Origin of the sequence: Paenibacillus sp. J22TS3 (assembly GCF_018403205.1) — a bacterium.
GTDB classification, from domain to species: domain Bacteria; phylum Bacillota; class Bacilli; order Paenibacillales; family Paenibacillaceae; genus Fontibacillus; species Fontibacillus tuaregi.
Genome location: NZ_BOSF01000003.1, coordinates 287,566 through 402,908, shown reverse-complemented (window position 1 = coordinate 402,908; position 115,343 = coordinate 287,566). Strand labels below are relative to the sequence as shown.

The 115,343-nt window shown below is 51.5% G+C and carries 88 protein-coding genes and 2 riboswitches (2 of these 90 only partly in view); of the genes, 57 read left to right on the top strand and 31 right to left on the bottom strand.

The genetic code is table 11. The features are described from left to right. Positions 1-905, bottom strand: the 5' portion of a protein-coding gene (locus KJS63_RS11495; RefSeq protein WP_213619264.1) for a hypothetical protein. Its footprint begins 43 nt before the window's first position; only the first 905 of its 948 coding nucleotides appear in the window; the start codon lies at positions 903-905; the stop codon falls past the left edge of the window. 248 nt (positions 906-1,153) lie between these two features. Between KJS63_RS11495 and KJS63_RS11490 the strand changes: the two genes are divergently transcribed. The 19 genes from KJS63_RS11490 to KJS63_RS11400 all read left to right on the top strand — a co-directional run bounded on the left by KJS63_RS11490 (position 1,154) and on the right by KJS63_RS11400 (position 24,534). Next, positions 1,154-2,530 (top strand): glycosyl hydrolase family 28-related protein, encoded by a 1,377-nt coding sequence (locus KJS63_RS11490; protein WP_213619263.1) that lies wholly within the window; start codon positions 1,154-1,156, stop codon positions 2,528-2,530. Positions 2,531-2,718: 188 nt separating this feature from the next. Then, positions 2,719-3,720: a polysaccharide deacetylase family protein gene (locus tag KJS63_RS11485; protein ID WP_213619262.1), complete on the top strand. Its 1,002-nt coding sequence runs from the start codon at positions 2,719-2,721 to the stop codon at positions 3,718-3,720. Positions 3,721-3,761: 41 nt separating this feature from the next. After that, positions 3,762-4,394: a YveK family protein gene (locus tag KJS63_RS11480; protein WP_213619261.1), complete on the top strand. Its 633-nt coding sequence runs from the start codon at positions 3,762-3,764 to the stop codon at positions 4,392-4,394. A 221-nt stretch (positions 4,395-4,615) separates the two neighbouring features. After that, positions 4,616-5,629: a Gfo/Idh/MocA family protein gene (locus tag KJS63_RS11475; RefSeq protein ID WP_213619260.1), complete on the top strand. Its 1,014-nt coding sequence runs from the start codon at positions 4,616-4,618 to the stop codon at positions 5,627-5,629. 43 nt (positions 5,630-5,672) lie between these two features. After that, entirely contained in the window at positions 5,673-7,010 is a 1,338-nt protein-coding gene (locus KJS63_RS11470) for a nucleotide sugar dehydrogenase (protein ID WP_213619259.1), read from the top strand. A 368-nt stretch (positions 7,011-7,378) separates the two neighbouring features. Then, positions 7,379-7,957, top strand: coding sequence for an acyltransferase (locus tag KJS63_RS11465; protein ID WP_213619258.1), 579 nt, complete (start codon positions 7,379-7,381; stop codon positions 7,955-7,957). Positions 7,958-7,960: 3 nt separating this feature from the next. Beyond that, positions 7,961-9,085, top strand: coding sequence for a DegT/DnrJ/EryC1/StrS family aminotransferase (locus KJS63_RS11460; protein ID WP_244862574.1), 1,125 nt, complete (start codon positions 7,961-7,963; stop codon positions 9,083-9,085). Positions 9,086-9,092: 7 nt separating this feature from the next. Next, complete coding sequence (locus KJS63_RS11455) at positions 9,093-10,937, top strand: lipopolysaccharide biosynthesis protein (RefSeq protein ID WP_213619257.1); 1,845 nt, start codon at positions 9,093-9,095, stop codon at positions 10,935-10,937. A gap of 5 nt (positions 10,938-10,942) precedes the next feature. After that, entirely contained in the window at positions 10,943-12,358 is a 1,416-nt protein-coding gene (locus KJS63_RS11450; protein WP_213619256.1) for a polysaccharide deacetylase family protein, read from the top strand. Then, positions 12,355-13,740: a glycosyltransferase gene (locus KJS63_RS11445; protein WP_213619255.1), complete on the top strand. Its 1,386-nt coding sequence runs from the start codon at positions 12,355-12,357 to the stop codon at positions 13,738-13,740. The genes KJS63_RS11450 and KJS63_RS11445 overlap by 4 nt, the downstream gene beginning before the upstream one ends. Before the next feature lie 2 nt (positions 13,741-13,742). Beyond that, a complete protein-coding gene (locus tag KJS63_RS11440) occupies positions 13,743-15,014 on the top strand; it encodes an O-antigen ligase family protein (RefSeq protein WP_244862598.1) in 1,272 nt (423 codons plus the stop codon). After that, positions 14,980-16,101: a glycosyltransferase gene (locus tag KJS63_RS11435; RefSeq protein ID WP_213619253.1), complete on the top strand. Its 1,122-nt coding sequence runs from the start codon at positions 14,980-14,982 to the stop codon at positions 16,099-16,101. Before KJS63_RS11440 ends, KJS63_RS11435 begins: the two co-directional genes overlap by 35 nt. Further along, positions 16,067-17,257, top strand: coding sequence for a glycosyltransferase family 4 protein (locus KJS63_RS11430; RefSeq protein WP_213619252.1), 1,191 nt, complete (start codon positions 16,067-16,069; stop codon positions 17,255-17,257). The genes KJS63_RS11435 and KJS63_RS11430 overlap by 35 nt, the downstream gene beginning before the upstream one ends. Beyond that, positions 17,250-18,680: a sugar transferase gene (locus KJS63_RS11425; protein WP_213619251.1), complete on the top strand. Its 1,431-nt coding sequence runs from the start codon at positions 17,250-17,252 to the stop codon at positions 18,678-18,680. The genes KJS63_RS11430 and KJS63_RS11425 overlap by 8 nt, the downstream gene beginning before the upstream one ends. A gap of 50 nt (positions 18,681-18,730) precedes the next feature. Continuing rightward, positions 18,731-19,774 carry an LCP family protein gene (locus KJS63_RS11420; protein WP_213619250.1) on the top strand — a complete coding sequence of 348 codons (1,044 nt, stop codon included), beginning with the start codon at positions 18,731-18,733 and terminating at the stop codon, positions 19,772-19,774. Between the two features lie 353 nt (positions 19,775-20,127). Then, the gene (locus tag KJS63_RS11415) at positions 20,128-21,057 is read left to right on the top strand and encodes an NAD-dependent epimerase/dehydratase family protein (RefSeq protein WP_213619249.1); all 930 of its coding nucleotides are present in this window, start codon (positions 20,128-20,130) and stop codon (positions 21,055-21,057) included. 355 nt (positions 21,058-21,412) lie between these two features. Continuing rightward, complete coding sequence (locus tag KJS63_RS11410) at positions 21,413-22,120, top strand: Na-translocating system protein MpsC family protein (RefSeq protein ID WP_213619248.1); 708 nt, start codon at positions 21,413-21,415, stop codon at positions 22,118-22,120. A gap of 210 nt (positions 22,121-22,330) precedes the next feature. Continuing rightward, on the top strand, positions 22,331-22,855 hold the full coding sequence (locus KJS63_RS11405) for a hypothetical protein (protein WP_213619247.1): 525 nt from the start codon (positions 22,331-22,333) through the stop codon (positions 22,853-22,855). A 173-nt stretch (positions 22,856-23,028) separates the two neighbouring features. Further along, positions 23,029-24,534 (top strand): MDR family MFS transporter, encoded by a 1,506-nt coding sequence (locus tag KJS63_RS11400; protein WP_213619246.1) that lies wholly within the window; start codon positions 23,029-23,031, stop codon positions 24,532-24,534. A 688-nt stretch (positions 24,535-25,222) separates the two neighbouring features. Here the strand turns inward: KJS63_RS11400 and KJS63_RS11395 are convergent. Continuing rightward, positions 25,223-25,729, bottom strand: a complete 507-nt coding sequence (locus KJS63_RS11395) for a cupin domain-containing protein (RefSeq protein WP_213619245.1) — start codon at positions 25,727-25,729, stop codon at positions 25,223-25,225. Positions 25,730-25,848: 119 nt separating this feature from the next. On the opposite strand from KJS63_RS11395, the gene KJS63_RS11390 reads away from it, so the two are divergent. Together KJS63_RS11390 and KJS63_RS11385 are read left to right on the top strand one after the other, a co-directional pair. Beyond that, positions 25,849-26,058 (top strand): DUF378 domain-containing protein, encoded by a 210-nt coding sequence (locus KJS63_RS11390; RefSeq protein ID WP_068621009.1) that lies wholly within the window; start codon positions 25,849-25,851, stop codon positions 26,056-26,058. A 341-nt stretch (positions 26,059-26,399) separates the two neighbouring features. After that, positions 26,400-28,769 carry a PEP/pyruvate-binding domain-containing protein gene (locus KJS63_RS11385; RefSeq protein WP_213619244.1) on the top strand — a complete coding sequence of 790 codons (2,370 nt, stop codon included), beginning with the start codon at positions 26,400-26,402 and terminating at the stop codon, positions 28,767-28,769. 114 nt (positions 28,770-28,883) lie between these two features. On the opposite strand, the gene KJS63_RS11380 is transcribed toward KJS63_RS11385, so the two are convergent. Further along, positions 28,884-29,603 carry a 3-ketoacyl-ACP reductase gene (locus KJS63_RS11380; RefSeq protein ID WP_213619243.1) on the bottom strand — a complete coding sequence of 240 codons (720 nt, stop codon included), beginning with the start codon at positions 29,601-29,603 and terminating at the stop codon, positions 28,884-28,886. Positions 29,604-29,803: 200 nt separating this feature from the next. Next, positions 29,804-29,886, top strand: a riboswitch (cyclic di-GMP riboswitch). Positions 29,887-29,998: 112 nt separating this feature from the next. On the opposite strand from KJS63_RS11380, the gene KJS63_RS11375 reads away from it, so the two are divergent. Together KJS63_RS11375 and KJS63_RS11370 are read left to right on the top strand one after the other, a co-directional pair. Next, on the top strand, positions 29,999-30,988 hold the full coding sequence (locus tag KJS63_RS11375) for a ketoacyl-ACP synthase III (protein ID WP_213619242.1): 990 nt from the start codon (positions 29,999-30,001) through the stop codon (positions 30,986-30,988). A gap of 47 nt (positions 30,989-31,035) precedes the next feature. Beyond that, on the top strand, positions 31,036-31,392 hold the full coding sequence (locus tag KJS63_RS11370) for a hypothetical protein (RefSeq protein WP_213619241.1): 357 nt from the start codon (positions 31,036-31,038) through the stop codon (positions 31,390-31,392). 161 nt (positions 31,393-31,553) lie between these two features. On the opposite strand, the gene KJS63_RS11365 is transcribed toward KJS63_RS11370, so the two are convergent. Continuing rightward, positions 31,554-31,718: a hypothetical protein gene (locus KJS63_RS11365; RefSeq protein WP_157692505.1), complete on the bottom strand. Its 165-nt coding sequence runs from the start codon at positions 31,716-31,718 to the stop codon at positions 31,554-31,556. A 391-nt stretch (positions 31,719-32,109) separates the two neighbouring features. Between KJS63_RS11365 and KJS63_RS11360 the strand changes: the two genes are divergently transcribed. From KJS63_RS11360 to KJS63_RS11345, 4 genes are all read left to right on the top strand, one after another. Further along, on the top strand, positions 32,110-32,568 hold the full coding sequence (locus tag KJS63_RS11360) for a DUF1641 domain-containing protein (RefSeq protein ID WP_213619240.1): 459 nt from the start codon (positions 32,110-32,112) through the stop codon (positions 32,566-32,568). 36 nt (positions 32,569-32,604) lie between these two features. Then, positions 32,605-33,786: an NAD(P)/FAD-dependent oxidoreductase gene (locus tag KJS63_RS11355; RefSeq protein ID WP_213619239.1), complete on the top strand. Its 1,182-nt coding sequence runs from the start codon at positions 32,605-32,607 to the stop codon at positions 33,784-33,786. A 150-nt stretch (positions 33,787-33,936) separates the two neighbouring features. Further along, positions 33,937-34,413: a hypothetical protein gene (locus KJS63_RS11350; protein ID WP_068620996.1), complete on the top strand. Its 477-nt coding sequence runs from the start codon at positions 33,937-33,939 to the stop codon at positions 34,411-34,413. 19 nt (positions 34,414-34,432) lie between these two features. Then, positions 34,433-36,397: a GTP-binding protein gene (locus tag KJS63_RS11345; RefSeq protein ID WP_213619577.1), complete on the top strand. Its 1,965-nt coding sequence runs from the start codon at positions 34,433-34,435 to the stop codon at positions 36,395-36,397. A gap of 1 nt (position 36,398) precedes the next feature. On the opposite strand, the gene KJS63_RS11340 is transcribed toward KJS63_RS11345, so the two are convergent. After that, on the bottom strand, positions 36,399-36,710 hold the full coding sequence (locus tag KJS63_RS11340) for a hypothetical protein (RefSeq protein ID WP_213619238.1): 312 nt from the start codon (positions 36,708-36,710) through the stop codon (positions 36,399-36,401). Positions 36,711-36,789: 79 nt separating this feature from the next. Between KJS63_RS11340 and infC the strand changes: the two genes are divergently transcribed. Both infC and KJS63_RS11330 read left to right on the top strand, forming a co-directional pair. Then, positions 36,790-37,263: a translation initiation factor IF-3 gene (gene infC, locus KJS63_RS11335; RefSeq protein WP_213619237.1), complete on the top strand. Its 474-nt coding sequence runs from the start codon at positions 36,790-36,792 to the stop codon at positions 37,261-37,263. Positions 37,264-37,458: 195 nt separating this feature from the next. After that, the gene (locus KJS63_RS11330; protein WP_068620988.1) at positions 37,459-37,662 is read left to right on the top strand and encodes a cold-shock protein; all 204 of its coding nucleotides are present in this window, start codon (positions 37,459-37,461) and stop codon (positions 37,660-37,662) included. A 114-nt stretch (positions 37,663-37,776) separates the two neighbouring features. Here KJS63_RS11330 and KJS63_RS11325 read toward each other — a convergent pair whose 3' ends face one another. After that, entirely contained in the window at positions 37,777-39,090 is a 1,314-nt protein-coding gene (locus tag KJS63_RS11325) for a glycosyltransferase family protein (protein WP_213619236.1), read from the bottom strand. 490 nt (positions 39,091-39,580) lie between these two features. Between KJS63_RS11325 and KJS63_RS11320 the strand changes: the two genes are divergently transcribed. After that, positions 39,581-40,588 carry a LacI family DNA-binding transcriptional regulator gene (locus KJS63_RS11320; protein ID WP_213619235.1) on the top strand — a complete coding sequence of 336 codons (1,008 nt, stop codon included), beginning with the start codon at positions 39,581-39,583 and terminating at the stop codon, positions 40,586-40,588. 96 nt (positions 40,589-40,684) lie between these two features. Here the strand turns inward: KJS63_RS11320 and KJS63_RS11315 are convergent, their stop codons facing one another. Continuing rightward, on the bottom strand, positions 40,685-40,921 hold the full coding sequence (locus tag KJS63_RS11315; protein ID WP_213619234.1) for a hypothetical protein: 237 nt from the start codon (positions 40,919-40,921) through the stop codon (positions 40,685-40,687). Between the two features lie 493 nt (positions 40,922-41,414). On the opposite strand from KJS63_RS11315, the gene KJS63_RS11310 reads away from it, so the two are divergent. The 3 genes from KJS63_RS11310 to KJS63_RS11300 all read left to right on the top strand — a co-directional run bounded on the left by KJS63_RS11310 (position 41,415) and on the right by KJS63_RS11300 (position 48,529). After that, positions 41,415-43,592 (top strand): glycoside hydrolase family 3 N-terminal domain-containing protein, encoded by a 2,178-nt coding sequence (locus KJS63_RS11310; RefSeq protein ID WP_213619233.1) that lies wholly within the window; start codon positions 41,415-41,417, stop codon positions 43,590-43,592. A gap of 242 nt (positions 43,593-43,834) precedes the next feature. Beyond that, complete coding sequence (locus KJS63_RS11305) at positions 43,835-47,200, top strand: GH36-type glycosyl hydrolase domain-containing protein (RefSeq protein WP_213619576.1); 3,366 nt, start codon at positions 43,835-43,837, stop codon at positions 47,198-47,200. Between the two features lie 423 nt (positions 47,201-47,623). Then, positions 47,624-48,529: a GNAT family N-acetyltransferase gene (locus KJS63_RS11300; protein ID WP_213619232.1), complete on the top strand. Its 906-nt coding sequence runs from the start codon at positions 47,624-47,626 to the stop codon at positions 48,527-48,529. A 56-nt stretch (positions 48,530-48,585) separates the two neighbouring features. On the opposite strand, the gene KJS63_RS11295 is transcribed toward KJS63_RS11300, so the two are convergent. From KJS63_RS11295 to KJS63_RS11285, 4 genes are all read right to left on the bottom strand, one after another. Then, entirely contained in the window at positions 48,586-50,958 is a 2,373-nt protein-coding gene (locus KJS63_RS11295) for a putative bifunctional diguanylate cyclase/phosphodiesterase (protein ID WP_213619231.1), read from the bottom strand. 456 nt (positions 50,959-51,414) lie between these two features. Further along, positions 51,415-51,909: an MFS transporter gene (locus tag KJS63_RS26190; protein ID WP_244862573.1), complete on the bottom strand. Its 495-nt coding sequence runs from the start codon at positions 51,907-51,909 to the stop codon at positions 51,415-51,417. Next, a complete protein-coding gene (locus KJS63_RS11290; RefSeq protein ID WP_244862572.1) occupies positions 51,888-52,943 on the bottom strand; it encodes an MFS transporter in 1,056 nt (351 codons plus the stop codon). The genes KJS63_RS26190 and KJS63_RS11290 overlap by 22 nt, the downstream gene beginning before the upstream one ends. 16 nt (positions 52,944-52,959) lie before the next feature. Further along, positions 52,960-53,565, bottom strand: coding sequence for a TetR/AcrR family transcriptional regulator (locus tag KJS63_RS11285; RefSeq protein ID WP_213619230.1), 606 nt, complete (start codon positions 53,563-53,565; stop codon positions 52,960-52,962). 186 nt (positions 53,566-53,751) lie between these two features. Between KJS63_RS11285 and KJS63_RS11280 the strand changes: the two genes are divergently transcribed. Both KJS63_RS11280 and KJS63_RS11275 read left to right on the top strand, forming a co-directional pair. Beyond that, on the top strand, positions 53,752-53,928 hold the full coding sequence (locus KJS63_RS11280) for a hypothetical protein (RefSeq protein ID WP_213619607.1): 177 nt from the start codon (positions 53,752-53,754) through the stop codon (positions 53,926-53,928). A 376-nt stretch (positions 53,929-54,304) separates the two neighbouring features. Beyond that, the gene (locus KJS63_RS11275) at positions 54,305-55,297 is read left to right on the top strand and encodes a Gfo/Idh/MocA family protein (protein ID WP_213619229.1); all 993 of its coding nucleotides are present in this window, start codon (positions 54,305-54,307) and stop codon (positions 55,295-55,297) included. 736 nt (positions 55,298-56,033) lie between these two features. Here the strand turns inward: KJS63_RS11275 and KJS63_RS11270 are convergent. The 6 genes from KJS63_RS11270 to KJS63_RS11245 form a co-directional block, all read right to left on the bottom strand. Beyond that, the gene (locus tag KJS63_RS11270; protein WP_068620971.1) at positions 56,034-57,545 is read right to left on the bottom strand and encodes a sodium:solute symporter family protein; all 1,512 of its coding nucleotides are present in this window, start codon (positions 57,543-57,545) and stop codon (positions 56,034-56,036) included. 34 nt (positions 57,546-57,579) lie between these two features. Next, entirely contained in the window at positions 57,580-58,332 is a 753-nt protein-coding gene (locus tag KJS63_RS11265; RefSeq protein WP_213619228.1) for an SDR family NAD(P)-dependent oxidoreductase, read from the bottom strand. A gap of 20 nt (positions 58,333-58,352) precedes the next feature. Next, a complete protein-coding gene (locus KJS63_RS11260) occupies positions 58,353-60,080 on the bottom strand; it encodes a methyl-accepting chemotaxis protein (RefSeq protein WP_213619227.1) in 1,728 nt (575 codons plus the stop codon). Between the two features lie 156 nt (positions 60,081-60,236). Beyond that, a riboswitch (cyclic di-GMP riboswitch) is annotated at positions 60,237-60,325 on the bottom strand. 180 nt (positions 60,326-60,505) lie between these two features. Beyond that, complete coding sequence (locus KJS63_RS11255) at positions 60,506-61,801, bottom strand: ABC transporter substrate-binding protein (protein WP_213619226.1); 1,296 nt, start codon at positions 61,799-61,801, stop codon at positions 60,506-60,508. 102 nt (positions 61,802-61,903) lie between these two features. Continuing rightward, the gene (locus tag KJS63_RS11250; protein WP_213619225.1) at positions 61,904-62,746 is read right to left on the bottom strand and encodes a carbohydrate ABC transporter permease; all 843 of its coding nucleotides are present in this window, start codon (positions 62,744-62,746) and stop codon (positions 61,904-61,906) included. After that, positions 62,746-63,636 carry a carbohydrate ABC transporter permease gene (locus KJS63_RS11245; protein ID WP_213619224.1) on the bottom strand — a complete coding sequence of 297 codons (891 nt, stop codon included), beginning with the start codon at positions 63,634-63,636 and terminating at the stop codon, positions 62,746-62,748. Before KJS63_RS11245 ends, KJS63_RS11250 begins: the two co-directional genes overlap by 1 nt. A 147-nt stretch (positions 63,637-63,783) precedes the next feature. On the opposite strand from KJS63_RS11245, the gene KJS63_RS11240 reads away from it, so the two are divergent. Together KJS63_RS11240 and KJS63_RS11235 are read left to right on the top strand one after the other, a co-directional pair. Then, positions 63,784-65,646, top strand: coding sequence for a sensor histidine kinase (locus KJS63_RS11240; RefSeq protein WP_213619223.1), 1,863 nt, complete (start codon positions 63,784-63,786; stop codon positions 65,644-65,646). Further along, positions 65,627-67,228, top strand: coding sequence for a response regulator (locus KJS63_RS11235; protein ID WP_213619222.1), 1,602 nt, complete (start codon positions 65,627-65,629; stop codon positions 67,226-67,228). The genes KJS63_RS11240 and KJS63_RS11235 overlap by 20 nt, the downstream gene beginning before the upstream one ends. A 20-nt stretch (positions 67,229-67,248) precedes the next feature. Here the strand turns inward: KJS63_RS11235 and KJS63_RS11230 are convergent, their stop codons facing one another. Further along, the gene (locus KJS63_RS11230) at positions 67,249-68,328 is read right to left on the bottom strand and encodes a YeiH family protein (RefSeq protein ID WP_244862571.1); all 1,080 of its coding nucleotides are present in this window, start codon (positions 68,326-68,328) and stop codon (positions 67,249-67,251) included. Positions 68,329-68,492: 164 nt separating this feature from the next. On the opposite strand from KJS63_RS11230, the gene KJS63_RS11225 reads away from it, so the two are divergent. Further along, a complete protein-coding gene (locus KJS63_RS11225) occupies positions 68,493-69,374 on the top strand; it encodes a LysR family transcriptional regulator (RefSeq protein WP_213619221.1) in 882 nt (293 codons plus the stop codon). Positions 69,375-69,869: 495 nt separating this feature from the next. Here the strand turns inward: KJS63_RS11225 and KJS63_RS11220 are convergent, their stop codons facing one another. From KJS63_RS11220 to KJS63_RS11210, 3 genes are all read right to left on the bottom strand, one after another. After that, entirely contained in the window at positions 69,870-70,031 is a 162-nt protein-coding gene (locus tag KJS63_RS11220) for a hypothetical protein (protein WP_213619220.1), read from the bottom strand. Positions 70,032-70,261: 230 nt separating this feature from the next. After that, the gene (locus tag KJS63_RS11215; protein WP_213619219.1) at positions 70,262-72,661 is read right to left on the bottom strand and encodes a stalk domain-containing protein; all 2,400 of its coding nucleotides are present in this window, start codon (positions 72,659-72,661) and stop codon (positions 70,262-70,264) included. A 111-nt stretch (positions 72,662-72,772) separates the two neighbouring features. Next, positions 72,773-74,023 (bottom strand): ArnT family glycosyltransferase, encoded by a 1,251-nt coding sequence (locus tag KJS63_RS11210; protein ID WP_213619218.1) that lies wholly within the window; start codon positions 74,021-74,023, stop codon positions 72,773-72,775. Between the two features lie 375 nt (positions 74,024-74,398). On the opposite strand from KJS63_RS11210, the gene KJS63_RS11205 reads away from it, so the two are divergent. From KJS63_RS11205 to cydC, 8 genes are all read left to right on the top strand, one after another. Further along, complete coding sequence (locus KJS63_RS11205) at positions 74,399-75,223, top strand: ABC transporter ATP-binding protein (protein ID WP_213619217.1); 825 nt, start codon at positions 74,399-74,401, stop codon at positions 75,221-75,223. Positions 75,224-75,226: 3 nt separating this feature from the next. Next, on the top strand, positions 75,227-76,870 hold the full coding sequence (locus tag KJS63_RS11200; RefSeq protein WP_213619216.1) for an ABC-2 family transporter permease: 1,644 nt from the start codon (positions 75,227-75,229) through the stop codon (positions 76,868-76,870). A 211-nt stretch (positions 76,871-77,081) separates the two neighbouring features. Further along, positions 77,082-78,065, top strand: a complete 984-nt coding sequence (locus KJS63_RS11195) for a hypothetical protein (RefSeq protein ID WP_213619215.1) — start codon at positions 77,082-77,084, stop codon at positions 78,063-78,065. 91 nt (positions 78,066-78,156) lie between these two features. Further along, a complete protein-coding gene (locus KJS63_RS11190) occupies positions 78,157-78,606 on the top strand; it encodes a nitrous oxide-stimulated promoter family protein (protein ID WP_244862570.1) in 450 nt (149 codons plus the stop codon). A gap of 323 nt (positions 78,607-78,929) precedes the next feature. Further along, entirely contained in the window at positions 78,930-80,333 is a 1,404-nt protein-coding gene (locus tag KJS63_RS11185; protein WP_213619214.1) for a cytochrome ubiquinol oxidase subunit I, read from the top strand. Next, complete coding sequence (cydB, locus tag KJS63_RS11180) at positions 80,320-81,336, top strand: cytochrome d ubiquinol oxidase subunit II (RefSeq protein ID WP_213619213.1); 1,017 nt, start codon at positions 80,320-80,322, stop codon at positions 81,334-81,336. Before KJS63_RS11185 ends, cydB begins: the two co-directional genes overlap by 14 nt. Continuing rightward, a complete protein-coding gene (gene cydD, locus KJS63_RS11175; protein WP_213619212.1) occupies positions 81,336-83,069 on the top strand; it encodes a thiol reductant ABC exporter subunit CydD in 1,734 nt (577 codons plus the stop codon). Before cydB ends, cydD begins: the two co-directional genes overlap by 1 nt. Continuing rightward, positions 83,066-84,898 (top strand): thiol reductant ABC exporter subunit CydC, encoded by a 1,833-nt coding sequence (gene cydC / locus KJS63_RS11170; RefSeq protein ID WP_213619211.1) that lies wholly within the window; start codon positions 83,066-83,068, stop codon positions 84,896-84,898. Before cydD ends, cydC begins: the two co-directional genes overlap by 4 nt. A gap of 298 nt (positions 84,899-85,196) precedes the next feature. On the opposite strand, the gene KJS63_RS11165 is transcribed toward cydC, so the two are convergent. From KJS63_RS11165 to KJS63_RS11150, 4 genes are all read right to left on the bottom strand, one after another. Beyond that, complete coding sequence (locus KJS63_RS11165; RefSeq protein WP_213619210.1) at positions 85,197-86,342, bottom strand: mannitol-1-phosphate 5-dehydrogenase; 1,146 nt, start codon at positions 86,340-86,342, stop codon at positions 85,197-85,199. Beyond that, positions 86,339-86,776, bottom strand: coding sequence for a PTS mannitol transporter subunit IIA (locus KJS63_RS11160; RefSeq protein ID WP_213619209.1), 438 nt, complete (start codon positions 86,774-86,776; stop codon positions 86,339-86,341). Before KJS63_RS11160 ends, KJS63_RS11165 begins: the two co-directional genes overlap by 4 nt. 20 nt (positions 86,777-86,796) lie before the next feature. Continuing rightward, positions 86,797-88,908 (bottom strand): BglG family transcription antiterminator, encoded by a 2,112-nt coding sequence (locus KJS63_RS11155; protein WP_213619208.1) that lies wholly within the window; start codon positions 88,906-88,908, stop codon positions 86,797-86,799. A gap of 72 nt (positions 88,909-88,980) precedes the next feature. Continuing rightward, positions 88,981-90,456 (bottom strand): PTS mannitol transporter subunit IIBC, encoded by a 1,476-nt coding sequence (locus tag KJS63_RS11150; protein WP_213619207.1) that lies wholly within the window; start codon positions 90,454-90,456, stop codon positions 88,981-88,983. A gap of 371 nt (positions 90,457-90,827) precedes the next feature. Here KJS63_RS11150 and KJS63_RS11145 point away from each other — a divergent pair, with 371 nt between their 5' ends. From KJS63_RS11145 to KJS63_RS11100, 10 genes are all read left to right on the top strand, one after another. Next, entirely contained in the window at positions 90,828-91,424 is a 597-nt protein-coding gene (locus KJS63_RS11145; protein ID WP_213619206.1) for a biliverdin-producing heme oxygenase, read from the top strand. A 62-nt stretch (positions 91,425-91,486) separates the two neighbouring features. Continuing rightward, the gene (locus KJS63_RS11140) at positions 91,487-94,054 is read left to right on the top strand and encodes a diguanylate cyclase domain-containing protein (protein ID WP_213619205.1); all 2,568 of its coding nucleotides are present in this window, start codon (positions 91,487-91,489) and stop codon (positions 94,052-94,054) included. 135 nt (positions 94,055-94,189) lie between these two features. Next, complete coding sequence (locus KJS63_RS11135) at positions 94,190-95,200, top strand: LacI family DNA-binding transcriptional regulator (protein WP_213619204.1); 1,011 nt, start codon at positions 94,190-94,192, stop codon at positions 95,198-95,200. A gap of 146 nt (positions 95,201-95,346) precedes the next feature. Further along, positions 95,347-97,704 carry a glycoside hydrolase family 65 protein gene (locus tag KJS63_RS11130; RefSeq protein ID WP_213619203.1) on the top strand — a complete coding sequence of 786 codons (2,358 nt, stop codon included), beginning with the start codon at positions 95,347-95,349 and terminating at the stop codon, positions 97,702-97,704. 125 nt (positions 97,705-97,829) lie between these two features. Beyond that, positions 97,830-99,119 carry an ABC transporter substrate-binding protein gene (locus KJS63_RS11125; protein WP_213619202.1) on the top strand — a complete coding sequence of 430 codons (1,290 nt, stop codon included), beginning with the start codon at positions 97,830-97,832 and terminating at the stop codon, positions 99,117-99,119. A 65-nt stretch (positions 99,120-99,184) separates the two neighbouring features. Beyond that, positions 99,185-100,081, top strand: coding sequence for a carbohydrate ABC transporter permease (locus KJS63_RS11120; protein WP_068620914.1), 897 nt, complete (start codon positions 99,185-99,187; stop codon positions 100,079-100,081). Between the two features lie 15 nt (positions 100,082-100,096). Then, positions 100,097-100,936 (top strand): carbohydrate ABC transporter permease, encoded by an 840-nt coding sequence (locus KJS63_RS11115; protein ID WP_213619201.1) that lies wholly within the window; start codon positions 100,097-100,099, stop codon positions 100,934-100,936. A gap of 195 nt (positions 100,937-101,131) precedes the next feature. Continuing rightward, positions 101,132-103,324, top strand: a complete 2,193-nt coding sequence (locus KJS63_RS11110) for an alpha-L-rhamnosidase-related protein (RefSeq protein WP_213619200.1) — start codon at positions 101,132-101,134, stop codon at positions 103,322-103,324. Positions 103,325-103,512: 188 nt separating this feature from the next. Beyond that, on the top strand, positions 103,513-104,178 hold the full coding sequence (pgmB, locus tag KJS63_RS11105) for a beta-phosphoglucomutase (RefSeq protein ID WP_213619199.1): 666 nt from the start codon (positions 103,513-103,515) through the stop codon (positions 104,176-104,178). 381 nt (positions 104,179-104,559) lie between these two features. Further along, the gene (locus tag KJS63_RS11100) at positions 104,560-106,269 is read left to right on the top strand and encodes a methyl-accepting chemotaxis protein (protein WP_213619198.1); all 1,710 of its coding nucleotides are present in this window, start codon (positions 104,560-104,562) and stop codon (positions 106,267-106,269) included. A gap of 232 nt (positions 106,270-106,501) precedes the next feature. On the opposite strand, the gene KJS63_RS11095 is transcribed toward KJS63_RS11100, so the two are convergent. From KJS63_RS11095 to KJS63_RS11080, 4 genes are all read right to left on the bottom strand, one after another. After that, positions 106,502-107,698, bottom strand: a complete 1,197-nt coding sequence (locus KJS63_RS11095) for an MFS transporter (protein WP_213619197.1) — start codon at positions 107,696-107,698, stop codon at positions 106,502-106,504. A 121-nt stretch (positions 107,699-107,819) separates the two neighbouring features. Next, positions 107,820-108,239 carry a MerR family transcriptional regulator gene (locus KJS63_RS11090; protein WP_213619196.1) on the bottom strand — a complete coding sequence of 140 codons (420 nt, stop codon included), beginning with the start codon at positions 108,237-108,239 and terminating at the stop codon, positions 107,820-107,822. A 253-nt stretch (positions 108,240-108,492) separates the two neighbouring features. Then, on the bottom strand, positions 108,493-109,152 hold the full coding sequence (locus KJS63_RS11085) for a DUF4386 domain-containing protein (RefSeq protein WP_213619195.1): 660 nt from the start codon (positions 109,150-109,152) through the stop codon (positions 108,493-108,495). A gap of 66 nt (positions 109,153-109,218) precedes the next feature. After that, on the bottom strand, positions 109,219-111,267 hold the full coding sequence (locus KJS63_RS11080) for a winged helix-turn-helix domain-containing protein (RefSeq protein WP_213619194.1): 2,049 nt from the start codon (positions 111,265-111,267) through the stop codon (positions 109,219-109,221). A gap of 408 nt (positions 111,268-111,675) precedes the next feature. Here KJS63_RS11080 and gltC point away from each other — a divergent pair, with 408 nt between their 5' ends. Next, positions 111,676-112,602, top strand: coding sequence for a glutamate biosynthesis transcriptional regulator GltC (gene gltC, locus KJS63_RS11075; protein WP_213619193.1), 927 nt, complete (start codon positions 111,676-111,678; stop codon positions 112,600-112,602). A gap of 117 nt (positions 112,603-112,719) precedes the next feature. Here the strand turns inward: gltC and gdhA are convergent, their stop codons facing one another. Beyond that, positions 112,720-114,102, bottom strand: coding sequence for an NADP-specific glutamate dehydrogenase (gene gdhA / locus KJS63_RS11070; RefSeq protein ID WP_213619192.1), 1,383 nt, complete (start codon positions 114,100-114,102; stop codon positions 112,720-112,722). A gap of 453 nt (positions 114,103-114,555) precedes the next feature. Next, positions 114,556-115,343 carry the 3' portion of a GNAT family N-acetyltransferase gene (locus KJS63_RS11065; protein ID WP_213619191.1) on the bottom strand. The gene runs 136 nt beyond the window's last position, so the window shows 788 of its 924 coding nt (coding positions 137-924); its start codon lies off the right edge, out of view; its stop codon occupies positions 114,556-114,558.

Genomic DNA, 115,343 nt, shown 5'->3' with positions numbered 1-115,343 from the left:
TGGCCGAACTGCCACCAGCTCCAGGCAATTCGCAGCACGTCTTTGAAGCCGCGCTTCTTGATCACATAATAAGGGACCAGATAGGCCCCCCAGGGCGCCTTCGATTTAGCTACCGAGGGGATGTTCGCTCCGGCGAAATCAAAGCCGGCCATCCCGCCATCCGACAGGTCCTGCAGCAGGAAACTTTGCAGATGCTGCACCACGCCTTTGCTCATATGCTCGACCTTGCTGCCGGAGATCCAGCCCTGACCACGCTCTTGATTCAGCACCAGCACCACGCTTGCGCTGACAGGCTCGCCATCTTTCGAATAACACACATAACAGCGGAAGGCCTCTTCGCCGAGCAGTTCCTGGGCAGATTCCAGGTCTTCCAGAGTAAGGTTGTGGGAGAAGCCCTGCCGGGATTCGGTACCGTGCAGGCACTCATGCACATCCTTCATATTTCGGGATCGCTGAGAATAATAACCTTCTGAGGCGGCCCTTTTGATCCGGCCGCGGATATCCCCGCTTGCCTTTTCCAGCATAAAAGGAAAGTCCAGGTAATAGGTGTATTTCACACTGACCTCGAAGCCGTGCCAGATAAACGGGCGGACATCGGTGAACTCCGGCGGCAGGCAGAAGCCTGCTGTTCCGGCTACCCCGCTCATCTCCTGAATCATCAGCTCGGCGGCCTCGTGCCACTGGGTGCTGATCCGGTGGGGCTTGGTTGTTGACGTAGGGTGGAACAGGGTCGGGTGATACGAATTCAGGGGCGGAAGATACAGCTTCCCGCGCCGATTGAAGAAGAACAGGCTCTCGCAGCTGTTGTCCGATTGGGGCGCTTGGAACCTGCGCATCACCGCATGGCAGCCCCATTTTTGCCGGTTGAACTCCGCCCAACGCTCCAGCAGATTAGCATCATACATGTTGGTCCATACACTCCCATCTTCCAAGATTAGGCATGCTTGTCTCCCATACAGCATGTATATTTCCGCATCCGCAGGTTTATGACGATGAAGCGGAAGGGCTGCTTAAGGAGCGTAAAATAGGCCAATACTGATTTTTATACGTTTCGACGGATGTTAGAATTTGGATATAGACAATCTGACAGGAGAAGCAGGTTATTTGAGCCAGATGCTTATGTGCCTATATAACGGTCATGGAGGGATGAAAGGTGAAGAAGTTCTTCAAGCAGATGGTCGTGGCCATTCTGGCTATGGCGAACTCGGGAAGCAATGTTCAGCAGGCCATGATCAGCCAGTTTGGTACAGACAGTGTCATCAATGTAAGGCAGGTTGGGGCCAAGGGGAATGGACGGAATGATGATACGCCTTATATCCAGAAGGCTTTGAACCAGGCAGCGGGCAAGGGGGTCAGCGTGTTTTTCCCCAAAGGAACATACCTGATTGATCCGGCCAAAACGCTGATCGTCGGCGGTAGAACCAAGCTTGTCGGTCAGGGTGCGGATTCGGTGCTTAAGGCTTCGGGCAAGAAATTTGCCTGGGAGCTCCTCCGCGTAACGGGCAGCGAAGTGGAGATCAGCAACCTAAGTATGGACGGCAACAATAAGGTGAACCGTGTCCTTGTGATCGGCGGCGGGACCCAGAACGTGAACGTGAATGGAGTGATGGTCTCGAATGCGACCCAGAGTACCAATCCATCGGATGACGGCTATTCAGAAATCGCGGCAGGTATAGTCATCTACGGCAATACGAGCGGGATTACAGTGAACGATTGCGAAGTGAAAAATATATATGCCATCAATAACATTGGCGGAAGCATGATTGCCAGAGGGATCTACATCACCACCACCTGGGGATCGGATGAAATAGTGGCGAAGCAGGTGAAGATCACCAACTCGCACATTCACCATGTGGGCCCGGCGGATGACGGGGATGGGATTTATTATGAGGACCCAGCTATGGATCAGAATAACGGGCAGAACACCGGCAGTCTGATTGCGGGAAATCTGCTGGAGTATTGTGCAAAGCGCGGAATGAAAATCTACGCCCAGGGCGTTAAGGTGAGCGGGAATCACATTGTGAATTCCTATCTTAACAACAACTATTACCAGGGTACGAACAAGGGCAAGCTGGCCCCGGATATGTTCTCCGCCATCAGCGTGTACGGCAGCCACAATATTATTTATGACAACCTTATTGATGGAGTGGGCAGCTTCTATGCGGCCATTGAGGTGAGCGCTTTCGAGACGGTGGAGAACACGGTGATTTCAAATAACAGGATCATTATGGGCAGCAAAAGCACAATTAAGGGGACAACCGCCATCCGGCTCGGAAATATCTATAATTTCACAATCAAGAACAACAGGATCGAGAACGGGGAGAGAGCCATCTGGACCTGGCAGAACGCCGACTTTGGAGTGATCAAGGACAATGTCATCATTATGAAAAACGGTGGGGGAATTGATCTGTCCACCTATCTTAATGGTTACACCCAGGAGAATCTGGCACTTGGAGGGAACTCCATAACCGCCTCTTCGTTTAAAATCCAGCTTGCCCCAACGAACCACAACGTAACGATCCGGACTTGATCATATATGCGCGTCTAACCGCGGTCTTTATGCCGATTGCATTTTGTTGGCATAAAGGCCGCCTTTTTTGTATATCTATGAACTACACGGCAGCCATGATGAGGACCTGACAATACTTAAGGGGCCTGTTCTGATCTGCCTATGTTAGCTGTAGTGAAAAAGGACAAGGGAGCGGGTTGGTTCATGCATTGATACATACGCTTAATCACGGCCTATTCGTTATGTCGTTGGACTTCGAGTTGTATTGGGGTCTGCGGGATGTCAGTCCGGTTAGCCATTACCGGAAGCATTTTGCCCGGGAGCGGGAAATTATCCCGGTAGTGCTCGAAATGTTCGAGCAGGAGGGCATTCATGCCACTTGGGCGACCGTAGGGCTCCTATTCTCCGAGAATAAGGAGCAGATGAAGCAGCAGCTGCCATCTCCGCTTCCTGCCTACATTGACAAGCAGCTGTCCCCCTATCCCCATATCGCTGGGGCAGGGCTGGGCGAAGATGAGCAGGAGGACCCTGACCACTATGGCCTATCATTGATCCGCAGAATTCATAATACCCGCTATCAGCGAATCTCCACACATACTTTCTCCCATTACTACTGCCGGGAAGAGGGACAAGACCTAGAGGCATTTCGGGCTGATCTGAAAGCCGCGGTCCGGGTGGCAGAACTTCAGGACATCCGGGTGGGAAGCATCGTGTTTCCACGCAATCAGGTTAACCCAGAGTATCTGCCGCTGCTGCCCGGGGAAGGGATTTATGCCTACCGGGGAAACCCGCCGCATGCCCTGTACAAGGAAGGCTATAGTACGCATGATCCTTTTCTCAAACGGGTGCTCCGCTTGATGGACACTTATTTCAATTTATCAGGATTTCATACTTACGCTCCGGAAGAGCTGGGCCGCGAGGTGCCTCTTAATGTGCCTGCAAGCCATTTCCTGCGTTCGTATTCGAGGAAGCTGGCTCTGCTTGAGCCGCTGCGGCTGAGACGGATTCTTACGGGGATGACCTATGCGGCTAAACACCGGCAGATCTACCATCTATGGTGCCATCCTTATAATCTCGTTGATCCCTACAATCGTAATCTCAGGCTGCTTGCCCGGATCATCGACCACTATAAGATGCTGAACTCCCGATATGGGATGGAGAGCAGAAATATGGAGGAGCTGAGCGAGCATCTTCTGAGCGGGGAATCTTAAGGAGTTATGAACCACGAAGATTAGGTAAGGTGGGAAGAACCATGAATATCGCATTTCTAGTCAAATCTGTTCGGAGACATTACATTGCTGGCCTACTCACCATTGTGGTATGTGTGGGCGGCGCCTACCTCATCAATATGCTCGTTCAGCCGCAGTATAAGGCTGCAGCCAGCCTAATGGCCAATATCGCATCCAGTAACGAGTCGGGAACCTACAATGAGTTCCTGGCCAGCCAAATGCTCACCAAGACCTACGAGGATGCGATCCAGAGCAGGGTTGTGGCGGGTGAAGTCAAGAAGAAGCTGGGCCTGAAGGAAACGACGGTTGAGCTTTTGAACAGAATCAAGGTAAGGACCGATCCTGGCACCTTGGTCATCAACCTGTATGCGACGGATCGTGATCCGAAGAACGCGGTGGCAATAGTGAATGCTTTTGCCGATGCCTTTATCACCAAATCAAAGGGAATCGTCTCAAGTGCCAAGGTATCGGTTCTGGATTATGGAGACATGGAGCAGGCATCTGTTCCTGTTAGTCCCAGGAAAATGTTCAATCTGGCGCTGGGCGGTCTGATCGGCCTGTTCGCGGCCATGAGCATCTCCCTGCTGCTAGAGAAGCGGCGCCTGCTGCGGAAGAGGAGCCGGATTACTCCGGGAGGCATGGAGAAGACAGCTTGATCTATATAAGTTGAACTTAAGAATTGCTAATAGGCAATAGTGTGAAATGATTCTGGAGAAGCGAAGCGTTCGCCTTTGTGACCGAGAGTTCTACCTTAATAAATTTAATCAAGAAATCTGGGCACAACAGCGATCGGAAGAACATTTCACACGGCTGCCCTACCTGTAAATTCATAGTTCAACTTATATACCTGGATATATGGAAATATGGAGGAGAGAGCATGATACGTTGTGCCATAGTGGGGTGCGGGCATATCGCCCGTAAGCATATCGAAGCAATCCGGAATACGGAAGGCGCAGAGCTTGTGGCTTTATGTGACACGGATATGTCCAGGCTGAACGAATTCAAGCTTAGTGTCGGTGTGCCTGTGTTCACAGAAATGGCAGAGATGCTTCAGATGCTGCCGGAGATTGATCTGATCTGCATCTGCACGCCAAGCGGTATCCATGCCAGGCTGGCAGAGCAGGCAGCTAGGGCGGGCAAGCACCTGATTATCGAGAAGCCGGTTTCCCTTACGGCCGAGGACGGAGAGACGATTCGGCAGGCCGTCAGATACAGCGGGGTCAAAGCCGCGGTTGTTCATCCGAACCGCTACCGGCCGGCTATCCGGTATCTGAAATGGGCGCTGGACGGAGGCCTTCTCGGCAAAATCAGCCACGTGAACGCGACCGTCCGGTGGAACCGGTCGCAGGCTTATTATGACCAGGCGCCTTGGCGGGGAACGCGGGCTATGGATGGCGGGGTTCTGATGAACCAGGCGATTCACAGCCTGGATTTGCTGCTCTGGATGTTCGGCCCGGCAGCCCGGGTTCAAGCACTGGCGGACACCCGGCTGAGACGGATCGAGACCGAGGATGTGGCGGTTGCCGCGCTGAGGTTCGAGAGCGGTGTGCTGGGTGTTGTGGAGGCAGCGACCACGGTGTATGAGCACAATCTTGAGGAATCGATCAGTGTATTCGGAGAGAACGGTTATGTTGTCATCGGCGGAGCGACCGCCAACTGGATCAAGCACTGGAAGTGCTCCTCGATGACACCTGGTGAAATTGACCGCGTTATCCAGCGTGTGGAGCAGGACCCGTATGGAATACCGGGGCATCAGCGGATCATCGAGGATATGGTGAACGCGATCAAGGACGACCGTGACCCCGCGGTGACCGTGGATGATGGAATCCGGGCCGTACAGCTTGTGCACGATATTATCGCTTCCGCCGAAAGAGAAGAAATTCACACGTAAGCTCACTCAGGGAGTATCTATTTATAAGGACGGAGGCTTAATCATGCAGGGGGAATCCACCAGGCTTCAGAATTACAGCGCGGCATTGACAGAGAAGCTGCTGAACAGATCAGCGGTCATCGGAGTGATAGGCCTGGGTTATGTGGGGCTGCCGCTGGCGGTGGAGAAGGCCAAGGCCGGTTACCGGGTTATTGGATTCGATGTTCAGGCCGGCAAGATCGACATGGTCAACAGCGGTGTGAACTATATTGGCGATGTGATCGATGAGGACCTTAGAGGTCTTGTCCAGAGCGGCCGGCTTCAGGCCACCTCGGATTATTCTTTTCTAAGGGAAGCGGACGCGGTGGCTATCTGTGTACCCACCCCGCTGGACACGTACCAGCAGCCGGATACCAGTTATGTGGAGAACTCGGCCCGGGAAATTGCCCGATATCTTCACCCGGGCATGCTGGTGGTGCTGGAGAGCACGACTTATCCGGGCACAACGGAGGAATTGGTCAGGCCGATCCTTGAGGGGGCTGGACTCCGGTGCGGGGAGGATTTCTTCCTGGCTTATTCACCAGAGCGGGTGGACCCGGGCAATAAGCTGTTCAACACGAAGAATACACCCAAAGTAGTGGGCGGGATTACCGCAGATTGTTCCAAAGTGGCTCAGACCCTGTACGCCGAGGTCCTCGACGGACACGTACATGTCGTCTCCAGCCCGTCTGTTGCGGAAATGGAGAAGATCTATGAGAACACGTTCCGCCATATCAACATTGCCTTGGCTAATGAGATGGCGGTGCTGTGCAGCCGGATGGGCATCAATGTCTGGGAGGTGATTGATGCCGCCAAGAGCAAGCCTTACGGCTTCATGGCCTTCTACCCGGGGCCGGGACTGGGTGGACACTGTATTCCGATCGACCCGTTCTATCTGACCTGGAAGGCAAGGGAGTACAACTACCACACCCGTCTGATTGAGCTGGCCGGGGAGATCAACAATGCCATGCCTGAGTTTGTTGTTCAGAAGATCGGGGAGATTCTCAACCGGGAGAAGAAGCCGATCAGCGGTTCCACCATCTATCTGCTGGGTGTGGCCTATAAGAAGGATATTGATGACTACCGGGAATCTCCGGTTCTCCACATCATTGAACTGCTTGAAGATCGGGGGGCTGAGGTATGGGTCAGTGATACCCATATCCGCGCTTTCCGTCATCGGGGACGGGATTATGAATGTATGGAACTGACTCCGGCACGGTTGTCGGCGGCGGATATCACAGTTATTACTACGGATCATTCCGGCTTTGATTATGAGATGGTGGGTGCGGCAAGCCGCTGCTTGTTCGATACCCGCAATGCGATGCAGGGATGGAGCAAGCCACTCCGCTACGAGCTTCTCTAAAATAGCATCCTTCGGAAGATCAGGCAGTGAACGCGGCCTATAGAAGTTGAACTATATAAAATGAACTTTCAAAGTTAACCTCTCTCAGTTTCGATCCCGAGTGATTCTGAAGAAGTTGAGCGTCCGCCTTTGTCTCCGAAATGCCCCTACTTGGATATCTATTTCAAGGATTTCGGAGACAACAGCGGGCGTAAGAACACTCGGCATCGCAGCGCCTCATAAGGGTAACCTTCATAAGTTCATTTTATATAGATTTAGAAATTTGTGGACAGCGACCCCAAAGAGCAATTCATCCAGGTGCCTCCATCCGTACAACTTTTTGTTCAACTTATAATGCAGAGAAATAGTTCAAAGGAGTCTGGTGATAGATGACTTATTACGCCCATCCCACCGCCGTTATTGACCCAGGAGCAGAGATTGGTACGGATTCGAAAATTTGGCACTTCTCACATGTCTCACCCACCGCGGTCATTGGTGAACGGTGCAGTCTAGGGCAGAACGTATATATCGGCAACCATGTGAACATAGGGCACGGGGTAAAAATTCAGAACAATGTCTCTGTCTACGAGGGAGTTTATCTTGAGGACAACGTCTTCTGCGGGCCCAGCATGGTGTTCACGAATGTGCTGACGCCAAGATCGGCTTTTCCCCGCAACACCTCCGAGGATTACAGAAGAACCGTGGTCAAGAAGGGTGCATCCATCGGTGCCAACGCTACGATTGTCTGCGGAGTTACTATTGGCGAATCGGCGCTGGTGGCTGCGGGGGCGGTCGTTCACCGGGATGTGCCGCCCTATGCGCTCTATGCGGGTGTGCCGGCCAAGCGGATCGGCTGGGTGTGTGAGTGTGGTTTAACGCTTGAATTTGGTGGTACATTGGCGGTCTGCTCATGCAGCCGTGAATATAAGCTGGACCAGGATAGGGTTCACAAAATGAAAGAGGTGTAGTGAATGGAACAGCCGCCTGTAACAATGAACCGTATACCGATACTTGATCTCGGTCCTGAAATGAAGCAATTGAAGCCGCAGCTGATGCGTGCGGTGGAGGATGTGCTAGACAAGGGCACGTTCATCATGGGTGAGCAGGTGAAGCAGTTTGAGCGGGAAGCCGCTGAATATCTAGGGGTTGAACACGCGGTGGCTCTGAATTCGGGCACGGATGCGCTGGTGCTGGCGCTGCTCAGCAGTGGGATTGGACCCGGGGATGAGGTGATTACAACCCCATTCACCTTCTTTGCCACGGCTGAAGCGATCAGCCAGGTTGGAGCGGTGCCTGTGTTCGCCGATGTGGAAGCCACGACATTCAATCTGGATTTGGATCAGGCTGCGGAATTGGTCACAGCAAAGACCAAGGCGATTATCCCTGTTCACTTGTTCGGTCATCCGGTGGATATGGATGGTGTGCTTGAGCTGGCGGACCGGCATGGCTTATATGTGGCTGAGGACACTGCGCAGGCCTTTGGAGCGGAGTATAAAGGCCGGAGAGCGGGGACGATCGGCGATTTTGGCTGTTTCTCGTTCTTCCCTTCTAAGAATCTGGGGGCTTTTGGCGATGGCGGAATGATTACCACGAATAATGCAGTGTTCGCAGAGCGGGCAGCCATGCTGAGAACCCACGGCTCGAAGAAGAAATATATGAATGAGCTGGTCGGCTTTAATTCCCGCTTGGATGAGCTTCAGGCTGCCATGCTGCGGGTGAAGCTTCCTTATATCGACCAGTGGAATGAAGGCCGCAGGGTGGCGGCAGACAGGTACAGAGCACTCCTGGACGGAGCACAGGGAATTGTGCTGCCGGCCGAAGCAGATTATGCGGGTCATGTCTATCACCAGTTCACGATCCGTGTACTGGATGGCCGACGGGATGAGCTGAAGGCGAAGCTTGAGGAGAAAGGCATCAGCAGCATGGTCTACTATCCGGTGCCGGTTCACCGGCTGCCTGTCTACAGGTATCTGGGCCTCAGTCTTCCGGTCTCCGAACGGCTGGCTTCGGAGGTCCTATCGATTCCGATTGGACCGATGATCGATCCTGCTGTTCAGAAGCTGGTTGCCGATTCCATAATCGAGGCTCTGCGCTAAAGGCCGCATGCTGAATTACTTCAGGAAATTAGCCCTGGATCAATTTCTGCGCAGTGTTCTGGTGCTGGCTGGAGGGACCTTGTTCAGCCAGTTGATCATCCTGGCGACACTGCCGCTTGTAACCAGGTTATACACCCCTGCAGAATATGGCACTTATTCAATTTATCTGTCTGTCATCGGCATCCTGCTGATGCTGGTCTCCTTCTCCTATGAAAGCGCCGTGACCCTGCCCGAAGACGACAGGACGTCCTCCAGCGTGCTGGGTCTGTGTCTCTTAATATGCAGCGGTGTCAGCGTGGTGAGCGGCCTGGCGATCTTCCTGCTTCAGAAGCCGCTGGCGGTCTGGCTGCAGGATAGGGATCTTCCACACTACTCCCTGTTATTTGCAGTGAGCCTGTTCTTCGCCGGAAGTTATCAAATTTTGAATTATTGGCTGGTCCGCAAAAAACACTTTCGCATGCTGGCCCGGACGAAATACACCCAAAGCATCGGTCAGGTGTCTTCCCAAATTGGCCTCAGCCTCTTCGGCCTTGGTCCGCTTGGTCTGATTGTGGGGGATATCCTCGGGCGCCTGGGTGGACTGCTCCCTCAGTGGAGGCGGTGGCGAGGGGATATGAGGAAGGACTCCATCGTGCTTGGCTGGCATGATCTTAAGGATAGCGCCTACCGTTACAGGCGGTTTCCACAGCTGTCCCTCGCCTCGAACGTGCTGAACAGTGTGGGCATTTACCTTCCCGCCATATGGCTTGCGGCCTTCTATGGGGCCCATGTGGCCGGCTGGTTCGCACTGGGCCAGCGGATTCTCGGCTCCCCTATGACCTTGATTATGAGCTCTGTCCGCAATGTGTATTTAGCGGAGTCGTCGGAATACATGCTGAAGGACCCGTCCAGGCTGTCCCCCTTGTTCCATAAAACGGTAAGGCATGTATTTGTGCTGGGACTGGTCATTATAGCTGTTTTTTTCGCAGTAGGTCCTTCAGCCTTCTCCTTCCTGTTCGGGGACGCTTGGAGACAGTCCGGGGAGATCATCCGGCTTCTGTCGGTCATGTATTTGAGCCAGTTCGTTGCGAACTCCGTGGGCAGCACCATTGATGTCATGGAGAGGCAGGATTTGCACTTGTACCGCGAGATCTTCAGGACCGTTCTGATTGCAGGAGCGCTGGGTCTTGCCCTGTATACCCACCAGTCGGCGGATATGGCAATCCTGTTCTTCAGTGCGGCCTCAACGCTTGGTTATGTGCTCCATCTGGGCATGTCCTGGCTATCGATCAAGAAATACGAAGTCACAGCTCGGGCTGAAGCAGTTGCTGCTGTATCTGGGGGACTTGAGGAATCCGGATTAGATGCAAGAGAGCAGCTTAGGCTGGCGGAGGGTGTGATGTTGGCAGACCCGAAGCGCGGACAAGAGCAAGATCAGGAACAGGAGCAAGCAGATCGGGAGCAAGAGCAGGAGCAAGATCGGGAGCACGAGAATGGCCAAGAGCAGGAGAGCGTCGATGTGCAGTTGGCACAGTGGAGATGGTTCAGACAACAGCGGAAAATGGGGCTGGCGCGGTCAGGTCAGCGGATTACTTACGCGGATGCGGCACGCCAGATTCTTCAGGCCGCACGCCAGAGAAATGGGCTGCTGGGGCCTGAACTCAATACACCTGCCGAATCGTCGGGAGTGTTGGCGCGAGTGCCAGTCAGTGGCCTAGCGGAGGCTGGCACAGTCCCGGAACCATTTTCAGAGGTGCTCACGGAGTCCCGGGAATTCTCAGAAATTCTACCGGGAAGGCCGAATGACACTGAAGCACTTCTGGATACACCAACACCACTTAACCCAGATCAAATTAAGAAGGAACGAGGGTAACCAGATTGCTGATACTACGTTCTCCGATGCAGTACAGACCAGAAAGGGAGTACATTTACCGGGTCGTATTTGAAGAGTTTCTTGGCATGAATTACAGCGTGATTTACGAAGAACGGGACCATATCGAGATTGTAAAAGAAGGCGCAGAGGGCGAGGCATATCGCCTAGTCCTTGCCGATGTGCTTCTTCGTACGGCAGAAGAAGACTGGCTTCAGGCGCCTTCGATGCCGCAGCTTCCGCTTAACGAGGCGGTGATTCCGGGCATGGGCACTGTTCCGGTGCTGTACGGAAGGCCCAATCCGAAGGGAACCTATCTCTTCACTTCCGGCGGAGGTGTCGAGTGCGGCATCGATATTTTCGGCGGCTGTCTGTTCATGCTGACCAGATACGAGGAGTTGGTTGTTCCGGACAGGGACCGCCATAACCGGTTCAGTGCCTACAGCTCAGTGGCTTACCAAGCCGGATTCCTGGATCGGCCCATAGTCAACGAGTATGTGGAGATCCTTTACCTCTGTATCCAAATGCTGTGGCCGGAGCTGCAGCGAAGGGAGCGTACCCTAAGGACAATGATCAGCCACGATGTGGATGCCGCTTATTTCGTCTACGGCCGCAGCAGGCTGAGCATCGCCAAGGAGAGCGCGATGGATATTCTCCGCCGCCATGATCCAGAATCGGGTCTAAGAAAGGCCGTCATGCTTGGACGGAAGCAGACGAACCTGGACCCCGATCCTTTTAACACATTTGACTGGCTCATGAGCTTAAGTGAGCGCCATGGAATCCGCAGCAGCTTTTACTTTATCGCGGAAGAGACCGAACCAGGGATGGACGGAAATTACACGCTAGAGGACGCAAATATCCGGAATCTCTTTAGGGAAATCCATGCAAGGGGACACGAGATCGGGCTGCACCCTGCTTATCAGACCTATCTGCATCCCGAACGCATCAAGCGGCAGTTCCAGATGCTCCGCAGCGCTGCGGAGGAGTGCGGCATCACGCAGGACCGCTGGGGCGGACGGCAGCATTATCTCCGGTGGCGGGCCCCGGATACCTGGCAGCACTGGGAGGATGCCGGACTCCATTACGACAGCACACTCAGTTATGCCGACTCTGCCGGTTTCAGGTGTGGAGTCTGTTATGAGTTCCCGGTGTTCAATCTGATTGCCCGAAGTCCGCTCCAGCTTCGGGAGCGGCCCTTGATCGTGATGGATCAATCCATTGTGCATCCAGACTACATGGGCCTTGCCGGAGACCAGGCGCTCCGGGCAATCCTTCATTATTACGGACAGTGCGCGAAATATAACGGGGATTTCACGCTGCTCTGGCACAACAGTCAGCTGGTGAGGTCGGCTGACAGGCAGCTGTACCAATCCTGCCTTGAGAAGCTGGGCAGCCATAATCCCGCAAAGGTGAGTGTATCGTGAAGATCGCATATGTAATCCACTGGAATGAAGGGCCACGGAGCGGCGTGTTCAAAAAGGTTGTGCACCAGGTTTCGGAATGGACCCGGCTTGGCCACCGGGTTGCTCTATTTCTGTTTACCCGTGCAGCGGGGGAGCACTGGGAGCGGGCGCTCGAGGGTGTGGAAGTAAGGGTGCAGTGTTATGACGGTGCCCTCACACGGCTGCGTGATTTCAAGAGGCTTGCAGACCAGGTGCTCGGCTGGGGCCCCGATGTGATCTACCACCGGTATGATCAGTATTACTTCGGGCTTCCCCGAATTCTCAGACGCGTGCCATCGGTGCTGGAAGTTAACAGCAACGATCTGACCGAGTTGCGGATGGAGAGTGGTTCGTTGTCGTTGAAGTACCTTTATCATAAATACACCCGGAAACGCATACTCCAGGCAGCGGACGGAGCTGTATTTGTGAGCCAGGAGCTGTCCGGTGAGCCCGGGTTCAGCCGCTACGTGAAGAAGCAGGTGGTGATCGGCAACGGCATTAACCTGGAGGAATTCCTCGTAAGCCGGAGCATGACGGCGGTGAGTGAGAGCTGCATAGAGGAGCCGAACGAATCCAAGGAACAGCTGAAGGAGTCAATCCAATCCCAGGCAGGGAGCGGCTTAGGGGCTGGTTTGGGAGCCGACCGGCGGGCTGCCGTGAGCTCTAGGAGTCAGGCTGACGAACCTCTTGGCCCCACGTCCGCCGGGGTCTTGGTTCTGGAACAAACAGTGGATTCGGAATCGGAACAAGAGTCCCTACCTAATTCCCTACCAAATCCGGTGGAGCCCGCTTCGAATCCAGCGGAACCTCTCCGCTCCATATCCGCTGAACCGGTGCGCTTCGTGTTTATCGGGTCCTCCGGCCAAGCTTGGCATGGGGTAGATCTAATCGCAGACTTGGCTGCCCGGCGTCCCGCATGGAAGTTCGATGTCATCGGACTCACCATCGATGAGCTGGAAGGGCCTGTTCCGGCCAACATGAGCTTTCATGGCCCGCTCACGAGAGCGGAGTATCAGCCTCATCTGGACCAGACCGATATTGCGCTTGGCACGATGGCCCTGTTCCGCAAGCGCATGGCCGAGGCTTCCCCGCTTAAGGTGCGCGAATATTTGGCGAACGGGCTGCCGGTGATCATTGCGTACGAGGAGACGGATTTCCCCGAGCCTGTACCGTTCCTTCTGAAGCTGCCGAATCAGCCGGACAGCCTGATCCTGCATCTCGGCAGGATTGAGGAGTTTGCCTCCCGCTGGAGAGGCAGCAGGGTTCCGCGCAAGGAGATCACCCGGTTGGATGTGAAGACCAAGGAATCAGAGCGGCTTAAGTTTATGAAATCCGTAATCAGGGAGAAGGGTGATGGAAGGTGAATATGGAGCTCGGCCTGATTCTCCTGCTGGTCATTGCCATTCTATTTTTCGGAGCTCAGTGTATTCTGCAGCTTGGTCTTAAGATTGACGCCGGTTATGTGCTCGGATTCAGCATTTTCTTCGATGCGATCGGATATTTTTACAGGCAGTATGTCCCTGGCAACACGCTGATTGTGCTGGTTGGGGCTCCTCTGCTTGTGGTGCTGATCGCGTGGTTTCAGAAGCCGGCGATTGCCAGGGGCCTTCTGGAGAACAGGGGCATCTGGCTGTGGGCTTTATTCTTCGGATACTGTGTGGTCTCTTATGCCTGGGCATCCCTGGACTCGAATGGTCTTTCCAAGGAGCTGCTGCTGATCACCAGGGGTGTGATTCCCGGACTTTATACATACATTGTTTACAAAAAATACGGCAAGCTGTCCTGGACGGTGGTTGCCCTGTTCGGGCTCGCTTATTCCGCTGTACACCTGATATTCGGTGAGTACACGAGTGAGTATCCCGGCAGGCTGACACTGCCTGGGGATAATCCGATCTTTAATGCGCGGATCTCCCTGATTGCTGCCACGGCTGCGCTGTGGGGCAGGAACATTCCCTGGCCGGTGCGTCTGCTTACGCTTGGAACCGCGCTTGCTTCTGCTTTTGCCACCCAATCCAGGGGGCCTGTTGCGGCATTTGTCGCAGCGAATGTGCTGATCTTTGGTTACTTCATGTACAAAAAATACAAAAGCGGCGGGCTCCGCAGACTGAAGCGTTATGCCGGCGCAGCCGCTGGACTGATTCTTCTGGGAGGAATTGCCGCAGGGATCTACGCGGACGATCTGGAGCAGCTGGTGGGCGGCAGCCGGTTTACCGTCCTGTTCAGCGGCAGCCAGCTTCAAGGCGATGACAATTTCCTGGGCAGGGTGGATTTGCAGCTCAGGGCGTTTGAGGACTTCCAGGAACGGCCGTTTTTTGGCTCGGGGCTCGGTGGAAGTACTCCGCCTGTGGAGAAGGAGTTTCCGCATAATGTCATTTTGGAGATCGCCAGTGAACTGGGGATTGCAGGCCTGCTCCTATGGGCGGTGGCGTATCTTTATTCCCTGGGGGCGGTTAGAGCCTATCCGGTGCTGATGGTGCTGTTGATCCAGTCCCTGGGCTGCGCTTTGCTTAGCGGTGACTTCGGGTTCAATTATGAGTACATGTTATTCGCATTTGTATCGCTGGCGTTCGTGAAGAAACGGGAACGGGAAGGAGCGGGCTGGATTGAAGAGGGTTCTTTTTCTTATCACAGGACTTGATTATGCAGGGGCGGAGAATCAGGTTGTCCAGCTGTGCAGGGCACTTCGCGCCAAAGATTACAGTGTGCTGCTGATCAGTATGGTGAAGCCCGTGGCCTACCTGGATGAGCTGCAGGAGATGGGGGTGGAAGTCCGCTCTCTCCATATGCGCAGAGGGGTGGCTGATCCCAGGGCGATCTTTCGTCTCAAAAGAATCATACGAGCGTTCCGGCCCGATATTGTCCACAGTCACATGGTGCATGCCAACCTGCTGGCCAGGCTGACGCGGGTGTTCGTGCACATGCCGCTCTTGATCTGCACGGCGCACAGTATCAATGAAGGAGGTTGGCTCCGCAACCTGCTCTACCGGGTTACCGATCCGTTCTGTGATCTGATGACGAATGTGAGTCAGGAGGCGGTGAACCGTTATGTGGAGATCAAGGCCGCACCGAAGCACAAAATCATCTTCATGCCCAACGGCATCAACATGGACCGGTTCACCAGATCGGATCTGGCCGGACGGACGCTCAGGCAGGAGTTGGAGCTCGGGAACTGCTTTATCTGGCTAGCCGCTGGGCGTCTTGCCCCGGAGAAGGACTATGCCTCTATGCTGAGCGCTTTTGGCAAGGTACACCGGCTCTATCCTGGCAGCAGGCTGCTGATTGCGGGCATCGGTCCAGAGCGCCAGGCCCTTGAGGAGCTCAGCCGGACGCTTGAGCTTGATGAATCCGTTCTGTTTCTGGGGATACGCTCCGACATGTCCAGGCTGATGAGTGCGGCGGATGCTTATGTAATGTCCTCCAAGTGGGAGGGGCTTCCGATGGTGCTTCTCGAGGCTTCGGCCAGCGGACTGCCCATTGTGGCGACTGACGTTGGGGGCAACCGGGAAGTGGTGCATGACCGGGTGAACGGTTATCTGGCTGAAGCGTCCGATCCGGACCAGCTGGCGGACTGTATGCTTCGGCTGATGGAGAAGCCAGAGGCTGTGCGTGCCGAAATGGGACGCGCGGGCAGGGAATATGTGAACAGCAAATTTAATATAAATACGATTGTTGAACGATGGGAGAGCTTATATGGGCAAGACGTGCACCGATCACTCAGTTCCTAGAAAGGCGGCTTATGTGGCAACGGTATATGCCCATCTGGCCGCATTCCATCTCCCGTTTATGGAGGACCTTCGCCAGGATGGCTGGAAGGTTCACGCGTACGCAGGCCCGGATCATAGGCGACAGAAGGTGGAAAGTGCGGGATTTGCATGCAGGGATATTCCCTTCAGCCGAAGCCCCCTGGCCTGGGGGAATGTGCGGGCTCTCTTTCAAATGATCCGGCGGCTTAGGAAGGAGAATTATGAGCTTATTCATGTTCATACCCCTAACGCCAGCCTGATCACTAGGCTGGCGGCCTGGCTTGCAGGCGCAAGAGGCGTGGTCTACACCGCTCATGGATTTCATTTTCACCAGGGAGGTTCCAGGCTCGGCTGGCTGCTGTATTACCCGCTGGAGCGCATGATGTCCAGACTCACGGACCTGCTGATAACGATTAACAGCGAGGATTTCAAGCGGGCGGAGAATTTCCCGGTGCGGGGGCGGCTGGTGTATATCCCCGGTGTGGGGGTGGACCTTGAGGGGCTGAACCGACCCGGGAGAGAAGTTGGGAGGCTTAAGCGGGAGCTTGGGATTAACGGGGACACCCTGACGGTGCTGTGTGTGGCTGAGCTCAACCGGAACAAGAATCAGGCCCAGCTTATTCATGCTGTCCACAGCCTGGTCCGGCGGGAGACTCCCGTGACATTGCTGCTTGCAGGGGTCGGCAGCAGCGAGGAGATATGCCGGGACTTGTCCCGGGAGCTCGGGCTTGCGGAGCAGGTGAAGTTTCTGGGCTTCCGCCAGGATATTCCCGAGCTGATGGCTGCCGCGGATGTCATTGCCCTCACATCCAGGCGGGAGGGGCTGCCGAAGGTGCTGCTGGAGGGGCTTGCGGCGGGGAAGCCCCTGCTGGTTACAGATGTCAGGGGAAGCCGTGACCTAGTTGTGCAGGCCGATAACGGATACGTCGTTCCGCTGGACGATGCCGAAGCGGCAGCTTCTGCGCTGCTTCAGCTCTATGAGGATCCCAGCCTTAGAGAACGCATGGGCAGGCGAAGCCGCCAGATGTCGCTTCGTTATGACCTGAAGCGGATTCGCTCCTTGATGAGGGAGCTTTACAATGAGGTATTGCATGGAGGTTATGGGAGGAGAGAGGAGCGGCGCTTCACAAATGATTAAGCTTTTTCGTCTCAAAGGCATGAAGGTGTTCGTGCTGCTGCTGGACATCTTGTTTGTCTATGCCAGTTATCTGTTAGCTTACAAGCTGATCTTCAGAGGGCATATCCCCCCGGCGGAATGGGAGTCATTTCTGGATTACGCCCCGTGGCTCGGGCTGTTTACGATAGTGCCTTATTACATGTTTTATTTGTATGATTTCGCTGGGCGGCAGAAGCCGTCTACCTATTTGTATAACCTAGTTCTTGCGCATGTAGTGTTCGTGGCGGAGCTGATCGTACTGAATTATTGGCTGAAGACCTTCAGCCTGCCAAGAAGTGTGGTTGTGATCGCCTTCGGTGTGCAGTTGGTCTTAACCTTTGGGCTTAGGCTGCTCATCTTCTTGATCCAGTCCAAAGGAATTGGGCGCAAGCGGGCGATGGTAATAGGGGGCCATGGTCATTTGGCCATGGACAGCTTAGAGACGGTCCTTGCCAAAGGCAGAACCTGGCTGGATATCCGGCAAATTGTGGTCATCCCTGAAGGGGAAGAGACGCCGCCCGAGTGCTCATGGAGTCATATCGATGTTGTTCTGCTGGCTCATGATCTGCCTGCAAACCTTAAATCAGCTGTAATCCGGGCCGCAGGACTGAGGCGGATTGAGGTGCTGCTGATTCCGGATTTCTATGAGCTGTCGCTCGTCAACGCGGAGTCCCAGCAGCTGGATGATCTGATGGTGTACTCCATTATGCCGCCGCAGCTCAGCCTGTTGGAGAGGATGATGAAGCGGTCGGTGGACCTGCTGATCTCATCCCTGCTCCTGTTGGCCGCTCTTCCGGTGATGCTGTGTATGTTCCTGCTTATCCCGCTGACATCCAAGGGCAGAGCTCTATTTGTCCAAGAGAGGCTCGGCAGACATGAGAAGCCGTTTCACCTCCTCAAATTCCGCAGCATGGTCGACAACGCTGAGCTGAGCACCGGGCCGGTGCTGGCCGAGGCCGGTGACGCGAGAATTACGAGGCTCGGCCAGTTCATCCGGTCAACCCGGATTGATGAGCTGCCGCAGCTGATCAATGTCCTGAAGGGGGATATGAGTCTGGTGGGGCCTCGCCCGGAGCGTGCCTACTTTATCGACCAATTCAAGGCCGAGCTGCCGCATTATACGTACCGGCTGATGGTGAAGCCGGGTCTGACCGGGCTGGCCCAGGTTAAGGCGGGTTATGCAACGTCTCCAGAGGATAAGCTGCGGTATGACCTCCTGTACATCAAGAACTATTCCCCGCTGCTTGATCTGCGGATTCTGTTCCAGACGATTATGGTGGTCCTCAAGCGGGAGCAGTCTAGAGGCGTGGCCCGCAGCCCGCAGCCGTCCGCCGGATCAGGACTTGAGAAGCTGACTGCTGGGTCCGCCGAATACTCCGCGCCGCCAAAACGGATACACGGATGAGCGGGGAAGGCCGCTCTCCTAACCGGACAGAACCTAAAGGAGGCCCGCCAATGAGAATACGCAGGGTGTTTATTGTGCTTGCCATATTGGTCCTGCTTGCAGCGGCGGCCGGGCTTTTCCTGTACTGGTGGCTCCAGCCGGCCCGCCACTTCCGGAGTGCGGACATTCCAGTACTGGCCGCGCCGGATCAGCAATCTGCCGCAGACCGGCCATCCACGGCCGCAGGCAGGAGCAGGGAGGCTCTGCACTCCGGCGTGCAGGGCAATCGGTCTCCAGAGCGGCAGAATCCGGATAACCCAGGCAGCGATCAGGTGAGTAACGGTCAGGTGAGTTTGAATATTTTGGTTCTTGGCATTGATGCCCGGGGGAAGGAAGACTCGCGTACAGATGTGATGATGCTTGCCAAGGTGAACGTGGATAGGAATACCGTTGACCTGGTTTCCATACCAAGAGATACCCGGGTTCAGCTGCCGGGGGTAGGCTTTACCAAGATCAACCACGCCCACCTGCTGGGCGAGCTCCGAGGGGGCAATCATAGCGGGACCAAGGCTTCACTCCAGGCAGTCAGCGATTTGTGCGGCTGCTCCATTAACTACTATATCAAGACTAATTTTGCGGGTTTTGAGCATTTCATCAACACGCTTGGCGGGCTTGAAGTCAGCCTTCCTGCACCGGTTAAGCTGACCTATGCCCACCGCACCCTGCCAGCCGGCAAGCAGGTGCTGAACGGAGACACAGCCCTAAAGCTGGTGCAGGAACGGAAATCATTAAGTGAAGGAGATCGTGGGCGCCAGTCGAACCAGGCCCTCGTGCTGAAGAGTGTCCTCAGGACTCTGCTGAAGCCCGCGAATCTCGCCCGGTTACCCGAGCTGATCCAGCAGGTGAGACAAGATATCCTGGATACGAATCTTGAAGATGGGGACATTCTCAGCCTGTCCTTGCTTGCCAAGGAGATGGGGGCGGAAGATATCAAGTATCATCAGATACCTGGACATAGCGACAAGCTCTACGATCCTCTGGTCAAGAAGGAGCTATACTATTGGATTCCCGATCTGGCACAGCTGAGGGGGATTTATAAGAACAATGTAAAATGAACTTTAGAATTAACCGACCTCAGCTTCGATCCCGAGTGATTCTGAAGAAGCGGAGCGTCCGCCTTTGTCTCCGAAATGCCTCTACTTGGATATCTAATTCAAGGATTTCGGGGACAACAGCGGCCTTAAAGAACACTCGGCATCGCAGCGCCCCAAAAGGGTAACCTTTATATATCATTTTATATAGCCGAAAGAACGTTAAACCTGCCGCGAAGCTTTGAATCATTATTTCAGTCATATTTTCATTGCGGCATTCATAAATTGAATCGAATTGCACGGGTGAAGGCCTGGGAAGCCTTCTTTAATCCGGGTTTCATCCGTCAGGGACCTATATGAATAGGAGAGTAGATTCAATGAAAATCGTGGTAACAGGTGGAGCAGGTTTTATTGGAAGGCATACTGTAGAGAAACTATTGGAGGATCGGCATCAGGTTGTGGTGATTGACCACCTGGACGGAGGGATAAGGTCGTACTACCACAGCGGGGTAACCTTCTACCAGATGGATATTGGCTCGGAAAAGCTTGCGCAGGTTATGGATGCTGAGCGTCCTGAGGGTGTCATCCATTTGGCGGGGCAGGTCAGCGTGCAGCGCTCGATTCAGGATCCTTCTCTGGATGCACAGCATAATATTATGGGTACTGTTAACCTCCTCCGGCAGTGTGTTAACTTTCAAGTCCGCAAGTTTGTATTCTCCTCTTCCGCAGCCGTATACGGAAATCCAGCCGCTCTCCCTATCCATGAAGAGCATGAGGTGGCTCCTCTCTCTTTTTACGGCGTCTCCAAGCTTGTATCGGAGATGTATATCCGTTCGTTCTCCAAACAGTTCGGACTGGACTACTCCATTCTGCGCTATGCCAACGTGTATGGCCCGGGGCAGACTATTAAGGGGGAGGGGGCTGTGGTGGCTTCCTTCATCACCCGGATGCTTGACGGCCTAAGGCCTTCTATCTATGGGGATGGAGGCCATTCCAGAGACTTCATCTATGTCAAGGACGTAGCCGCAGCCAACGTTGCGGCGCTCCGGAATGCTTCCGGTGAGACGATGAATATCAGCAGCGGGGAGCCGCTGACGATTCAGGAACTGTTCACCCTTCTGTGTGATCTGAACGGACTACATATGAGCCCTGACTATCAGGAGGCCAAGGAAGGGGATATCGTGCACAGCCTGCTGAGCAATGATAAAGCCAGGGCGGTACTTCGCTGGGAGCCTGTCTACTCGGTGGCAGACGGCCTGCGGGAGACACTGCATGATTATTCCCTCCAAAAGTCAGCGGTATTATAGCAGCAGCCTCGCGATATGAAATAGTTCGAATAGACGTTTTTCTTTCGGCAGGGATGTGCTATGATAAAAAAGACTGTGGGTATGAGTTAGTAGTGATATATGATTAGCATCAATGCTCGCTGTTTCCTGGGTTTCACTGAGGGTTCTATGTTCAAGGATTAATTTTATAATGTCAGGTAAATGAATGAATCTATCTTAGGATAAAAGTCAATTTCATGGCCTAACCTCTCTTTCAATAGGGATGTTAGGCCTTTTTATGTTGGTAAGGGAGGGATAGAAAGACTCGCTTCGGGGCCCTCAAAGGCCGCTGCACTAGGCAGGGCGGAAGAAGGCTGGACGCGCGGGTCGGGCATCGATGGATCAATTACATGGTCAGCAGCTGCATCAGCTAATAGCAAGTTTTACGGGGAAGATGTTCCGGGATCATTTCGGGAAAGGCCCGGAGTCTGTTATTGTCTCGATTAACCATAAGTTCATTACGATTTACCTGAAAAATTTCCTGATTCCAACAGAGCGGGTACTGCTGCAGCAGAATCAGGAACTCATGATTCGTCAGATACGAAGCCGAATGATGCGGCAGATCATTCCGGAGCTGAGGAGTTATCTGGGGGATGTCCTGCAGGAATATCCGGAAGAGATTCTGTATGATTGGGATTATGAGAGTCGGAACGGCATGCTGGTTGCTCTTTTTCCTAATATTCTGGAGTGCGGCGACACAGCAGTGAAGGCATACCGGGGACGGCTTGAGATTGAACGAGAACTCATGCGGATCAGCGGCCGGATTCAGCAGGAACCAGCGGAGATCAGCTCTTATGAGATCAATCCTAGAACATGGCTTGTAGTCCGAAGTGGCATCCTGGGAGATCTGGAGAAGGAACTGATACGGATGGAGCTTGGAGATCTGCTGGGAGATGTGAAGAGAAGACTGGAGAAGAGTTACATAAAAGACAGCCCCGTGATCAGCAGTGTTCTCAGCCGCAGTATTGCTGATTGTTTCATAGATTGGGATTACGCGCGGGATCGCAGCATCACTGTCATTACGACCCACCCACCCCGCTCATAAAAGATTACAAATTGGTGATTCTCTGTAACGATATTGTGATTCATTTGCGGCATGCTCTGTATATAATTAAGAAAAAGAGTCCCATGGGGCGTTTGAAACGTGCTAATTTGGTTATTGAAGAGTATATATAATTCGAACCATCACAGCGCCGCTCTCATTCCAGCTCATTTTTAACTTCTTAACTACTTATGAAACAGGCAGGGATGCATCGTGAAGAGAACAGCAGCAATAATCATGGCAGTATTCAGCTTCGTCGTAGTTTCCGTATTCAGTACGTCCGGTACAGCAACCGCAGCAGGAGCAGCACAGAATGCAGTTAAGACACAGACGAGGACCGTATATATCAAGCAAATGAAAACATCAGACGGCCACGTTCGGATTACGGTTGATCCAATTGGATGGTACGTTGGGAAGGAGGCTGACCGCAAGTTCAAAGAGCGGGAGCCTGAAGCCTTCAAAGAAATTGGCGGAGCGCCTGACGGGTATTATATTACCAATGACAGCAAACGTACTGCCAGCTACCAGGTCGCTTCAGATGCGAAGGTCATGATGCAAATCTACGACCGCACAGGCAAAATGGAGGATATCGACCTGAAATGGAACGAGAAGGTCTCCTTGAATAAGTTCAAATCCATCTATCGGAATACGAAGCTGATGGACGTCCGGGAGTTTCCGTACCATATCACTATTAAGAATGGTCAAGTTGTGAAGATCGTTCAGCAGTTCATTCCATAAGAAGATTATAGTTGAACGCAGAAGGCCGCTCCGTATCGGGGCGGTTTTTTTTGTATGGAATCAGCAGTTCATACTCAGTTTAAATTTGTGCTCTATGATGAGGTTCGTCAATCCAGAGAGCCTCAGTTCAGTAGAGGCTGCTTAGTTTCTTTTTAAAGGGAGAGAGGTGTGTTATGACGACAACAACAAATAATAAAGCGCTGGTACTAACCGGTCTATTGCTGGGCTTGATCTTCTCAGAGCTTGATGAGACTGTGGTTTCAACCGCGATGCCTACAATTATCCGTGATCTGGATGGGCTGTCGCTGTATGGATGGGTAGCCGGGGTATATATGCTGGCAATCACCATGTTCATGCCGATTATCGGCAAGCTGGCCGATATCCATGGCCGCAAGAAAGTGTACCTCAGCTGCATGGCTTTATTCATGACAGGTTCCGTCGTTAGCGGGATGGCCCATTCCATGGAGGTGCTTCTGATCGGGAGAGGAATTCAAGGTATTGGAGCTGGTGGATTGATGCCGCTTGCCTTGGTGATTCTCGGTGACACCTATCCGCTTGAACAGAGAGCCAAGATTCAAAGCTTAGTTGGGCCTTTGATGATACTGCCACAGCTGGTTGGGCCGCTTATGGGCGGTTACTTCGTGAGCCATATCAGCTGGCATTGGATCTTCCTGATTAACATCCCGGTCGGCCTTGCCGCTGCAATGATTGTCTATCTCGGTATGCGGGAATCACGCGGAAGCGAAGAGAAGAAGCCGATCGACCTGGCCGGTGCGGTCACGCTTCTGCTCGCGATATTGTCTGTCCTGCTGGCGCCTGTGCTGGTGGATACCCAAGGATATTCGTGGGGCTCCCCGGTAGTTATCGGCCTATTGGCCGTTTCCGTACTGATGATTCTGCTGTTCATCCGGATTGAACGGCGGGCGGAAGACCCTATTATCCCACTCAGTCTGTTCAAGAACCGGCCGGTGGTTGTGCTCTCCCTGCTGGTATTTACAACGATGCTGGGAGTTATGGGTGGAATGGGCGCATTTCCCTTCTTCGCTCAAAATGTGATGGGCCTTACCCCTACTGAATCCGGTTATATGATGCTGGCGTTCATGGCCGGGGCAGTGCCAACCAGTATCGGGGTGGGTTTCATCATTACGAAGATTCCTTATCGCACGATCTTCATCGTCTCCTTTATCTTCCCGATCCTTGGTTTCTTCCTGCTAACTCGTATAGGTGTAAGCTCCACAGTTCTTTATGTTGTGTCCAGCTTCTTCATTCTGGGGGTTGGACTAGGGGCACTGTTCGGGGGAGATAATCTGATTGTTCAGGAATCGGTGGAAAAAGAACACAGTGGGGTGGCGCTGTCCACCGTCCAGCTGATACAGTCCCTGGGCATGACGCTTGGCTTTAGTATTTTTGGAAGCCTGCTGGCCAGAAATATTCATCAAGGGATCGCTGGAATTGGAGGAATTCCTGCCGGGGCGGCTGCCGAGATCGAGACCGGCAAAATCCCGCCAGGGCTGGCAGAGGGTATAGTAAGGCAAACCCAGGAGGTGTTCTCCCAATCCTTTCAGGGCATATTTACGATCGGACTGTGTTTTGCGGTTGCGGCTTTCGTGATTTGCTGGTTCATGAGAAGAGAAGTGCTGACAACTAAGGAAGAGCACTCTGTAAACGTTCATGCATAACTAAGCTGTAAGGCAGCCTTCAGTGATACTGAAGAAGGTCAAATCGTACTGGTGCTCTTTTACTTTGATTAAACTACTACAGGGCTGCTGCTGTTCTATGTGTAGAGGTTCAGATGGATTCTAGGCCTGTATCAAAGTACAAAGGAGGCTGCCGGTATCACTTCATTACTAGGTTTTTTTCTTGTTTCCTTTATTCTTGCATTCCTCGTGGCGTATATGCTGTATATTTTATTTCCTAGAAGCTCAATTAAAATTTTCTTGTTTAGCTTCCAGTGCACCTTGTTTGGAATCGCCCTGTTTGCTTTTTTTAAAGAATCTTGATTCACAATACGTAACTAAGGGCTACCCTGTAATTCATCGGAAATGATGACGGGGGAGCCCTTAGTTTTTAGCACTATATTACGACTATATAAAATGAACTTTAGAATTAACCGATCTCAGCTTCGATCCCGAGTGATTCTGAAGAAGCGGAGCGTCCTCCTTTGCCTCCGAAATGCCCCACAGATATCTAGTTCAAGCATTTCGGAGACAACCGGGGCCTTAAAGAACACTCGGCATCGCAGCGCCCGAATAGGGTAACTTTCATAAGTTCATTTTATATAGCATTACAAAAACTTAAGTGTCCTTCCAGCCGCTGAGGGTGTCCTAGGATGAATAAGGGCCCTGCCAACGGTTCCCCCATTTAATTTCACTTGCTCTTCCATAGTTCATGCAGAGGACCGTCTAGTCCGTAGACAGGGTCGGTATCCGGCACTGGAACCCGGCAAATCTCCTTAAGAGCTGCTTCACGCTCTTCGAGTGTGGCCCTGCGGGTATTGTAATCCATGCCGTCCGGGTAGGCACCCACAATCCGGAAGTCGGGGCTTGCGTCCAGTTTCTTATGCCCGGTTCCTGCGGGAAGAAGGACGACGTCCCCGGCCTCCAGCTGGAAGGCTTGGCCCTGTTCCCCGCCCAGCTGCAGCTGTGCTGAGCCGGAAATGACACCAAGAACCTCGTGGGAATTGCTGTGGTAATGATGATAGCTGAATACCCCATTCGTCCAGCTGTTCAGCCAGCCGTTCTGGTTGAACAGCGATTCTGCCTCTTCCGGTTTATCCAGTAATGCACCCCGGTACAGAATTACGGGGAGATTCTGGTTATTCGGAATCAGGCCATCATCGGTAAAGATCAGGGAAATCACTTTAGAATTTGTCATTGGATGGATCTCCTTTCTGCCTTTTTTGGCACTTACAGCGGTTAGGATGCAAGGGTTACGGATAAGATACAGGATGAGGAGATTTGTTTCGCAAATATTATAGGAATGGAGGCTCAAACATGAAAACCTTGGATGTGGTCGCTCTTGTTCTGCTGATTATCGGCGGGCTCAACTGGCTGCTTGTGGGATTGTTTCAGTATGACCTGGTTGCCGGGCTGTTCGGCGGGCAGAACTCTGCGATCTCACGCGTCGTTTATGTGATCGTAGGTCTATGTGCCCTTTACTCCATCAAGTTCATTGCGGGTGTTAGCGACCGTGAAAGAGCTTAATCCAGCTATGTCCACTTCCGGCCAGCTGCCGGAAGTGCCATAAAAACAGTTCCAGTCTTTTTCGCGAATTGCATATCGATATTTGAGACAAGAGCCGCTCTCACAGCGGCTCTTGTTTAGTTATGTGCGCCCAGCCTGACTAACATCATTTTACACGAAGTTTCCCGGGAATGGTCTTTATCTGCCTCAATTCATATTGCAAACCGTCAAGCAACAAAAAAGTTGATGCAAAATATAAAATGATATATAGTATCAAAAGAAAGTTAATGTCATAATTAACGTAATAATTTTACATCTATTGATCAGGGCAGAGACTTTTAAATCCGATAGAGGTGATTTAGATGTTAGATACAGTGCTCGGCTTTAATGAATTGACTCCTTCCATGTTTGCTTTTGCAGGGGGCAAAGGGACCATGCTTGCGAGGATGTACCAGGGCGGATATCCTGTTCCGGAAGGATTTGTCGTGCTGCCATCCGCTTTCGAAGAGGGACAGTTGAACGAGGGGGCTTGGAAGGAAATCGTAACTCGTGTTAATAAGATTCGGCATATGTTCAATGGGGCCCAATTTGCGGTACGATCATCGGGATTAAGTGAAGATTCGGAGGCTGCTTCTTTTGCCGGGGAATTTGATACCGTTTTAAACATGAAGACGGATGAAGAAATCAGAGATGCCCTTTACATGGTATACAGATCGAAGTATGCAGAAAGAGTCAGGGTATATAGTTCCATACAAGGAATGGAACAATCCCACGAAATTGCGATCGTCGTTCAGTTGATGGTTGTCCCCGAGATCTCGGGGGTACTTTTTACCGCTGATCCTATAACAGGCAGCCGCGAAGTAATGACCGGCAATTATATATTTGGATTGGGAGAGCAGCTTGTGTCAGGGGAAGCCAATGCTCATTCTTTTACATTAACAAGGTCTAAAGGAAAATACAGCGGTGCAAGGGTTTTTAGAAAGCAGGCAATGAAGCTGTATCGTTATGCGCTTAGACTTGAGAAAGAGCTGGGAGGTCCGCAGGATCTGGAATGGGCAATCTCAAAAGGGAGGGTGTACCTGCTCCAGGCACGTCCAGTTACGACTCTTAGTCCAGGAAACCGGGATAAGTTTGAGTGGAACGATTCGCTTACAGGGGATTTTCTGTGGACCAATACAAATGTGGGAGAATCCATACCCGATGTATTCACTCCTTTTAGCTGGTCTGTCATCAGGGCGCTCGATGAGGAGCAGCAGGTTGTTCCGGGTCACTACTTAATGTCGGGGAATATATGCGGGCGAGTGTACTCTAACATCAGCCTTCCTGTATCCGCATTCCAAGCACTGGGTTTCAATTCCCGTTCCATTTTAGCGAAAATGAGCAATGTATTTGGGAAGCTGCCTGAAGGGATCGGCATTCCTGTGTATCCTTTCTCCAAATGGAGTATTATCAAAGCCTTGGTGCCAAGAATACTTTATAGTTCGAAGCGAACCCGTGAGGCGGTTAAAGGCATGAGCCAGTATTTGAAGGACAGTCCAGAGGAATGTGCGAAAATCATTGACCGCATCCACAAAGTGAAAACCAAGGAGGAGCTGCTCCGCATTTGGAGACAGGATCTCTGGCCTAGAAATGTGAAGGGGGTCTGGGCCGCCTTTGAGGGGACAAGTCAAAAAATGCAGAAATACGTCAAGTTAAAGGAAAAGCTGAGCAGGCTGGTTGGCTCAGAAGAAGCAAATCTTCTTCTGTCTAATGTAGGTGGGAATGCTCAATTAGAAAGCCTGGGTCCGGTGATTGGAATCTCCAGAGTAATCCGGGGGGACATGACCCGCCAAGAGTATTTAGTCAAATACGGGCACCGCGGTCCTCATGAGCATGAGCTGTCCATTCCTTCTCCGGGAGAGAGCCGGGATTTGCTGGAGAAACAGATTAAGGACATAGAGGATTCACCGATTAACGTGGAGGGGCTACTGGATAAGCAGCGTGAACAGTATGAAGAAGCGTGGAATAGATTCGAGCAACTGTTTCCTGGTGGAAATAAACGGTTTAAGCGGCAAGTAGAAAGAGTACTAGAGGGTCCGCAGGTCCGGGAAGCCGCACGTTCAGAATGGACCCGGGGGTTCAGGGTCAATCGGGCTTTTGCCCTCAAAGCGGGTGAGTTAGCCGGGATAGCTGATGATGTATTCTTCCTCTACCTGGATGAGGTGCTGAGTTGGCTTGAGGGTGGCGAATTGGAAGCCAGGCAGCATATCAATGCCAGAAAAGCAACCTATGCGAAGTATCAGGCCTTGCCGCCCCTGCCATCCATCATCCGCGGCAGATTCGATCCGTTCAAATGGGCGGAAGAACCGAACCGCAGAATGGACTACTTCAATCCAATGGAGCCTATGCGCATTTCGCCGGAATCGGAGACACTTAAGGGCTTTGCTGGTGCCGCAGGCAGGATTGAAGGAAAGGTGCGCGTTCTGACACAACCAGAAGACGGGGATCAGCTTAAGCCAGGTGAAATTCTGGTAACCTCCACAACTAACGTAGGATGGACAACGCTTTTCCCTAAAGCTTCGGCAATCATTACCGATATTGGCGCGCCGCTGTCCCATGCTGCCATTGTAGCCAGGGAGTTGGGCATCCCCGCTGTTGTTGGATGTGGCAATGCAACCGCCAGACTGAAGACAGGAGACCGGGTTATTGTGGATGGCGGGCAGGGCATGATACAAGTCTGCCCTCCTTCTTAAAGTGAGGGCGCTTCAACGATGAGTCAGGTACAGCCGCTATTCGGGAAGCGCCGTAATGCGGACTGCACGATGGTGTGAGAAGAGGGGGCTAGGAGCCCCCTCTGACCAGGTTGCTTACTGCGGATTCGTTGTCCAGATTCCGGCTGTCTTCAGGAAGACGCGCGGAGGAAGCTTCAGCGCGGCTAAGGTGAGATCAGCCACATCCTCAGGCTGCATCATCCGGTCCTCGTCGCCGATCTTGAGGCCGGCGTTCACGGCTAAATCCGTATTGACCGTGCTCGGCGTAAGTGCGGTGACACGGATGTTATGCTTGCGCACTTCCTGAGCAAGAGCTTCCGTTAATCCCATGACCGCAAACTTGGATGCGCAGTAGGCCGATCCGGTTGCGAACCCGCGTTCCCCGGCAGTTGAGGCCACATTAATAATATCTCCGCTGTTCTGGGCGATCAGATCCGGCAGGATAGCGCGGGTGACATTGTAGGTCCCCATCAGGTTCACGTCAAGGATTCGCTTCCATTCCTCAGGGTCCATCTCCACAAAGGTCCCGAACTTGGCGATTCCCGCATTGTTGATCAGGATATTTACGTCTCCCAGCTCCTGCTTGATCTTGGCTGCCGCACGCTGTGCCTCTTCCGCGTTCGAGATGTCAGCAGGTGCAATGCTGACCTTGACTCCGTATTTCCCCCGCAGTTCCTCCGCGAGGCTGCTGAGATCGGCCTCAGTGCGGGAGATCAATCCAAGATGGACACCTTCCTTGGCTAGAGCTTCAGCCACTGCCCGGCCGATTCCCTTGCCAGCACCCGTGATTAACGCATTTTTATTTTTCAATTCCACATTCATCGCTCCTATCTGTTCTCTATATGTAATGTATACCCCATAATAATACCCCTATTGACGTAATTTTTACACTTTAGCACTAAGAAATAAAGTAATAGAATACTTTGAAAATTTCATGAATATAGTCTAGCTTTTATTTACACATCAGGAAAATAGAACTATAATAAAGACTGAAAAGCAGGTCTTAAAGCTCTCTTAAATGAAAAAGGCAAACTTGCTGAAAGGCAAGGACGCAAAGCCAAGGGTCTAAAGCAGTATGCTATGACAGCCGGTTACCAGAGAAGAGGATGAAAACTAGGTCTATCAAGCCTCGGGTCTACTCTTTAGAGTAGGCCTTTTTGTCTGGATATAAGTGGAGGGTTCTTGAAAAATCATTAAGGAGGAACAATGTCGTGCAGGTTCATATCAAAGGGATAGCCACCTATCATCCGGCCCAGGCATATGATAATGCCTATTTCGTTGAGCATTTTGACAAGCTGGGTCTTGAAGCGGAAGGGTTGATGAATCATCTTGGGAGAAAGACCCGTTATCTGGTAAGCACCGAGGAAGAGAACTCCCTTTCCATGGGAGTGACTGTTGCGAAGAAGCTGCTGGCTGAATCCAAGGTCTCCGCGGAGGAGCTGGACATGGTGGTGTTTGTTTCGGATACCCCGGAGTACACCTATCCCAGCAATGCACTGCTGATTCATCGTGAGATCGGCGCGGTGAACGCACATATCGTATACGATTTGAATACGAACTGTATCGGGATGCTGACCGCGATGGATCAAGTCCGGCATCATTTGATCGGGAACCGGTATATTAAGCGCGCGCTAATTATTGGTAGTGTTCATGTCAGCAACATCGCCCGGAAGGATGATACGATCGTCTACCCTAACTTTTCGGATGGGGCAGCGGCCGTGATTTTGGAGAAGACGGAGCTTCCAGGCGGATTTATTGATGCCAATTACAAGACGGATTCCAAGCTTGGGAATACCGTAATGTTCCCGGCGGCTGGTATGTCGGCGATGTTTCGTGACGGGGTGGCGGAAGCAGACAAGCGGCTGCGGTTCGATCCACATGATGTGAGTTACTTTTCGGACGAGTGGAAGAATCTGATCACTCTGCTCCTGGGGCGTAACGGAATGCTGGCCACGGATGTCGATCACTGGATCTTCTCCCAATTCTCACGGCCGGAGATTGAGGAGACGCTGGAGAAGATGCATATCGAGTTGGACAAGTACACCTTTGTGGGTGACCGTTACGGATACACGGGAGTTACCAGCCCTGTCTTTGCCCTTGAAGATGCGCTCAGAACAGGCCGGGTCTCCGCAGGAGATAAGGTAGTTCTGTGTTCTGTAGGAATTGGCTATACGATGTCTTCACTTTTATATCAATTATAACGATATAGGTATTGAGAGAAATATTAACCATTTGGAGGGACCATAGGATGTTTGTATTTGAGAAGAAGCAGGCGGAAAAGGCGTTGGCAATTACTGTAAGTGGATTTATGAAACCGGATGAGGCTGAGGCTTTTCTAAAAGAATACAATGAGCACATTAACTCGATTAATCCGGCAGAATACACACTGATTATTGACTCAACGAACCTGGCCGTATCCAAACAGGACATGCTACCTGTCCTGGAGGGCTGCTTCAAGCTGTATATGTCCAACGGATTTAAGAAAATCATGATGGTCAACCCATCTTCCGTGGTTGCGAAGAACCAAATGCAGAAGCTGGCAGAGACCATTGCTTACACAGGAATCTTCGTGGATACGCTGGAAGAAGCATACAGTCACAATTAATTCCGAGCCTAGGGCGGCTACCGTCCATGGTTGTTGCGGCCTGCTCTGCCCGAGCAGGTCGTTTATTGTTGTTCCACTTCGAATAAAGGTTGCCAAAGACGCATAGGTTTTGAGGAACAGGGGAACCTAGAGCTTAAAGAACTTTAGGGTCAGGATTCCGGTTATTTCTTAGGACGTTTTTGAATTAGCCTGGAGGCGCCTGTAGCCACCAAGTAGATGCCCGCGACAGTGAACAGGGTTCCAATCCACCGGTACTCCTGGAGAAAAGGAACCAGGGTGAACAGGACAAGTGCCAAAAGAAAACGGAGAATAATCTCTTGTTTCATCGTATTTGTGTCTCCTTTCCCTAAAATGTCGCTCAAAGGCGATTGCTGTGAATCAAGCCCGATTTATCACATAAATCTTTGATTATTATGAACAAATTGTAGCATGATGTGCAAATTTTCACCTATTTTTAAAATTTCTTTTTCAGTTCTTGGATAAAAGGTGTAATATAAGAGTATAGAGTTCCGTTTCGGCCTGTTTGAAGCTTCTACAAGAACGTTAAGACAGGATTGCTTATCTATTGCCCAGCCTAATGAAGCGGTCTGGTGTTATAGGAAAGTTATTTCAGGTATTTATTAAATAACGGACTGCTATACAGTTGAACCTAGTGTGTGGATCTGATCCAGACCCTAGTTTGCGCTGTATAATTCAACGTAAAGGAGGAAGTTCCAAATGTCACAAACTTCTAATCAACAAGAGACATCAGCTGCTGAAGAGGCAGTTGCTTCTCAAGCGGTACCTTCTGAAGCTGGTAAAGAGCTGCTCGATCAGCTTATGAAGCCGGAGGTTCAGCAATCCCTTCTGGTGCTGGTAGACCAGCTGCCAAAGCTCACTGAGATGATGGGCGCCCTGACAACAGCTTATGATTTCGCTCAAAGCATCGCTAAGGATCCAGTATTCGTGAACGATCTTAAACATGGATTCTCCGAGTTTGCCACTCCGGTAGTAAGCAAGGTTAAAGGTGTCGCTGCTGCAGCGATTGAAGCAAATGACCGTGCACAAGCCGATAATTCGACTATCGGTGTATTTGGCCTGCTCAAAATCCTGAAAGATCCGAACGTACAGAAATCGCTGCGTTTCACTCAAGCTTTCTTGGATACGCTGAGTGAGCGTCAAAAAGGACAACGTTAATTTCAGAATAAACACAATTCAGAACGGAGGATGGATATGTCGAAGCAAATTTTGATTCTGGGCGGCGGCTACGGCGGATTGCTGAGCGCATTGACTGCACGTAAGTACCTGAATGCGAATGAGGCCAATATTACCGTTGTTAACCGTTACCCTACCCACCAGATTATTACCGAACTTCACCGCCTTGCTGCCGGGAACCTTCACGAGAAGGCCGTTGCGCTTCCACTTGATAAACTGCTGAAAGGCAAGAACGTGAACTTGGTGATTGATACAGTTCAGACTATTAAGCCGGACGATAAGCAGGTTGTGCTCGGCAATGGAAACACGTTAAGATATGATGCCCTGGTTATTGCCCTGGGAAGTGAAACAGCTTTCTTCGGTATCCCGGGTCTTCAGGAATACAGCTTCACGCTGAAATCCGTAGACGATGCCAACCGCATCCGTGCTCATGTTGAAGAGAGATTGAACGCCTACAAGCAGTCCAAGAACAAGGCGGATGCTACGTTTGTTATCGGCGGCGGCGGACTTACCGGCGTTGAGCTTGTTGGTGAATTTGCGGATGAGCTTCCGGAAATGTGCCGTCAAAAAGGCATCGACTTCAACGAGATCTCCCTCTACTGTGTGGAAGCAGGTCCATCGATTCTGGCTGGATTCCCGCCAGAGCTGGTTGAGCGTGCTACAACCAGTCTGGAGAAGCGTGGCGTTGAATTTGTGACCGGAGTGCCGATCACTGAAATGAAGCCAACTTCCGTTATCCTGAAGGATGGACGTTCCATCGATACTTCCACTTTGATATGGACTGGCGGCGTTCAAGGAAATTCCGTGGTTGCGAACTGCGGTATTGAAGTTAACCGCGGCCGAGCTTCTGTAACAGAATCTCTGCAATCCACTTCCCACAAAGATGTATTCATCGCGGGAGACAGTGCGGTTGTAATTCCTAGCGAAGGCGCACGCCCTTATCCGCCAACTGCCCAACTGGCATGGCAGATGGGGGAGACGATCGGTTACAATCTGTCTGCTATGATCAAGGGCGCTCCGTTTGAGCCGTTTAATCCGGTATTCTCCGGTACGCTGGGAAGCCTTGGCCGTAAAGACGGTATCGCCATGCTTGGAGCAAACCAAACCCGCTTGAAGGGAACTCCTGCATCCTTGATGAAGGAAGCAAGTAACATTCGTTACCTGGGCCACATCCACGGATTGTTTGCCCTGGCATACTAATTTGAAATAAGCTCAGAGGAAGAACACGGTCCTGCGTGTTCTTCTTTTTTGTATAAGGGATGCCTACAGTATGATTTTTCCAACATAAACGGACTTTGTTTAGACCTTACTTAATGGTACATTAGTGTGTAATAGTAAGGAGGTTAACTCATGTATTCCAATAAACAAGATGAGACTTTACATATGATGACATATACACTAAACAGCGGAATTAAGGGGACGGTACCGCTCTCTGCTTCTCAGATTGGCGAGTGGTTGGAAAGCTACCGGAGCAATACCCGGTTTGTTACGGAGATTGGCAAGGAATTCTTCGGACTGAACCCGGAGCTTGTCGCTGATTTCAAAGTACAAAATGTATTCTCAAGCTACCGGGAGGTTGTTCTTCCGAAGCAGCAGGAAGTGGTGTATAACCGGCTGTCTGAAGAGTTTAAGAAGAATTCAGTTTATATTCATATTGATTGCAAATGTGGTACAACGTATACAACAGAGTCCCCTTACTTCCGGACGAAATGGTATTGTACCAAGTGTAAAGAAATTGTGTTTCTGGATAAGAAGAAGCCTCCAGTCAAGACCAACAAGGGCGATGCCCATTATATGACCAATAAATATTTAGTGGAAAGAGATTGAGGACGGGGCTAAAGTGAGTATGCCATCCTTGGAACGGCGGAATGTGGGGATTTTTGCCCATGTTGATGCTGGTAAAACAACAACAACGGAGCATATCCTCTTTGCGAGCGGCCGCATCCGCAGTTTGGGAAGCGTGGATTCAGGAACAACTGTGACCGATTGGCTGGATATGGAGCGGGAGAGGGGCATCTCTGTCCGTGCCGCAACCACGTCTTACGTATGGAACAATGTGCGGGTGAATCTCGTGGACACGCCAGGGCATGTAGATTTCTTGTCCGAAGTCGAACGTTCTCTTCGGGTAATGGACGGAGCGGTACTTATTATTTCGGCGGTCGAGGGCGTTCAGGCCCAGACGGAGCTGATTTGGAACGCACTGCGCAGGCTGGAGATCCCCACGCTGCTGTATGTGAACAAGATGGACCGGGTCGGCGCGGATGCGGGGCGGGTGCTTGCGGAGGTTCGCACACAGCTGTCTACCAGGCTTGTGGTTATGCAGTCCTTGTCTGGCAGCGGCGGGGAATTTCAAGGGGCAGCTGATCTATGGAGTGAGGGGATGGCTGGGGAGAAGCAGCGGGAACTCATTGAATCTATAGCTGAGGCGGATGAGCAGCTTCTGGAACGGTATTTGGATGGGGAGAGTGTATCACTCTCCGAATGGAAGAGACAGGCCCAGCGGCTGAGCCGGAATGGAGAAGTTTATCCGGTGCTTTTTGGCGCATCAAATAAAGGGATTGGAATCCCCGGGCTCATGGATGCGATCACCGATTATTTGCCCGGGCCGGGAGGGGACCCTGAAGCACCGCCCTCCGGGGTTGTGTTCAAGATTGAACAGGGCAAGTCGGCGGGTAAGATGGCCTTTGTCCGCTTATACGAGGGCACGATCCGCAACCGGGATGTAATCCGTAATGTGACCCGGCAGGTGGAAGAGAAGGTTACGCAGATCCGCCGGGTGGAAGGCGGGCGCTCCGAAGACACCGGTGTGCTTGAAGCCGGCGATATCGCGGCGGTGTGCGGCTTGACCCAGGTGCAGATCGGAGACATTCTCGGGTCACCGGATGCGATTCCTGAGGAAGCCCGGCTTGCTGTTCCGCTGCTTACGGTACAGGCACAGTGGGAGAATGAGCAGGATTACCCGCGAATGGTTCAAGCGCTCAGGGAGCTGTCTGAGGAAGATCCTCTGTTGGATGTCCAGTGGCTTCAGGAGGAACGAGAGCTTCATCTGAAAATTATGGGGCCAATCCAGCTGGAGATGCTGACGAGTCTGCTGGATTCACGTTTCGGCCTGAAGGCCAGATTCAGCCCGCCTTCCGTGATCTATAAGGAAACCCCCAGCCAGGCAGCCGAGGGTTATATCGCCTACACGATGCCTAAGCCTTGCTGGGCAGTGCTTCGCTTCCTCATAGAACCAGGAGAAAGGGGCAGCGGTACCCGATATGCTTCGACTGTCCGAACAGAAGACCTGCTGGCCCAGTATCAGAACGAGGTTGCGCGGAGGGTGCCTGAAGCGCTCCAGCAGGGGCTGTATGGCTGGGAGGTGACGGATCTGAAGGTGACGCTGGTAGAAGGCCAGCATCATGTATGGCATACCCATCCGCTGGATTTCGCGGTGGCTACGCCAATGGGCCTGATGAATGGCCTAGCCGCAGCAGGCACCCGGCTGCTGGAGCCGGTGCTGAAGTTCCGCATTGTCGTACCCGAAGAGTTTGGAGGGCGTGTGATGAATGACCTCACCTTAATGAGGGGCACGTTCGAAGCTCCTGAACTTCAGGATGGCCGTATGACCATTGAAGGCAAGCTCCCCTTGGCCGAGTCGCTCGAGTACCCTGTGGCCTTAAGCTCATTGACCAAGGGCCGGGGGACGATCGCAACCTCCTTCCTGGGCTATGAGGAATGCCCGCCGGATATCCATGCGGCGCGGCAGCGGCGCGGTGTCAATCCGCTGGATCAGTCGAAGTATATTCTTAGTGTGCGGAAGGCATTATAAATTATTTTTTGCTCTTGGCATCCAGCTTGGCGATTTCCTCAGTTACGACAAAGGCAAGGTCTTCGTTGCCGAATAAGGACAGCACACTAAGCAGGGTATCATGGGGGATATCTCCCGCTTCCTCCTTCGGAACGGTCAGATCTATCCCCTGCTGTAGAGCGGCATTGGCCGCCTGCTGAGGATAAGCCCTGGCGTACAGCTCGGCGGGGTCGAGATCGTGGTTCACACACCACTGGGCAAATACGAGGATCATCATTTGCTCGTCCTGTCTGTAATTCTCGATGATTTGTTCTTCAAGCTCTTTGCGGTTCATATGTGCAGCTCCTTCATTTCAGTTACTCATTCATATAGATAGTACCGTATATTATAGCGAAAGGTCAGGTGGGATCACAATGATTCTGAATGAGAAGATCAAGGCCTCGGAAGTCAGGCTCACAGGACTAGATGGTGAAGATTTTGGTATTGTGGCGACGTCCGAGGCGCTGACTATGGCCAAACGGTTGAAGGTGGATCTGGTATGTGACTCCCTTATGAGCAGCCCGCCCCCATGCCGTCTTGTATCTGCCGGAAATGCCAGAAGAGAAGCCGATCAGAAGCGGAAATCCAGCCAGCCTCCCAAGCTGAAGGAAATCCGGCTGACTCCCCGTATAGAAGATCATGACTACGAGACGAAGAAGCAGCAGGCGGAGCGAATGCTGAAGACGGGCGATGCGGTCCGGCTCGTGGTGAAAATCAGCGGGAAGGAAGGGGCTCAGGCCAAGTCGCTGCTTGAAGATCTGGTCCGTGATCTGAAGCCTGTGGCACGGCCCAAGTCAGGTATTCATGTAAGCGGTAAGCAAGCAGAGGTGCAGCTCGATCCGCTGTAGGATGTTTATTTTTGTCAGCTATTTGCTTTTTAAAAATGGATAAGCTATAATGAGGTTAATTGTGAGCGCTAACCTCATTTACACATTGTAAAGGGTTATCATTCTAAGGCATGAACCTTTTACAATGTGTGAATTTTTTATTTTCTCAAAAGAATAAAAAGAAACATGTTAAATAAATTATTGGAGGTAATACACATGGCACAACAAGGTACAGTTAAATGGTTCAACGCAGACAAAGGTTTCGGTTTCATCGAAGTTGAAGGTGGCGACGATGTATTCGTACACTTCTCCGCAATCACTGGTGAAGGCTTCAAAACTTTGGACGAAGGCCAACGCGTTGAGTTCAACGTAGTTCAAGGCAACCGTGGACCACAAGCTGAGAACGTTGTAAAACTGTAATAAATCATTACAGCGAAGCATCCCCTGACCATATTGGTTAGGGGATGTTTTTTTGTGCTTATATTTTCATGTAGGCAGAGAAGAGCCCTCTTACATCTCGGGCGGGTAGGGCCCTTATACGGATGATTGTTTACTGCCGGTGCTGCTGCCAGTGTTGCCGGTGTTGTTAGTGCTGCTGGTGTTGCTGGTGCTGCTGCTGGTTCTAACGCTGTCAGCTGCAGGCTCCTGCATGGATGGAGCTTTCCTTAACTGCCACCGCCTAAGGGGGATGCCGGATGAGCAGATGAGCATGAGCATCAGGAGGATAAATGGCGTCCCATACCTTGAAGTGGGGATAAATAAGAGCTGGAAAGCAAGCATTCCGGCAATGGCCCAGGCAAGGAACTGTTTGCGGATCAGCCCATAGGGAATGGTGACCAGAGAGATAGCAATGATCAAGTAGTGAAGAGCGGCTGAGATTTTGACCTGAAGGACAGGGAAGTACTCCCTATTGTGGAACCACATTTCCTTGAACAGGTATTTCAGCTTGCCGTAGGTGAACCATTTGAAATAGGACAAGAAGTGGTCCCGGAAGCCGTTCATGATCAGATAGATTCCGTAACGGGTCTGGTCATTGCCGAATTTGTGTTCCAGTTCATTGTAGTCAACGTCTTTATAGAAGTAGGGATAGGCTCCGGCCAGAAGCGCGTTGCCACTGTCCTTGGCAAGCAGAGTGAATTCGTGCAGAACAAGCCAGTTCCTGAGAACCCAGGGCAGAAAGCATAGGAAGACAGTAAGCAGCAAGGGAACTAACAACCGTCGTTTAGCCTGATTGCAGGCTAAGAACACGATAACAATCAGAAGCACGGGCGTCATCACAGGGCGGGTCAATATTGCGAAGCTAAGAAGCACCGCACTCAAGACCACACTCCGTACAGAACCACTGCGCCACATGATCTGCCAGGAAGCGAAGAAGCTCACGAGCAGGAAAAAGAACAGCGTTTCCGTGTAAAATAAGCCTGTCATATAGATAAATGGAGGGTATATCACCATAAAGGCACAGGCGGACCAGGTTAACCACGGACGAGCGGCAGGGACAGAGCGTAAGAAAGCGTAAAGCGGGAAAATTGTGGCTGCTCCAAGCATGATCTGGACCCATTTGAATGCGTTGAGATTCATTGAGAAAATGGCAAGAACAGTGGAGGCGTATACAGGGAATCCCGGTGTAACCCGGGAATTGGAGGTCTCGCTTCCGTAACCGTAGCTATGTTCCGTGATGATCTGTTGGACCATAGTGTAATATCTCTGGCCATCACCTCCAAGGAAGTTAGGACTGCCTGCCAGGAATACATAGGCGTACCGAAGAAATACAGCAGCCAAAAACAAGAAGGCAAGAAGTAACGAACTGCGGTGTAAGCGCGCAAAAGCATAAGTCTTCCGGAAATCCATCTATAAAGCCCCTTTAAATATTAAGTATTCAATACATTGAAATGATGCATAATCTTTTACACACACGGTGACGGAGGTGATTTAGTTACACTCTATCCGCAAAAAGATTTTGTACCCGGATAAAGTTGGGATGAGACAGGGGGCGGAAGGTGTGTACGGAGTGAAAGATAAAAAACTATTTGAAATCGCTATCAAAGGAGATTATAATGTGGGTATTGAAACGTTTCAATTCCTGAAACGTCTTTTAATCCATAAGAGTCAATTATTCTACTAATTCTTAGCAATACACAGGGTATTGACATTAGACGCAGAAAACAAGCTTTTTCAAGGAAATCTGAAGGGTTGATGAGCAGAGGTGGAAAAATTTATTTTTACTAAAAATCGAAACGTTTCGATATTTCCGATTTTATGTATCTATTTATTCTTCCAAAAGCATATTATTGAAGGTTATACTAATTGTGGAATGAAGTAAGAAGGGCGGGACATGTAAATGGCAACGATTAAGGACGTGGCTAAACTGGCGGGAGTTGCTCTCTCAACGGCCTCGTATGCGCTGAACGGAGATACCAAGGTGGCGGAGAAGACAAGGACAAAGGTGCTCGAAGCCGCCCGGCAGCTGAATTATCGCAAGAACGGTTTTGCCATGGATTTAAAGCGAAGCCGCACCAACACAATAGCGCTTATTCTGACTGATTTGTCCGGACCTTATTATTCGGAACTGATCCGCAGCATTCAAGACGTGGCCCTTGCTAACGGGTATGATCTGATCGCCTGCAGTTCCATGGGCGGCAAGGAGTCAACGGCCGTCCGGTTCCTGCGGGAGCGCAGGGTGGATGGAGCCGTGGTTCTGGCTCATAACATTACGGATGAAATTCTTTTGGAATCCGCCGGGGAGCGGTTCCCGATTGTGGTAATGGACCGGGGGCTGTCGGGCGATGGGTTGATCAACGTTCGCGTGGACAGTGAACAGGGGGGATACACCGCCACCCGTTATTTGATCGATGCGGGGCACCGCACGATTGCATATATCAGCGGCCCGTCCAATTCAAGTGATAACGCGCTCCGCTATCAGGGTTATCTACGGGCAATGCACGAGGCGGGTCTGGAAGAGAAGGCCAAGTGGCGGCTGAGCGGGAATTTTGTGCGGGAGGGCGGATACAGCGCCACCAAGATGATGATCATGCAGGGGGAGCTGCCTTCGGCAGTATTCTATGCCAACGATGAGATGGCGCTTGGCGGCTTTAAGGCCTTCGAGGAGGCGGGGGTATCGGTACCCAATGACGTTTCGGTAATCGGCTTTGATGATATCCAGCTGGCCGAGTATGTGCGGCCTTCGTTGACTACAGTGCGCCAGCCGAAGCATGAGGCCGGTTCTCTGGCAGGGCATCTCCTCTTCCAGATGTTGGACGGGGGAGAGGTAAACGACTCCTACAAGCTGATGATTGAGATGGTGGAGCGTGAATCAGTCCGGAAGTTAGGTGTTAAATCCGAAATTTAAACAGCGGGGTTGCTGATCGGGGTCTTTATACAGACACAAGCCTATCCGCGGACGCTGGGAGTATCGGTAGGATTTTATGTCATACTGCCGCTTGAATCACCGCTGAGGGAGAGCCGAGGGGGAAGCTGCCGGCATACTGTACTTGCTGTATGGGCTTAGCGGAAGATCAGTCTGGGTGGACCCGGTAGCCCCAGGTTGAGCGTTATGCTGAAGCCCTCGCCCCTGGTGCTTCCGGTGGTTCAGCGGAGATACTACACGGATATGAAGCAGGGAGCCGCATATTTTACTTATGTGAGTGAAGAGCTCCCTGCGCCTGTTCAGGATATGTTTCATGTTTCCTGTCTCCGGGCTGCGTAAGGACACCTTCGCGGCTGGGATTTCCATGGATGGGTATGGGGCATTCAAGCTGGAATGGCTTTTAGTTAACGGAGAAAATCGGGTATGTCTTCTCCTCTGGTTTTGGGGGGATGAGGGCTTTCATGCATTTTTGGTGAAACGTTTCAAATTTTAGTGGAAATTACATTATATAATACACTGTAAATAATGATTTTTGATGAATGAAAACGATTCGAAATCCTAAACAAAGTGCTTATTCGAGGACACAGCAATTGTTAAGTGAACCCAGAAACTATAAGTTGAACTTGGACTCGCCCATAGGCAAGTGGTTCTAGAGAAGCAAAGCGCTCGCTTTTGTGACCGGACTTTCACTTGTAAATTGAATTGAGAAATCTGGGAACATCAGCGATCGGAAGAACATTTCATAAGGGTACGTGTAAATCAATAATTCAACTTATATAACGTGTTCTTTAATACAGGAGGTATGGGCATGATTGAGCAGTACAGAAATGTGGATCTACAAAGTTATATAGACAGGATGACTCAGGACGAGAAGATTGCCCAGCTGCTTCAGCTCGCAGCCCCTTTCTTTGAGGGTGCGAATGAGGGCGGGCAGATTACCGGGCCAATGGCGTCGCTTGGCATTACGGATGAGATGGTACAGGGAGCAGGCTCTGTTCTTGGCTTGGCAGGAGCAGAGGAAGTTATCGCCGTTCAGAAGGCCCACCTGGCAAAGAACCGCCACGGGATTCCGCTTCTGGTGATGGCTGATATCGTACACGGCTTCAAAACGATCTTCCCAGTGCCGCTGGCAATCGGCTGCTCCTGGGATCTGGAGCTGGCGGAGAAGAGCGCCGAGATTGCCGCCCGGGAGGCTGCGGTATCCGGTGTGCATGTTACCTTCGCCCCAATGGTTGACTTGGTACGTGATCCCCGCTGGGGACGGGTGATGGAATCCACCGGCGAGGACCCTTATCTGAACAGTGAATTCGCCAGAGCCTTTGTCAGAGGCTTCCAGGGCCAAAATCTGCAGGGGGATAAGATACGTGTGGCCGCATGTGTGAAGCATTTTGCGGCATACGGACTCTCGGAAGGCGGACGCGATTATAACACGGTGGATCTTTCGGAAAGACAGCTTCGGGAGTATTATCTGCCAGCTTACAAGGCCGCGCTGGATGAAGGCTGCGAGATGGTAATGACCTCCTTTAATACAGTGGACGGTGTTCCTTCTACTGGGAACCGCAAGCTGATGCGCGAGCTGCTCCGTGAGGAGTGGGGGTTCGATGGTGTGATCATTTCGGACTGGGGGGCTGTCAAGGAGCTGATCCCGCATGGTGTTGCGGAGGATGAAGCCGAAGCCGCTTACCGGTCCATCCAGGCCGGAGTCGACATTGAAATGATGACCAGCTGTTATGTCCACTACCTGCCACGCCTCATTCAGGAAGGTCTTGTGGAAGAGAAGCTGGTTGATGAAGCAGTCATGCGCATCCTGGAGCTGAAGATGAAGCTGGGACTGTTCGATGAGCCGCTGCGCGGGGCTGATCCAAAGGCAGAGCAGGAGATTGTGTTCTGTGAAGAGCATCGCCTGGCTTCACGTGAACTTGCGGCCAAGTCCTGCGTGCTGCTCAAGAATGACGGAGTGCTTCCGCTGAGCAAACACCAGAAGATTGCCCTGATTGGGCCATTTGCATCCAGCGGAGACATTCTTGGGCCATGGTCATGGTCCGGCTTGCAGGAGGATGCCGTTAGGCTGGACGAGGCTATGCGCGGCTATGTCAGCTCATCCAGGCTGACCGTCACGCAAGGCTGCGGGCTGGAATCCTCCATCGAAGGCCAGATGGAGCAGGCGGTAGCGGCGGGTAGAGAAGCTGACGTCATCGTGCTTGCGCTTGGGGAAGACTCCGAGTGGAGCGGCGAAGCAGGCTGCCGCTCAGATATCCGTCTGCCTCAGGCGCAGCTTGATTTGATTTCCTGGCTGAAGCCGCTGGGCAAGCCGATGGTTGCAGTGCTTTTCAATGGCCGTCCACTCGATCTGCATGGAGTTTTTGACGAGACGAATGCGGTGCTTGAGGCCTGGTATCCGGGTAGTGAGGGTGGAGCAGCGGTGTCGGACATTTTGTTCGGGGAGGTCAATCCTTCAGGAAAATTAACCATGTCCATTCCGTATTCCGTAGGCCAGATTCCGGTGTACTACAATCACTTCAATACGGGACGGCCTAAAGATGCGCCTGATGCCCAGGTCCGGTACGTATCCCAGTACCTGGACATTCCGAATGAGCCGCTGCTGCCGTTTGGTTATGGCCTGAGTTACACCTCGTTTGCCTACAGCGGCCTGACGCTCTCTTCGGAGACGATGACTGAGAAAGAGCCAATCACCGTGCGGGTTACGGTGACTAACACGGGAAGCTGTGCTGGGGAAGAGGTTGTGCAGCTCTACGTCCGGGACTGGTCGGGCGATGTGGTTCGGCCGCTCAAGGAGCTTAAGGGCTGGGCGAAGGTCTTCTTGCAACCAGGTGAACAGGCGGAGGTCGCCTTTACTTTATGTGAGCAGCAGCTCCGCTACCACCATGCCAACCTGCAATATAAGAGTGATACGGGGCGTTTTACTGTCTTTGTGGGAACGAACAGCCGGGATGCGGCTGGCGCCGAGTTCAGGCTTGAGAAATAAATGTGGTAGCCATATAAAATGAACCTTAGAATCAACCGATCTCAGCTTCGATCCCGAGTGATTCTGAAGAAGCGGAGCGTCCGCCTTTGTCTCCGAAACGCCCCTACTTGGATAACAATTTCAAAGATATCGGAGACAACAGCGGCCTTAAAGAACACTCGGCATCGCAGCGCCCGAAAAAGTGCAATCTTTATAAGTTCATTTTATATATACAGAGAGAATAGGATGTGGGTAGATTGACGATGACTGCAACAAGCGCAAAGCTTATTTTGGAGAATGAGCTGCTGAAGTTCACTTTTTTAAACAGCGGTGATTTGTATCAGGCAAGCGGGCAGAATATCATGATTAATCAACTGCTGAGCAATCCGGTAGACGGTTCACTGGGTAATATCTATCTCAGACTGCATGAGCAGGATGGAATTCATGCATACCCGCTGCTGGGTGTGGATTCGGGGAGTCTTCTCCGCAAATATGCCGGCCATCTGGAATGGGAGGGCGAGATCAAGTCCCTGGAATCCGGGAAAATCAAGTACCGGGTCAGATTTACCTTGGCTGACGAGGGAATCTGGTTCTGGGATGTCGAGCTGGAAGGTTCGGGTGCCGAAGCGGATTTGATCTACGCGCAGGACGTGGGAATTGCCGATCCCGGGGCGGTACGCAGCAATGAAGCTTACTTATCGCAATATATTGATCATAACGTGTTCGATGATGAGCAGCTCGGGTATGTGATCTGTTCGCGGCAAAATCAACCCCAGGGCGGCAAATTCCCTTATCTCCAGCAGGGTTCCCTAACCAAAGCGGTAGGGTACTCCACGGACGGATTCCAGTTCTTCGGGCTGTCCTACAAAGAGACAAATAAACCGGCCATTCTCTCCCGGGAAAAGCTGGCTAATGATATTTATCAGTACGAGTTCGCTTATACAGCTCTGCAGACTCAGAGGGTCCGGCTTAACGGACAGGCGCAGTTTAATTTCTATGGCTTGTTCCGGCCGGATCATCCTGCGGCTACGTCGTCTCTGGAATACACGGCGGATGTTCGCAAGGCGTGGGACAAAGTGCAGGCACAGCTGCAGACTGAGCAGGGCCGTGACGGAGGGCAGACGTTCGGACAGGTGGCCAGATGCGGACATATCGGAGAGCCCTTGAAGGTTCTTCCGATTGAGCAGAAGGAGCTGGAGCTGCTGTTCCCTAACCGTTGTCAGGAAGAGTATGACAGCGGCACGCTGCTGTCTTTTTTCACAGATACTTATGAGCATGTGATTCTGAAGGACAAGGAGCTTCGGGTGGAGCGTCCTCATGGGCATATTCTGATGAGCGGAGATAATGCCCGGATGAATGACCAGGTGATTACGACCACCTCGTATATGTTCGGCGTATTTAACTCCCAGCTGGTGGTGGGGAATACTAATTTCAATAAAATGATGACCAACACCCGGAATGCGCTGAATGTTCCTAAAACTTCGGGACAGCGCATTTACGTGGAGTTGGAAGGGAAGTTTCATCTGCTGACCATGCCATCCTTGTTCGAAATTGGTTTCAACTATACCCGCTGGTATTATAAGACCGCTTCCGACATGCTGGTAGTCACGAATTACACGGTGGTTGACTCACCTCAAGTTAATCTTAGCGTCCGTTCGGTCAGCGGCAAGGCATACCGCTATCTGGTGACGAATCAAATTTCCATGAATGTGGGAGAATATGAGGTTCCGTATCATATGGAGCAGCAGGGCAGAACACTTCTGTTCCGCGCCGATCAGGCTTCGATCAGCTCCGGCTTCTATCCGGCTCTGACCTACCGGCTGGATTTGGAAGGTGCAGGCTTCAGCCTGACGGACGAGCGGTCACTGGTTAGCGGACCGGCCCAGGGAACAGCTTCCTTGGTGGTGTTGGAGCTTGAGCCAGCAGCAGAGTGGACCATGACAATCCAGGGATTGATTCAGGGCGTAGGTTCCAAGCCGGAGCTCCGCAATTTCGACAGTGAGGTAGAGCGTTACCGGGAATTTTATGCCAGGGTTATGAATGGCTTCAAGTTGTCACGGGGGGGAGAGCAGGGTGAGCTCTTCAAGGTGAACGCCCTTGCCTGGTGGTATACCCACAACATGCTGGTGCATTATTCTGTGCCTCACGGACTGGAGCAGTACGGCGGCGCGGCCTGGGGAACCCGCGATGTATGCCAAGGCCCTGCGGAGTATTTTATGGCTACCCATAACTATAAGCAGGTGCGTGACATCATCCTGACGGTGTACTCACACCAATATAAGGATGACGGGAATTGGCCGCAGTGGTTCATGTTCGACAAGTACGCCCAAATTCAGCAGGAAGACAGCCACGGCGATATTATTGTCTGGCCGCTCAAAGTACTGAGCGACTATCTGACAGCTACGAAGGATTTCGGAATTTTACAGGAGTTGGTTCCTTATACACGCAAGCATAGTTTTGATTTTACGGAGCCTCAGCCGCTGCGTGATCATGTGCTTAAGGAGCTGGGTTATATCGAGGGGCATTTCCTGCATGATACCTGCTTGTCCTCTTATGGGGACGGAGACTGGGATGATACACTCCAGCCGGCCAATGAGCAGCTCAAGCAGTACATGGTCAGCAGCTGGACAGTGGCTTTGACTTATCAGGCGATCCGTCAACTTTCGCAGGTGCTTCAGGAAACTGAGCCGCAGATGGCTGAGGACCTTGAACAGCTCTATGAAGGCATCCGCAGGGACTTTAACCAGTACATGCTGGGCACGGGGGTCATTCCTGGGTTTGTCTACCTGGAGAATCCGGATGATGCGAAGCTGATGGTACACCCTACGGATCAGGAGACAGGCATCCAGTATCGGCTGCTGCCCATGACCCGCAGCATGATCAGCGAACTTCTAACGCCAGAACAGGCCGAGTCGCATTATAAGCTGATTCAGGAGCATCTTCTCTGTCCTGATGGGGTAAGGCTGATGAACCGCCCGGCCCAATATACAGGAGGGGTTAGCATCCACTTCAAGCGGGCCGAGCAGGCGGCGAACTTCGGCCGTGAGATCGGGCTTCAGTACGTGCATGCGCATATTCGCTATGTGGAGGCTATGGCGAAGCTTGGGAAGCGTGACCAGGTATGGCATGGACTTGCCGCCATTAACCCGATCGGCATCCAAGACGTGGTCCCTAATGCCGAGCTTAGACAGAGCAATACGTATTTCAGCAGCTCCGACGGTAAATTTGCAACCCGATATGAAGCACAGACGCGCTTTGAGGAGCTGAAGCACGGCAAGGTTCCGGTCAAAGGTGGCTGGAGAATTTACTCCAGCGGTCCGGGAATTTACATGAACCAGCTGATCTCAGCGGCTCTCGGCATCCGGGAGGCTGGCGGTGATCTGGTGATAGATCCGGTGCTTCCGGCGGATCTGGACGGACTCCACTTCGACTTCGAGTATGATGGACAGCCGGTGACCTTCATCTACCGGTATACGGACGGTGTTGTACGTCGGGTGGCAGCTGGAGGGCAGGACGTTCCAGCCACAGCAACCGCCAACCGTTACCGCAGTGGAGGACTACGTATCCGCAGGGAAGATCTCAGACCGCTGCTTGCGCCTAGCGGCACGGAGATTGAGATTTATATGTAAGTTTCCAGTAGATTAGATGCGGGTAAAACAAAATAGTGCGTAATACGGAAGAAGCAGCCGCAGGAGTGAAGAAGAAGTTAAGCTCCTGAGGCTGCTTCTTATATATTTTCGCAGTAGTTTAATCTTAAGAAGGGGCAGGTGCAGGAATAAGATACTCCATGGTATTTTTAGGAAGCGTGGTGTAAGCTAGCCTATATAAGTTGAATGCAAGAATTACCAATAGGGCAGGAGGTGAAATGATTCAGGAGAAGCGAAGATTGCCTATGCCTTTGGTGACAGGACTCTCAGCTTAATAAATTAATCAAGACATCTGGGAGCAACAGCGCCATTAAAGGACCTTTCCCACGGCTGCCCTTCGTGTAAATCTGTAGTTCAACTTATAATAGTTGCTATTGTAATTTTATTTAATACGGGGTGATTCATTTGGTTACCGTCAAGAGACTGCATGAAGTGCCAATGAAGACAGTGCTGGAGGCATGGGAGAGGGGATTCGAGGGGTATTATGTGAATATGACCCTGCCGATGGCAGCTTTTATTAACCGGATGGTAAATGAGGATCTGCAGCTCGACTTGTCCAACATCATGCTGGATGGGGACAGGCCGGTCGGGATTAACCTGAATGGGATTCGTAAGTATCCAGAGGGCCATGTTGCCGGCTGGAACGGGGGAATCGGTCTTGCTCCCGAGTACAGGGGGAAGGGATTTGGAAAGCTCTTAATGGAAGAGAGCCTCAAGGCCTACCGGGAGGCCGGGGCGCATCAGGCTACGCTTGAGGCGTTTGTTCAGAATGTAGGGGCCATCAAGCTGTACGAGAAGTTCGGTTATGTGGTGCAGGACAAGCTTCTATTCCTGAGCACCAGTGAGCCGGTGTATTTTGAGACTGAAGCGGGCATTGACACTACCTATACAGCTGATCTGGATCTACCGATTGCCGTATCAAGGCTTCCGTTCTATAACTCCAGAACGGCCTGGCAGACCCAGTGGCAGAGCGCTAAAGGGGGCCAATCGCTGATCGTTTATCTTGGCGGTGAACCGGTCGGTTATGCAGTATTTAAGCAGAATTATAATATCCAAGGTGAGCTTGTCTCGATTATGCTGTATCGATTGGAGGTCCGACCGGAACATGCGAACGCGCTTCAGGTTCATAAATATCTGCTTGGCCAGGTTTTCGACCCAGGGAAGGGAGCAGTGAAAAAGACCGTGGTCAGCCTTGAGGGCAGCCAGAAGGAACTCGTGGACATGCTTACCGGGCTTGGCTTCTCCAAGGAGTTTGAGCTGGTGTATATGGAGAATGAGCTTGCCCCTGCTCCTGTTCCTGCTGCGGAATAGTTCCTGCCTAAACGTAACAATCCCAACCTGGTTCTACCGGATTGGGATTGTTTGTGTTATTTGCTGCGGCCTTCGAGGAAAAGGGTCAACTCTGCGGCCGGCATCGGCTTGCCGAACAGGTAGCCTTGAACTTCATGACAGCCCAGCTGCTCCAAGATCCGGAGCTGATCGGTCGTCTCGATGCCCTCGGCCACAACCTGCATGTCGAGATTATTGGACAATTCAATAATTGTCCCTACCACCGCCGCGTCCCGTTTGCTAACCGCAATGTTGGTGATCAGGGAGCGGTCAATTTTCAGGTAATGTAGCGGCAGATTGCTGAGCATGCTGAGAGAGGAGTAGCCTACGCCAAAATCATCCAATGCCAGGGTGATGCCCAGGTCGTTGAGTTCACCGCACAGCCGGAGCGAGGCCTCCAGATCCATAATGGCCGTGCTCTCGGTAATTTCAAGGCACAGATTCCGGGCAGGCAGGTCGAATTGTCTTAATAGGTCGATGACGTGGAAGGCGAACTGCTGGTCTCTAAGCTGCTGGGCAGAGATATTCACGGATACCACAAAGTCTCTGTACCCCATATCAACCCAGCTTTTCGCTTGGATAATGGCTGTTCTCAGAACCCAGGCACCAATGGGCACGATAAGTCCGGTATCCTCCGCTACAGGAATGAATTCCGCTGGAGATACGGGACCAAGCTCGTGGCTGTTCCAGCGCAGCAGCGCTTCTACGCCGTGCACCCGCCGTGTACTTAGGTCAATCTGGGGCTGGTAATGCAGGGTTAGCTCATTCTGCTCCAGCGCCTTGAACAAACCGTTATACACAGCGAGATTCCGGTCGGCCTTCTCTTGAAGCTGTGAGTTGAACATGTAAATTTGGTTTCGTCCGGCCTTCTTGGCCTCGAACATGGCCATATCGGCATTCTGAAGCAGCACATTGATTTGTGATCCGTCCCTTGGAGCGATGCTCACCCCTATGCTGGCGGTTACGGTGTACAGCTTGTTGTCAATTACAAAAGGCTTCTTGAAAATATCCATCAACGCATCAGAATAGTTCATTGCATCGTCATTTTCCTGCAGACCTTCGATCATGATGGCGAACTCATCACCCCCAAGCCGCGTGATCACACAGCTATCCGGCAGCCTTGCCTTCAAGCTGTCTGCCACCTGTTGGAGCATCAAATCGCCGGAAGAATGCCCCAAGGTGTCGTTGATCCACTTGAATTGATCCAAATCAAGCAGGATCAAAGCTACCTTGCTGTCATGTTGGAGGGTCTCCAGCGTGGTCGCCAGCTTATCCCGCAGTAGCCGGAGATTGCCCAGTCCGGTGAGTGTATCTTGGTAAGCCATTTCTGTCAGCTCACGCTCGGTGTTCTTCTGTCTGGAAATATCCTGGGTAACCAGGAAAGCAAGCATTTGCCCGCCAGATTCCAAGTAATCGCTGTAAACCTCTACCTGTTTATATGTACCATCTACATGCTTAAGCTCGAACTCCTCTTGTCCCGGCTTCAGTGTATTGAAATGCTGTTCATAGTTCTCTGCAAAAGAAAGCGCTTGTTCTTCCCGCATCAGTTCAGTAAAGTGGATGCCCAGCAGGCTGGTGTGATTGGCCCCCAGAAGCTCCCGGAAAGCCTTATTTGTCTCCACAATCTCCCCTCTCTCATTAAGAAGGGCGATTCCGTTATAGGAGTTCTTGAAGAGAAGTTCATAGCGCCGCCCAGCTGAGGCGAGAAAGTCAAAGCGGACCATGGAATAACGAATTGCAATAATCCAAGGAAAGACACAGTAGGACGGCAAAAAATCAAAAACGTAAAGCTCGTTTGTCCTAAGCAAGAAATTCAGCGAGGACAGAACAATAAGCGATACCACCGTGATCAGGGAGCCGATCAGGATGACCTGGATGCGATAACGCTCCTGTACCAGCTGTTTATTGCTGTGCAGCTTGCGGTACGATACCGCAATCATCAGAAGCAGGACAAGAAGGGTGTAGACGATCAATGACAGGAGTACGATCCGGAACAGGTCATTAAACTCGGCGACACGCCCCTCATTGAATTCCTGGATCATTACTGCCGGAATGCCCGAGTCCGGAATGAAGATGAAGATAAGTCCCAGCATAGGAGCCAGGCAGGCCATATGCTTTAATGTAGGATGGAGCTTCAGCCGGCTAATATAGTGGAAGAAATATAAGGCGAGGGCCATGGTCGGGAAGGTGACCGCGTATTTCAACGAACCTACTTCATCAGCCAAGCTCCCCAGCGGAACTTGAAATATCAGGAAATCAAACAGAAAAATGAGGCCCAGTGAAAGAGTCAGGACCATGGTAAGCTGATGCAGCCGATTCTTGGGCTGCCTAAGAAAAATCTCAATGGCCATATAATAGAGAAACAGAAAGGGAACTAAATCAATTACGATTGAGTACAACAAGATGTTCATTTATTTGCTCCAATCGCTCTTAGTATGTACAGTCGTTATCGGATGGCCGATATACTTCCTGGCCCAGCGAGAGTTACCTTCATATTTTATCGGTATAAAGTCATGAAACTTTTAATACATAATTGGTTCTTTAGACATGTCTTTTATAAATTTGGTTATATCATCCAAGTTGGGTGGATGTGGGGAAATAACGTCCAGACCGCTTCACTTTGGCAGAAATCGCTGTATTTTCCACGGAAATTCAGTGATATTTCCTGCCGCAAGGTCACCGATAAAGGTGATATTTCCAAACAGCAGAATCAGCAGGCAGCCAACTGTAAGCCACATGAAATGCGAAACACCCCTTGAAACAACCCAGTCCCTAACTCTTGGGTTGGGAAGAAGGCAGTTTCCAAGGGGTGTTTTTTTATTTGCTGCAGATAGGTGATTGTTCTAACGCGGGCATGCGGGGGGGATTTAAGCATTTACTCCGGCGCTGGAAGGGGATTTTGACTGCGGTGCTTCGGATTGAGGGGACAGCACTTCCTTCTTCATAAAGAGGCAAATGATGAACGTCAATACCGCAAATCCAATGCTAATGGCAAAGATAGACTGGAAGGAGTTCGCAAATACCGTCTTAACATTCAGGATTAGATCCGCTGGCAAACCGTGCGGAATGCTGCCATTGCCAAGGGACTCCCTCGTTTCGGCAGGAAGATTGTCGGACAAGGAAGCAATGCCGCTGCTGATTCTGCCTGAGAGCAGACTGCCGAAAATACTAAAACCGAGGGTGGTACCGAGAGACTGGAACAGCTGCACGGTGGCAAGGCCTATACCTGCGTGTTCTTTGTCCACGGATTCCTGCACAATTAGATTGTCTGTTCCGAACAGCACGCCGATGCCAAGCCCCAGAATGAAGAACGTGACCAGCACATAAATTACCGAGGTCTCTACATTAATCTGAGCCAGCATAATATAGCTGATGACAGGGAAGATAAGGAGATAACAAACAGATACTTGTAAGGCACTTTCGTAATTAGAAACCCGCAGGCGATACTGACTGGAATCGCGCCTGCCATAAAGCCGAAATTCAGATATCCTGAGGCTACAGGGGTCAGGCCCATAACATTCTGGGCAAAGAACGGAAAGGCGGACAAGCCTCCCATTAAGCCAACCATGGTGACAAAAACAATCAAGGACAGCATCACCACCGAGCGGTTCCTGAACAACGCCAGAGGGATGATCGGCTCTGCGGCTCTTGTCTCAATCCGAATAAACAGAGCCGTCAACAGAACAAACAAGGCGAGCAGAACAAGAATGACAGGGGAGGACCAGGTGTAGCCCTTAATGTCAATCAGGACGGGAATAAGCAGGAGGGACAAGATGGCAAGCGTGAGTGTCAAGGCTCCTGCCCAGTCAATGATAATCCGCTTCGTTCTGAGAGGCTGGTTCAAGTTCTTATATATAAGCAGTGCGGCAATCAGTCCAACAGGAATGTTAATTAGAAAGATCCAATGCCAGCTCACATGGCTGACCAAGTAACCACCGACTAGAGGCCCAACCAGCTGCGGGAGGATCATCAGCGGGCCGACTAGACTCTGGACTTTGGCTCTCTGTTCCAAAGGGAAGGTATCGCCTATGATCATCATGGCTATAGGCATCAAGCCTCCGGCTCCAATCCCTTGTATGGCGCGGCCGATCAGCAGCATAGCCATGGAATTGGAGAGCCCGCATATGATGGAACCTGCCATGAATAAGGTCATGCAGATTAAGTAAATTCTCTTATAGCCGAACAGATCGGCCAGCTTGCCGAAGATCGGCATAAAGATGGTGATGGACAGCATGTAGATGCCAGCCACCCAGCCAAGCAGGGCCAATCCGTTTAGGTCGCGGATAATGGTTGGCAGGGCGGTGGACACCACGGTTTCATCTAGGGCCGAGAAGATAACGCCAAGCAGGAGCCCGATGAGAAGCCACTTTCTGTTAGGGTGATGGACAGCAGTCATAGATACACCTCTTTCGTTATTTATCCTTTACGATCAGACGAAGCAGAAATTCCGTATCCGGCTTACTATAACCGTACATCATGGATGAGACATCGATCAGCATCAGGCTGCTGACCACGGTCAGGTACCACATGACCAGTTCCCCCGGATCTCCATCGATAAATATGCCTTCCTTCTGACCTGCGATGAAGATAGGGGTCAGAAGATCGAGTATGCCTTGGACAGAATAGCTCTGAAGTTGCTTCGCCACCTCATTCGGCAGGGACTCCGCCGACATCGCCTGCTGCATCAGCACGAAGTAATAGTTGTTGCCGTCCTCCAGCATTTCAACAGTTAAGGAGCGGAACCGCTCCAGCGGGGAGGCCTCCGACTGCCCGACCATTTCCATAGCTTCGATGCTCCCTTGAATAGCCTCCCGGATCAGCAGGGCAAAAATTTCATCTTTGGATTTAAAATAACGGTACGACAGTCCATCGCTGACTCCCGCTTCTGCGGCAATCATACTCATCTTCGTGCCTTCGAGCCCACGGCGGGCAAACACTTTCAGCGCCGCCTGCTTAATCTGCTCCCGGCGTTCGTCATGCAGCTGGGACTTGCTGCTTGAATTGTCCTTGGGTGTCATTGTTAAAGTCAGCCTCCTTTTTTCATCAAATAAATGAATGGTTCATTCATTTAACCTGTTTCCATTTTATGCATCGAAGTATCCTTTGTCAAGGGTCAATGGATTCATGGAATCTGTGCATGATTTTAGAAGAAGAAGCCATAATACTGATAGGATTCACTATTGGTAACCGAGGAGGGATTTGAAATGACACATCCGGAGCAGAACGATCCGAAGGGTTTTAAGGGATCTGATAATAACGGTCAGAGTGTGAGCAGTGTACGGGGTGGGGAGCATCGGCCGGGCCGCAAGAGCCAGTTCAAGAACCATAATGCGGATGGTGAAGATATCCCGAATGAGTTCATCAGCAAGCCTGAGGAATAAGCAGGTGGCGTTAAGAAGTGTCAGTGCGTACTAATTCGTTCTTATGAGGCTGTCTTGGCCATAATCACCTGGCCTTGGGACAGTCTCTTTGGTCTGCATCGAATCCAGCTTGTAATGATCATCTGATAGAATGCAAACATCTTCTCCAGTAGCTTGGATCGGGTTATATGAGCCTTTTTATATGGGTTAGGTTGTTCATATGTGTCTATCGTGGAGATTATTATTCGGCACTTCTTCAAAGCACTCGGGCCTACCATGCATTTCCCGCTGTCTTCGGATTAATGGAAGAATTTGAAACTATGAATCCAGGTGTGGTATGAAATAGGGGAAGATAGACTTGCGGTAAACTACATTCATGGGACAAGAGGTGCATCAGATGGAGAAGAAGCTTCGTTGGGGAATTATAAGCACGGCAGATATCGGAATTAAGGCGGTTATGCCTGCGATTCAGCAGTCGGCTACTGGAGTGTTAGCTGCCGTGGCCAGTCGCAATCTGGATAAGTCGGAAGCGGTGCGGGCACAGTTCGGTATGGATAAAGCTTACGGCACTTATGAGGAGCTGTTAGCCGACCCTGAGATTGATGCGGTGTACATCCCGCTCCCGAATCATCTCCACCGGGAATGGGCCATTAAGGCGATGGAGGCGGGTAAGCATGTGCTGTGCGAGAAGCCGTTAGCACTGAATGCGGCTGAGGCAAGCGAAATGGCACAGACAAGTGTCAGAACCGGTATGGTTCTGGCCGAAGCGTTCATGTACCGGCACCATCCGCGGCTAGACCGGGTCCGGGAGCTGATTGAGCAAGGCGAGATTGGGGAAATCCGGGGAATACGGAGTGTATTTACCTTCAATAACCCGGATATCACAAACATCCGGGCGAAGCGGGAATATGGGGGAGGCGGACTGTATGATGTCGGCTGTTATCCGTTAAGCGCAGCCAGACTTATCCTGGGAGCCGAACCTGTGGCAGCCACCGTACAGGCCCAGTTCTCCGATGCACACGATGGCGTGGATATGATGGCTTCCGGACTGGTGGAGTTCCCGGGCGGAGTGGGGCTTACCTTTGACTGCGGCATGTGGGCGGAAGGTCGGGAGTTCCTTGAAATCCTTGGGAGCAGAGGAAGAATTGAAGTGCCACACACATTCACGGCAGGAGAGAAGAATACGGCGTTCACCGTATATAAGGACGGCACTTCCCGTGAGGAGAGACCTGAGGGCGTGAATTCTTACGTGCTGGAGGTTGATGATGTGGCTGCTGCCGTCTTTGGCCTTAGACAGCCGAGGTTTGAAGCGGAGGATGCCGTTCATAATATGAGACTGATCGATGCTTGTCTGCAGTCGGCGAGAGAACGCAGACGGGTGGAATTGTAAGGCGGTTGCTTCGCAGTCCCTCTGTGAACTCCTGAAGTGAGCGGGTAGAGTCTTAAGGGAATGATACAATATTTGCTGCTCAGGAGGACGGCTGGGAATAGACGTGAGTGGAACCTTCCTATCGCAAAGGTTTGGGATTAGTAGATTTGTTTCTTTATAAGTTGAACTTAAGAATACGAGTAGGCAGAGTGGAAAATGATTCTGGAGAAGCGAAGCGCTCGCCTTTGTGACAGGCCGCCCACCTTATAAGGTTAATTCATCCGCGCATTTATTTGTTCAACTTATATAGCTAGTATCCAGCTGCTGTAATGGCTGTTGCAGCAGGCGGTTAGATACGCGGGCAATATAACAAGGGTGCCTCCAGCCATGGATATGGCTTGGGGCACCCTTATTTATAGTAAATGTATTAGTAAATGTGATATACGCTGCCTATCCGGTACATCCCAGAATAGACAGTGACGCCTTGAAGTGGAAACCGTCACCTGCTGCCCTGACCCGCATCCACACACAGATCAAGGGCTAGGGATACGGATTAGTTCAAGAGTTTCTCAAGAAGGCTGCGGCCGAGATGTCATTTTTCAATGTTATCACCGCTATCCTCTGGACCGGTCTCATCGGTTAATCTGTTCAAGCGGATCAACCGCTATAATCGGTTCCAGTGGTTTAAGCAGCTTAGGTGGCTTAGTGGTTCAAGTGGTTCAAGCAGCTTAAGTGGCAGAAGGGCTTAACCCGTTCTTTAAGCGCGGGCTTCCAGGTTAAAGCCGGAGTTCACATCGTCCGTGCCGTCAACATCATCCAGCGAAGCATCCTTCTGTTTGTCGAACATAGCCTGTACCGCCGGGGTTGCCGGGAAGATCAGGCTGAACAGCACAATGGTGATTCCGGATACAACTACGCCGGACATGCCTGGCATCATCCACAGATCAGTAACCAGTCCGAAGAATCCGGTCGATTCGGTGGTCCAGCCGGGAACCCCAAAGATCGAAGTGAGGATGTAATAGAGCAGACCCACCGTAATACTCGCCCACACGGCAATGGTGGACACTCTCTTCCAGAATGGCCCGAGCACCAGCGGCCAGAATACCGTCACGAAGATGATATCCCAGGCAAGATAAGCGAGGTCAATAATCTGCTGGAAGTTGATCGCCAGAACGAAGCCGATCACGGCGCTTACCGCGATTCCGATGCGGGATACCCGGAGCAGCTTGGTTGGTGACGGATTCGTATTAATAAAATCGAGATAAATGTTCTTGGTGAATACACCCGAGGACGCGACAAAGCACGCGGCCAGTGTGGACATGCCCATCGCACCGAGCGCCGTCAGGAAGATGGCGGAGACGAGCGGCGGGAAGTAGCCTTGGGCGAAGGCCAGCATCAGGTTCTCTGGATTCTGGCTGCCCGGGTAGATATACTTGTATGCTTCCCCAAGCATGCCAGGAATCCAGCTGATCGCAATGACCGCGATCCCGGAGATGATCATGCCCCGCTGGGCGATCTTCGGGTTCTTGGCCCCGGCTACCCGCTGCCCGAGATCGGCTGCAGGAATGTCACCGAGCGCCAGCACAAGGTACAGGCTCCAGAAGGTAGCGCCGCCCTTGTTGTATAGAGTGCTAATGTTCCACCAGTCGGGGTGGAAGATGTTATCATGATACGAGTAAATGACGGCGATCGTAATCCCGAGAATACCCAGAATGGAGAGCAGTCCTTGAATAACCTCTGTGTAGGCTACCGCCCACAGCCCGCCAATAATGGAATACAGGGCGGTCAGCAGCACGAACAGCAGAGCGGCCGGAATGAATTCCAGGTGAAAGATCGCCTGCAGGATATAGGTACCGCCGACAGTTAATGCACCGGCATTGAAGAAGCCGAATGCAATGGTCATGACGGAGCCGGAGTATGCGCCGAGCTTCTTGCTGGCGTATCTGAGCCCGTAATAGTCGGCGATCGTCCAGCCCTTGAGCCGGCGCAGCGGCCGGGTCCAGATGAAGGCGCCCAGGATCATACAGGTGCCGAGTCCGGCCATGGTTGCCGTACCCTCGAAGCCGCCGGTACTGTAGCCGGAGCCGATTGCGGCGAAGAAGAATGGCGCTGCCAGCATGGCGGCCAGCAGGCTGCCCGCCACGACATACAGCGGCATGCTCCAGCCAGCAACGAGCAGGTCTTCGGCGGTTTTAATTTTTTGATAACCTTTGAAGCCAATATAGTAGATGAAGGCCAAGTAAATCAGAAATACGATAATGGATGTCATGATGTTCCTCCTGTATAAGCCTGCTATAATCCGTTTAGTTCATTACGCTGCCGCCATTAGGTCCCAGGATCTGGCCGGTATAGAAATTCGCATCGTCGGAAGCCAGAAACAGAACGGACTTGGCGATCTCTTCGGGCTGGGCGAGCCGTTTCAATGGGTATTTTGCGGCTTCCTCTTCCTCATAACCCTCGCCAAAGTCCGCCAAGATGTCGGTAAAGGTGCCTCCCGGTGCCACCGAGTTGACATTGATGTGAGGAGCAAGCTCGCGGGCGAGCGCCTTGGTGAAGGAGCTGATGCCGCCCTTGGCGGCGGAGTAATGCGTAAACTCCTCGCAGCCGAGACTGGCTAGATCGGAGGAAATATTGATGATCTTGCCTGCCTGGTTCTCCCACATCCGGCGGGCTGCTTCTCTGGCATTATAGAACGTGCCGTACAGATGAACCTTGATCATCCGGTCCCACTGTTCATCCGTCATATCTCTTACGGTAACAGCTTGGGCGATTCCGGCATTGTTCACCAGAATGTCCAGCCTGCCTAACAGGCGGTCGAAGGTGGTGAACATGTCGCGCACTTGGGCCGAGTCGCTGACATCGGCATGGAAAATCTCCGCCTTCACTCCATAGCTCTCGGCTTCTTTCTTGACAGCAAGGGCATCGCTATCCTCGCCGATATAATTGATCATCACATTTGTTCCAGCTTTGGCGAACTCCAGTGCCACCGCTCTGCCAATGCCTTTGCTGGCGCCAGTGACCAGCGCCGACTTGCCTTGTAGTCCTGCATAACCCATAAGATCATCGCTCCTGTCTGTTAGACTTTGAATGTTTTGATTAATTCCTGCAGGGATTGTGACGTCTCGCTTAAGGATTCTGTAGCCTTGGCCACTTCCTTAATAAATTGCAGCTGCTGTCCTGAGGCATAAGCGACTTGATCGGATTTGACCGCAATATCCCCAGCTGCCGATCTGAGCTCAGTTACCGAAGCGGTAACCTCTTCGGACGAAGCCGAGATTTGCTCGGAGGAAGCAGAGACTTCCTGCATCTGCATGGCCACATTCTTGGTGGATTCAAGAATCTGATCGAATGCCTTGGCTGCTTCCTCCATTAGAGCGAGACCATGGCGAACGTCCTGCTGCCCTTCCTGGGCAATGGTCTGCGACTCCTCTGTGCTGTGTGTAATGCTTGCTAAGTGTTCGGCAATGGTACTGGCAGAGCGCCCTGTGCTCTCGGCCAGCTTGCGGATTTCGGATGCGACCACCGCGAAGCCGCGGCCATGCTCCCCGGCGCGTGCAGCCTCAATAGAAGCGTTAAGTGACAGAAGATTTGTCTGTTCAGCCACATCGGTGATCAGCTGGGTCATTTCATTGATCTCGCCAATCTGGGAGTTAAGCAGCTGGATGACATCTGCAATACGGGTAACAGAATCCGTAATCTTGTTCATCTGGTTCTGCAGCTTCTGAACGGATTCCTGTCCGCTCTGAGCGCTAAGAGCCATCTGCTCGGACTCCTCTGATGCGGCTGAAGTGGATTCAGCGATACGCTGAATGCCGATGGCTGTCTCTTCGAGAACCGTTACAGTCTCATCGGTAATCTTGGAGGTCATTTGAGTTTTCTCGGCCACTTCAGCCATGTCGTTGTTAACCTTAATGGAGTAAGTCTCAGTCTCCTGGGAGCTTGCGGTCAGCTGCTCGGAAGACGAGGCCACATGCTCGGACGACTCTTGAATGTTCAGGATCAGAGTACGCAGACTGGTCTGCATTTTGACAACAGCCGAATTAAGCTGGCCGATTTCATCGTTCGACTTATAGCTGAGCTGTTCACTGCTGAGGTCGCCTTCTGCAATCCGGTTGGACACATGCACAATCGACTTCAGCGGTTTCAGAATCATATTGATGATGGAGTAGATAACAAGAGCTACAATTACGAGTCCGATCAGGGTGATAATCACCTGCTGGTTGCGGGCCTCGTTTGACAGCTTGTGGATGTAATCCGCCGAATAGTCGATCCCGATCACTGCGATGACTTGTCCATCCACCTTGATGGGAGAGAACACCGTTCTCCAGGTGCCGAATGGATCATCGAAGATATCGGTAACCTGGGATTCTCCCGTCGCATATACCTTCTTCGCAGCTTCCAGGTGAATAGGAGCCAGATCAGCAAACAGCGCGCCGGGTTTGTAAATTTCATTCAGATTCGTTGTGAACGCCTGAGTGGTCACTTTATCGTCCTTAAGGCTCCAGATATAACTCCAGCTCATCACACCTTGGTCTTTCTGAATTTGATCCAGCTGCTTCTGCAGGTTTGTAAAGTCCGGGTTCCCAGGCCCGTTCTTACTGATCAGGCGGCTGACCTGCTGCGGATCGACCTGCATGCTGGTCAGAGTTCCTACACTTAGCAGCTCTCTTTTCAAATCATTAGATAGATTCGTCTTCAGAATATTCAGGCTGAAATAAGAGACCGCCGCAAAAATAAGCACAACCACAACGATAACGATAATTGAAACCTTGTACTTCAATGATAGATTCCTTGCTTTTTCCACAATCTCTTCTCCTTTGATATGGCGATTCTTCCCTACAGAATGCTCTGTGGAAACCCACGGTGTTTGACATCAACCCTCCTGAATTTATAAAAATAAAAAAAAGCGCCTGCCTAAATAGACAGCGCTCATACTTCATTCTTCATTCTGAGAATAATGATTGGCGGCCTGTCTACCATAGGACTGAGAGTTCCTTTAGGCACGTGGCTTTGCGTCCCCGGGTTTCCACGGGTTTGCCTTTGCAACTTTAGAAGTAAAACTAATGTACCAAATTTAGACAAATTAATCTATAATTCTTACAATTTTGACATTTATAATAGGGCTTTCAGGCTAGTATTAAGGCCGTATTAAATAAAAAAGCGGAAAATCCCCTTGGAAGGGACTTCCGCTTTCCATATTGTATAGACCATGCGCAGCTTCAGCTGGGCCTACTGTTTCACAATGTCGCTGACAGCCTTATCAAGCTTCTCCAGCAGCTGGTCTCCATTGATCTGCTTGCCGAGGTATTCTTGCATGGCGGCTCCAAAGCCTTGGGTGACCCCATCCGGGAACAGATCCCAGTACCAGCCCAGCGCAGTGGAGGATTTGCTCTGAAGATCAACCGCGACCTGTCCGATATCACCGGATTCGGCTTTAATGGTGGTCATGGCAGGGATGAACTTGAACTGCTTGGTAATGAACTTCTTGCCGGTCTCAGAGGTGACCAGCCAGTTAAGGAAGGCTTTGGCTTCTTCCGGGTGCTCGGATTTGCTGTTCACAATATAGTTATTCGGAACGCCAATCAGCACGGAGCCCTCCTTGTCACCAATGGGAAGAGGAAGAATACCCAGCTTCAGATTCGGATCAACCTTGTCAATATCGCCTTGCGTCCAGTTGCCCTGCATCATCATGGCTGCCTTGCCAGCAGCGAAGTTAGCTACCTGAGTGGCATAATCGGTGGTCATCTTCTCCTTCTGGGCATTGTCGAAGATCACATTTACCAGATCAAGCCATTGTTTGAATACTTCATTGCCTTTAAATGTGGCCTTGCCCGCTTTGACATCCTCCACAAATTTCTTCGGATCGGGTTGGTTGGCCGTACCGACATTCACGAGGTGAATTCCGAGCGACCACCATTCATTGGTGGCTTCGAACGGGGTAATGTTCGCTGCCTTAAGCTTCTCCACCGCTGCTTTCAGCTGTGGGAGTGTCTTAGGCTCTTCGGTAATACCTGCCTTTGCAAACAAGTCTTTATTATAAATAATGCCGTATCCTTCGACGTTCATCGGCATGCCATACAGCTTGCCGTCCACGGTGGTCGGCGCTTTGGCGGTATCAATCAGATCCTTGGCCCAGGCTTCATTACTCAGATCGGTAGCTCGATCCATGTAAGGCACAAGTCCGGCATAACCGCCGTTGTTGAAGATTTCAGGCTCAGATCCAGAAGCCAGCTCGGCCTTCAGGAGCGCGCTATAATCTTCGCCGCCGCCATGAGTCTCCACCTCAAGCTGGACCCCGCTTTCTTTCTCATATTCCTTGGCGAGTTCGTTAAGCGCTTCCGCAATTTCCACCTTGAACTGGAACATTTTGATTTTGACGTCTTTCTTAGGTGTAGTCTGCTCTGCGGACTTCTCATTGGTATTAGTGCCAGTGCCTTCTGTGGCAGTCTTTGCCCCGTTGCCACAGCCCGAGAGCACCAGGGCAAACACGGCGGCTGTGATAAGAGCGAGCTTCCATCTTTTCATTTCTTAACCTCCCCAATAATTTACGTTACAAGGCCATTCTAGTGGAGAAACGTTTGCACTAACACTTAAAATTTTGCTTGAAATAGTGGATATTATTGCGGACTATCCTTTTACAGACCCGGCGGTAACCCCTTCCACAATATAACGCTGGAGCAGCAGGAAGAACAGCAGGATCGGCGTAATAGCCATCATCAGGCCGGCTAGAGCGAGGTCCCACTTCTTCGTGTATTGACCGAAGAACTTGGTTACCGCCACCGGCAGGGTGGTCAGATCCTTGTTGCCTCCAATGACCAGAACTGGCAGCAGGTAATCATTCCAGATCCACAGCGTATTGAGAATAATCACGGTGACCGTAATTGGAATAAGCAGCGGGAACACAATCCGGAAGTAGACGCCGTAAGGGTTAGCCCCGTCCACTCTTGCTGATTCTTCAAGTTCTTGAGGCACCGTCTTGATGAAGCCGTGGAACAGAAATACCGATAGCGGCATCCCAAATCCCAGGTAGCAGGCGATGATGCCATACAACTCACCGCGGATCTCAAGCAGACTGGTCACCCTTACAAGCTGCAGCATGAGCGATTGAAACGGGATGATCATGGCGGAGATGAGCAGCAGGAACACAAAATTATTGAAGCGCGTCGGTTTTCTTACAATACGATAAGCCGCCATGGAACTAAACAGAACGATCAGAATCACACTGATCACGGTAATCTGAAACGAATTCCAGAAGGCGTGCGGGAAGTTGATAACCTCCCAGACGTTTTTATAATTTTCCCAGTGAAATATCGCCGGCAGAGAAGCGGCATCAAGCAGAATCTCCTTCAGGCTTTTAACCGAGTTGGCCATAACCAGATAGAAGGGAGACAAGAACAGCAGTGCGAGCAGAATAGCGGCAATCTCCAGTATAAACGTGCTCAGCCGGTATCTTTCTTTTGTGGTATGCATCAGGCGGAGACCTCCTTCCGCTTAGTAATCCAGACCTGGGTAATCGTAATGAGGGATACGGCGAAGAAGAACAGCAGCGCCTTGGCTGTACCGAGCCCATACCGGTTGTTAATCAAAGCTTCGGCATAGATGTTGTAGGCTAGGGATTGGGTAGATGTGCCCGGTCCCCCTTTTGTCAGCGACAGGTTCAGGTCGAACATCTTAAACGCGTTCGAGGTGGTTAGGAAGAGACAGATGGTAATCGCCGGCATAATCAACGGCATATAGATGCTTCGCAGCACCTGGCGCGGGCGGGCTCCGTCGATCTGTGCAGCTTCAATCAGGTCCTTCGGAATTCCAGCCAGCGAGGCGATGTAGATGACCATCATGTATCCGGCAGTCTGCCACACGAAGACGATAATAAGACCCCAGAACCCGGTGTTTGGCGTACCCAGCCAAGGCAGCTGGAAGAATGAAAGGCCGGTTATCTCCCCGATCGTGGCGAAGCCCTTGGTGAAGATGAACTGCCAGATGTATCCGAGCAGAATTCCTCCGATCACATTCGGTACAAAAAAGATCGTGCGCAGCAATTTTTTGGTCTTCAGTGATTTCATCAGCATAAGGGCCAGTGCGAGCGCAAGGACGTTGGCAATAATGACAGAAATTACGGTGAAACGCAGGGTGAACCAGAAGGACTCCCAGAACTTGGGGTCATCGGTGAATATTCTTGTCCAGTTGGCTGCTCCAGTCCAGACAGCCTTATCCAGGTCAAGACCGTTCCAATCTGTGGACGAGTAATAGAATCCGAGCAGAAAGGGTGTGACTACAATGGTCAGAAAGAACAGCAGGCATGGACCCAGGAATACAAGCTGCTGATCCCAGCCTTTGTGCAATCCAAATCTTCTTCTCATGATGGCTCTCCTTCTCTATAATCTAATACTTCTTGCCCTTATTATAGAAAAGGGGTGCACTCCCTCAACACTCACATTCATGCTGATAAAGGTGGAATATATTGCAGAACTCTGCTAATATGTTGGAAAAAAAAGGTGGGCGGGGCGTTGTTTAGGAAAAAAAGCATACGAACAAAGCTGATGTCGCTGCTTCTGCTCGCTGCAGTTCTGCCAGCAGGGATCTCGCTAATCGTCTCTTACCTGTATACCAAGGAGTCGGTAACTGCTAAGTCGATCAACGAGAACACCAAGCTGCTGACGCTTGGGGACACCAATCTCACCAACTATTTTGCGGGGATCAATCAACTGGCTTTATCCGTGTACAGCGGTATCAATCTGCCGAATTCCCTGTACACGGCGATTCAGAACACCAAGCCTTCAGATCCGCTGAGTGCGGATGGCGGGTTCTCGGATAATCGGGACATTATCGCAAGCCAGCTGTATAACCTGTTCCAGTCGAACCGGGATATCCATCAGATTCACCTGTACATTCAGGCCAATCAGCAGTCTAATACGCTGATCAAGGGACTGTTCCGCAGGGAAAGGAATCCAGACTATGAACCTCAGGCTGATCCGTCTGGAAGCGGCCGGCCTTTCCTGGAGCCGGTGCATCTGGATCACCGGTACGGATTAAAAATCAGCGTACCCAGCCTGAAGTCAGAGACGACTGAGGTGTTCAGCGCCCATTTCCCTATATTCCGCGCCCCCAGCGATAAGGTTATGGCTAATCTGTCGATTGATTTCAAGATGACGGAGCTTCAAGGAATGACCAAGTCGATGTTCAGCGCGGGCAGGGAGAAGCTGTATCTGGTGAATGACCAGCACAGGGTACTGTATTCCTCAGAGCCTGGAACGCTTACCAAACCGCTATCAGCCAGCTGGAGCAACCTTCCCAAGGGTAAAGCAAGCGGGTACTTTTCCTGTCACGATCAGAGCTTTGAAGGAATTGTATTCTTCAGGCGGGTTACCACTCCGCTGTTCACGGGGGCTTTAATCAAGCTGGTCCCTTATGAGGATCTATACAGCGACGCGAGACATATCACCGAGATTAATGCGGTGATCGGACTTGTCTTCCTGATTGTCGGAGTAGTGGCGGCGGTGCTGATCTCCATCCGGTTTACAACGCCGATTAAACGGCTGATCTCCTACACGCAGAAGGTACAGATTGGGCAGCTCAATGCCCGGGTCGAGGTGAAATCCGAGGACGAGTTTGGACTGCTGGCCCGTAAAATTACGGATATGACCAAGACAATCGATGATCTTATCCTTAAAGAATACCGTCTTGAACTCGCGAACAAAACGAATCAGCTGAAGGCCCTGCAGGCTCAGATTCATCCGCATTTTCTGTATAATGCCCTTCAGTCTATCGGGTCCATGTCCCTGCGCTACAACGCGCCCAAGGTGTATGACCAGATTTATTCTCTGGGCAGCATGATGCGTTATACGATGGCGACCGGGAAAGCAGAGGTGACGCTGAAGGAAGAGCTGGAACATGTGGAGAATTATCTGCTGCTTCAGAAGGGGAGATTTGGCGAGGACAATCTGAAGGTGACTTTTGATATTGAGGAACGAACCCGCACGGTGCAGGTGCCTAAAATGATCCTGCAGCCGGTTGTGGAGAATATCTTCAAGCACGGCTTCAAGGAAGGAATTAAGGAGGGGCAGATCAGGATTGCCAGCAGGCTGAACCCATCCGATGATCTCGTTCTGTCTGTGTCTGACAACGGAACAGGCCTAAGTGCCGAGCAGGTCCGTCGAATTGAAAGCGCTATTATATCTGATGATACCAAAATGTCTGAAAGCATTGGGCTGCGTAATGTAATGGCCCGGCTGCGGCTGTACTTCGGTGAGACCTCTACGATCGAAATGGCTGCCAATGAGCCTTCGGGTCTGACAGTCACACTGATCTTTCCGGTAAGAAAGCTTCAAGAGGTTGGGGAAGGAGAAGATCATGAAAGCTCTAATCGTTGATGATGAAATGCATGTGCGTGAAGCAGTTAGGTATTTCATTCCCTGGGAGGACTACGGCATAAATGCGGTGTTTGAAGCAGAAAATGGGAAGGACGCGGTGGAGATTATCCAAGCCGAGAGACCGGCGCTGATCTTTACGGATATGGTGATGCCGTTAATGGACGGCTCCGAGCTGCTCAAGTGGATTCATGAGAACTCGCCCTGCTCTAAGACCATTGTGATCAGCGGGTATCAGGATTTCGATTACGTCAAACCTGCCATTGTGTATGGCGGGACCGACTATCTGCTGAAGCCCTTGAACAGCAAGCAGCTGATGGCGGCAGCAGAGCGGGCATTGGAGCAGTGGAAGCAGGAAGAGGAAGAAAGGCTTCGGCTGCTTGAACAGAAAATCCAGCTGAACGTTCTGCGTCCGGTATATTGGGATAAGCTGCTGTCCGATTTTGTCTCCGGCAAGATTCCTTATCAGAAGCTGGACCACGGGAGAATCGAGGAGGAATTCGGAATCAGCCGGGGGACGGAAAAAGCTGGAGTTGCCGTCCTGTCCTTACATCCGCTGAACCGCCGTTTTCTGGAAAGGCTGCGCGATGATCTGGAGCTGGCTTCCTATGTGACGGTCAATATCTGCAATGAGGTGCTTGCTGGCTGCGGCCGGGGACATGCCTTCCGTTACTTGAATTCGGGAGCAGATGTCGCCCTTTTGTTCTGTGATCCAGATGACAGGATGGAAGGATGTTTGCGGCGGATTAATGAAGTGATGCGGCAGATCTATGATGCCGAGTTCGATATCGGATGGGGCAGGGCGCATTCCTTTCCCCAAGATATCCGGGAATCCTTCGGGGAAGCGCTCGAGGCATTGAGAAGACGGAACGTGCTGGAGAGGAATGGGCGGGTTCATGCCTTTGCAGGGAGCAGGAGAAACGATGAAGTCCGTTCCCCGTTCGCCGCCTATGTGGAGAAGTTCAAGTTCTCTGTGTTATCCGGCAATCCGGCCCGGGTTCGCAGCGCTGTAGAGGACTGGTATGAGCAGGCCAGCCTGACAAGGGTCATTACGGCGGAGCAGGTGGAGCAGTGGCACCGGGAGCTGACCTCTGGGCTGCTGCGCTGGAGACGAGAGCTGCTTGGTGAACTGCCTGCAGCTATGCCGCTGATACGGATGGAGCTTCCGTATGATGAGAAGGGGCAATTTTCTCTGGCCTACTGGAGGGATCAGATCACTCATACGCTGCTGGAAATCTCAAGCGAGTTCTCGAATACGAAGAAGCAGGACAACCAGCTTGTTGAGGATATCAAGCAGTATATTTATGCGAATTATGACAAGGAAATTACACTGCAGCATATTGCTGACCGGTTCTTTATCAGCCGTGAGAACGTCTCCCGCAAGTTCAAGCAGGTCTCGAACGAGAATCTGTCCGACTATCTGGCGAACCTGCGCATTGACAAGGCGAAGCAACTGCTGCGAAGCTCAGGGATGCGGCTGTCACAAATCTCAGCGATGGTGGGGTTCCAGGATGAGAAGTATTTCAGCCGCGTGTTCAAGAAGGTTACCGGGATGACGCCAAGGGAGTACAGGAATTCAGAATAAATGTGTATTGGAAGGTCTAATTAGACCGATAGCCAGGTAAGCATAGAGAGCAGCACGGAGGTAACCATCATGGCAAGAAGTGGGCGTACGGCTTTGGTGCGAAGCTGGGCCAGATCCACATTCAGCCCGAGACCGACCATGGCAGCTGTAAGCAGGAACGTGGTGATCACCGAGACGGCATTCATGACGGAGTCAGGAACCACGACTGCGCGGCCCAGCACGAAGCTTCCAAGCAGACTCATGCCCAGGAAGCCGAGCAGGAACCAGGGGAATTGAATCCGGGTTCCCGGTTCGGCTTTGCCGCTGCGCTTCATCCAGTACATGAGCACAAAGCTGAGCGGAACGAGCAGGAATACACGGCCGAGCTTGGCCAGCAGGGCCTGGGCGAGCGCATCCTGCCCAGCCGGTGCCCCAGCAAGCGCCACATGGGCGAGCTCGTGCAGGCTGAGTCCCGCCCACATCCCGTACTGCGTGCTGCCCATCGGAAGCAGCGGGAGCAGCAGAGTATAGGTGACGGCAAAGATCGTGCCGACAAGAGCAATGAGCCCTGCCCCTGCGGCTGTATCCTGCTCCTTGGATTTCAGGATCGGGGACACGGCCGCAATGGCAGCAGCTCCGCATACTCCTGTGCCGATGCCCAGCAGCAGGGTCAGCGGGGCGTCAGCCTTCAGCTTCCGGCCAATCCATACCGTGGCCAAGATGGAGAAGATAACTACGCCAGCGTCACGGAGCAGCATGCCTGCGCCCTGCTGGGCAATGACGCTAATGTTCAGCTTCAGGCCGAACAGAATAATGGCCAGCCTGAGCAGATACTTGGATGAGAACTGAATGCCTGAAGCCAGGGCTTGAGGATATCCGAGGAACTGGCGGTATGCAACCGCCAGCACAATAGCGCAGGCCATGGGTCCAATCCGCTGCACGCCGGGAATCAGAGCGAGCGCATATCCAAGCAGGGCGAGCAGGAAGGTGAAGCCTATTCCAACCAGGAAGAGGGGGGAAGCCAATCCTTTTGCCGCAGTTTTAAGCTTGGAAGAGGAGATGGATTGGGCCTGTTCCTGAGCTTGTATATTTGATAAAGGGGCCATGGTTAAGGGAATCATGACGGTATTACCTCCTGTTGAGTAAACTTAGGATGTTCTAGTTCTGATTCATCAAGTGTTATGGATTTAGCATATACTCTGTTTTATAATAAGGAAAATAAATCATTATAATATTATTAATAAGCAATTGCTTATGATTGTTAGAGATAGGGGGCGGATGAGAAATGGATCAAGCTTTGCTGGTATTTATTACGGTAGTGGAGCGGGGCAACTTTACCAGATCAGCCGAAGAGCTGCATATGACCCAGCCTGCGGTAAGCCAGTACATCCAGTCACTCGAACGGGCCATGGGAGCTCGTCTACTGGACCGGACTAACAAATATGTAAAGCTGACAAGAGCGGGGCAGATCGTATACGAGCATGCGGTGCAAATGAAAGGGCTATATCTGAAAATGCACAACCTGGTCGACGACCTGCTGCACAACGCGGGAGGAGAGCTGACCATCGGAGCGAGCTATACGTACGGCGAATATATTTTGCCGCATGTGATCGCCAGGCTGCGCACCGCTTACCCGCTGGTGAAGCCGCGGATTACGATCGGTAATACACGGGACATTGCCGATGCGGTGCTTCATTCCCATCTCGAAATTGGGGTTGTTGAGGGCGAGCTTCAGCATGAGAAGCTGATCGTGGAGCCTTTTGCGGAAGACTCTATGTATATCATAGTGTCCGGGAGCCACAATTGGGCTGGACAGGGGGTGATTCCGGCCGAGGAGGCGGCCAAGGAAATGTGGATTTTGCGGGAGCTGGGTTCAGGTACACGCGCGGCAGCTGACAAGCTGTTCGCCCGTCTGGGATTCACCCCCAAAGAGACGATGGAGTTCGGCAGCACGCAGATTATCAAGGAGTCCGTTGAGGCTGGACTTGGCATCACACTGCTCTCCTCCTCTGCGGTTCGCAAGGAGGTGTCGCTGGGTACGCTGGCCATGCTGCAAATCCCTGGAGCACCGGTCTCCCGCAAGTTCTCCTGGATCATGCAGAACACGGAGTTCCGGACCCGTGCCGCTGAGGTATTCATCGAGCTTTTGGAACCGGACATCGGCTGATACCGGGTTTCTTATATGAAGCAGCCTCTTATTGAAATCCATACCATTTGATACATCTCATTTCATACGCCCCATACGGTGGAGCCTCGTTCCATGGGCCTGACCTTCATCCTCATATGCCACAGCTTTCGTTCACGCACAACCAAAAGCCTCCTGGTGGTAACTTGAAACTTTACCAAAAGAAAAAGCACCTATTAAGGTGCTTTAGTCATCACATAGTTTTTTTATTCCTATTAATTAATTTTAAAACAAAATAGATAACGCCGATACAGAATAAAAATATCCTATCAAATTTCAAAATAAATTCATTATACTCAACCTGGTTATTCTGGTTATAAAAAATAATGTTATTGTATAGAAAATGAAACTCAATGTTATAATCCCGTCCAGAACTATTGAGAATAGCTGTACTGCTCATAATATCAACAACCCAACAAGCTAAAGCATAAAAAATAATGACTAATAAGGTTGTTAGCAATTTTCTATTAATTCTATTCATTGACGAGTTCCATAGACCGGCTTTTTCCCATCAGAGTTTTGGACAGAATCAGAGACTATGCTAGTCTTTTGTGAGCTTTCAGCTGCAAAAACAGCGCCAGAAGAACTGAATAACATTGCCGTTAATGCAATCGGTGCAATTAAATTACTTTCTTTCACACCTAGCCCTCCAGTTAATATAGTGTTTGCTGCTGATTACAACAATATCACAATCAACCAAAAAGGTCAGATTAAATTTGTTTTCCCATATCGCATATTACTTCTTGAACAAAAAGCCGCTCTCTTGCAGTGAATACTGCGGGAGAGCGGCTTCTATTTAACTATGAATTAATATAAAGGCTGTATTCCTGTTAACTTCGTATGATTACATTGAGGTACTGGCTCATCTCTTAGGATTGCGGCTTCATCTCAGGCATTGGCATGAAGAGCAGGGCGAACGGCAGATTGTTTCCTGCTGAAGGAGAAATCCAGATCTCCACATCCTCTTCATAATCCTTCGTTCTGTACAGCACACCGCCCTGAGACTGGGTGTTAGCACCGGCATGGGAGAAGCTCACGATATTGCCGTTCACCAAGGCTGCACCGCGGTACAGGCCTCCCCGTGGGTTGAAGGTAATCAGCGTATGCGGAGCAACCCGGTGCAGAACGATTTTGTATAGAACCCCATAGTTCCCTGAGTTGGTTGCAGGGGTACCCAGTATGCCGTCTGTTCCTGTCTGGTACGGATCGCCCAGCTCAGGTGAGGTCAGATTGATCCGTTGGTTCTTGTTGCCTACAAGGTCGCCATATTCAAATACCCGGGTAGAGTCTGCGAAGGTACCGCGGATAATTGATTCTTTGGGGTCCAGGGAAGGCAGGGTGGAAAGCGCCTTGATCGGATCATTCTTCTCTTTTACGATTAGAACTGTATATTGAACTTGTGCATCGCTGTTCAAATCTCCAAGCAAGGAGATGACGTCTTCTTGTTGGAGAGCCAAAGCGCTCATATCCTCGAAAATGACCTTTGCCTCACCCGGCGCTAAGGTAACGGTTTTCTTTTTCGCATCCGTAGCGTAGTTCTCGAAATAACGCTGAACGGATAACCGCCCGGTTAAGTCCGGGTTCTTGTTTGGACCTGCAACGCCATAAGTCTGGTAATCAATATGGGCTGCAGTTGCATTCATGTTCTTGGCAACCAAATACACCTTGGCCTTCTCGCCAAGCCGGTTGCGGTGATGGATCATGAAGCGGGTAAGGCCCTGGATGGTATCCTGGTACAGAATCCCTTCAGTGGTAACAGACTCCGGACCGCTGTCGCGGAACAAGGTGTACGGCTCAGTTGTAAAGGAGTACGGGAGCCGCTCATAGTTGTCCAGGGCGCTGTTAACCTCCATGTTCTCTCCGATAGGGGTGAACAGCTTGTAGAAATCATCCTTCTTATATAAGGTTTCATTCGTAATGTTAATCGTCTTCGACACGGTTCCGGTAGCCCCGTGTTTGTCTGTAACGGTAAGCTGGATGGTCTGTGGCCCCGGTGTGAAATAAGCCAGAGCTTTGTTGGTCCAATCATGCTTAACAATGGCATTCTCATCGTCCGTACTTAAATCCGTGAACGTGACCAGCTCGCCCATCTTGTACTCGGTCTTATCCGTAGTAAAATCCGCAACAGGAGGAAGGTTCGGATTCACCACGTTAATCTTCATGCTGTATGGGTCACTCCACTGTCCGCTGGAATCCTGAACGGAGTAAGTAACTGTATAGGTGCCGGCGGATTGGAACATATCCTGATCTGGGCGTCCTTCCCATCTCTCATCCACAATATCAAGGCCTTTAGGCGAGAAGCTCTTTGCCACAAATTTAACCGTAGTCTCCCCGGCTACGATCTGGCTTGGCTGTACGGTGAAGGTGGCAACCGGCTTGGTGGAAAGCTGGACAATAACCTGCTTGCCATTGACTGTATATGGAATATTCAGGGCTTTGGTGATTGCAGTGAGCGGCACCATGAACACATTTTTGTCCTGATAAGCTGTTCCCCGCATGGTCTGGGTCACCCCATTGACACGGTATTTACTGCTGCCGGTTTTGAAGCGGAGTTCGTTCCCGCCATAAGTAATAATGGTCTCTTTGGTCTTGGCATCGTAAGCAATCTTATAGCCTACCCGGTCGACCAGGGAGCGGATGCCCACATAAGATACCCCATTCTTGACGGTCATGGCGTGTGTTGCGGTATACACTAACCCGTCCTGCTCCATCCGGGTGCTGTTCATATAGAGAATCAGCTGGCCGCCGCCAGTTCCCGTTTCTCCGGGAACAAGGTTCTGTGGCGGAGTCGTAGTTCCTGGAATGGTCCCACCCGGCGATTCTCCAGTTCCATCTGGGGTCTGCCCAGTTGGAAGTGAGTTATTGTCTCCAGACCCTGACCCGTTCTGCCCTGAATTGCCGTTGCTTCCATTGGTCGTTCCTGGATTGGTCTGATTATTCGTTGGATCAGGCTGCGATGGGAAGGTACTGTCCTGTCCTCCGGTGGAAGGGTTGGACCCCTGTATGTCCGTCTGTCCTTGATTAGCCGGGGTCCCCGTTGTTACGGCACCTACAGACTTGGTGCCAGCTAGAGAGCCGGACGAATCCGCAGCTCCGGAAGGTATTGACGTAGCAGCCGTGCGCTCAGGCGCTTCGATGGTCTGAGTCTGTGCACCTGTCCCGCTTCCTGACTGAACCTGTGAAGAGATGGCTTCTGCTCCCGCAGGCATTGCCGCGGCGGCCTGGGAGATGATGAGGGCAGTAACCAAGGTGGCCTTTTTGAAATCCATTATGCGTTGTACTCCTTTTTTAAATATGAATTTGGACAATAGAAAAGCAGGCACACGAATGAATTCATGTGCTCACTTTCGGAAGTATGAACTTCGGTATTGAAATAAAGCTTACTCTGTAAGGGCTGGAGCCGGATTGTTCCGTCCTTTCAGACGGGTGTAAATCCATTTCACAAGGGCGACTCCAATAACACAGTCCAGAATGATAATGACCGGCATTGCGGTGTAGTTATATCTGAACTCCGGTACGAACAGCAACCGGATGAGCGACATGACTACGACAGCGGAAGCAAGCAGGAATTCCGGCTTGCGGAACCGGCGTGCACAGCCGACCAAGGCAACCAGGAAGAATAACACAAGACATTGGTGGAACAGATTTCGGATTGCGTACGGGAACACGGAATAGTAAGGCTTGTGCCCGGCTCCGAAATACATTTTGCCATAGATGTAATCAAGCTTTCCGATCGTGTACCACTTAAGGAATAGTCCCGGTTTCTGTGTAAAGCCAACGTATAGGCGCTCCTTGGCCACTTCCATCTGGGTCTTTCCGTGGCGGTCCACCATGCCATCCAAATAGTTGTTGTAAGGATAAGTGCCTGCCGCAAACGGATTAACCTGGGTGGCAGCAATAACGACCTGCTTCATGGTCACCATGTTGCGGATAATCCACGGGGAGAGAATAATTCCAGTCCCCACCAAGGTGATGATGAACAGCTTGAGTGTTTCCTTCCACTTGCGTGTCCAGAGGAAGTAGATTCCGTGAAACACAAAGATCAGGGGAAGGAATTCCGGCCGGGTAAGTATCGTGAGTCCGATTAAGGCACCGCTGGCCACGGCCCATTTCCAGGTCTTCCTCTCAAAGGCGATAATCTGCACATAGTAGTAGGAAACCAGGAGGAACGTACACAGCACCTCGGTAAGCACGGCCCCGTTGCTCCAGATGAAAGAAGGATAGATTGCGCCGGCCAAGGCGGTCAGCAGCCCAGCTGCGGTGCCTCCCATTCTTCTCGCTAACCGGTACATGAGAAAGAGCGTAAACAGGCTGAGCACAACCTGGATATAGCGGATGTATGGAGCCGGATCGTGGGTCTTGTAATCTACCAGCTTATAGACGGCTGCCATAAACATAGGGAGTCCCGGGGATACCTGGGCGTTAGGCTCGGTGCTCCGGTAACCATAGACCCCTTTCTCAAGGATTTGTCTGACCATAATGTCATACTGCTTGGTGTCTGTAGCTATGTTGTGCTGAACAGACCGCAGAAAATCAATTCTCAGATAAGCAGCAAGAATGAATATGACAATAAGCGCAATAAGAACAGCGGGTTTATTCCCTCGATAAGTTTTGGACCAGAAAGATGGCATCAGGATAGTACTCTCCCTTTCTCATATGTAGTATATTGACGCAGAAAATTGTGAAAAGTTGCTATTGCTTCCATACTCTTAGGAATGTCTATAGAAACGTACGTCCAAGCCGGACAAATTGTTACAGTCAAAGAGATGAACCCAAGTATTTCAATGATTTAAATAATAGAATAGAAACTCCCCAACAATAGCAACCGGGCAGCACATCATCATCCCTGCGCGTACCCCATCTAGAATAGTATAAAGGTATAGGGGGAATACGCCAACTGCCGGAGCCTTACTACAGGGGAGTGAATTTGTTAGAGGTCATGATATACTTAATGTCAGGTAGAAAGAAATGGCAAAATAGGTAGACGAATAGGGAGGGGCTGCAACATGGGGAATTATAGAAGCACTGGGCCGGACACACCGCAAGGAGACGCTGCCACACCGGTTATTCGCATACGCGATCTTCGGATGAAGTACGCGGACAGATACGTGCTGAACGGTGTTGACCTGGAAGTGTCCAGGGGGCAGATTATTGGATACATAGGGCCGAATGGAGCTGGCAAAAGCACAACGGTCAAAATTATGCTGGGGCTGGTGGAAGGTTATACCGGACAGGTTGAGATCCTGGGCACGGATATTGCAAGTGGGGATATCAGCTACAAAAGCAAAATTGGATATGTCCCTGAGATTGCTGAAATTTATGACACACTCACCGCCAGGGAATACCTGACTTTTGTTGGAGAATTGTACGGTCTTGACCGGGAAGCCGCAGATATAAAGGCTGCGAGGCTTGCCGAGCTCTTTGGATTGAGGGATGCGTACAATTCCCGGATCAGCTCGTTCTCGAAAGGCATGAAGCAGAAGGTCATGATTATCTCCAGTGTTCTGCACAACCCGGATATCCTGTTCCTCGACGAGCCGCTGAGCGGTCTGGACGCGAACAGTGTGATTGTGCTGAAGGAGATGATGTCCCTGTTCGCTGGACAAGGCAAGACCATCTTCTATTCCTCACATATCATGGATGTGGTGGAGAAGATCAGCAGCCGGATCATCCTGTTGGGAGAAGGGCGGATTCTGGCGGACGGGACTTTCGACGAACTGAAGGAGCGGAGCGAGGAAGGGTCGCTTGAGCAAATTTTCAATCAGCTGACTGGCTTCAATGAACACAGGCAGATCGCGGAAGCGTTCGTAGCTGCCGTGCAGGAGGCGTAAGGGATGAGGGAGAGCCGTATATTGAGGGGGCTTGATCTGTTCCGGGGGGCGTTTGAAAAGGCGGGTGTCGACTACCCGATCATGAGATCGATCCTGCAGGTCAAGCTGACCATGGATGGCCGCCGAGTGCCAACGATTATAGCTGGTTCAGCCAAAAGGCAGGCCAGCGAGAGCAATCAGCCGGAAGGCAACGCGTTTCTTCGCTCGCTTTGGGTCTATGGGCTGATGGGGCTGATTCTGGTCATGTTTATGATGATGCCCAGCAATTATATTTTTCAGATGAGTCTGGTGTTCGGCATTCTCATGTTTCTGGTTATGACTTCGATGATTTCGGATTTCTCATCCGTTCTATTGGACATCCGGGATAAGACAATCTTGTACACCAAGCCGGTGAACCGTAAGACCTTGAGCATGGCGAAGCTGATCCATATTTTGATTTATATGTTTTTTGTGACCGGCGCCTTAGCAGGGCCAAGTCTGCTGGTGGGCCTGGTCAAGTACGGAGTTGGCTTCTTCCTGATCTATTTGGCGGATATTATTCTGATGGATATTCTGATTGTGGTCCTGACCGCGGCCCTGTACCTGGTGGTACTGAAGTTCTTTGACGGGGAACGTCTGAAGGATGTGATCAATTATGTTCAGATCGGCCTGTCCATCGGAATTACCGTGGGCTATCAACTGATCAGCAGGTTGTTCAATTATGTGAACTTCGAGGCCCAATTCCATCCGAAATGGTGGCAGTTCATCGTGTTCCCTGTCTGGTTCGCCGGCCCGTTCGAGCTGCTGCTTCGGGGGGATAGCCGGAGTTACTTTGTAGTGTTTACACTGCTGGCGGTTCTGGTGCCGATCCTGTTGCTCTTTGTTTATATCAAAATGATGCCGGCATTTGAGCGAAATCTGCAGAAGCTCTCGGATCAGAGCGTCCGTTCACGGAAAGCGGGAGGCAAGGTGACGGATATGCTGGCCAAGTGGTTCAGTAGAACCCGGGAAGAGCAGATCTTCTTCCGGTTTGCGGTCAAAATGATGAGCACTGAACGTGATTTCAAGCTGAGGGTGTATCCGACGCTGGGCTTTTCGATTATTTTTCCGTTTATTTTCTTCTTTACGTTTACGCCTGAAGGGGGCACTCAGGCTATTCCGTCAAGCAAGATGTACCTGTTCATTTATTTCTGTGCGCTGCTGATCCCGACCGTGGTGATGACGCTGAGGTATTCGGGTAAATACAAAGGGGCTTGGATCTACAAGACCGCGCCAATTTCTAATACAGCCCCTATATTCAAGGGGACGCTTAAAGCTTTCCTGGCACGGCTGGTGCTGCCGATGTTCCTGGTGGATAGCATCATTTTCATTGCCGTTTTCGGGGTGAGAATTCTCCCTGATCTGGTGGATGTGCTGCTGATGCTGCCGCTCTATACGCTGATCAGCTTCATGATCTTCCGCAAAGCGCTGCCCTTCTCGGAAGCATTTGAGACTACGCAGCAGAAGGAAGCGATGCTCACCATTCCGCTGATGGGGCTTCTGGGAGTGTTTGCGGGGGTTCATTATTATAGCACCACAATTCCTTATGGTGTTTATATCTATATGGCGTTGCTGGTTGTGCTGAATGTGGTGGGCTGGAGATGGGTGTTCCAGAAGAGTTTGAAGTAACGATTATTAGGTAAAATATAGTGATTCTCGCAAGGGCCGTCCTGGTTGGGGCGGCCTTGTTGCTGTGCAGTTATATCCAAATTCGGGTAAATTCCCAACTTTTTGAAGGCTGTTATTGTTATATTTTTATAATAAAAATTTATAGGAGGAGTCTAATGCATACTGAGAAAACTATGACCGTAAATGGTGATGCAATGGAGAACCTTTCCTGATGAAAATAACCCGTCATATCCTATGGCTAATCCTCTCGCTAGCGGGGCTGCTCATGCTGGCTGCTTGTAACAGCCCGGGAAAGCCCTATTTATCCATTCTCATTACCAACGGTGAAAATGAAGGTATGAGATCTCATGTCTATGAGTATGACCTGAGCACACGCAAGACTGCTTTGCGCGGAGAGTTTAAGTATACGGCGCAATATCCTCTGGGGATTTATGATGCGGTTCACAACAAAATTTTTTACATTGCAAGAAATGGAGACGGCAAGTCAGATCAGTTGTTCTCTATGGATTTGAAAACCAAGGAAACGAAGCAGTTGACAACGAATCTGTTTGCGGTGAATGAGCTGTTTGTTAGTGGGAACGAAGTGATTCTGGCGGCTGCATCCAGGTTATCGAAGGATAACCATATCAAGCCGATAGCCAGTTATAATATAGACACGAATAAGTTCCGTTTTTGGTGGGACCCGGATAAGGATGACACAACGGTTTTCCTGCTGAAATACAATTCTTCTAAGGATAACTTTGATGTGGCTTTATATTCATGGGGGGATTTCTTTCATAAGCTTGAAATAGCTAATGAGAAGCAGAAACCGTTAGTGCCTCCAACTTATACAGTATATGAATATGAACCAGACGGGACACGAAAAGAAGCTCTCTTTACAACAAAGCAGGAATTGGGTTTTTACGCTTTATCTAATAAGAAGGATGAAATCATTTATTCAAGTGCTATAAATATAAATAAGCCGAAAACAGTAAAAATCCATGATCTTAAGACGGGTAAGGAGCAGCCTTTTACTGTATTCAGCACAATCAGCAACCTGTACTATGAGCCGGACGATCAAGCGCTGCTGGTGTTGGGCATTTATCATGATCAGAGGGGAGTATACCGGTATGACCGGACTACCCAAAAAGTTGAACAGGTATTGCTGGAACCGGAGAAAAGCTATATTAATGATTTTCAAATGATGACAAAGTGATCAGTCCATACCATTGTTGCCAGGATCACAGCGCCCCTTCAGATAAGCCGTTACAATGCGGGTAAGAACAACCTTATCAGAGGAGGAGCTTATGGATAACAATCAGGGTACAATGGAACCGCATGTGCGTACATGGGAGCAGACGGTGCGAAACGTGCAGGTGAGAAAGGTGGAGAATCAAGGGCCAAGGATCAAGCGGGAAAAGCTGACTGTCAGCTTCATGATCGGCCAGTACTGCTCCGGCCACCATTCCCGCGAAGAGCGTAAGCATGCTGCCAGCAATGACAAACAGGTGATTAAGCTGTGCTGGGATTGCTATTGCCTGCATCAATATGCCATGAAGCGGCTGGGTCTGTGCCAGTTCGGGGAGAAGAAGACGACCTGTGTGGAGTGCCCGGTGCACTGCTATAAGCCTGCGATGCGGAACCAAATCAAGGAGGTCATGAAATACTCCGGCCCAAGAATGCTCCTGAGCCACCCCGTGCTGACCGTATGGCATCTGCTGGACCAAAAAGGGGACAAACGAACGCCATCTTCCTAAGGGACCGGACAGATTTCCGGGCAAGCTAATTTGAAGTGGTGGAATAGGATACAGGCAGGCTGCCGTAGACCATGGTTCTGCGGACGGCCTTTTTTGTGCTGTTTCAGATGGGTTGCAGCCGCAATTTGAACCCGACACAGTAATAACAATACTTATGTGATTTCTGTCACAAATATGCCTGATTTGGGCTGATGAATGTGATAAAAGTCACAAAATTACAAAGAGGCTTCTGCGAAAATAGTGACCAGGATCACACGTGAGGCATCAAGATAGGCATTATTAGCTATTCACGCACAACAAAATTCGGAAAGAGGGAAAGAGGAATGGATACGTTACTGCTTGCACGCATCCAATTTGCTGCAACCACAATTTTTCACTTCTTCTTCGTGCCAGTATCCATCGGATTGGTCGTAATGATTGCGATCATGGAGACGATGTACGTAGTCAAAGGCAAGGAAGAATACAAAAAAATGGCCAAGTTCTGGGGGAAGCTGTTCCTGATCAACTTCGCGGTTGGGGTTGTGACCGGGATTCTTCAGGAATTCCAGTTCGGGATGAACTGGTCGGACTATTCCCGCTTCGTCGGAGACGTGTTCGGAGCACCGCTTGCGGTTGAAGCGCTGTTCGCGTTCTTCCTGGAGTCGACGTTCATCGGGCTTTGGATTTTCGGATGGGACCGATTGTCCAAAAAGGTGCATCTGCTCTGCATCTGGCTGGTGGCGCTTGGAACCACCATCTCCGCATTCTGGATTCTGGCCGCCAACTCCTTCATGCAAAGACCGGTGGGTTTCACCGTGAATAACGGCCGGGCGGAGATGAACGACTTCTTCGCGCTGATCGGCAACGGCCAGCTGTGGGTGGAATTCCCGCATACCGTGCTCGGCGCCTTCGCTACAGGCGCATTCCTGATTACAGGCGTCAGTGCTTACAAGATGCTGAAGAAGCAGGATACCGAGTTCTTCAAGAAATCTTTTAAAATCGCGGTGATTGTCGGGTTGGTATCCTCCTTCCTGACGGCCATCTATGGTCACCAGCAGGCTCAATATCTGGTGAAGACCCAGCCGATGAAAATGGCAGCGAGTGAAGGCCTATGGGGTAAAAGTGGTGATCCGGCAGGCTGGACGGTGATTGCTTCGATTGACCCGACCACCAAGGAGAACAAGTACGAGCTCAAGATTCCTTACCTGCTGAGCTTCCTGTCTTACAGTAAATTCAGCGGGGAAGTCAAAGGCATGAACGAGCTTCAAGACGAATATGTGAAAACCTATGGGCCGGGCAACTATATCCCTCCTGTACGCACCACATTCTGGAGCTTCCGCATCATGGTTGCCGCAGGCAGTCTGATGATTCTTCTCAGTGCTTACGGTGTATATTTGACCGCACGCAAACGCTTGGAGCGCTCGGGCAAATGGTACTGGCGGGCCATGCTGTTCAGCATTTCACTGCCGATCATTGCCAATACGTCGGGCTGGGTTATGACTGAATTTGGCCGTCAGCCTTGGACGGTATTCGGGCTGATGCAGACCAAGGACAGCGTGTCGCCAAGTGTGACTGGCGGACAGGTGCTGTTCTCGCTCATCGCGTTTTGTTTGATCTACGCCGCTTTGGCAGCTGTGCTTGTATATCTGTTTGTCCGTGCGATTAAGAAGGGTCCGAATGCGGAAGAGCAGACGGAAGCCCCTGTACAGGATCCGTTTGGTAAGGAGGATTACCATGCTGTCTCTTAATGAACTGTGGTTTATTCTGGTAGGTGTGCTGTTTATCGGGTTTTTCTTTCTGGAAGGTTTTGACTTCGGGGTTGGAATGGCGACCAAGGTGCTGGCGAAGAACGATATGGAGCGCCGCGTGCTGATTAACTCCATCGGTCCGTTCTGGGATGCCAACGAGGTGTGGCTGCTGACTGCGGGCGGTGCGATCTTCGCGGCCTTCCCGAACTGGTATGCCACGATGTTCAGCGGTTACTACACTCCGCTTGTTGTACTGCTGCTTGCATTGATCGGGCGCGGGGTGGCCTTTGAGTTCCGGGGCAAGGTGGATTCATCCGGGTGGAAGAAGACGTGGGATATCGCGATCTTTGCAGGCAGCTTCCTGCCGCCGTTCCTGCTTGGGGTGGTCTTCTCCGGGCTCATCAAAGGTCTGCCTATCGATCAGCAGATGGAGATGAAAGCCGGGTTGTTCGATATGGTGAATCTCTATACGCTAGTAGGCGGTCTCGTGGTTGTTCTGCTCTGTTATGTTCATGGGCTTCTGTTCACTGTGCTTAGAACGACAGGTGAGCTTCAAGACCGTGCCCGCAAGCAGGCTAAGACCGCGTTGATTCCGCTGGCTGTGCTGCTGGTGCTGTTCGCAATATTGACCTATACGATGACGGATGTGTTCGAAGTACGCGGAGTTCCGTTGGCCATCATGGCAGTACTTGGACTCGTGGCTTACCTGCTTGCCGGATACTTCATTTCCCGCCGCCGGGACGGCTGGGCCTTCGGGATGACCGGAACGGTGATCGCTTTGTCTATCGCCTCCTTGTTCATCGGACTGTTCCCAAGGGTTATGGTCAGCTCGCTGAACAGCGCGTTCAGCCTGACCGTGGACAATGCGGCATCAGGACATTACTCGCTTAAAGTTATGACGATCGTGGCCTTGTCGCTGCTGCCATTCGTGCTGGGCTATCAAATCTGGAGCTATTTCGTGTTCCATAAGCGGGTTCACGAGAAAGAACACCTGGAGTACTAATGGGGCGAGAGCTGCTGGGACTCAAGGGCATACGGCCAGTCATGGCAGCGATGGCCGGCCTGACGTTAATCCAGACTATAGCAATTATCCTGCAGGCGAAATGGCTGGCGGAGACCGTCTCCGCCCTGTTCGCCGGGGAACCTCTGCAGGAACAATACGGTACAGCCGTGTTGTTCCTGTCTGCTTTTATCGTGCGTCAGCTCACGGTCTTGTGCCAGCAGTCCATTGCGGCAAGATTCGCAGAGGTGACGGGCACCCGCCTGCGCAGCCAGCTGATGCAAAGGCTGTTCCAGCTGGGACCGCGTTATGCGGGTGAGAACGGCACGGGAAGCCTGGTCACGCTGGCACTGGAAGGTACGCCTAAGTTCCGCAATTACATTGAACTCGTGCTTCCCCGTATGCTGGCTGGCGGGTTCACCCCGGTTCTGATCCTGGCGTATATCTACACCCGGGATACAGCCTCGGCGGTGATTCTCACGATCACGATGCCCATCCTGATTGTCTTTATGATTCTGGTTGGGCTGGCGGCAAGAAAACAGACGGACAAACAAATGAAGTCCTACCGGGTTCTGTCCAACCATTTTGTCGATTCTCTGCGCGGCCTGGAGACTCTTAAATTTCTTGGGCGCAGCCGGGCCCACAGCAGCACAATAGCCAGCGTCAGCGACGGCTACCGGTCAGCCACAATGAAGACGCTGCGCACCGCATTTCTGTCCTCCTTCGCACTTGACTTCTTCACGATGCTCTCTGTGGCCTCGGTGGCGGTCAGCCTGGGGCTGCGGCTGGTGAACGGAAGCATGGTGCTGGTTCCGGCACTGACCGTTCTGATTCTGGCACCGGAGTATTTCCTGCCTGTGCGTATGGTAGGTGCCGATTTCCACGCCACTCTGGATGGCAAGGAGGCCGGCCAGGCGATGCAGGCGATCATTGACGGGAAGTCCGCGGAAGAGCTTAGCGGGAAGGAACAGTTGAAGCCGGACTATACCTGGAAGCAGGACAGCAAGCTGGTCCTGAAAGGGATTGGCGTCACCCGGGGGGAGAGCAGCCAGCCTTCCCTGGAGGGAGCTGAGCTTGAGCTTCGCGCTGGCTTGAAGGTAGGCATCATCGGCGAGAGCGGAGCCGGCAAGTCCACGCTGATTGATGTGCTGGGCGGCTTCCTCCGCCCTACGGACGGGCATATCGAAGTGGACGGGCAGCGTCTGGATTCGCTGACAGAAGCGGCGTGGCGGAAGATGACGGTGTATATTCCGCAGCAGCCGTATATTTTCAGCAGTACGCTGGAAGAGAACGTGAAGTTCTATACCCCTCAAGCCTCCAGAGAGGATGTGGAGCGGGCTGTGGAGTCGGCCGGTCTGTCTTCCCTGGCAGCGAGTCTGCCTGGAGGATATGAGGAAATGATCGGCGGTGGAGGCCGCACGCTGAGCGGCGGACAGGAGCAGCGGGTGGCGCTGGCACGCGCATTCCTAAGTGACCGTCCCATCATTCTGCTTGATGAGCCGACAGCCCATTTGGATATTGAAACCGAGTATGAGTTGAAATCGACAATGCTTGAGCTTTTTGAAGGGAAAACCGTATTTCTGGCTACCCACCGTCTGCACTGGATGACAGAGATGGATATGATTGTGGTTATGGATCATGGAAGAGTGGCCGAGGTGGGCACTCATGAACAATTAATGCATAAGCGCGGGGTTTATTATTCGCTTGTAAGAGAACAGGAGGAGGGGGCAGCATGAACCGGGAAGGCTGGCTGATGCCGTATATTAGAGCCCATATGGGGCGTTTCATCATGATGATCATCCTTGGGGTGTTGACGGCGGCCGCCGCCTCTATGCTGATGTTTACCTCAGGATTTCTGATCTCCAAGTCGGCGCTTCGGCCGGAAAATATTCTGTTGGTCTATGTACCGATTGTCGGGGTACGTACTTTCGGAATCAGCCGTGCCGTACTGCACTATGTTGAACGCCTGGTGTCGCATGATGCTGTGCTGCGCATCCTGTCCAAGATGCGGGTCAGACTGTTCCGCGTGCTGGAGCCGCAGGCCTTGATGCTCCGGTCCAAATACCGGACCGGGGATATTCTCGGCCTGCTGGCCGATGATATTGAACAGCTGCAAAATGTGTATTTGCGCTCGGCCTTCCCTGGCGCAGTCGCGGTTGTCATCTATTCGGGAGTCATCGCGGCGCTGGGCCGCTTTGACAGAGGTTTTGCGCTGATGGCGGCCGCTCTGCTGCTGATTCTGCTGGCGGGCCTTCCGCTCATCTCCCTGATGATGACAGCCCGGACGCAAGTAAGGATGAAGCAGGAGCGCAGCCGTTTATATCAGCGGCTTACGGATGCCGTGATGGGGCTGGGCTCGTGGGTGATCAGCGGCCGGGCCGGCGACTTCCTCGCCTCTTATGAGGAGGATGAGGCCAGCATTGCCCGGGCAGATCGCGCACTGAAGCGCTGGGCCCGAATTCGCAATCTGATTGGACAGCTCATTGTTCTTGCGGTGGTGCTTCTGATGATGACCTGGTCAGCCAAACAGACAGCAGCTGGCCAGATGGATGGGACGTTCATCGCAGCCTTTACGCTGGTTGTCTTCCCGCTGATGGATGTGTTCCTGCCGCTCTCGGAAGCCGCAGAGCGGCTGCCCGGGTACCGCGATTCGCTGAACCGGCTGGAGCAGATCGGCGCCGGCTCCTGTTCAGACAGCCGGACAGAGGAAGCCCTGAAGAGCCGCAGCTCTCAGGCTGCCGAGCAGCACCGCGAGCAGGGAGCTGCGGATCGCTCATGGAAGCAGGGCAGCCGCATGGCCTCCGCCGACATCCGCTTGGAGGATGTGAGCTTTAGCTATAAGGGGAACACGGAGGCCGCCGTTCACGGGCTGTCCCTGGAAATTCCGCAGGGCAAGCGGGTTGCCGTCATCGGCCGCAGCGGCGCGGGCAAGTCCACGCTGCTCGGGCTGATTCAGGGAGCGTTCAAGCCGGATTCCGGCACCGTGCGGATTAATGGCACGGACGCAGCTGATCTCGGGGAGGATATTCCCCGGATCATCTCCGTGCTGAATCAGCGGCCGCATCTGTTCGACACGACGCTGGCGAACAACATCCGGCTGGGCCGGGTCTCCGCCACGGACGAAGACGTCCGCCGGGCGGCTGAGCAGGCCCAGCTGGCAGCGCTGGCCGGGACCCTGCCCGGCGGCTATGATACGCCGATGCGGGAGATGGGCCAGCGCTTTTCCGGCGGGGAGCGGCAGCGGGTGGCGCTTGCGCGCATTCTGCTGCAGGATACGCCGGTGGTCATCCTTGACGAGCCGACCGTGGGACTTGATCCGCGGACAGAGCGCGAGCTGCTGAAGACGATTCTGCGGGAAACCCACGGGAAGTCGCTGATCTGGGTCACCCACCATCTGGCCTTGGCAGAGAGTATGGATGAGATTATCTTCATGGAGGGCGGCCGGATTGAGATGAGAGGCACGCATGCCGAGCTGATGGAGCGCTATCCGCGCTACCGGAACCTGTACCGGATGGATCGTCCCGGGTACGCCTTGGAAAGGGAGTTGGCTAAGGTTGGCGGATGAGATGGGACAACAAAATCGTGTGCTTTGGGAGCACCTGCTGCTGCTAACTTTAGATAGACTCCTCCCAGCACCAAAAAACTAAGCCGCCAGGACAGGAGAGAACTCCCGCTGGCGGCTTAGTTTTTTGATGTTATCAGTTCAATATGACGCCCTTCCCTTGATGAACGCCCAAAGGCGGGCATGGCCTCTAGCACATGATAAGTTGTAGTGATAGCTCTAGCAATAGCTGCAGGTGTTATACCTATACGCGCAGACTTCATGCTCCAGACAAGTGTCCATTCCATCTGCCAGCCTGCTGCTATCCTAGCTGCTGGTACATCTTCACAATATCCTCATGGAGCGGCTGGTCCGCGGAGATGGCTGTATATTTGGTTACCGTCTCCCCGATACCGAGCTCGCGGATAGAGGATTGAAGTTCGACCGCTTCCGGGTCCTCGGCATAGTCGAAGTGTAGGGCCGCGCCCATTGCTGCCGTCAGCTGCTTCGGCCGGATGCCGTATTCCAGCGCCTGCCGGGCAGGAGAGACGAGACGGTCATTTGGTGACAATTTGCGGATTGGCGAACGGCCAACCCGGACAACCTCATCTGTCAGGGAAGGGTTGCGGAAGCGGTCCAGAATTTTGAGAATGTATTTCTGATGCTCAGCTTTATCGAAACCGTGTTTGGCGACCAGCATGGCACCGGTCTCCTCTAGCACAGCACGCACCTTTCCTTCGACCGCTTCATCCGCCATGGCTTCCTGAATGGTGTTGTAACCGGCGAGGTATCCGAAATAAGCAGCAGTGCAGTGACCTGTGTTCACGGTGAACAGTTTGCGTTCGATATAGGGTTCCAATTGGTCTACATAATGGACGCCGCCGACTTCATGGAACCCTTCAATCATCTGGGAGCGGTCCACGACCCATTCATAGAAAGGTTCGACGACAACCTGGAGCGGGTCCTCATGATGCTGCAGCGGCACGATGCGGTCCACAGCCGCATTCGGGAATGCGATCAGCGTGTCTGCCTTCGCGCGTGCTTCTTCACCAAGGTGGGCATATACATGCTCCTTGAGCTGGGCACTCCCTCCGATGGCATTCTCACAGGCAATCACGTGAAGCGGGCGGGCATTTGGGCTCTGGAGCCGGAGCTCAATGCCTTGGGCAATGCCCTGGGCAATATGTTTCAGGATACCCACACCCACAGCTGTAGTCACCAGGTCCGCTTCCGCCACGGCTTCGGCCACCTGTTTCAGATTTTTGCCGTCGATGGCTGTTACGCCGGTAACCGGCAGGGCATCCTTAGCGTCGTTCGCCAAGGTTACGGTATATTCCCCGCGCCGTTTAAGCTCTGAGACAAGCGTCTCATTCACATCTGAGAAAATCACTTCATACCCGGACTGGGATAACAACAATCCGATAAAACCTCTGCCGATGTTCCCTGCACCGAAATGGACCGCTCTCATTCTTCCATCCCGCTTTCAAAAATCTCGATAATTTCTTCGGCACTGCCTGCATTCTTAATGCGCTCAACATTCTCGTCCTCCGAGAAGATCATGGCCACATTCGTCAAAATATCCATATGTTCATTGCCTACCGCAGCAATGCCGACCAGGATGTAAGCTTTCTCGCCATCGCTAAATTCAACTCCGTCTGGGATGACCACAACCGAGAGTCCGGTAGATGTAATCAGACTCTTGGCTTCCTTGGTGCCATGGGGAATCGCAAGTCCGCCTCCCATATAGGTTGAAAGGGAATCCTCCCGCTCGATCATGGCGTCCAGGTACGGTTCAGAGACATGACCCGCATCCACAAGCAGTTGTCCGGCGATCCGGATGGCTTCATATTTATCTTTTACGGTCACGTTTAACTTGATTTTATCTGCAGATAGAATACTCATGATGGTTCTCTCCAATCTTGTTATCTTTTATTCTCGAAAAAATGCAGCAGTTCTGCCGCCATGTATTGCTGAATATCGCCCTGGCTCCCCGTCTCCAGCAGCCGGGTCATTTCCGGCTTTAGAAGAAGCGCGCTGATTTCGCTCAGCACCTCTAGGCTCTCTTTGGAGAGGTGCTGTGGGCCAAGCATAATCAGCAGCTGCTGGACGGTGTGGGCATGCTCATCTTCAAGCACCAAGGGTGTCTTCAGTCTGAACAGCGTGAAGGACGGACGGTGAATGGATGCACTGCGTGTATGAAACAACGCAAGGGATGTATCCGGGATAACCAGGCTTCCGAGCTGTTCCCGTTCGATGAGCCGTTTGACAACTTGCCCGGGATCACTAAGTACCTGGTCCTTATGAAGAGCTGCACAAGCCAGGCTGAGCGTCATCTCAAGCCCAAATGACGGGTTATTCAGTTGATAAATTACAAATTGGTCAATCAGTCCGATGATTTCGTTTAGTGTGGTGCTTAGTGTTTTAAGCTGGCTAAGCTCTTGGCCGGATGCCAACGGAGTGAAGCCGGTCTCTTCCACGCTTGGAGCCGTCTTGCGGACGGGGGCTGAAATCTGGATGTAATCCTGGAGCCGCTCTATATCCTCAGCCGTAAGCAGCGGGGTAAGCTTGATATACCGGTCCGCCTCCAGAGGAAGATCGACCGTGGAAATGATCAAATCGTAGTCTTCTTCCGGCAGCCGGGCGGCTTCATACCAGGAGACATTGCCGAGCACCTCGATCTGAGGCATCTCCTTCTTAATCCGGGTGGCGAGCAGCTTCGATGAGCCAATTCCGCTGCTGCAGACCAGAATAGCCCGGACACTGCCAGCAAACTGTTTCAGTCTTTCCATGGAAGCCCCAAAATGCATGACCAGGAATCCAATCTCCTCGTCCGGAATATTCACGGCAATGTTCATGTCGTCCACCACCAGGCGGACGGATTCAAACAGCGCTTCGTAATCCCTTTTAATCTGTCCAAGAAGAGGATTTCGCACCCGCTCGCCCCTGCGAATCCGATGTAAGGCCGGCTCCATGTGACCGAGCAGCCCTTCACGGAGTGAGCGGTCCTCTACGAAGGGGATTCCCGTCCGCTGCTCCATCTTGGAGATAAGACGCTGAACCATAGTCATCAGAGCAGCATCTACGGACGTTAAATCCTGAGCAGGGGAAGACCTCTCCGCCTTGCTGAACAGGTGGTATAGATATAGAGTCTCTTCCTGCCTGTGCTCCTCAGGGATAAGATCCGACAGGGGGGAGGATCTTAAGATATAATCAGCTGCCATTCGGCTTCTATCTTCAGGTCCCGCGGCAGGAGCCTCTCCGGCAGCAGAGGGGCTGACAGAACCCCGGGAGGATAGGGCAAGGACAAACTTTCCTTCTTTGATCCGGGCTAACGCTACTGACAGTTCAATCAGCAGGTGGGTATACGCGGACTCGGGCAGTTCTTCAAGCCAGTTCTCCCCTGCGGCCCACAGTGCATTCTCCACGTTCAGAAGGTCGCTCTGACCCGCCATCCGCTGAAGCTGCCGGGTCAACGCATTTTGGGAGGAGCGGCTTGTATGACCGAACAGGTCCGAATAGTCCAGATGCTCCGAGATGAGCTTGCCGATTGCCTGCCTCTTGGCCTGCTCGGTTCCTGTAATTTCCACGCCATACCCTCTGCGGCGGACCAGCGAAAGATTGTTCTTGCTGATCCAGGTCTCCAATTGATCCAGGTCATAGCTGATGGTTGCCACAGCCACATTAAGATCATGGGCCAGGGAGAACAGCTTTATAGGCTCGGTTTCGTCCAACAGGGTGCTGAGGACGAGCCATTTGCGCTCTTCCGTGGAATATCTGGTCAGAGCGGAGGCATTCAATTCCTGTAAGGCGGCTTGGTGCTGATCAGGACTTCCGGTTACCTGGAAACCCCGCCCGGATTTCTTCTCCAGCGGGAGGCCCAGATCTGTCAGAAGCTGCTCTACCCCGGACATTTCCCGGTGGACGGTTCTCGCGCTGACACCAATCTTGGCGGCTATTTCCCCCGCCGTTACTTCTTCCTGGCGATTAAGCAGAATTTCAAGTATTTGTCTTTGCCTGGGAGTCATACGGTTCATAGGCATGCACCTCGTCAAAGAGGGATAAACGCCGGCTTATTCAGCCAGCGCTTGTTGAATTTGAAAGTATTGTTATTTTTTCAGTCGCTCGACGAGCTCGTCGTATTTCGGACTTTTCAGGAAGTTCTCGATGGAAATATGCTCGGCGTTTGGATTCTGTCCACGGGCCCGGTCGGTTAGCGACTGGTGTGTCACCACAATATCCGCATCCTTAGGGATTTCACTGATTGCTGTGTTGGTAACAGCCACATCCACCCCGGCCGCTTTCAGTTTCTTTCTAAGCACGGAGGCTCCCATTGCACTTGAGCCCATACCGGCATCACAGGAGAAGACGATCTTCTTAATGTCTCTGTGTTCTGCAGCAGAGGAGGTCTCAGCGTATACTGCCGTATTCTCTGTGCGGCTGCTTGGTACAGCTTCAGCTACTGCGGCTGCGGCTGGAGCTGGAGTGCTGCCAGCGCTCTTCATTTCGCGCATTTTGGCCGCTGCTTCTTCCAGGTCTTCTTCCTTGTTCTTACCTGTCTTAAGCAGCAGGGCTGCCACTACAAACGATACGACGGTTGCCGTAAGCACCCCGCTCAGCACCGGCAGCAGGCCACCCTTTGGAGCCATGGCGATATAAGCAAAGATGCTGCCCGGTGAGGCTGTAGCCACAAGTCCTGCGCCAAAGATGGTGAATGTAAAGGTTCCCGTTACGCCGCCGGCAATGGCAGCTAGAATCAGGCGCGGATTCATCAAGATATAAGGGAAATAGATTTCATGAATCCCGCCAAGGAAATGGATAATCGCTGCGCCTGGAGCTGATTGCTTGGCTGAGCCCCGGCCAGCCAGCATGTAGGCCAGCAGGATTCCTAAACCTGGACCCGGGTTCGATTCCAGCATGAACAGAATCGACTTGCCTATCCGCGAGGATTCCTCAAGCGCAATAGGACCCAGCACGCCATGGTTAATCGCATTGTTCAGGAACAGCACCTTGGCCGGCTCGATGATAATGTTGGCCAGGGGCAGCAGCCCTGCGTGAAGCAGACCTTCAACGCCAGCTGCCAGCGCCTTGCTGATCACTTCGACAACAGGGCCGATGCCCAGGAAAGAGCCGATGGCAAGAATAGCCCCGATAATACCCAGCGAGAAGTTGTTAACAAGCATCTCGAAGCCGGATTTGATCTTGCCTTCGACGGATTTGTCGAACTGCTTCAAGATCCAGGCGGAGATAGGGCCGACAATCATGGCCCCCATAAACATAGGGATGTCGGTACCCACGATGACTCCCATGGTTGTTACGGCTCCGATGACACCTCCCCGGGTGTCATGAACCATTTTCCCGCCGGTATAACCGATGAGAATCGGAAGGAGGTAGTTGACCATCGGACCAACCAGTTTGGCCAGCTGTTCGTTGGGGAACCAGCCAGTTGGAATAAATAAAGCCGTGATAAGACCCCATGCGATGAAGGCGCCGATATTCGGCATGACCATCCCGCTGAGGAGACGACCGAAGCGTTGAATTCTTACCCGCATGCCTTGGGACGAACTTTGGTGAGCAGTATCCATGTGAATCGGATCCCCCTAATTAAAAAGTAGTGTGGTTTTGAGGTGAGATTCCTCACATCATCCTCACAACAAGCGTAAATCAGAGCGCTTACATCATCAACGAAAGGAAAACCTGATCACGTCATGAATAATGTTGACAAGATTTAATAAATCAATCCGCATATTAGCTGCGTCTCCGGTTTGAATAGGAGGAGACTACCGTTGCACCACGGATTTTTCGGCAGAGCAGACATTTCTTGCTCTATAACCTGTAAGGTAATGTAAGGGAAAATATGAAATAATAATTAGGACACAGCACTAAGTTTTGTTATGCTGTTATATGTGTGGAAATAGTAATAGATTCATAATTAAGTAGGGGAGGTCTTCATTTCGTGAGTGCAAATATATTGACCAGATTGAAAGAAGAGACGGCACCCTATCATATTCAGACTGAACAGAACCCTTACGCTTCCGCGATCACTGGCGGAACGATTACGATTTCGGAATATCAGACCTATCTGGAGAAATTCTATGGCTTTGTCAGACCTGTAGAGGAACAACTGGCGGGCCATCCTGCTTGGAAAACCTATAATTTTGACTTTGAAGCTACCCGCAAGGCGGGCCTGTTAGAGAAGGATCTTGGTAACCTTGGACTCTCTCCTCAGGAACTGAAGGCGCTTCCCGTGTGTCCTAATCTTCCTGAACAGGGCTCCTTTGCTCAGGCGGCTGGCGTGATGTATGTGCTTGAAGGCTCTATTCTTGGAGGACAGATGATTATTCGGATGCTGAAGCCGATTCTGCCTGTGGCTCCGGATACGAATGGCCATTACTTCAACAGCTATGGAGATAAGACCCGGGACAGGTGGAAGGAATTTCAGGGGCTGCTTCTTCAGCTGGCGGGCACGAAGGAACAGGAGAACGAGATGGTGGAGGCGGCTAAAGATACGTTTGTAAAGCTGGATCAGTGGTTTAAACCTAATGTCGGATAAGACGAATTGTAGATATCGAGAATACCTGGAACATGAACATGTAACTGGGGGGAAGCTTTTAAATGGGAAATTCCAAAGAACCTGCTTCAAATGATCTGCTTAACCGTACGCTCCTAGCTCAACAGGGGGAGTATATTAACGGTAAAGTGGATTTGACCAATTGTGAGAAAGAACCGATTCATATCCCCGGAATGATTCAGCCCCACGGTGTGCTGCTGGCAGTGCTTCAGGATGACACAGGGTCTGTGGCGCAGTGCAGCCGGAATACGGATGAGATCTTGGGCATCCCGGCGGATGAACTAATAGGGACCTCTTTGAAGTCTCTGATTGGTGAGGAGCAGCTTAGTCTTGTATTCGGAACAGACTTTAGAGAGGATCCTATTCAGCTTCATTACATCAATTTATCCATTGATGTCCGGGGCGAACTGAAGCCCTTCAGCGGGATACTTCATGAGAGCGAGGGTATGGTTATCCTGGAGCTTGAGCCCGTTACTTCTGGGGAGGCGGGGCCGGATGTCCATGACTTTGAGTGGATGCAGTCTTTCTTCGGCAGGGTCAAGCGGACGTCAAACCGCAGAGAAGCCAGCCAGATTGCCGCCGAGCAGGTTAGGGACATTCTTGGATATGACCGGGTGATGATCTATGAGTTCGACGAGACTTGGAACGGGAAAGTGATTGCAGAGGCCAAGAATCCTGAGCTCGATTCCTACCTGGGCCATCACTATCCTGCCAGTGATATTCCAAGGCAAGCCCGTGAGCTGTATCTCCGCAATTGGCTGCGCACCATTGTGGATGCGGGGTATACTCCTGTGGACATTGTCCCGGCGAACAACCCGCTTACGAACAGGCCGCTGAATCTAAGCCTGTCCATACTCCGGAGCGTATCGCCTGTCCATCTTGAATATATGCGGAATATGGGCGTGGGCGCTTCTATGACCATATCTCTGATTCATGACAATCAGCTGTGGGGGTTAATCGCCTGCCACCATCGCTCGCCTAAATATGTCCCGCATCGTCTGCGGAATTTATGCAATTTCCTGGGGTCGTTCCTCTCCAGTGAGCTCTATCAGCGGCAGCAGCTTGATGACTATGATTCCGAGCTAAGATCCAAAGCGCATCTTAACCGGATTGTGGGAATTTTTATCGGAAATACGGCGGCGTCCCAGATTCTAGAACAGCTTCATGAGGAGCAGGTGTCCCTGCTTAAGATTATGGATGCATCAGGAGCGGCTGTCTTCTATCAAGACAGGCTGGTTCTGTTCGGCCGGACGCCTACTCAGGAGCAGGTCAAGGATCTTGCTGTTTGGATGTCCCATAGAGCTGTAGACCTGGACTATCATACCTCAAGGCTCAGCCTTGAATATGAGCCTGCCCAGAGTTATAAGGATGTGGCTTCAGGGGTTGTGTATCTGAGCCTGTCCCAGAATCACGAGAATTACATCATGTGGTTCAGGCCTGAAGTTGTCCAGGTTGTGGAATGGGGCGGTGACCCCGCCAAAGCGGTGGTCCAAGGGGAGGACGGTATTCGGCTCTCTCCACGGAAATCCTTTGAGAAATGGAAGCAGGTTGTAGAGTCTACTTCTGTGCCTTGGAAATCCAGGGAGCTTCGGGCACTGCCGGATCTGAAGACCATTGTTCTGAAGGAAACGGAGAACCAGCTTCGCCAGGCGGAAGAAAATGCGTTAATCAATCTTCGCATTTCCCGGGAGAACGAGAAGCGCTACCTGCAGCTTATGGAGACCTCTCCGGTCGCTTTCTTTGTCGTCACCGGGGGGCAGATTGTGTATTATAACCAGATGGCCTCAGCATTGTTCCGTGCACCTGAAGAGAAAGGGATAGGGCTGGAGAAGACTGAATTCATGAGTCTGGTTCACGAGGAATCGGAGTCAGAGGTCCGCTCATATGTGATGGGGTCAAGTGATTCACTGTCCCCTATGATTTCTATACAGGGACGCTTCCGCCTTCTTGATGGCTCCTCCCAAGTGCTTGAGATGACGATGGCGCGGGTCATTTCCCAGGGCAAAGATGCGTTGTTTGTAATTGCCAGGGAACGGGAAGACCGGGAAACGCTAGACAGCATCACCTATATGGAGGTATCAGAACAGCTGCAGAATTTTCTAACTACGGATGCGGTGACAGAGCTTCCAAATCTCGGATATTTCGAGGATGCGCTTAAGGAAGAATGGGGCAAGGCGCCGGCCGGTGCATCGGCTTCACTTTTAATCGTGGATATTGATAATTTTAAGTTGTACAACGCCATGTTCGGGCTGCAAACAGGTGACTTATGTCTCCAGTGGGTTGCTGAGGTTGTGAATGCGTATGGCTCTCAGCATGGAACTTTCACAGGACGATATATTGGCGGCAGCTTTGCCATGTACGGATTTGGGGACGAAGCCACCGGCGCTCTAGAATTGGCGGAGCAGATCCGCAAAGGGGTGCTGGAGGTCCAGATCCCGCTTAACATGCCGGAGCTTGGGGAATTCATTACAGTCAGTGTGGGCTTGGCAACCTCCGCAGTTTCAGTGGACGTGCAGCCGGATGAGCTGGTCCGGACTGCCGAAAGGGCTCTCAGGCTGGCTAAGAATGCGGGCAAGAACCGGGTAGTTGATCTGGCTGCACCTGATGTATAAGATGTGGCGAGAGGGGACTCCTTGAGGGATTGGTCCCCTTAGCCCATACAGCGTCAGAAGAACCGGTTGATATTTTAGGATCAAAAGATACAATAGAGTTGATTATATTTTAAGAATGGTAGTGATGATGAAGTAATGGTATCCATCAAAGATGTGGCTAAGCGTGCCAATGTGTCTATATCCGCGGTTTCCAAAACTCTTAACGGGTATACCGATGTCAGTGAGGCAACGCGGAGGAAAGTGATGCAGGCTGCACAGGAGCTGAATTATTTCCCGAATATGCTGGCCAAAAATCTGAAGCACAAGGTGACCAAGACTATCGCGCTGATTATCTCTAACTTTGAGCAGACCAACGGGAAAGATGGCGTGTTATTTCAGATTATGTCCGGGATCTACGGAGCCGCGAATCATTATCAATATGAGGTCGTTATTTACACACGCAGCTTGTCGGAGCAGCAGGATAAGTCTTACTGGCAGTTCTGCAAGGAGCACAAAATCGCCGGGGTGGTGATCTCAGGCCTTAGGACAACCGACCCGTACTTCCAAGAGCTGGTGAACAGCGATATTCCTTGCGTGGTCATTGATGCGGAAATTGTAGGACCTCATGCGGGCTCAGTGATTACGGATAACGTGAATGCGGCCAGAGAAGCAGTAAAGTTTCTAATCGGCAAGGGACACCGGCGGATCGGAATGATGAACGGGCATAAGTTCGCGACGGTTAGCATCCAGAGACAACAGGGTTACAGAGAGGCGCTTGAGAATGCCGGTATTGAATATGACCCGAAGATTGTGATTGAAGCCGATTACGCGGAGGAACTGGCTTACGAAGCAACTGAAGATTATCTCAAGGCCAATCCACATTTGACGGCTGTATTTATTGCGAGTGATCTGATGGCGATTGCTTTCATGAGCAGATGCAGGGAACTGGGTATTCGAATCCCGGAGGATCTTTCGGTTATGGGCTTTGACGATATTATTTTGTCAAGCTATACCACCCCAAGATTATCCACCGTCAGACAGGATTTTTACGGAAGCGCATACTCTGCTTTCGAACAGGTCATTCACATGCTGGAAAAGAACGAGCCAGGTTATCAAAAAATTTTACCTTTCGAAGTTGTTGACAGAGAGTCCGTAAAGATGCAATAATGTACTCGAAAACGTTTTCGACCAACGCTATATTTTTTTACTTAACTCGAAATCGTTTTCGATCTTTTTTATTCATTTCGAAAACGATTTCGGTTACGCTTACAAAAAAGAGAGATTATCGCCAAATCAGGAGAAAGGACTATTCCATGCTAAATTACAGCAAGAGAGTATCGGATGATTTGATGCAGTGGGTTGTAGCCGAAGAGCAGTTTTCCACTCTGACCTTAGGGAAATGCGAGGCGATCATGTCGCTGGGCAACGGATACATGGGACTTAGATCGGCTACAGAGGAGCCCTACATCGGAGAGAAAAGAAATCTGTTCGTGAACGGAACATTCAACAAATTTGATGAGGAAGAAGTAACGGAGCTGCCTAATGCTGCAGACCTTACCCGGCTTGATCTGCGGATTGACGGAGAGCGGTTCTCACTGGAGAAAGGGAGCTTCACCGGGTACAGCCGGATGCTGAATATCCGGGATGCCGAGTTGACCCGTTCCTTCGACTGGGAGAGCAAGGACGGGAAGAAGCTTCGCTTCACCTTCCGCCGGTTCGTCTCTCTCCACCATAAGCATGCGATCGGCATGCGGATGGAGGTGACCCTGCTTCAAGGAGATGTCAGGTTGTCAGTTGGTTCCGGAATAGACGGACAAATGAACAACTCGGGGAGCCAGCATTTCCACGAGGGGGAGAAGCGCATTTATGACAAGACCTACCTGGAGCTGCTTCAGCAGACCACGGAATCGAAGGTAACTTTTGTCTTGCATGCGGCGCACAGCCATAAGTTGAATGGGGCGGAATTGAACCTGGCTCCCCGGATGGAAATTGAACGGCGGCAGGTCGCCGTTAAGTACGAACTGGACCTCTGTGAAGGAGATACGTATACCTTTGACAAACTAGCCACTGTGTACACGAGCCGGGATCTGGAGTTCAGTGGGGAGAGTGACTTAAGCACAATAAGAAGCCATGCTCTGGAACAGTTGAAAGCGCTTCATGATCAAGGGTTCGACGAAATGCTGAGTGAGCATCAGAAGGCATGGGCTGAGGTGTGGAGAGATTACGATATCACGCTTAAATCAAAGAATGAATTCGATCTGCTGGCAGTCCGTTTCGCGGTCTATCATCTGGTGGTTATGACCCCGGCCCATGACCGGAGAATGGGAATCGGCGCCAAGGGGCTGAGTGGCGAGGGCTACAAGGGGCATTCATTTTGGGATACGGAGATATTCATTCTGCCGTTCTACATCTACAGCAATCCCCGGATTGCCCGTTCGCTTCTGGAATATCGCTATTTGGGCCTGGAGGGAGCAAGGCGCAAAGCGAAGGAGAACGGATTTGAGGGAGCGATGTACCCTTGGGAAGCTGCGTGGCCGTCCGATGGGGAAGTTACTCCGGTCTGGGGTGCGGTCGATATTGTGACCGGGGAACAGACGAAGATTTGGTCGGGATTCATTGAGCAGCATATTTCCTCGGACATTGCTTACGCTGTCTGGCATTATTTCAAGGCAACCGGAGACCAGGAGTACATGGACCGCTATGGCTATGAGATCATTTTGGATACGGCAAAGTTCTGGGCCAGCCGGCTGGAGTGGGATGAGGAGCACGGACGTTACCATATCAACGAGGTGATTGGCCCGGATGAGTACAAGGAACATGTAGATAACAACGCGTTTACCAACTACATGGCCCATTTTAATATTTCGCTAGCAATTCAGTACTGTGATGAGCTTAAGGAGAAAAGACCTGAGCTGTTCGCGGAGCTGAACTCAAAGCTTGGACTTGAGGCGGCACGTCCGGTATGGGAAGAGAAGCTCGGATTGATCTATCTCCCGCAGCCTAACGAGCAGAACATCATCCCGCAGGATGATACTTACCTGCAAAAGCAGATTATTGATCTTACTCCATACAAGAACCAGTCGAAGGTAGGAAGTCTCTTTGATGACTACAACCTGGACCAGGTGAACAATCTGCAGGTATCCAAGCAGGCCGACATCATGATGCTGTTCCTTCTGCTGGAGGACAGATTCCAGCCAGAGGTGAAGCGGGCGAATTATAATTATTACGAGGAGAAGACACTTCACGACTCCTCACTATCCTTGTCGACCCATTCCATTCTGGCCAATGATTTCGGTGACGAAGCCCTGGCATATGATCTGTTCCGCAGAGCCGCCGAGATTGATCTTGGGCCGAATATGCATTCGTCGGATGCTGGAATTCACTCCGCCTCCCTTGGCGGTATATGGGAGTGCCTGGTAATGGGCTTCGCCGGCGTCAGAATGCTTGGCGGGGAGCTGCATCTGAATCCACGGCTGCCGCAGGCCTGGGAAGAACTCTCCTTCCCGCTGTATTGGCAGGGCAGCCGGCTCCAGATTCGAATAGACCGCAGCGGCATTCGAATCAAATCCTCATCGGCAGATGTGATCCGGCTTAAGGTGGCTGGCAAGCCCGTAAGCTTCGAGGGTGAACTGGAATTACCCCAGACGAGCGGGGCGCAGCCTATCTCCTAGAACAATGGCAAGTAGTTTAGAAGTTTCATATATCAGGAAAAGGTTACCATGTGACATTTATAACAAAAGCTTTTCTCCTAACAGTTACAATGCTTTTATATATTCATAAGGGAGGTCATCATTATATGAAAAAATGGTCAACTAGTCTCGTTATGGTTATGATTGCTGCTCTGATTCTGTCTGCTTGCTCGTCTGGAGGAAGCTCCAGCAGCGGAGGGGGAAGCGGTGAGAAGGTGAAGCTTACGTTCTCCGTATGGGGGGATGTGAATGCGGCGGCAGACGAAGTGAAGCTGACGGAAGAATTCAACAAGGCCCATCCTAATATTGAGGTGAAATTCGAACCGATCCCAAGTGACGGTTATGGCACGAAACTGACGGCATCCCTGGCTGCTGGTCAAGCGCCAGACGTCTTCCTGGTGGGTGAAGGGGACTATTACAAATTTGTGGACAAAGGCGTGGTTGAACCGCTCGATGACTACTTGAAGAAGGATCCCTCGTTCAAGCTCGATATTTTCCAGAAAGATCTGATTGAGAATATGAACATTAAGGGCAAACAGTATTACCTGCCTAAGGACTTCAATCCGCTCGCACTGTGGTACAACAAGCGCATGTTCGATGAAGCCAAGATGGAATACCCGAACGACAATTGGACCTGGAGCGATCTGACGGCTGCAGCAAAAAAGCTGACCAAGCAGGAGGGCGGCAAGTTCACCCAATTCGGCTTTAATGCCGGCAAATGGGAGTATCCAATCTACACCTACCTGTGGGATTATGGCACGGACATTGCCAATGAAGATGGAACTGCTGCTGAAGGCTACATGAACGGGGATAAGACTGTAGCGGCAATTGAGAAATATGTGGCTTGGTCCAACGGGCCGGACCGCGTCTCTCCAACTCCTACCGACACCCAGACGATGGGTGGAGACTCCTCGATGTTCATGACGGATAAGCTTGCCATGATGGTAACCGGCCGCTGGATCAAAGGCGATCTCGATAAATCCGATGTGAAATACGGCTCGGCTCTGATTCCGAAATCAGAGGATGGCACACGTTCAAGCATTATCGCAAGTGCAGGTTGGGCGGTAAATGCGGCGGGCAAGCACAAACAGGAAGCTTATGAGCTGGTGAAATGGCTGTCCGGAACCGAGGCTCAGAAGCTGCGTTCCTCCAACGGAGCCGTTCTTCCAGCCACAGTGAAGGAACTTGATGAAGTCAAAACCAAAGAAGTGAATGACAAACCCGTTATTGAAATGATGAACTTTGCGAAAAAACCGGTAACCATGCGTTCCGGGAATGGTCCTATCTTCGTGGAACAGTTCACTGGAGCATTGGAGAAGATCATGCTGAATCAATCGACTGTCAAAGAAGCCCTTGATGAAGCCGCCAAAAATGTAGACAGCAAAATCAAGAAATAAGAAAAATACAGCGGGTGAAGCGGCTCTATCCAGCCGGTTCACCCCTTGTCTTCAAGGAGGCTACTATGCGCAACTCGAAATCAGAACGCTCGGGATATTTATTTATTCTGCCATGGTTGTTGGGTCTGGTGCTCTTCACCCTGGGTCCGATGCTGTTCTCTCTGATCCTCTCCTTCAGCAAATGGGACATCATTACAGGCATCAAATCGATTGAGTGGGTAGGGCTAGATAATTTTAAACAAATTTTCCATGATGATATGTTCTATCAATCGCTAAAGGTCACGTTCATCTTCGCACTAGTGTCTGTGCCGCTTTATCAGATTGTGGCCTTGTTCACCGCGATGCTGCTAAATATGCGCAGCCGGGGAATGCATGTGTTCCGGCTGGTATATTTTATGCCTTCTGTCATTCCGGCTGTGGCCACCTCCATGATGTGGATCATGATCTTCAACCCGGAATACGGAGTGCTGAACCGGGCTCTGGGGTGGTTCGGTATTCAAGGCCCAGCATGGCTGCAGGACCCTCATTATGCGTTAGGTGCGCTGGTGGTCATGGGAATCTGGAGTGTGGGCAACACGATCATCATTTATTTGTCGGGTCTTCAAGGGGTGCCTGAGGATCTGTATGAGGCTGCTTCCCTGGATGGAGCCGGAATCTTCCGGCGGTTCGTCAGTGTGACGCTGCCAATGATCTCACCAACGATCTTCTTTAATCTTGTGATGGGGATTATCGGGGGCTTCCAATACTTCACAGAGGCTTTTGTTATGACCTCGGGGGGGCCGCTGAATTCCACGCTGTTCTATAACTTGTACTTATACAATAAAGCATTTAAGGATTATGAGATGGGGTATGCATCCGCCTTGTCCTGGATTCTGTTCATCATCATCCTGTTCTTCACGCTGTTGGTCGTCCGCAGTTCTTCCATGTGGGTGTATTACCAAGGCGACGAAGAGCGGGACTAAGGAGGCCATGGAGCAATGAACTATTCAGTAAAACGATGGAATCTGCCTCGCATTGTGGCATTTCTGCTGCTGTTAGGCGGAGCGTGTATCGTACTGGTGCCGCTGCTGTGGACGGTCGCGGTCTCCTTGAAGACGCCTGCGGAAGTATTCAAAGACAACTTCTTCCCGAAAGTGTGGAAGTGGGCGAACTACGCCAATGCAGTACAGGCCATCCCGTTCTTCACCTTCTTGAAAAATACACTGACGATTCTCATCCCCGTCCTGATCGGAACGGTATTCTCCTCAGCGGTTAGCGCCTACGGGTTCGCAAGGTTTAACTTCAAGGGCAAGCGGGCTCTGTTCCTGGTGCTGCTGGCTACGATGATGCTGCCGTCCCAGGTGACGATGATTCCTATGTTTCTAATGTTTAAAGAGCTGGGATGGGTGGACACGTTCCTGCCGCTGATTGTGCCGGCTTTCTTTGGAGGCGGGGCGTTTAACATCTTCCTCATCCGGCAATTTATGCGGGGAATCCCCAAAGAACTGGATGAATCGGCGTATGTGGACGGAGCCAGCCGGATGCAGATCTTCTTGCGGATTATGCTCCCGCTCTCGAAGCCGCCGCTGATTGCGGTAGCAATTTTTACTTTTATGGGCGTATGGAACGACTTCCAGGGTCCGTTGATTTATCTGAATTCCAATGAACATTATACCCTCGCGCTCGGGCTGTCCATGTTCAAAGGCCTGTATAACGTAGAGTGGAACATGCTGATGGCGGCCACGATCCTTATCATGCTTCCGGTGCTGATTATTTTCTTCATCGCGCAAAAGTACTTCATCGAGGGAATTTCGATCTCGTCTGCAGTCAAGGGTTGAGTGTGGGCTTGGCGTCCGGGAGAGAGCTTTAGCTGGTGGGTGATGCTTTCGCCAGGATGACTGAGGATGCCGCCCGGGTGAGCGGAAGAGCAAATGAGGAATGTAACAGGGATAGCGGTAGAGGCACGGTGGGAGTGTAGCAGAGGTAAGGTAAAGTACGGGTGAAGATTCAACTTACAATAAAGGGGGAGCATCATGGCGGCACTGACAAGCAGGCATCCTTTCAATTTGTATTACAGCGGCGGGGAATATGTGAAAATATGCGGTTCGCAGGACGGTTATTTCCCGGACTTCGGACACCACATTGTCAATGAGATGGGCGGCATCTGGCTGCATCCAATCAAGCTGCTGGACGGCTTCTGGCTCAAAGTGACGGACCTGGACCGCGGTATCGCCGTATGGTCCAGAGCCGATGGCTTCACGAACGAACCGTGGGGCACCCGGTTCGATTATGATCACGGGCTGGGGCATATCCCGGTCCAGATCGACCGGATGCAGTTCGCGCCCGAGCTGGAGAAGGGCATGACCGCCCATTACCGGCTGCACGCCTACGGCAAGGGCGTAACCCGCCTGCGCCTGGAGCTGCTGGCGCGGACCGATCTGCGTCCGGTGTGGTTCTCGGACGAGATCGGCATCCTTGGCGGCGCACGCGACGAAGCGCAGGTGCTGACGCCGCGGCGGGTGCTGGTCAAGGACAGCGATCATGAGTGGTACGCCATGATCGGGTCCGACCTGCCGGGCGAGGAGATCGCGGTGGGCCCGGAGCTGTACGGGCCCGAGTTCACCGCCGGCAATGGCTGCGGCGTGGCTTACGCCGCCGAGATTGAGCTGGCCGAGCGGGAAGAGTTCGAGTTCCGGCTCATAGTCGCCGGATCTTATGTCTCGCGCGAGGCATGCGAGCAATCGTACCAGGCCATTGAGGCCGGTCACGGGGCTATGCTGGAGGAGAAGCGCCGGCTGTATGAACAGGTCCAGCGGCGGGCCGAGCTGTCGGTGGAGGGCGAAGACCGGTTCACTGAAATGTTCAAATGGGTGAAATGGAACAACCAGTGGCTGGTTCAGACGGTGGACGGAGTCGGCCGGGGCCTGACCGCAGGCGGTCCGACATACCCGTGGTGGTTCGGCTGTGACAACACGTATTCCCTTCAAGGTGTACTGGCGGTTGGGGATGCACAGCTGGCCAAGGATACGCTGAATCTGATTCTGGAGAAGTCAGAGGAAGCGAACGGCAACGGGCGGATTGTGCATGAGGTGACTACAATGGGCGCTGTATCCAATCCGGGCAATACGCAGGAAACGGCACATTACATAACGTTTCTGTGGGAGATATTCAGCTGGACCGGGGATGAGGAACTGCTGCGCCGGCATTACGAGTACGCCGTGAAGGGTATTGAATGGCTGCTCGGGGAGATGGACCCGGATGGAGATTTGTTCCCGTCGGGTTATGGCATTATTGAGATTGCCGGTTTAAATATGGAGCTGATCGACAGTGCCGTGTATACGGCACAGGCGCTGAAGGCGATGGCCAAGATGAGTGGATATCTTGGTGATCTTGAGCGTACGGCTAAGTACGAGGAACTCGCCGACCGGGCATCCCGTGCGGTCAATGAGGTCTTTTGGATGGAAGAAGAGGGGCTGTTCGCGGATGCGGTGGCATCGAAGAGGGATATCGCACCTAAAGTGGATTATATGGTGTCTCTTGCAGAACAGCAGGGGCTTTCAGGGTATCGTGATTATGTGGAGAACCTTCTGGAAACCGCAGATCAGGATGAGCATGATCAGGGCTGGCTGCTCAATAAGAACTGGGTTATTGTCACTCCTATGGAAGCGGGGATTGCGGACCCGCAGAAGGCGGAACGGGCGCTTAGGACAATGCGCAGCAGCACATTTATCGGGGAATACGGAACATACCTGGCCGGAATATATCAGCAGGGAACCATGACCATTTCCACCGGGGTTCATGCGGTGGCCGAGGCGGCAAACGGATACCCTGACCAAGCGCTGGAGCTGCTGGAGAGAATGGGCCGCTCCTTCTCCCGGGTACTGCCGGGTTCGTTCTCGGAGATGTCCCCGGATTACGGCTGCGTGGTACAGGCCTGGACGATTTATGCCATGGCGGTGCCGGTAGTCCGGCATTTCTTCGGTATTCATCCGGCTGCGTACGAGAAGAAGCTGATCTTAGCCCCTAAATTACCTAGAGCCTGGGAAGGCAGAAGCTGTGAGCTGAAGCAAGTGGTGGTGGGTGATGCCGAATTCGACATTCGCTTGAAGGAGGTTGACGGACATCTGCACGCGGTGATTCACAATCCAGGTGGATGGCAGGTAGAGGTGCAGTGGGACGGGATGACGAAGATAAGCCAAGGAACACGAATTGAAGTTATCATGTAACCGATCTAAGCGAAGGGGAATCTGCCTGAGGGTCCAGAGATGGATATGCAAGGACTGACGGCTGACATAAACTTGATTTAAAGGCTGCCCGTAGGGGCTTGGAGTTGGGTTTGAGAAAAAGTTTGGACTCAGGACTGCTGCTTTTTATGCTGGAACAGCAGTCATGAGTGAAATCAGGAGGAGAAGAGATGAAATTGCAGGCTGTAATATTTGATCTGGACGGTGTGATTACGGACACGGCGGAGTACCACTATGTGGCTTGGAAGCGTCTTGGTGAGCAGATTGGGATTCCCTTTGACCGGGAGTTCAATGAGAATTTGAAAGGAATCAGCCGGGGAGAGTCACTGGAACGTATCCTTGAGCATGGTGGCAAAGCGGATGCTTATACTCCGGAGGAGAAGTTGGAGCTGGCGACCCGCAAGAATGAGCATTATGTTTCTCTGCTCGATTCGATTATGCCAGATGATGTGTATCCAGGAATTCGAGAGCTGCTGCTGGAGTTAAGGGAGCAGAATATCCCGGCTGTCATTGCTTCGGCCAGCAAGAATGCTCCGCAAATTCTGAGGGCGCTGGAGCTTGCGGATTTGTTCCGTTATGTGGTGCATCCCGATTCCGTTGCCAAAGGCAAGCCCGCTCCCGATCTGTTCTTGCGCGGAGCTGAAGAGGTTGGGGCAGAGCCGAATGCCTGTGTGGGGATCGAAGATGCCCAGGCTGGGATTGAGGCAATCAAATCCGCCGGTATGGTGGCGATTGGAATCGGTGAGGAGATTACCTTGAAGAGCACCGGGGCCGATGTGGTTCTCCCGGACACATCAGGGCTAAGCCTTGAGTTCTTAAGAGGATTAATAGAATAGGCAGGGGAAGAGATCTGGCCTGTTTATAGACTATAACTAGTAGATTTGAACAATAAGTTTTAGAATGAACCATGCAGCGGCAGTCCAAGACCTGATAAATAAAGTCTTAGACTGCCGCTGTTATCATTCAACTAACATTTCCCTCACCAGAACGGATTGAATGAAACCGTTAAGATTTGTATGAATGGCACGCAGGAGGCGAGGAAGTGTGTTGCAAAAAGTTCCAGGGGGATACAATACTTCGTCAGAATCGCGACAGATTTAATACAAGGAGACCAAATAAATATTTTGACGACAATATTCGACATAAATCGATGTTTTTCGACGATTCATCCTGTATACTTGTTCCATATACAAGTTACTACTATCAGGGGGATCGACATGAGAAATCTCGACGTCAGAAAGAAAATCGGTTTGCTTATTGCGGCAGCTTTTGTGCTGATGGCGGCAATCGGAGGTACCGGGTTTGTGAACGGTCAGCGGCTCGCACAGCAGGCAGCCGATATTTATGACAAAAATCTGATATCCATCGCCGGAGCGAGCGATCTCCGCACCCATAACCGAGCGCTTGAAGTTTATGTTCTTGAAAGCATGGTGAATACCGACCCGAAGCGAAGGGACGAACTGGCGAACAATATTGCCGATCGTGTTGATAAAGTTGAGGCTACCGAGCAAAAGTTGAAGAGGGTGAGCGGATTTTTTACGGAAAAGGAGCGGGAAAATCTCCGGCAGTATAACAACATAAGCCAGACATACGAGGAAGGTTACAAACAAATCAACAGCCTGGTGCAGCAGCAGAAACAAGCCGAAGCGCTCGCACTGTTCCAACGAATTGTGACCGGTGCCGTGGAAGAAGCCAACCGGCATTTGATTCAACTATCGGCAGACTTGACGCTTGATGCGGAAGCTTCGAGGAACGATAGCAGACGGCTTGCGGCGCAGGCCAACATCCAGAACGCTATGATTATTTCAGCGGGCTTGCTGCTGCTGCTCCTATCCGGTTTCTGGATTGCCAGACTGATCGTCAATCCGCTCGCAAGCCTCAAAGACGCGATGGCAAGGGCGGAAAAAGGCGATTTGTCGGCCTGGGGAGATTATGAATCGAAGGATGAAATCGGACGCGTCAGCACATCGTTCAATACGATGATGGAGGAGCTTCAGTCACTTGTTGGGCAGGTGAACGAATCTGCGCTCACAATTTCGGCTTCCTCGCAGGAGCTTACGGCTTCATCGGAGCAGACGGCCCACTCGGCCGAGCACATCGCCTCGGCTACGTCGGAAATGGCGGCAGGCTTTGACGAGCAGGTCAGCCTGATCACCGATACCAATAATTCCAGTACTCATCTTGCCGATACGATGGAATCGGTTCGGGAGAACGGACTCGAAATGAGCCGGCTATCCGAGATTGCGTCGGCCGCCACCGAAACGGGGGCTCGCGCGATGGAAGCAATTCGGTCGGACATAAGTGATATCGAGACCAGTGTGCGGGAAACGCATGGAGCGATCCATACGTTAAGCAGTCATTCCGGCGAGATCGGCAGCATAGTAGCCGCCATCAACGATATTGCCGGGCAGACGAGTCTTCTCTCGTTGAACGCCTCTATTGAAGCGGCAAGGGCGGGTGAGCAGGGAAGAGGCTTTGCCGTCGTTGCCGGTGAAATCAGGAAGCTCGCCGAATCCGCCGCAGAGTCTTCCAACCAGATCGCAGAGATCATTGCGGTTATTCAATCTGAGACCAACCGGGCATCCGATGCCATGGAGCGCGGGACGGAGTACGTAAGAAGCGGGGTGGAACGAAGTGGACAGGCCGCAGCAGCCTTCACTCATATTCGGCAGACGATGGGCGAACTGGTCCGCAAGGTGGGCGAGGTCGAGCGGTCGGTTGGCGAGGCTGCCGCGGCATCCCGCCAAATTAGCGGAGCCATTCACCGCGTGAGCGGCATTACGCAGCAGGGTGCGGCGGCCATTCAGGAAACGAGCGCGGCAAGCGAACAGCAGCTGTCGACGATGGAGGAGGTCGCCAAATCTGCCAAGTCGCTGTCAGCGCTCGCCGATGAGCTGCAGACTGGGCTGGCCCGCTTTTCGATGTAAGACAGGGAAAATGTGGAAGGCTGCGTGTTCGAAGAAAATAAAGTCATAGACTGGCGACCTTGATATTACGTGATTTCTTATGGATTTGAATGCCTAGCCTTCGAAAAATCAATATAGACTGACTTAAAAAATGAAACAGCGGCAGTCCAAGACCTGATAAATAAAGTCTTAGACTGCCGCTGTTATCATTCAACTAACGTTTCCCGTTAACTCAACGAAATCCCTGACCGTATCATTGAACATTTGGAGATTTCTCTACGCTTAAATTTTTGTCCTCTTTCAGATCAAACAGCTTAAGTTTCAATCCAATACACAACAATGCAATCAGCAGAAACAATATTCCGCTCCACGTAGTGTTATGTACTCCCATATGGGATAGAAACCATCCGCCTAGGGCGGTGCCGAGTGTGATACCCAGATTTCCGAAGGAGACAAATAAGCTGTTAGCAAACTCTGGTGCTTCACGGGCCTCCGAGGTTAACCATGTTTGACTTATAATGAGACCGCCGCTAAAGACGGCTCCCCATACCAGTACGATGGCAATCATCGGAACAGAGTAACGTCCAAGACAAAATATCAGCAAATACATACCGATAAGCACAATGGGATAAAGCACAGTGGTTTTGACCATGTTCTTACTTAAATATTTTGCCGTTTTCAGATTCCCAATTATGCCGCTGATGCCAAAAAGAACGAGCATAAAACTGACGGTTTCACCGTTCATTCCTGTCACCGTCTTGAGATACTCTGCAAAATAGGAATAGACAGAATATAAAGCCGCCAGAATGAAGCAAGCCGTAGTAATGTTAAGCCATAGCTGCGGCTTTGCCAATATACGTAATTGTCGCCCATAGGTCAATTTACTTTGTACGGGTAACGATGGAACGAACACAGCAATTCCGAACAGGGCTAGCGTATTTATTCCGGAAGAAAATAGAAAAGCGGCTTCAAGTGAAAACAGATCCCCCATATACGAAGTGACCGGAATGCCTATTACCATCCCGACCGTTAACCCCATAAAAACTTTGGCCACTGCGTTGGTACTTTGTTCTTTTGGAACCGAGCTGGCGGCTGCTACAAATGCAACAGAAAAATAAACGGGATGAAGAAATGCAGGCAGAAGTCTGGACAGTAATAAGGCAGTAAAGGTTGGGGCAAAGGCGGAAATCAGATTAGAAATGGCGAAAACAGCAAGTACTCCGCATAGAATCTTTTTTCGGTTAATACCGGAAAATAAAAGAGTCATAAACGGACCAGAAATGGCTATGATCAAAGCAAACATGCTAACGAGCAAACCTGCTTGAGAAGCACTGACTTGGAAGCACTCAGAAATTTGAGGTAAAATCCCTACTACGCCAAGCTCCGTATTGGCAATGCCAAATACGCCAAGGGCGATAAAAAAGATGAATAAAGACTTGTTCCTTTGCAATTGATTGTCATCCTTTCGATTGTTAAAATATCATATTATACAGATGTGTATACTGTGTTTTAGTGTAAAGCCAACCCCAAATGCTAAATAGAAGTTAGCTTTTTCATATTCCGTCAGGGTATTATTCAGCTGAACGGTCTGTTGGTTGTTCATTTAACTTTTGTTTAAATGCGTGTCTGTTCTCCAAATCCTTGTAAGTAGTAATTTTTTCTGCTAGTAAATGAAGATTAGTCTCAAGTTCCATGAGGGCTTTTTGAACTTCTGAGTAATGTTCTTCTAGAAGAATTCTTCTTGCAGTGAGAGTTGTGTCTCCTTTCCTTTTTAGTTCCGCAATTTCGAGCATATTGGTTAATGTCATTCCAGTAGCTTTAAGACGATTAATAAACTCGATCCAAGTTACGTCTTCAGAAGTAAAGCAACGATGTCCATGTTCATTACGATCAATGGAAGTTAGGAGGCCTATTTGCTCATAATAACGAAGCGTATGGACACTAAGACCTGTAAGGGCGGCGACTTGCCGAATAGTTAGTGAGTTATTCATGCTCCCAGTATATCCCCTCGAGTAAACTCGAACGCAAGATTTTTTTGTGGCCAATTTTCATTAACACGAAAAAGGCAGCTGATTGTTGGACAGCTGTCTCCGTTACATCCCCAAGGGCACTATTGCAGTAAACTGCCCGTTAGCGCAATAAAAATAGAGCAGCTGCCGACAGCAACTGCTCCATGGTGCGTTCAAGTATAGTTCTCCGATAGCGGAGTAGAGGCCAGGTTTACGATTGGTGAAGCTTTAAAAATCAGGTTTCCTCCGTGCGCAGATTAAATCCCTTAACCATGAGCCAAACTGGTAAAACGATTTCAAATATCGCTCCTGGAATATAGAAAACGGTTCCTAAATCTAGGCCGGCGATCGACAGACAACTGCTCGCCAACAATCCCGTATACCCGATAAAACCGATGACGGACAACAATCGAGGAACCCATCTCGATCGATAGAGGATATAACAAAACAACAAGCTGCCTACGCTCAGCACGATCATAGCCATTTTGAATAGCATGAAATGAGCTTCCACCACTAAATTTCCTATCGTTTGCAAGTATGAATCACCGGAAGTTCCTGTGGAAATGGATGATTTGCTTATCGCGATGAGGACAAGCGGACCGATTAAACTCATGATAAGCAACGCAGACTCCATGACCCGGGAACCGAAGTACCCCAACGCAAACGCTTCATTCTGCTTTTTTAAAATAGGGTACAGAAGCATGGCAATCCCCACAACCGCTATGGCATTGATCAACTCCAAGAACAATCCCGCAAACACGTTTGTTCGATCGGGATACATACTGGCGAGTAAATCCGTCCGATGTAAAATAGGCTCCATCATTCCGCTTCCAATCAGGTATGCAACCGTCGACACCAAAAACAATGCCCCTGCCACTCTTGCCTTCTTGTTCATGCTTTATCTCCTCTTGGCTAATTTTATAAGCAGTATAGCTCCAAGAGGATTGGGGCTGTAGACACTTTAGTGTGGTTTAGGAGTGTTTATTAACAAGTTTAGCTCGCGGGCGCGGGCGATCGCTTCCGTGCGTCTTTGCACTTGAAGTTTCTCGAAAATCCTTCGATTGTGACCTTTCACCGTATCTAATGCCAAGAAAAGCTCTTCGCCGATTTCACGATTGGAGAGTCCCTTCGCTATAAGCTTGAGCACTTCGATTTCGCGTTGGCTGAGCGGCTCGATCCGTTTGCCTTTCATTCCGTCTTCGAGGACCCGATGCACGCGCTCCAGACCCATTTGAGCTTCTTGAAGAGCCGGGTGCGGCAGATCGCCGGCAAGCCGCAGAGCCTCTCGGTAACGCTCTGCCGCCAGATCGGGCCGATCTTCCGCTTCCCTTATTTGACCGATTCCAATAATGGCCATTACAGCCATCAGTTGATGACCTATCTTTTGGCTATTCGATATGACTTCGTTATAGGCTTCACATGCCCCGGCATAATCTCCCCGCCGCTGGCAGGCGACGCCCAGCATCCAAGCGGACGCCGTCCGAACAGGGAGGTTATCCGGTCGCAGATACGCGAGCGCACGGCGTGATTGGGCAATAACATTGTCTATTCCGTGTGTTCCTCTTATCCCAGCATCGCTTGCAGGCGCAATCAACCCGACAAGTTCATCGGTCTTGTCTTCGAGCCCCGTGACTTGCATGGCCGCTTCGGCTGCCTGAAGTTTTCGTTCGGTACCATCCTGATCATCAGTCAAAACTAAGGATGTCAATGTGGCGCGAGTCGCCGCGATTAATCCGATCAGATCCCTGACGCTGACGTCTTGTTCCACGCCTTCCAAGGCCGCCTCTGCCGCTCGCAGCTTGTGTTCGACCCCCGACGGCTTACCTGCAATCAGTAGAGCTGAACCATAGATCACCCATAACGCGGGTCTGGCATCCAGTTCCGAGGCAGGCAGCGACTCCAGCCAGTTGAGCGAAATTCCAGTGGCCCCTCGTAAATGTAGAGGCATCCCATCGCCTTGAAGCAGGCGTGAGCTGCGCTCTATGTCCCGCGATTCTACGGCATGACGAAACGCTTCGATCTCGAAACCGTTGTTTTCATACCATAAGCTCGCTCGTTTATGCAAATCCGCGATATGGCTCCCGTCGTGACTTTCCTGTAACCGTCTGCGAAGGATATCCGCGAACAAATGGTGATAACGATACCAACGTCGTTCCTTATCCAAGGGAATGATGAACAAATTCTTACGATCAAGATCGATTAATATCTCTTCTCCGGAAACCTCGGGATTGAGCATCAGGTTATCGCATAGCGGTCCGCACAGTCGATCGAGGAGCGATGTCCGCAGTAAAAAAGCCTGTACGGCCTCGGGTTGCCGATGCAGAATTTCTTCTGCCAGGTAATCCAGCACGAAATGGTGGTTGCCCGTGAAAGACCGAAGGAGCCGCTCGGCGTCATGATCTTCCTGTATGGAGATCGCAGCCAAGTGCAGACCCGCAACCCAGCCTTCGGTACGTGATTGGAACCCGGCTATGTTATCCATGGACAGGTTAAGATCCATCGCACGGTTAAAAAAAGCTTCGGCTTCGGTAAGTGTGAATCTCATGTCGGCAACGCGCAACTCTGTTAATTGGTCCCGAACCCGCAGCCGCGGCAGGGAAATACTAGGGTCTTCACGGGTCATGATCATAAGGTGCATCTGCTTGGGAAGGTGGTCAAGCAGAAAGGTTACGGCTTCGTTGACCCCTTTCGAACTTGCCGCATGGTAGTCGTCAAGGACGAGGATAAAAGGAGCCGGAATGGCCGCGAGTTCATTAAGAAGAGCTGTCAGAATCGACTCGGTCGGTGGTGGTTGAGGTGATTGAAGCACAGAAAGCACGCCTTCCCCTATATTCTCCTCTATGGTCTGAAGAGAGGAGATCATACAGGTTAAAAAGTGCGTAAGTTCATTGTCCCCTTGTTCGAGCGAAAGCCATGCGGCCGGCCGCCCGCAGTCGGCGAGCCATTCACTAACTAAAGTCGTTTTGCCATAGCCCGCCGGTGCAGAAATAAGGGTTAATTTTCGGTACAAACCCTTGTTCAGCCTTTCGGTTAACCGTTGGCGTAGAACCGCTTTCGGCCGAGGCGCAGGGATATAAAATTTGGTGGCTATTATGGGAGTTAACATAAATATATTTTACCAGAGCCGTTGGTTCAGCTTCAATGGAAATCAAGCAACCCATTCCACTTATCGGCTGCTTGGTTAGCTTAATGGGGCGTTTGCCAGTCTAATACTTTATTTTTCAGTCCAATACTTTACTTTCTTTAAACAATTATGGCTCTGTTCATGCGTCCAGGATAACCTAACACGCAGGGTGGATTTTCTCTCCCTGTGTGTTTTTTTTCTGCTGTAGTGTAGCCTGAACCTAGGGTTAACGCTATAATGGAAATTATATATATTACATAGAATGGAAGGATTTCGAATAGAAGGGGTGGACAGATGGAACTGAGACAAATCCAATACTTTATGGAAGCGGCCAAGCTGGAGCATGTGACGGAAGCTTCTTATGCCCTGCACGTGTCGCAGTCGGCGGTGAGCCGGCAGATCTTCAAGTTGGAGGCGGAGCTGGGTGTTGATCTGTTCATCCATGAAGGACGGCGGGTGAAGCTGACGCCGGTCGGGCGGATGTTCCTTGGGCACATGGAGCAGCTGACCAAGGTGATCGAGAAGGCGAAGCAGGAGATTGAGGAATATCTCGACCCGGAGCGGGGGACGGTATGCATCGGCTTCCCAAGCAGTCTTGCTGCTCAGATGATTCCGACGGTAGTATCGGCCTTCCGTGACCGCTATCCAAGCGTGAACTTCCAGCTTAAGCACGGGTCTTACCGCGAGCTTATCGATTCTGTCAGCAAAGGCGATCTGAACCTTGCTTTAATGGGTCCGGTGCCTACGAGCGAAGGGCAGATCCGCAGTGAGACGCTGTTCCAGGAGAACATTGTGGCTCTGCTGCCTTCAGGCCATCCACTGTCGGGCCGCTCCTCCCTTCATCTAAGCGAGCTGTCGGGGGACTCGTTCGTCTTGTTCCCGGAGGGATTTGTCCTGAGGGATATTGTGGTGAGCTCATGCAAGCAGATTGGCTTCGAGCCGAAGGTGACTTTTGAAGGAGACGATCTGGATGCCATTAAGGGCTTGGTGTCCGCAGGTCTGGGCATCACGCTGCTGCCGGAAATTGCGCTGAGCGAAAGCCTTCCGCCGTCGATTGTCGCGCTGCCACTGCGTGAACCGAGCGTTACCCGTGAGGTGGGTGTGATTGTACCAGCAAACCGTGAGCTTCCTCCAACCGAGAAGCTGTTTTATGATTTCCTGAAACCGTTCTCCAGTGTGTTCGGACACCGGTTCGATCCCGAACCGGTAGTGGAGTCCTGACGGTAAGGAATCCTGTGTTAATATGGTGAGAGATTTAAGCTAACAAAAAGGCTGTTCCCTTCATGGCTCTATGCCAAGGGAACAGCCTTTGTTGTGATGGCTTGAAGCGGGTCTGGATTAGACTACGCCATGGGCGATCATGGTATCCGCGACTTTCAGGAAGCCGGCGATATTCGAGCCGACAACGAGGTTGCCCGGATGACCGTATTCTTCGGCAGCTTTTACGCTGTTATCATAGATGTTCTTCATAATCACATGAAGCTTAGCGTCCACTTCTTCGAAGGACCAGGCAAGTCTTGCGCTGTTCTGAGCCATCTCCAGCGCGGAGACGGCTACGCCGCCCGCATTCGCTGCTTTGGCCGGCCCAAAGTAAATGCCTTCGTTCAGATACACTTCAATAGCTTCCAGTGTGGAAGGCATGTTGGCGCCTTCTGCGACATACTTAACGCCGTTGGCTGCCAAGGTTCTGGCTGCCTGCTCATCAATTTCGTTCTGCGTTGCACAAGGTAGGGCAATATCACATGGGATCGTCCAGATGCCGCTGCAGCCTTCATAGTACTCCGCTCCCGGATGCTCATTAACGTATTCTTTAATCCGTTTGCGCTCTACCTCTTTAAGTCTTTGGAGGGTGGCCAGATTAATGCCATTCCGGTCATAGATATAACCGTTCGAGTCACTCGCCGCAACGACCTTAGCTCCGAGCTCCTGTGCTTTTTGGATGGCGTAGATCGATACATTGCCCGATCCAGAGACGACAACGGTCTTTCCTTCGAACGTTTCCCCTTTGGAGGCTAGCATCTCCTGAGTGAAATATACCAGGCCATAGCCAGTTGCTTCAGTCCGGGTCAAACTTCCGCCGTAGGTCAGCCCCTTGCCGGTAAGTACACCGGCTTCATTGCCGCCGCGAAGACGTTTATACTGTCCGAACATATAACCGATCTCCCGCGCACCAACGCCGATGTCCCCGGCTGGAACGTCCTCATCTGGTCCAATGTATTTGAACAGCTCGGTCATGAAGCTTTGGGTGAATTTCATGATTTCGTTATCAGATTTGCCTTTAGGGTCGAAGTCTGATCCGCCCTTGCCTCCCCCGATTGGCTGTCCTGTCAGAGAGTTCTTGAAGATTTGCTCGAAGCCGAGAAACTTAATGATACTCGCATTCACGGATGGGTGGAAGCGAAGACCGCCTTTGTAAGGTCCAATTGCGCTGTTGAACTGAACACGGAAACCGCGGTTAACCTGCACACGGCCTTGGTCATCAACCCAAGGTACGCGGAAAGAGATCAATCTCTCAGGCTCTACAATTCTCTCCAAAATGCTGTGCTGACGATATTTTGGATGTTTAGCGAATACAGGTGCCAGGGAGTCTAGGATTTCCTTAACAGCTTGGTGGAATTCCTCCTCACCAGGATTGCGCTTGGTGACAGTCTCGTAGACCTCATTCACATATTGTTGGGCTTCTGCCAGAACGGACGTATTGTTGTAATCGATTTGAGCCATTAATAAAAACCACCTTTCTTTAATAGTTGACCGCGTTAAAGAGTTAATCGGCAAGATATAACGAGCGGCCTGAGTTTGCTCCGGGTTTAAATAGACTTAATTTATTTTATTATTTCCATAAATGTGAAACAAAACTTTATTTAGATGAACTTGATGACTAAATGAGATGAACTTTACAGCGAGTGTAAGTTTTCAGAGGAAACAGACCCTTGAAAAGACTGCTGGGATAAGGGAAGTGGAGGAAAGGGGAGTGAGAAGAAGGGGTGGCTATGACATTTATCATACCGGACATGCATAATACTGGAGAATAGGGATCAAGCAGTTCTCTATATCAAAGATTCTATCGCCGACGTAGGCAGTATTCAAGTAGGAGAATGAGCGAGATGAGGCTGTGGCTGCGGAGAACCGCAGCCTTTTATGCCATAACTAATAGAGGCCAATGTATCTTTCTGGTTAAATGACCTTGTCATACATCGCCATTTGGAAGAGGGCCTCCATACCTGCCTGCTTATACAGTCTATGCGCACCGGTAGGGCTTTCCGCGTCCACGCTGAGCAGCACTTGAGTAATGCCCTGGCGGTAGGCTTCCTGAAATGCATGCTGCAGCAGGGCCAGGGCGATTCCTCTCTTTCTGTAGGCGCGTCTGACTCCAAGCAGGTCAACGAAGACGTGATCGCCAAAGTTTTTGCTGATCAGAAATCCAGCCACTTCGTCTCCTTCACGTGCGGTGAACCACAGGCTCCGGTCATAGTGTTCACCACTTCTTTCCATCAGCCAAGCTTCCTCGGTAGTCTCACTATAAAGACGGTGGTCCCTGAAGGCATCTCTGTAAGCCTTGAAGACTTGATGCTCATCGATTCCCGGGCGGAAGGGGGAGATTGAGATTCCCTCAACCACAGCGGGCTCGGGTGGTGCAGAGGTGAACTGGATATTCATGCGGCTGTACAGCCGTACGAATTCGTACCCACGGCTCAGCAGCAGAGAAAGGGCCTGCTCATTTAAGGCAGGAATGACATTCGACAACCGCCATACCGTATCTTCCCGTTCTGCCGACCGTGACAGCTCCCCGCTCCTTCTCTCCAGGCATTCGAGCAGTTCCGTACCGATTCCCCGGCCTTTATACTCCGGATGAACATAACCGTAAGCCATCAGCCTGCCTTCCGACTGCTTCTCGCAGAATGCAAAACCGATGACTGCGCCGTCTTGAGCGCGCACAATCCATGTATCCTTATCCAGGTCCA

What these genes read in the sequence shown, in the direction of transcription:
- KJS63_RS11385 (WP_213619244.1), top strand. Translation starts at nt 26,400, where the DNA reads ATGTTAGATACAGTGCTCGGCTTTAATGAATTGACTCCTTCCATGTTT.
- infC (WP_213619237.1), top strand. Translation starts at nt 36,790, where the DNA reads ATGATTCTGAATGAGAAGATCAAGGCCTCGGAAGTCAGGCTCACAGGA.
- KJS63_RS11400 (WP_213619246.1), top strand. Translation starts at nt 23,029, where the DNA reads ATGACGACAACAACAAATAATAAAGCGCTGGTACTAACCGGTCTATTG.
- KJS63_RS11345 (WP_213619577.1), top strand. Translation starts at nt 34,433, where the DNA reads ATGCCATCCTTGGAACGGCGGAATGTGGGGATTTTTGCCCATGTTGAT.
- KJS63_RS11185 (WP_213619214.1), top strand. Translation starts at nt 78,930, where the DNA reads ATGGATACGTTACTGCTTGCACGCATCCAATTTGCTGCAACCACAATT.
- cydD (WP_213619212.1), top strand. Translation starts at nt 81,336, where the DNA reads ATGGGGCGAGAGCTGCTGGGACTCAAGGGCATACGGCCAGTCATGGCA.
- KJS63_RS11295 (WP_213619231.1), bottom strand. Translation starts at nt 50,958, where the DNA reads ATGAACATCTTGTTGTACTCAATCGTAATTGATTTAGTTCCCTTTCTG.
- KJS63_RS11155 (WP_213619208.1), bottom strand. Translation starts at nt 88,908, where the DNA reads ATGAACCGTATGACTCCCAGGCAAAGACAAATACTTGAAATTCTGCTT.
- KJS63_RS11425 (WP_213619251.1), top strand. Translation starts at nt 17,250, where the DNA reads ATGATTAAGCTTTTTCGTCTCAAAGGCATGAAGGTGTTCGTGCTGCTG.
- KJS63_RS11110 (WP_213619200.1), top strand. Translation starts at nt 101,132, where the DNA reads ATGGCGGCACTGACAAGCAGGCATCCTTTCAATTTGTATTACAGCGGC.
- KJS63_RS11195 (WP_213619215.1), top strand. Translation starts at nt 77,082, where the DNA reads ATGAAAATAACCCGTCATATCCTATGGCTAATCCTCTCGCTAGCGGGG.
- KJS63_RS11250 (WP_213619225.1), bottom strand. Translation starts at nt 62,746, where the DNA reads ATGCATACCACAAAAGAAAGATACCGGCTGAGCACGTTTATACTGGAG.
- KJS63_RS11420 (WP_213619250.1), top strand. Translation starts at nt 18,731, where the DNA reads ATGAGAATACGCAGGGTGTTTATTGTGCTTGCCATATTGGTCCTGCTT.
- KJS63_RS11235 (WP_213619222.1), top strand. Translation starts at nt 65,627, where the DNA reads ATGAAAGCTCTAATCGTTGATGATGAAATGCATGTGCGTGAAGCAGTT.
- KJS63_RS11320 (WP_213619235.1), top strand. Translation starts at nt 39,581, where the DNA reads ATGGCAACGATTAAGGACGTGGCTAAACTGGCGGGAGTTGCTCTCTCA.
- KJS63_RS11305 (WP_213619576.1), top strand. Translation starts at nt 43,835, where the DNA reads ATGACTGCAACAAGCGCAAAGCTTATTTTGGAGAATGAGCTGCTGAAG.
- KJS63_RS11290 (WP_244862572.1), bottom strand. Translation starts at nt 52,943, where the DNA reads ATGACTGCTGTCCATCACCCTAACAGAAAGTGGCTTCTCATCGGGCTC.
- KJS63_RS11350 (WP_068620996.1), top strand. Translation starts at nt 33,937, where the DNA reads ATGTATTCCAATAAACAAGATGAGACTTTACATATGATGACATATACA.
- KJS63_RS11465 (WP_213619258.1), top strand. Translation starts at nt 7,379, where the DNA reads ATGACTTATTACGCCCATCCCACCGCCGTTATTGACCCAGGAGCAGAG.
- KJS63_RS11245 (WP_213619224.1), bottom strand. Translation starts at nt 63,636, where the DNA reads ATGAGAAGAAGATTTGGATTGCACAAAGGCTGGGATCAGCAGCTTGTA.
- KJS63_RS11440 (WP_244862598.1), top strand. Translation starts at nt 13,743, where the DNA reads ATGGAGCTCGGCCTGATTCTCCTGCTGGTCATTGCCATTCTATTTTTC.
- KJS63_RS11280 (WP_213619607.1), top strand. Translation starts at nt 53,752, where the DNA reads ATGACACATCCGGAGCAGAACGATCCGAAGGGTTTTAAGGGATCTGAT.
- KJS63_RS11285 (WP_213619230.1), bottom strand. Translation starts at nt 53,565, where the DNA reads ATGACACCCAAGGACAATTCAAGCAGCAAGTCCCAGCTGCATGACGAA.
- KJS63_RS11115 (WP_213619201.1), top strand. Translation starts at nt 100,097, where the DNA reads ATGAACTATTCAGTAAAACGATGGAATCTGCCTCGCATTGTGGCATTT.
- KJS63_RS11355 (WP_213619239.1), top strand. Translation starts at nt 32,605, where the DNA reads ATGTCGAAGCAAATTTTGATTCTGGGCGGCGGCTACGGCGGATTGCTG.
- KJS63_RS11470 (WP_213619259.1), top strand. Translation starts at nt 5,673, where the DNA reads ATGCAGGGGGAATCCACCAGGCTTCAGAATTACAGCGCGGCATTGACA.
- KJS63_RS11125 (WP_213619202.1), top strand. Translation starts at nt 97,830, where the DNA reads ATGAAAAAATGGTCAACTAGTCTCGTTATGGTTATGATTGCTGCTCTG.
- KJS63_RS11415 (WP_213619249.1), top strand. Translation starts at nt 20,128, where the DNA reads ATGAAAATCGTGGTAACAGGTGGAGCAGGTTTTATTGGAAGGCATACT.
- KJS63_RS11160 (WP_213619209.1), bottom strand. Translation starts at nt 86,776, where the DNA reads ATGAGTATTCTATCTGCAGATAAAATCAAGTTAAACGTGACCGTAAAA.
- KJS63_RS11085 (WP_213619195.1), bottom strand. Translation starts at nt 109,152, where the DNA reads ATGAACAAGAAGGCAAGAGTGGCAGGGGCATTGTTTTTGGTGTCGACG.
- KJS63_RS11190 (WP_244862570.1), top strand. Translation starts at nt 78,157, where the DNA reads ATGGATAACAATCAGGGTACAATGGAACCGCATGTGCGTACATGGGAG.
- KJS63_RS11120 (WP_068620914.1), top strand. Translation starts at nt 99,185, where the DNA reads ATGCGCAACTCGAAATCAGAACGCTCGGGATATTTATTTATTCTGCCA.
- KJS63_RS11475 (WP_213619260.1), top strand. Translation starts at nt 4,616, where the DNA reads ATGATACGTTGTGCCATAGTGGGGTGCGGGCATATCGCCCGTAAGCAT.
- KJS63_RS11430 (WP_213619252.1), top strand. Translation starts at nt 16,067, where the DNA reads ATGGGCAAGACGTGCACCGATCACTCAGTTCCTAGAAAGGCGGCTTAT.
- KJS63_RS11480 (WP_213619261.1), top strand. Translation starts at nt 3,762, where the DNA reads ATGAATATCGCATTTCTAGTCAAATCTGTTCGGAGACATTACATTGCT.
- KJS63_RS11100 (WP_213619198.1), top strand. Translation starts at nt 104,560, where the DNA reads ATGAGAAATCTCGACGTCAGAAAGAAAATCGGTTTGCTTATTGCGGCA.
- KJS63_RS11200 (WP_213619216.1), top strand. Translation starts at nt 75,227, where the DNA reads ATGAGGGAGAGCCGTATATTGAGGGGGCTTGATCTGTTCCGGGGGGCG.
- KJS63_RS11360 (WP_213619240.1), top strand. Translation starts at nt 32,110, where the DNA reads ATGTCACAAACTTCTAATCAACAAGAGACATCAGCTGCTGAAGAGGCA.
- KJS63_RS11455 (WP_213619257.1), top strand. Translation starts at nt 9,093, where the DNA reads ATGCTGAATTACTTCAGGAAATTAGCCCTGGATCAATTTCTGCGCAGT.
- KJS63_RS11460 (WP_244862574.1), top strand. Translation starts at nt 7,961, where the DNA reads ATGGAACAGCCGCCTGTAACAATGAACCGTATACCGATACTTGATCTC.
- KJS63_RS11365 (WP_157692505.1), bottom strand. Translation starts at nt 31,718, where the DNA reads ATGAAACAAGAGATTATTCTCCGTTTTCTTTTGGCACTTGTCCTGTTC.
- KJS63_RS11140 (WP_213619205.1), top strand. Translation starts at nt 91,487, where the DNA reads ATGGGAAATTCCAAAGAACCTGCTTCAAATGATCTGCTTAACCGTACG.
- KJS63_RS11275 (WP_213619229.1), top strand. Translation starts at nt 54,305, where the DNA reads ATGGAGAAGAAGCTTCGTTGGGGAATTATAAGCACGGCAGATATCGGA.
- KJS63_RS11330 (WP_068620988.1), top strand. Translation starts at nt 37,459, where the DNA reads ATGGCACAACAAGGTACAGTTAAATGGTTCAACGCAGACAAAGGTTTC.
- KJS63_RS11410 (WP_213619248.1), top strand. Translation starts at nt 21,413, where the DNA reads ATGGATCAATTACATGGTCAGCAGCTGCATCAGCTAATAGCAAGTTTT.
- KJS63_RS11310 (WP_213619233.1), top strand. Translation starts at nt 41,415, where the DNA reads ATGATTGAGCAGTACAGAAATGTGGATCTACAAAGTTATATAGACAGG.
- KJS63_RS11165 (WP_213619210.1), bottom strand. Translation starts at nt 86,342, where the DNA reads ATGAGAGCGGTCCATTTCGGTGCAGGGAACATCGGCAGAGGTTTTATC.
- gltC (WP_213619193.1), top strand. Translation starts at nt 111,676, where the DNA reads ATGGAACTGAGACAAATCCAATACTTTATGGAAGCGGCCAAGCTGGAG.
- KJS63_RS11135 (WP_213619204.1), top strand. Translation starts at nt 94,190, where the DNA reads ATGGTATCCATCAAAGATGTGGCTAAGCGTGCCAATGTGTCTATATCC.
- KJS63_RS11255 (WP_213619226.1), bottom strand. Translation starts at nt 61,801, where the DNA reads ATGAAAAGATGGAAGCTCGCTCTTATCACAGCCGCCGTGTTTGCCCTG.
- cydB (WP_213619213.1), top strand. Translation starts at nt 80,320, where the DNA reads ATGCTGTCTCTTAATGAACTGTGGTTTATTCTGGTAGGTGTGCTGTTT.
- pgmB (WP_213619199.1), top strand. Translation starts at nt 103,513, where the DNA reads ATGAAATTGCAGGCTGTAATATTTGATCTGGACGGTGTGATTACGGAC.
- KJS63_RS11315 (WP_213619234.1), bottom strand. Translation starts at nt 40,921, where the DNA reads ATGAAACATATCCTGAACAGGCGCAGGGAGCTCTTCACTCACATAAGT.
- KJS63_RS11215 (WP_213619219.1), bottom strand. Translation starts at nt 72,661, where the DNA reads ATGGATTTCAAAAAGGCCACCTTGGTTACTGCCCTCATCATCTCCCAG.
- KJS63_RS11130 (WP_213619203.1), top strand. Translation starts at nt 95,347, where the DNA reads ATGCTAAATTACAGCAAGAGAGTATCGGATGATTTGATGCAGTGGGTT.
- KJS63_RS11205 (WP_213619217.1), top strand. Translation starts at nt 74,399, where the DNA reads ATGGGGAATTATAGAAGCACTGGGCCGGACACACCGCAAGGAGACGCT.
- KJS63_RS26190 (WP_244862573.1), bottom strand. Translation starts at nt 51,909, where the DNA reads ATGCTGGCTCAGATTAATGTAGAGACCTCGGTAATTTATGTGCTGGTC.
- KJS63_RS11265 (WP_213619228.1), bottom strand. Translation starts at nt 58,332, where the DNA reads ATGGGTTATGCAGGACTACAAGGCAAGTCGGCGCTGGTCACTGGCGCC.
- KJS63_RS11390 (WP_068621009.1), top strand. Translation starts at nt 25,849, where the DNA reads ATGAAAACCTTGGATGTGGTCGCTCTTGTTCTGCTGATTATCGGCGGG.
- cydC (WP_213619211.1), top strand. Translation starts at nt 83,066, where the DNA reads ATGAACCGGGAAGGCTGGCTGATGCCGTATATTAGAGCCCATATGGGG.
- KJS63_RS11270 (WP_068620971.1), bottom strand. Translation starts at nt 57,545, where the DNA reads ATGACATCCATTATCGTATTTCTGATTTACTTGGCCTTCATCTACTAT.
- KJS63_RS11225 (WP_213619221.1), top strand. Translation starts at nt 68,493, where the DNA reads ATGGATCAAGCTTTGCTGGTATTTATTACGGTAGTGGAGCGGGGCAAC.
- KJS63_RS11340 (WP_213619238.1), bottom strand. Translation starts at nt 36,710, where the DNA reads ATGAACCGCAAAGAGCTTGAAGAACAAATCATCGAGAATTACAGACAG.
- KJS63_RS11325 (WP_213619236.1), bottom strand. Translation starts at nt 39,090, where the DNA reads ATGGATTTCCGGAAGACTTATGCTTTTGCGCGCTTACACCGCAGTTCG.
- KJS63_RS11090 (WP_213619196.1), bottom strand. Translation starts at nt 108,239, where the DNA reads ATGAATAACTCACTAACTATTCGGCAAGTCGCCGCCCTTACAGGTCTT.
- KJS63_RS11395 (WP_213619245.1), bottom strand. Translation starts at nt 25,729, where the DNA reads ATGACAAATTCTAAAGTGATTTCCCTGATCTTTACCGATGATGGCCTG.
- KJS63_RS11370 (WP_213619241.1), top strand. Translation starts at nt 31,036, where the DNA reads ATGTTTGTATTTGAGAAGAAGCAGGCGGAAAAGGCGTTGGCAATTACT.
- gdhA (WP_213619192.1), bottom strand. Translation starts at nt 114,102, where the DNA reads ATGGCTCAAATCGATTACAACAATACGTCCGTTCTGGCAGAAGCCCAA.
- KJS63_RS11210 (WP_213619218.1), bottom strand. Translation starts at nt 74,023, where the DNA reads ATGCCATCTTTCTGGTCCAAAACTTATCGAGGGAATAAACCCGCTGTT.
- KJS63_RS11150 (WP_213619207.1), bottom strand. Translation starts at nt 90,456, where the DNA reads ATGGATACTGCTCACCAAAGTTCGTCCCAAGGCATGCGGGTAAGAATT.
- KJS63_RS11230 (WP_244862571.1), bottom strand. Translation starts at nt 68,328, where the DNA reads ATGATTCCCTTAACCATGGCCCCTTTATCAAATATACAAGCTCAGGAA.